107 protein-coding genes and 10 pseudogenes (1 of these 117 only partly in view) are annotated in these 113,962 nt (G+C 57.4%); 40 read left to right on the top strand and 77 right to left on the bottom strand.

Going from position 1 to position 113,962, the window contains the following annotated elements; translation table 11 throughout:
* Positions 1–55: 55 nt before the first annotated feature.
* The 3 genes from ACQY4M_RS17525 (at position 56) to recR (ending at position 2,949) form a co-directional block, all read left to right on the top strand.
* Complete coding sequence (locus ACQY4M_RS17525) at positions 56–1,816, top strand: DNA polymerase III subunit gamma/tau (RefSeq protein WP_428546816.1); 1,761 nt, start codon at positions 56–58, stop codon at positions 1,814–1,816.
* 111 nt (positions 1,817–1,927) lie between these two features.
* On the top strand, positions 1,928–2,272 hold the full coding sequence (locus ACQY4M_RS17530; RefSeq protein WP_428548246.1) for a YbaB/EbfC family nucleoid-associated protein: 345 nt from the start codon (positions 1,928–1,930) through the stop codon (positions 2,270–2,272).
* A gap of 77 nt (positions 2,273–2,349) precedes the next feature.
* Positions 2,350–2,949, top strand: coding sequence for a recombination mediator RecR (gene recR / locus ACQY4M_RS17535; protein WP_118943642.1), 600 nt, complete (start codon positions 2,350–2,352; stop codon positions 2,947–2,949).
* A 3-nt stretch (positions 2,950–2,952) separates the two neighbouring features.
* Here the strand turns inward: recR and ACQY4M_RS17540 are convergent, their stop codons facing one another.
* From ACQY4M_RS17540 to ACQY4M_RS17565, 6 genes are all read right to left on the bottom strand, one after another.
* Positions 2,953–3,207, bottom strand: a complete 255-nt coding sequence (locus ACQY4M_RS17540; RefSeq protein WP_428546820.1) for a DUF4453 domain-containing protein — start codon at positions 3,205–3,207, stop codon at positions 2,953–2,955.
* Positions 3,194–3,526 carry a YARHG domain-containing protein gene (locus ACQY4M_RS17545; protein WP_428546823.1) on the bottom strand — a complete coding sequence of 111 codons (333 nt, stop codon included), beginning with the start codon at positions 3,524–3,526 and terminating at the stop codon, positions 3,194–3,196. Before ACQY4M_RS17545 ends, ACQY4M_RS17540 begins: the two co-directional genes overlap by 14 nt.
* A gap of 67 nt (positions 3,527–3,593) precedes the next feature.
* Positions 3,594–3,908: a muconolactone Delta-isomerase family protein gene (locus ACQY4M_RS17550; protein WP_428546826.1), complete on the bottom strand. Its 315-nt coding sequence runs from the start codon at positions 3,906–3,908 to the stop codon at positions 3,594–3,596.
* 25 nt (positions 3,909–3,933) lie between these two features.
* Entirely contained in the window at positions 3,934–4,329 is a 396-nt protein-coding gene (locus ACQY4M_RS17555; protein WP_428546829.1) for a VOC family protein, read from the bottom strand.
* 83 nt (positions 4,330–4,412) lie between these two features.
* On the bottom strand, positions 4,413–4,694 hold the full coding sequence (locus ACQY4M_RS17560; protein ID WP_428546832.1) for a ribbon-helix-helix domain-containing protein: 282 nt from the start codon (positions 4,692–4,694) through the stop codon (positions 4,413–4,415).
* A 179-nt stretch (positions 4,695–4,873) separates the two neighbouring features.
* Entirely contained in the window at positions 4,874–5,485 is a 612-nt protein-coding gene (locus ACQY4M_RS17565; protein WP_428546835.1) for a phosphatase PAP2 family protein, read from the bottom strand.
* Between the two features lie 87 nt (positions 5,486–5,572).
* Here ACQY4M_RS17565 and ACQY4M_RS17570 point away from each other — a divergent pair, with 87 nt between their 5' ends.
* Positions 5,573–6,616 (top strand): IS5 family transposase, encoded by a 1,044-nt coding sequence (locus ACQY4M_RS17570; protein WP_428539227.1) that lies wholly within the window; start codon positions 5,573–5,575, stop codon positions 6,614–6,616.
* A 63-nt stretch (positions 6,617–6,679) separates the two neighbouring features.
* On the opposite strand, the gene ACQY4M_RS17575 is transcribed toward ACQY4M_RS17570, so the two are convergent.
* From ACQY4M_RS17575 to ACQY4M_RS17610, 8 genes and pseudogenes are all read right to left on the bottom strand, one after another.
* On the bottom strand, positions 6,680–8,140 hold the full coding sequence (locus tag ACQY4M_RS17575) for an AAA family ATPase (RefSeq protein ID WP_428546838.1): 1,461 nt from the start codon (positions 8,138–8,140) through the stop codon (positions 6,680–6,682).
* Entirely contained in the window at positions 8,137–8,895 is a 759-nt protein-coding gene (locus ACQY4M_RS17580) for a hypothetical protein (protein WP_428546841.1), read from the bottom strand. Before ACQY4M_RS17580 ends, ACQY4M_RS17575 begins: the two co-directional genes overlap by 4 nt.
* A gap of 384 nt (positions 8,896–9,279) precedes the next feature.
* A complete protein-coding gene (locus ACQY4M_RS17585) occupies positions 9,280–9,702 on the bottom strand; it encodes a DUF6511 domain-containing protein (RefSeq protein ID WP_428541242.1) in 423 nt (140 codons plus the stop codon).
* A gap of 3 nt (positions 9,703–9,705) precedes the next feature.
* Entirely contained in the window at positions 9,706–11,391 is a 1,686-nt protein-coding gene (locus ACQY4M_RS17590) for a DEAD/DEAH box helicase (protein ID WP_428546844.1), read from the bottom strand.
* 12 nt (positions 11,392–11,403) lie between these two features.
* Positions 11,404–12,030, bottom strand: coding sequence for a hypothetical protein (locus ACQY4M_RS17595; protein ID WP_428546847.1), 627 nt, complete (start codon positions 12,028–12,030; stop codon positions 11,404–11,406).
* Between the two features lie 18 nt (positions 12,031–12,048).
* Positions 12,049–12,945 carry an ATP-binding protein gene (locus tag ACQY4M_RS17600; protein ID WP_428546850.1) on the bottom strand — a complete coding sequence of 299 codons (897 nt, stop codon included), beginning with the start codon at positions 12,943–12,945 and terminating at the stop codon, positions 12,049–12,051.
* A gap of 220 nt (positions 12,946–13,165) precedes the next feature.
* Positions 13,166–13,435: pseudogene (locus ACQY4M_RS17605) on the bottom strand (hypothetical protein); the annotation flags it as partial.
* 189 nt (positions 13,436–13,624) lie between these two features.
* Positions 13,625–14,976, bottom strand: a protein-coding gene (locus ACQY4M_RS17610; protein ID WP_428542716.1) for an IS3 family transposase whose coding sequence is annotated in 2 segments (ribosomal slippage) — positions 13,625–14,638 and positions 14,641–14,976 — 1,350 coding nt in all. Because the reading frame shifts where the segments join, the coding sequence is not laid out codon by codon here.
* A gap of 92 nt (positions 14,977–15,068) precedes the next feature.
* Between ACQY4M_RS17610 and ACQY4M_RS17615 the strand changes: the two are divergent.
* The 4 genes and pseudogenes from ACQY4M_RS17615 to ACQY4M_RS17630 all read left to right on the top strand — a co-directional run.
* Positions 15,069–15,848: pseudogene (locus tag ACQY4M_RS17615) on the top strand (AAA family ATPase); the annotation flags it as partial.
* Between the two features lie 20 nt (positions 15,849–15,868).
* On the top strand, positions 15,869–17,296 hold the full coding sequence (locus tag ACQY4M_RS17620; RefSeq protein ID WP_428546853.1) for a CpaF family protein: 1,428 nt from the start codon (positions 15,869–15,871) through the stop codon (positions 17,294–17,296).
* Between the two features lie 5 nt (positions 17,297–17,301).
* Positions 17,302–18,270, top strand: coding sequence for a type II secretion system F family protein (locus tag ACQY4M_RS17625; protein WP_428546856.1), 969 nt, complete (start codon positions 17,302–17,304; stop codon positions 18,268–18,270).
* Positions 18,271–18,485: 215 nt separating this feature from the next.
* A protein-coding gene (locus ACQY4M_RS17630) for an IS3 family transposase (protein WP_428539245.1) occupies positions 18,486–19,618 on the top strand; the annotation gives its coding sequence in 2 pieces (ribosomal slippage) (positions 18,486–18,738 and positions 18,738–19,618; 1,134 coding nt in all).
* 64 nt (positions 19,619–19,682) lie between these two features.
* On the opposite strand, the pseudogene ACQY4M_RS17635 reads toward ACQY4M_RS17630, so the two are convergent.
* A pseudogene (locus tag ACQY4M_RS17635) lies at positions 19,683–20,176 on the bottom strand (transposase); the annotation flags it as partial.
* A 68-nt stretch (positions 20,177–20,244) separates the two neighbouring features.
* Here ACQY4M_RS17635 and ACQY4M_RS17640 point away from each other — a divergent pair.
* Positions 20,245–21,012, top strand: coding sequence for a tetratricopeptide repeat protein (locus tag ACQY4M_RS17640; RefSeq protein ID WP_428546859.1), 768 nt, complete (start codon positions 20,245–20,247; stop codon positions 21,010–21,012).
* Between the two features lie 29 nt (positions 21,013–21,041).
* Entirely contained in the window at positions 21,042–21,512 is a 471-nt protein-coding gene (locus ACQY4M_RS17645) for an A24 family peptidase (RefSeq protein ID WP_428546862.1), read from the top strand.
* 18 nt (positions 21,513–21,530) lie between these two features.
* Here the strand turns inward: ACQY4M_RS17645 and ACQY4M_RS17650 are convergent, their stop codons facing one another.
* From ACQY4M_RS17650 to ACQY4M_RS17660, 3 genes are all read right to left on the bottom strand, one after another.
* Entirely contained in the window at positions 21,531–23,156 is a 1,626-nt protein-coding gene (locus tag ACQY4M_RS17650; protein ID WP_428546865.1) for a hypothetical protein, read from the bottom strand.
* Positions 23,157–23,206: 50 nt separating this feature from the next.
* The gene (locus tag ACQY4M_RS17655) at positions 23,207–23,395 is read right to left on the bottom strand and encodes a hypothetical protein (protein ID WP_428546868.1); all 189 of its coding nucleotides are present in this window, start codon (positions 23,393–23,395) and stop codon (positions 23,207–23,209) included.
* Between the two features lie 65 nt (positions 23,396–23,460).
* The gene (locus tag ACQY4M_RS17660; protein WP_428539227.1) at positions 23,461–24,504 is read right to left on the bottom strand and encodes an IS5 family transposase; all 1,044 of its coding nucleotides are present in this window, start codon (positions 24,502–24,504) and stop codon (positions 23,461–23,463) included.
* A gap of 114 nt (positions 24,505–24,618) precedes the next feature.
* On the opposite strand from ACQY4M_RS17660, the gene ACQY4M_RS17665 reads away from it, so the two are divergent.
* A complete protein-coding gene (locus ACQY4M_RS17665; protein WP_428546871.1) occupies positions 24,619–25,929 on the top strand; it encodes an ATPase in 1,311 nt (436 codons plus the stop codon).
* Positions 25,930–26,724, top strand: coding sequence for a crotonase/enoyl-CoA hydratase family protein (locus ACQY4M_RS17670; protein ID WP_428546874.1), 795 nt, complete (start codon positions 25,930–25,932; stop codon positions 26,722–26,724).
* A gap of 40 nt (positions 26,725–26,764) precedes the next feature.
* On the opposite strand, the gene folD is transcribed toward ACQY4M_RS17670, so the two are convergent.
* The 18 genes from folD to ruvC form a co-directional block, all read right to left on the bottom strand.
* Positions 26,765–27,667: a bifunctional methylenetetrahydrofolate dehydrogenase/methenyltetrahydrofolate cyclohydrolase FolD gene (folD, locus tag ACQY4M_RS17675; protein ID WP_428548249.1), complete on the bottom strand. Its 903-nt coding sequence runs from the start codon at positions 27,665–27,667 to the stop codon at positions 26,765–26,767.
* A gap of 80 nt (positions 27,668–27,747) precedes the next feature.
* Positions 27,748–29,424 (bottom strand): formate--tetrahydrofolate ligase, encoded by a 1,677-nt coding sequence (locus tag ACQY4M_RS17680; RefSeq protein WP_428546877.1) that lies wholly within the window; start codon positions 29,422–29,424, stop codon positions 27,748–27,750.
* A gap of 268 nt (positions 29,425–29,692) precedes the next feature.
* Entirely contained in the window at positions 29,693–30,736 is a 1,044-nt protein-coding gene (locus tag ACQY4M_RS17685) for an IS5 family transposase (RefSeq protein ID WP_428539227.1), read from the bottom strand.
* Between the two features lie 44 nt (positions 30,737–30,780).
* Positions 30,781–31,428, bottom strand: a complete 648-nt coding sequence (locus tag ACQY4M_RS17690; RefSeq protein ID WP_428546880.1) for an MOSC domain-containing protein — start codon at positions 31,426–31,428, stop codon at positions 30,781–30,783.
* A gap of 24 nt (positions 31,429–31,452) precedes the next feature.
* A complete protein-coding gene (locus tag ACQY4M_RS17695; RefSeq protein WP_428546883.1) occupies positions 31,453–32,175 on the bottom strand; it encodes a methyltransferase domain-containing protein in 723 nt (240 codons plus the stop codon).
* Positions 32,176–32,234: 59 nt separating this feature from the next.
* Positions 32,235–34,160 carry an ATP-dependent zinc metalloprotease FtsH gene (ftsH, locus tag ACQY4M_RS17700; RefSeq protein WP_428546886.1) on the bottom strand — a complete coding sequence of 642 codons (1,926 nt, stop codon included), beginning with the start codon at positions 34,158–34,160 and terminating at the stop codon, positions 32,235–32,237.
* 82 nt (positions 34,161–34,242) lie between these two features.
* Complete coding sequence (gene tilS, locus ACQY4M_RS17705; RefSeq protein WP_428546889.1) at positions 34,243–35,586, bottom strand: tRNA lysidine(34) synthetase TilS; 1,344 nt, start codon at positions 35,584–35,586, stop codon at positions 34,243–34,245.
* On the bottom strand, positions 35,493–36,317 hold the full coding sequence (ybgF, locus tag ACQY4M_RS17710) for a tol-pal system protein YbgF (protein ID WP_428546892.1): 825 nt from the start codon (positions 36,315–36,317) through the stop codon (positions 35,493–35,495). The genes tilS and ybgF overlap by 94 nt, the downstream gene beginning before the upstream one ends.
* A gap of 14 nt (positions 36,318–36,331) precedes the next feature.
* Positions 36,332–36,847: a peptidoglycan-associated lipoprotein Pal gene (gene pal / locus ACQY4M_RS17715; RefSeq protein ID WP_428546895.1), complete on the bottom strand. Its 516-nt coding sequence runs from the start codon at positions 36,845–36,847 to the stop codon at positions 36,332–36,334.
* Positions 36,848–36,934: 87 nt separating this feature from the next.
* On the bottom strand, positions 36,935–38,224 hold the full coding sequence (gene tolB / locus ACQY4M_RS17720) for a Tol-Pal system beta propeller repeat protein TolB (protein WP_428548252.1): 1,290 nt from the start codon (positions 38,222–38,224) through the stop codon (positions 36,935–36,937).
* A gap of 35 nt (positions 38,225–38,259) precedes the next feature.
* Complete coding sequence (locus ACQY4M_RS17725; RefSeq protein WP_428546897.1) at positions 38,260–39,333, bottom strand: energy transducer TonB; 1,074 nt, start codon at positions 39,331–39,333, stop codon at positions 38,260–38,262.
* A 3-nt stretch (positions 39,334–39,336) separates the two neighbouring features.
* Positions 39,337–39,810, bottom strand: a complete 474-nt coding sequence (tolR, locus tag ACQY4M_RS17730; protein ID WP_428546900.1) for a protein TolR — start codon at positions 39,808–39,810, stop codon at positions 39,337–39,339.
* Between the two features lies 1 nt (position 39,811).
* A complete protein-coding gene (tolQ, locus tag ACQY4M_RS17735; protein WP_428546903.1) occupies positions 39,812–40,507 on the bottom strand; it encodes a protein TolQ in 696 nt (231 codons plus the stop codon).
* 125 nt (positions 40,508–40,632) lie between these two features.
* Positions 40,633–41,019, bottom strand: coding sequence for a tol-pal system-associated acyl-CoA thioesterase (gene ybgC, locus ACQY4M_RS17740; RefSeq protein WP_428546906.1), 387 nt, complete (start codon positions 41,017–41,019; stop codon positions 40,633–40,635).
* On the bottom strand, positions 41,009–41,647 hold the full coding sequence (locus ACQY4M_RS17745) for a hypothetical protein (RefSeq protein WP_428548255.1): 639 nt from the start codon (positions 41,645–41,647) through the stop codon (positions 41,009–41,011). Before ACQY4M_RS17745 ends, ybgC begins: the two co-directional genes overlap by 11 nt.
* Before the next feature lie 54 nt (positions 41,648–41,701).
* A complete protein-coding gene (gene ruvB, locus ACQY4M_RS17750) occupies positions 41,702–42,721 on the bottom strand; it encodes a Holliday junction branch migration DNA helicase RuvB (protein WP_428546909.1) in 1,020 nt (339 codons plus the stop codon).
* A 4-nt stretch (positions 42,722–42,725) separates the two neighbouring features.
* Positions 42,726–43,388, bottom strand: coding sequence for a Holliday junction branch migration protein RuvA (ruvA, locus tag ACQY4M_RS17755; protein ID WP_428546912.1), 663 nt, complete (start codon positions 43,386–43,388; stop codon positions 42,726–42,728).
* Complete coding sequence (gene ruvC / locus ACQY4M_RS17760) at positions 43,385–43,891, bottom strand: crossover junction endodeoxyribonuclease RuvC (RefSeq protein WP_428546915.1); 507 nt, start codon at positions 43,889–43,891, stop codon at positions 43,385–43,387. Before ruvC ends, ruvA begins: the two co-directional genes overlap by 4 nt.
* A gap of 64 nt (positions 43,892–43,955) precedes the next feature.
* On the opposite strand from ruvC, the gene ACQY4M_RS17765 reads away from it, so the two are divergent.
* The gene (locus tag ACQY4M_RS17765; protein WP_428546918.1) at positions 43,956–44,468 is read left to right on the top strand and encodes a DUF1127 domain-containing protein; all 513 of its coding nucleotides are present in this window, start codon (positions 43,956–43,958) and stop codon (positions 44,466–44,468) included.
* Positions 44,469–44,542: 74 nt separating this feature from the next.
* Here ACQY4M_RS17765 and ACQY4M_RS17770 read toward each other — a convergent pair whose 3' ends face one another.
* The 4 genes from ACQY4M_RS17770 to ACQY4M_RS17785 all read right to left on the bottom strand — a co-directional run bounded on the left by ACQY4M_RS17770 (position 44,543) and on the right by ACQY4M_RS17785 (position 47,520).
* Complete coding sequence (locus ACQY4M_RS17770) at positions 44,543–45,022, bottom strand: hypothetical protein (RefSeq protein ID WP_428546921.1); 480 nt, start codon at positions 45,020–45,022, stop codon at positions 44,543–44,545.
* Positions 44,986–45,861, bottom strand: coding sequence for a 50S ribosomal protein L11 methyltransferase (locus ACQY4M_RS17775; protein WP_428546924.1), 876 nt, complete (start codon positions 45,859–45,861; stop codon positions 44,986–44,988). Before ACQY4M_RS17775 ends, ACQY4M_RS17770 begins: the two co-directional genes overlap by 37 nt.
* Before the next feature lie 186 nt (positions 45,862–46,047).
* Positions 46,048–46,692 (bottom strand): peptide-methionine (S)-S-oxide reductase MsrA, encoded by a 645-nt coding sequence (msrA, locus tag ACQY4M_RS17780; RefSeq protein WP_428546927.1) that lies wholly within the window; start codon positions 46,690–46,692, stop codon positions 46,048–46,050.
* Positions 46,693–46,743: 51 nt separating this feature from the next.
* A complete protein-coding gene (locus ACQY4M_RS17785; RefSeq protein ID WP_428546930.1) occupies positions 46,744–47,520 on the bottom strand; it encodes a hypothetical protein in 777 nt (258 codons plus the stop codon).
* Between the two features lie 168 nt (positions 47,521–47,688).
* On the opposite strand from ACQY4M_RS17785, the gene ACQY4M_RS17790 reads away from it, so the two are divergent.
* Positions 47,689–48,732, top strand: a complete 1,044-nt coding sequence (locus ACQY4M_RS17790; RefSeq protein ID WP_428539227.1) for an IS5 family transposase — start codon at positions 47,689–47,691, stop codon at positions 48,730–48,732.
* 215 nt (positions 48,733–48,947) lie between these two features.
* Complete coding sequence (locus ACQY4M_RS17795) at positions 48,948–49,601, top strand: peroxiredoxin (RefSeq protein ID WP_428548258.1); 654 nt, start codon at positions 48,948–48,950, stop codon at positions 49,599–49,601.
* Positions 49,602–49,666: 65 nt separating this feature from the next.
* On the opposite strand, the gene ACQY4M_RS17800 is transcribed toward ACQY4M_RS17795, so the two are convergent.
* The 3 genes from ACQY4M_RS17800 to ACQY4M_RS17810 form a co-directional block, all read right to left on the bottom strand.
* Complete coding sequence (locus tag ACQY4M_RS17800) at positions 49,667–50,029, bottom strand: L,D-transpeptidase (RefSeq protein WP_428546933.1); 363 nt, start codon at positions 50,027–50,029, stop codon at positions 49,667–49,669.
* Positions 49,938–50,981: an IS5 family transposase gene (locus tag ACQY4M_RS17805; RefSeq protein WP_428539221.1), complete on the bottom strand. Its 1,044-nt coding sequence runs from the start codon at positions 50,979–50,981 to the stop codon at positions 49,938–49,940. Before ACQY4M_RS17805 ends, ACQY4M_RS17800 begins: the two co-directional genes overlap by 92 nt.
* Positions 50,982–51,044: 63 nt before the next feature.
* Positions 51,045–51,320: a helix-turn-helix transcriptional regulator gene (locus ACQY4M_RS17810; protein WP_428546936.1), complete on the bottom strand. Its 276-nt coding sequence runs from the start codon at positions 51,318–51,320 to the stop codon at positions 51,045–51,047.
* A gap of 111 nt (positions 51,321–51,431) precedes the next feature.
* Here ACQY4M_RS17810 and ACQY4M_RS17815 point away from each other — a divergent pair, with 111 nt between their 5' ends.
* Positions 51,432–52,658, top strand: a complete 1,227-nt coding sequence (locus tag ACQY4M_RS17815; protein ID WP_428539582.1) for an IS256 family transposase — start codon at positions 51,432–51,434, stop codon at positions 52,656–52,658.
* Between the two features lie 328 nt (positions 52,659–52,986).
* Here ACQY4M_RS17815 and ACQY4M_RS17820 read toward each other — a convergent pair whose 3' ends face one another.
* The gene (locus ACQY4M_RS17820; RefSeq protein WP_428539227.1) at positions 52,987–54,030 is read right to left on the bottom strand and encodes an IS5 family transposase; all 1,044 of its coding nucleotides are present in this window, start codon (positions 54,028–54,030) and stop codon (positions 52,987–52,989) included.
* A gap of 255 nt (positions 54,031–54,285) precedes the next feature.
* Between ACQY4M_RS17820 and ACQY4M_RS17825 the strand changes: the two are divergent.
* A pseudogene (locus tag ACQY4M_RS17825) lies at positions 54,286–54,951 on the top strand (recombinase family protein); the annotation flags it as partial.
* Here ACQY4M_RS17825 and ACQY4M_RS17830 read toward each other — a convergent pair.
* The 5 genes and pseudogenes from ACQY4M_RS17830 to ACQY4M_RS17850 form a co-directional block, all read right to left on the bottom strand.
* Positions 54,951–55,352, bottom strand: a complete 402-nt coding sequence (locus ACQY4M_RS17830; protein ID WP_428540769.1) for a hypothetical protein — start codon at positions 55,350–55,352, stop codon at positions 54,951–54,953. The pseudogene ACQY4M_RS17825 and the gene ACQY4M_RS17830 overlap by 1 nt on opposite strands.
* A gap of 26 nt (positions 55,353–55,378) precedes the next feature.
* Positions 55,379–56,050, bottom strand: coding sequence for an IS1595 family transposase (locus ACQY4M_RS17835; RefSeq protein WP_428539759.1), 672 nt, complete (start codon positions 56,048–56,050; stop codon positions 55,379–55,381).
* A gap of 266 nt (positions 56,051–56,316) precedes the next feature.
* Positions 56,317–57,102, bottom strand: coding sequence for a lysostaphin resistance A-like protein (locus ACQY4M_RS17840; protein ID WP_428540766.1), 786 nt, complete (start codon positions 57,100–57,102; stop codon positions 56,317–56,319).
* A gap of 122 nt (positions 57,103–57,224) precedes the next feature.
* Positions 57,225–58,451 (bottom strand): IS256 family transposase, encoded by a 1,227-nt coding sequence (locus ACQY4M_RS17845; protein ID WP_428539582.1) that lies wholly within the window; start codon positions 58,449–58,451, stop codon positions 57,225–57,227.
* A 78-nt stretch (positions 58,452–58,529) separates the two neighbouring features.
* A pseudogene (locus tag ACQY4M_RS17850) lies at positions 58,530–59,501 on the bottom strand (ParB N-terminal domain-containing protein); the annotation flags it as partial.
* A gap of 296 nt (positions 59,502–59,797) precedes the next feature.
* Between ACQY4M_RS17850 and ACQY4M_RS17855 the strand changes: the two are divergent.
* Positions 59,798–60,597 (top strand): annotated as a pseudogene (locus ACQY4M_RS17855) (IS3 family transposase); the annotation flags it as partial.
* 151 nt (positions 60,598–60,748) lie between these two features.
* Here ACQY4M_RS17855 and ACQY4M_RS17860 read toward each other — a convergent pair.
* Complete coding sequence (locus ACQY4M_RS17860; protein WP_428539227.1) at positions 60,749–61,792, bottom strand: IS5 family transposase; 1,044 nt, start codon at positions 61,790–61,792, stop codon at positions 60,749–60,751.
* An 88-nt stretch (positions 61,793–61,880) separates the two neighbouring features.
* Here ACQY4M_RS17860 and ACQY4M_RS17865 point away from each other — a divergent pair.
* Positions 61,881–62,216: pseudogene (locus tag ACQY4M_RS17865) on the top strand (transposase); the annotation flags it as partial.
* A gap of 685 nt (positions 62,217–62,901) precedes the next feature.
* On the opposite strand, the gene ACQY4M_RS17870 reads toward ACQY4M_RS17865, so the two are convergent.
* From ACQY4M_RS17870 to ACQY4M_RS17905, 8 genes are all read right to left on the bottom strand, one after another.
* Complete coding sequence (locus ACQY4M_RS17870; RefSeq protein ID WP_428546939.1) at positions 62,902–63,864, bottom strand: hypothetical protein; 963 nt, start codon at positions 63,862–63,864, stop codon at positions 62,902–62,904.
* Positions 63,865–63,901: 37 nt separating this feature from the next.
* Positions 63,902–65,050: a hypothetical protein gene (locus ACQY4M_RS17875; RefSeq protein ID WP_428546942.1), complete on the bottom strand. Its 1,149-nt coding sequence runs from the start codon at positions 65,048–65,050 to the stop codon at positions 63,902–63,904.
* Between the two features lie 164 nt (positions 65,051–65,214).
* Complete coding sequence (locus ACQY4M_RS17880) at positions 65,215–66,441, bottom strand: IS256 family transposase (RefSeq protein ID WP_428539582.1); 1,227 nt, start codon at positions 66,439–66,441, stop codon at positions 65,215–65,217.
* A gap of 94 nt (positions 66,442–66,535) precedes the next feature.
* The gene (locus tag ACQY4M_RS17885) at positions 66,536–67,312 is read right to left on the bottom strand and encodes a 3'(2'),5'-bisphosphate nucleotidase CysQ (protein WP_428546945.1); all 777 of its coding nucleotides are present in this window, start codon (positions 67,310–67,312) and stop codon (positions 66,536–66,538) included.
* A complete protein-coding gene (locus ACQY4M_RS17890) occupies positions 67,299–68,645 on the bottom strand; it encodes a TldD/PmbA family protein (protein WP_428546948.1) in 1,347 nt (448 codons plus the stop codon). Before ACQY4M_RS17890 ends, ACQY4M_RS17885 begins: the two co-directional genes overlap by 14 nt.
* Positions 68,646–68,714: 69 nt before the next feature.
* Positions 68,715–70,259 carry a hypothetical protein gene (locus tag ACQY4M_RS17895; protein WP_428546951.1) on the bottom strand — a complete coding sequence of 515 codons (1,545 nt, stop codon included), beginning with the start codon at positions 70,257–70,259 and terminating at the stop codon, positions 68,715–68,717.
* 33 nt (positions 70,260–70,292) lie between these two features.
* Entirely contained in the window at positions 70,293–72,119 is a 1,827-nt protein-coding gene (locus ACQY4M_RS17900; RefSeq protein WP_428546954.1) for a hypothetical protein, read from the bottom strand.
* Positions 72,120–72,194: 75 nt separating this feature from the next.
* Entirely contained in the window at positions 72,195–73,169 is a 975-nt protein-coding gene (locus ACQY4M_RS17905; RefSeq protein ID WP_428546957.1) for a hypothetical protein, read from the bottom strand.
* A 131-nt stretch (positions 73,170–73,300) separates the two neighbouring features.
* Here ACQY4M_RS17905 and ACQY4M_RS17910 point away from each other — a divergent pair, with 131 nt between their 5' ends.
* Genes ACQY4M_RS17910 through ACQY4M_RS17925 form a run of 4 tightly spaced genes read left to right on the top strand, consistent with a single transcriptional unit; the run spans position 73,301 to position 77,140 of the window.
* On the top strand, positions 73,301–74,056 hold the full coding sequence (locus tag ACQY4M_RS17910) for an SDR family oxidoreductase (RefSeq protein WP_428546960.1): 756 nt from the start codon (positions 73,301–73,303) through the stop codon (positions 74,054–74,056).
* A complete protein-coding gene (locus tag ACQY4M_RS17915; RefSeq protein WP_428546963.1) occupies positions 74,053–74,664 on the top strand; it encodes an enoyl-CoA hydratase/isomerase family protein in 612 nt (203 codons plus the stop codon). Before ACQY4M_RS17910 ends, ACQY4M_RS17915 begins: the two co-directional genes overlap by 4 nt.
* Positions 74,665–74,673: 9 nt before the next feature.
* Positions 74,674–75,990 carry a mechanosensitive ion channel family protein gene (locus tag ACQY4M_RS17920; RefSeq protein ID WP_428546966.1) on the top strand — a complete coding sequence of 439 codons (1,317 nt, stop codon included), beginning with the start codon at positions 74,674–74,676 and terminating at the stop codon, positions 75,988–75,990.
* Positions 75,983–77,140: a TIGR03862 family flavoprotein gene (locus ACQY4M_RS17925; protein WP_428546969.1), complete on the top strand. Its 1,158-nt coding sequence runs from the start codon at positions 75,983–75,985 to the stop codon at positions 77,138–77,140. Before ACQY4M_RS17920 ends, ACQY4M_RS17925 begins: the two co-directional genes overlap by 8 nt.
* An 86-nt stretch (positions 77,141–77,226) precedes the next feature.
* Here ACQY4M_RS17925 and holA read toward each other — a convergent pair whose 3' ends face one another.
* From holA to ACQY4M_RS17945, 4 genes are all read right to left on the bottom strand, one after another.
* A complete protein-coding gene (gene holA, locus ACQY4M_RS17930; RefSeq protein WP_428546972.1) occupies positions 77,227–78,237 on the bottom strand; it encodes a DNA polymerase III subunit delta in 1,011 nt (336 codons plus the stop codon).
* The gene (gene lptE / locus ACQY4M_RS17935) at positions 78,234–78,722 is read right to left on the bottom strand and encodes an LPS assembly lipoprotein LptE (protein ID WP_428546975.1); all 489 of its coding nucleotides are present in this window, start codon (positions 78,720–78,722) and stop codon (positions 78,234–78,236) included. The genes holA and lptE overlap by 4 nt, the downstream gene beginning before the upstream one ends.
* A complete protein-coding gene (gene leuS, locus ACQY4M_RS17940; RefSeq protein WP_428546978.1) occupies positions 78,709–81,261 on the bottom strand; it encodes a leucine--tRNA ligase in 2,553 nt (850 codons plus the stop codon). The genes lptE and leuS overlap by 14 nt, the downstream gene beginning before the upstream one ends.
* A gap of 78 nt (positions 81,262–81,339) precedes the next feature.
* Positions 81,340–81,840, bottom strand: coding sequence for a DUF3576 domain-containing protein (locus tag ACQY4M_RS17945; RefSeq protein WP_428546981.1), 501 nt, complete (start codon positions 81,838–81,840; stop codon positions 81,340–81,342).
* A gap of 302 nt (positions 81,841–82,142) precedes the next feature.
* On the opposite strand from ACQY4M_RS17945, the gene ACQY4M_RS17950 reads away from it, so the two are divergent.
* Positions 82,143–83,084: a porin gene (locus ACQY4M_RS17950; protein WP_428546984.1), complete on the top strand. Its 942-nt coding sequence runs from the start codon at positions 82,143–82,145 to the stop codon at positions 83,082–83,084.
* A gap of 97 nt (positions 83,085–83,181) precedes the next feature.
* Positions 83,182–83,847, top strand: a complete 666-nt coding sequence (locus ACQY4M_RS17955; protein ID WP_428546987.1) for a YggS family pyridoxal phosphate-dependent enzyme — start codon at positions 83,182–83,184, stop codon at positions 83,845–83,847.
* Between the two features lie 34 nt (positions 83,848–83,881).
* Here ACQY4M_RS17955 and ACQY4M_RS17960 read toward each other — a convergent pair whose 3' ends face one another.
* A complete protein-coding gene (locus ACQY4M_RS17960) occupies positions 83,882–84,382 on the bottom strand; it encodes a L,D-transpeptidase family protein (RefSeq protein ID WP_428546990.1) in 501 nt (166 codons plus the stop codon).
* On the bottom strand, positions 84,379–85,461 hold the full coding sequence (gene ribA, locus ACQY4M_RS17965; protein WP_428548261.1) for a GTP cyclohydrolase II: 1,083 nt from the start codon (positions 85,459–85,461) through the stop codon (positions 84,379–84,381). Before ribA ends, ACQY4M_RS17960 begins: the two co-directional genes overlap by 4 nt.
* 188 nt (positions 85,462–85,649) lie before the next feature.
* On the opposite strand from ribA, the gene ACQY4M_RS17970 reads away from it, so the two are divergent.
* The 5 genes from ACQY4M_RS17970 to ACQY4M_RS17990 all read left to right on the top strand — a co-directional run bounded on the left by ACQY4M_RS17970 (position 85,650) and on the right by ACQY4M_RS17990 (position 89,478).
* Positions 85,650–86,339, top strand: coding sequence for a response regulator transcription factor (locus ACQY4M_RS17970; protein WP_428546993.1), 690 nt, complete (start codon positions 85,650–85,652; stop codon positions 86,337–86,339).
* A 411-nt stretch (positions 86,340–86,750) separates the two neighbouring features.
* Positions 86,751–87,539, top strand: coding sequence for an exodeoxyribonuclease III (locus ACQY4M_RS17975; RefSeq protein ID WP_428546996.1), 789 nt, complete (start codon positions 86,751–86,753; stop codon positions 87,537–87,539).
* A gap of 184 nt (positions 87,540–87,723) precedes the next feature.
* The gene (trxA, locus tag ACQY4M_RS17980) at positions 87,724–88,635 is read left to right on the top strand and encodes a thioredoxin (RefSeq protein WP_428546999.1); all 912 of its coding nucleotides are present in this window, start codon (positions 87,724–87,726) and stop codon (positions 88,633–88,635) included.
* Positions 88,636–88,660: 25 nt separating this feature from the next.
* Positions 88,661–89,299, top strand: coding sequence for an LON peptidase substrate-binding domain-containing protein (locus ACQY4M_RS17985; protein ID WP_428547002.1), 639 nt, complete (start codon positions 88,661–88,663; stop codon positions 89,297–89,299).
* Positions 89,296–89,478 (top strand): Trm112 family protein, encoded by a 183-nt coding sequence (locus ACQY4M_RS17990; protein ID WP_428547005.1) that lies wholly within the window; start codon positions 89,296–89,298, stop codon positions 89,476–89,478. The genes ACQY4M_RS17985 and ACQY4M_RS17990 overlap by 4 nt, the downstream gene beginning before the upstream one ends.
* Positions 89,479–89,515: 37 nt before the next feature.
* On the opposite strand, the gene ACQY4M_RS17995 is transcribed toward ACQY4M_RS17990, so the two are convergent.
* Positions 89,516–90,742, bottom strand: coding sequence for a UbiH/UbiF/VisC/COQ6 family ubiquinone biosynthesis hydroxylase (locus ACQY4M_RS17995; RefSeq protein WP_428547008.1), 1,227 nt, complete (start codon positions 90,740–90,742; stop codon positions 89,516–89,518).
* Between the two features lie 85 nt (positions 90,743–90,827).
* Between ACQY4M_RS17995 and ACQY4M_RS18000 the strand changes: the two genes are divergently transcribed.
* From ACQY4M_RS18000 to ACQY4M_RS18015, 4 genes are all read left to right on the top strand, one after another.
* Positions 90,828–92,159, top strand: coding sequence for an amidase (locus ACQY4M_RS18000; protein WP_428547011.1), 1,332 nt, complete (start codon positions 90,828–90,830; stop codon positions 92,157–92,159).
* Positions 92,160–92,566: 407 nt separating this feature from the next.
* Positions 92,567–93,772, top strand: coding sequence for an aminotransferase class I/II-fold pyridoxal phosphate-dependent enzyme (locus tag ACQY4M_RS18005; RefSeq protein ID WP_428547014.1), 1,206 nt, complete (start codon positions 92,567–92,569; stop codon positions 93,770–93,772).
* A gap of 13 nt (positions 93,773–93,785) precedes the next feature.
* Complete coding sequence (locus ACQY4M_RS18010) at positions 93,786–96,611, top strand: DNA translocase FtsK 4TM domain-containing protein (RefSeq protein WP_428547017.1); 2,826 nt, start codon at positions 93,786–93,788, stop codon at positions 96,609–96,611.
* A gap of 68 nt (positions 96,612–96,679) precedes the next feature.
* Positions 96,680–97,282: a LolA family protein gene (locus ACQY4M_RS18015; protein ID WP_428547020.1), complete on the top strand. Its 603-nt coding sequence runs from the start codon at positions 96,680–96,682 to the stop codon at positions 97,280–97,282.
* Here the strand turns inward: ACQY4M_RS18015 and ACQY4M_RS18020 are convergent, their stop codons facing one another.
* The 3 genes from ACQY4M_RS18020 to ACQY4M_RS18030 form a co-directional block, all read right to left on the bottom strand.
* Positions 97,283–97,870, bottom strand: a complete 588-nt coding sequence (locus ACQY4M_RS18020) for a lytic transglycosylase (RefSeq protein ID WP_428547023.1) — start codon at positions 97,868–97,870, stop codon at positions 97,283–97,285. It lies immediately after the preceding gene.
* Between the two features lie 83 nt (positions 97,871–97,953).
* Positions 97,954–98,835 (bottom strand): AEC family transporter, encoded by an 882-nt coding sequence (locus ACQY4M_RS18025; RefSeq protein ID WP_428547026.1) that lies wholly within the window; start codon positions 98,833–98,835, stop codon positions 97,954–97,956.
* A gap of 100 nt (positions 98,836–98,935) precedes the next feature.
* Positions 98,936–100,162, bottom strand: a complete 1,227-nt coding sequence (locus tag ACQY4M_RS18030) for an IS256 family transposase (RefSeq protein ID WP_428539582.1) — start codon at positions 100,160–100,162, stop codon at positions 98,936–98,938.
* Between the two features lie 220 nt (positions 100,163–100,382).
* On the opposite strand from ACQY4M_RS18030, the gene ACQY4M_RS18035 reads away from it, so the two are divergent.
* Entirely contained in the window at positions 100,383–101,039 is a 657-nt protein-coding gene (locus ACQY4M_RS18035) for an IS1595 family transposase (RefSeq protein ID WP_428548264.1), read from the top strand.
* Here ACQY4M_RS18035 and ACQY4M_RS18040 read toward each other — a convergent pair.
* From ACQY4M_RS18040 to rbfA, 4 genes are all read right to left on the bottom strand, one after another.
* Complete coding sequence (locus ACQY4M_RS18040; RefSeq protein WP_428547029.1) at positions 101,020–101,541, bottom strand: calcium-binding protein; 522 nt, start codon at positions 101,539–101,541, stop codon at positions 101,020–101,022. The genes ACQY4M_RS18035 and ACQY4M_RS18040 overlap by 20 nt on opposite strands.
* A 197-nt stretch (positions 101,542–101,738) precedes the next feature.
* A complete protein-coding gene (gene truB / locus ACQY4M_RS18045; RefSeq protein WP_428547032.1) occupies positions 101,739–102,662 on the bottom strand; it encodes a tRNA pseudouridine(55) synthase TruB in 924 nt (307 codons plus the stop codon).
* A 172-nt stretch (positions 102,663–102,834) separates the two neighbouring features.
* Positions 102,835–103,557, bottom strand: a complete 723-nt coding sequence (locus ACQY4M_RS18050; RefSeq protein ID WP_428547035.1) for a phosphodiester glycosidase family protein — start codon at positions 103,555–103,557, stop codon at positions 102,835–102,837.
* Positions 103,554–103,985: a 30S ribosome-binding factor RbfA gene (gene rbfA / locus ACQY4M_RS18055; protein WP_428547038.1), complete on the bottom strand. Its 432-nt coding sequence runs from the start codon at positions 103,983–103,985 to the stop codon at positions 103,554–103,556. Before rbfA ends, ACQY4M_RS18050 begins: the two co-directional genes overlap by 4 nt.
* A gap of 77 nt (positions 103,986–104,062) precedes the next feature.
* Between rbfA and dapB the strand changes: the two genes are divergently transcribed.
* Positions 104,063–104,872, top strand: coding sequence for a 4-hydroxy-tetrahydrodipicolinate reductase (gene dapB / locus ACQY4M_RS18060; protein WP_428547041.1), 810 nt, complete (start codon positions 104,063–104,065; stop codon positions 104,870–104,872).
* Between the two features lie 127 nt (positions 104,873–104,999).
* On the opposite strand, the pseudogene ACQY4M_RS18065 reads toward dapB, so the two are convergent.
* Positions 105,000–105,074: pseudogene (locus tag ACQY4M_RS18065) on the bottom strand (DUF1674 domain-containing protein); the annotation flags it as partial.
* Between the two features lie 263 nt (positions 105,075–105,337).
* Between ACQY4M_RS18065 and ACQY4M_RS18070 the strand changes: the two are divergent.
* A pseudogene (locus ACQY4M_RS18070) lies at positions 105,338–106,565 on the top strand (IS256 family transposase).
* A 61-nt stretch (positions 106,566–106,626) separates the two neighbouring features.
* On the opposite strand, the pseudogene ACQY4M_RS18075 reads toward ACQY4M_RS18070, so the two are convergent.
* From ACQY4M_RS18075 to ACQY4M_RS18090, 4 genes and pseudogenes are all read right to left on the bottom strand, one after another.
* Positions 106,627–107,022, bottom strand: a pseudogene (locus tag ACQY4M_RS18075) (transposase); the annotation flags it as partial.
* Between the two features lie 289 nt (positions 107,023–107,311).
* The gene (locus ACQY4M_RS18080) at positions 107,312–107,881 is read right to left on the bottom strand and encodes a cytochrome b/b6 domain-containing protein (RefSeq protein WP_428547044.1); all 570 of its coding nucleotides are present in this window, start codon (positions 107,879–107,881) and stop codon (positions 107,312–107,314) included.
* 43 nt (positions 107,882–107,924) lie between these two features.
* Positions 107,925–108,182, bottom strand: coding sequence for a PepSY domain-containing protein (locus tag ACQY4M_RS18085; RefSeq protein ID WP_428547047.1), 258 nt, complete (start codon positions 108,180–108,182; stop codon positions 107,925–107,927).
* A 253-nt stretch (positions 108,183–108,435) separates the two neighbouring features.
* Positions 108,436–110,394 carry a protein meaA gene (locus ACQY4M_RS18090; RefSeq protein WP_428547050.1) on the bottom strand — a complete coding sequence of 653 codons (1,959 nt, stop codon included), beginning with the start codon at positions 110,392–110,394 and terminating at the stop codon, positions 108,436–108,438.
* 126 nt (positions 110,395–110,520) lie between these two features.
* Between ACQY4M_RS18090 and ACQY4M_RS18095 the strand changes: the two genes are divergently transcribed.
* From ACQY4M_RS18095 to ACQY4M_RS18105, 3 genes are all read left to right on the top strand, one after another.
* A complete protein-coding gene (locus tag ACQY4M_RS18095) occupies positions 110,521–111,924 on the top strand; it encodes a 1-acyl-sn-glycerol-3-phosphate acyltransferase (RefSeq protein WP_428547053.1) in 1,404 nt (467 codons plus the stop codon).
* Between the two features lie 112 nt (positions 111,925–112,036).
* Positions 112,037–113,317 (top strand): crotonyl-CoA carboxylase/reductase, encoded by a 1,281-nt coding sequence (gene ccrA, locus ACQY4M_RS18100; RefSeq protein WP_428547056.1) that lies wholly within the window; start codon positions 112,037–112,039, stop codon positions 113,315–113,317.
* A gap of 95 nt (positions 113,318–113,412) precedes the next feature.
* A protein-coding gene (locus ACQY4M_RS18105; RefSeq protein WP_428547059.1) for an AAA family ATPase crosses the window boundary here: on the top strand, positions 113,413–113,962 show its beginning. The gene runs 977 nt beyond the window's last position; the window shows 550 of its 1,527 coding nt (coding positions 1–550); its start codon is at positions 113,413–113,415; the stop codon falls past the right edge of the window.

Below are 113,962 nucleotides of genomic sequence, written 5' to 3' on the forward strand. Positions count from 1 at the left end.
CCCTTTCCGGCAAACACGGCCTAAGCTGGAGTCTGGAAAAACCGACAGGCCCCGCATGACCGACACACCCGATACCGCCTATCAGGTTCTGGCGCGCAAATACCGCCCCGAAAGCTTTGCCGATCTGGTGGGGCAGGACGCGATGGTGCGCACCCTGAAAAACGCGTTTGAAGCTGACCGCATCGCGCAGGCCTTCATCATGACCGGCATCCGCGGCACCGGCAAAACCACCACTGCACGGATCATCGCCAAGGGGATGAACTGTATCGGGCCGGACGGCAATGGCAGGCCAACCACCGAACCCTGCGGGCAATGCGAACATTGCGTGGCGATCATGGAGGGGCGCCATGTGGATGTGATGGAGATGGACGCGGCATCGCGCACCGGTGTCGGCGACATCCGCGAGATCATCGATTCCGTCCACTACCGCGCGGCCTCGGCCCGCTACAAGATATATATCATCGACGAAGTGCACATGCTGTCGACCAGCGCGTTTAACGCGTTACTGAAAACGCTTGAAGAACCGCCGGCGCATGTGAAATTCATCTTTGCCACCACCGAAATCCGCAAGGTTCCGGTAACGGTGCTGTCGCGCTGCCAGCGGTTCGACCTGCGCCGGATCGAACCCGAGGTGATGATCGCCCTGTTGCGCAAAATCGCAACAGCGGAAAATGCGGAAATTTCGGATGATGCCCTGGCACTGATCACGCGGGCGGCAGAAGGATCGGCACGGGATGCGACTTCGCTGCTGGATCAGGCAATCAGCCACGGTGCGGGGGAAACCACCGCCGATCAGGTACGCGCGATGCTGGGGCTGGCCGATCGTGGCCGTGTGCTGGACCTGTTCGATCTGATTGTCAAAGGCGATGCCGCGGGTGCGCTGACCGAAATATCCGGTCAGTATGCCGACGGGGCCGACCCGATGGCCGTGCTGCGTGATCTGGCGGAAATCACCCACTGGATTTCGGTAATCAAGATCACCCCCGAAGCCGCCGAAGACCCCACCGTATCACCGGACGAACGCACCCGCGGTCAGGCAATGGCCGCCGCCCTGCCAATGCGGGTGATGACGCGGATGTGGCAAATGCTGCTAAAGGCGCTGGAAGAGGTGGCAATGGCCCCCAACGCGATGATGGCCGCCGAAATGGCAATCATCCGGCTGACCCATGTAGCCGACCTGCCGACACCGGGCGAATTGGTGAAAAAGCTGCAAGATACCACACCGCCACCTGCTCCAGCGCCCGCACTCGGCGGCGGGCAGGGGGGGCCTGCGGCTGCGCCGGCAGGCGGCGGGGGGGCCTCGCTGCGCTCGGCCCCGTCCCAGCCTTCTGGCGGTGTGCCAACCGCCTTGGCCGTAGCACAACCGGTCCAAAATCCGCTGGAACGCTACGCCCGCTTTGAAGACGTGGTCGAGTTGATCCGCGCCATGCGCGATGTCAAACTTCTGGTCGAAGTCGAAACCGGCATCCGCCTTGTCAGCTATTCCCCGGGGCGGATCGAATTCCAGCCTACAGACAAGTCCCCGCGCGATCTGGCGCAACGGCTGGGCCAGCGCCTGCAAGGGTGGACCGGCGCCCGCTGGGCCGTGACACTAGTGAACGAGGGCGGCGCTGCCACCGTAGCCGAAGTCCGCGATGCCGACCAACTGGCGCTGGAACAGGAAGCGCTGGACCATCCGCTGGTCAAGGCCGTGCTGGAAACCTTTCCCGGCGCAAAGATCACCAAGATCACCACACCAAAGGAAATCGAGGAAACCGCCGCCGCCGAGGCCCTGCCAGAGGTTTCCGACGAATGGGACCCGTTCGAGGACGACTAGCCCTTCTTCTTGCCCGAAATACCTCTGCCGGAGGCATTGAAACTCTTTGGCGCTGCCTTGTGAAACCCAACCATGCCCCGTATCTATACCCTAAGCTACGACACACAGGAGATGGGCAAGATGTTCAAAGGCATGGGCGACATGGCCAAGATGATGAAGGCCGCCAAGGATATGCAGGATAAAATGGCCGAGATGCAGGACGAGATGGACAAGATCACCGTCACCGGCGAATCCGGCGCAGGGCTGGTGCGGGCCACGGCAACCGCCAAGGGCGAGTTGACAGCACTGGAAATTGATCCCTCGATCTTTCATCCCGACGAAAAGGAAGTGGTCGAGGACCTGATTTTGGCCGCGATCAAAGATGCGCAGGCCAAAGCGGCGGAGCGTTCGCAACAGGAAATGGCGAAAATGGCCGAGGGGCTGGGCCTGCCTGCGGATATGAAGCTGCCGTTCTGACTGGATAGCGCAGGAAAAAAGATTCAATGCCTCCGGCAGAGGTATTTCGAGCAAGAAGAAGGGCAAAGGGACGCAAAATGGGCAATGCGACACAGGATATCGAAAACCTGATCGAGCTGATGGCCAAGCTGCCCGGCCTTGGCCCCCGTTCTGCGCGGCGCGCGGTGCTGCATATGATCAAGAAACGGGCGCTGATTATGACGCCCTTGGCAGATGTTTTGTCCGAGGTGGCCGTCACAGCGCGGGAATGTCTGAACTGCGGCAATGTCGGCACATCGGACATTTGCGATATTTGCGAGGCCGACAAACGTGCCACCGGTGAATTATGCGTGGTCGAGGATGTGGCCGATCTGTGGGCGATGGAACGCGCGGGCGGGTTCAAGGGCCGCTATCATGTGCTGGGCGGCACCCTGTCGGCGCTGGATGCGGTGGGGCCGGATGATTTGCAAATTCCCAAGCTACGCGACCGTGTGGCGGCCGAGGGCATCACCGAAGTGATCCTTGCGCTGAATGCCACGGTTGATGGCCAGACCACCGCCCATTACATCGCGGACGAGTTGGAAGGCAGCGGCGTAACCGTCACCACGCTGGCCCAGGGTGTGCCGATTGGTGGCGAACTGGATTATCTGGACGATGGCACCATCAGCGCCGCCCTGAAGGCGCGCAAGTCGTTCTAGGGATCAGCCTGCAAACATCTCGCATTTATCCAGATCATCGCCAAAGAAAACCCAGCCAACCCCGACCACCGTACCCTGCCGCCGCTGGGTGATGAAAAACCAGTCATTTCCGGCCTCGTCCACCAGTTCTTCGTGGAAGAAATCAATCTGGTCACCTTTTTGCAGATGGCCGATCACTTGGGAATCCACATGTCCCGCGTTGTGGATCGGCAGGGCAGGCCCCAGCCAACCAACACAGGCGGCTTCAAATTCGGTCATAGGGCAGGTCCAGCATTTGTTTGCGTTGCTCGATCAGATCGACATCCAGGCGCTGGCGCTGATTGTCCACATGACACTCCAGCGCCTTTTCACGATCCCGGACATCGGCCAGCACATCGCGTTCCTGCCCGTCCAACCCGGGCTCATTGGTGAAACAGCCCGCGTTTCCGAACACCGCCTGCCCCAAGGGTGAAGCAAAACAATATCCGTTGCGGGCAAACAGCAGATTGCGGGTGAACCAAAGGTCATCACATGGGCTAAAGGCCGCTGCCGGTGTGTATATGGAAATCAGTGCCGCGATGGTTAAAACAAGGCGCATGGCACCCTCCTGATTTAGTCATCTCCCCATCGCCACAACTTAAGCATAATATCCTGTGTAAAGAAAGCTAGCGGCCCAGACGTTCCTTAACATCGGCGGCAAAATCCTCGTACCGGCGCAGGGATTTCACGTCGGCCCGCACATGTTGCCCCATCTTCTGCATGATCGGCAGATCAAACATGATCTGGTCCAGCATGTCGGGCGTTTCCACATCGACAATCGCCAGAACCTTGCGTTCGCCAACCACTTTCCACAGGTCCACCACCACGCCGGCCTCTTTGGCGCCCAGCGCGGCCTCTGCTTCTTCGGCCCAGATGGCAAACAGCCCCTGCTGGCCCATATCGGCATCATATTCCACTGTAAAATCAATTCTATAGAGCATTTGGTTTTCTCCTCCCTGTTGTATATTACTTGTAGCGGCCGTGCTGTTGCAGCACTTCGATCTGGTATCCGTCCGGATCGGCAACAAAGAAAAACCGCGCCAACAGCGCACCGTCGCGTTCGAATTCGACGATCTTGCGCGGATCCAGCCCCACGGCCTGAAAACGGGCATATTCGGCGTCCAGATCATCAACCACAAAGGCAATATGCCCGTACCCGTCGCCCAGATCGTAAGGTTCGGAACGGTCCTTGTTCACGGTCAACTCCAGCTCGAAATCCGCGTCCTGATTGCGCAGGTAGATCAGGGTGAAACTGTCGAAATCCAACCGTTCCGCAATTTCCAGACCAAAGGCCTGTTTGTAGAAATCAACCGAGCGCGCCTCGTCCAGCACGCGAATCATGGAATGGATTGCTTTGGCCATATTTTTCCCCTGCCTTTGCTATCTGTTGCAATACACCCTAGCAGAGCGGGAAATGGCGTGGGTAGTAGCGGAATACTACAGGGCTATTCGGCGGCAATACCCGTCAGTTCGCGGTGCTGGTGCTTTAGGCAGGCACAGCGCAAAAGCGAGGTGAAATTAGGTGCTTCGCCCCTGAGTACCAGCACTTCGGAATGAAGGGCAGACAGGAATTGCGGGGTTGTCACCCCTTCGCTGGCCGCGATATCGTCAACCATATTCCAGAAGGTTTTCTCAAGCCGGATGCTGGTGCTTTGCCCATTCAGGCGCAGACGCCGTGTGACCGGTTCATAATCATCCGGGTTTTGCCCAGCAAAAATCTCGCACACCTTCTGCCCCCCACGCAACAACACAGGGCTCTATTGTGCTCAATCTTGACACAGTTGCAAGAGGGGTGAGCAAATCCAATAAAATTGAATCCATCCGCCAATCCGAACGCATTTGCAGTCACAAACGCTGCCTCGGATCGGCAGATGGATGCTTGAGATCGTTTTGGATTGGATGCGCTCTAGAATTCGTAGCGCATCCCGACGTGCACGCGCCGGTCATCGAATGTCACCTTGACTCGATCAAACGCAACCCCGACCAGCGCACCCGCAATCACCTGCCCGACCGTGTGGTTATCACCGTGAACCCGCGATGCCCCGACCAGTGCGGCCAATCCGAATGCCAGAACCTTGCCGCCCTTTGTGTGCAGACATTGCCGCGACAGGTAGCTGGCCCCGTAAAATGCAGCCGCCGTATGCCCGGATGGAAAACCGTGTGTACCGCCATTGGGCCGCTGGTTGATTGTCGCATTGCCCAGCGCGTGTTTGCTGGCCTCAACGGCAACCTCCTGTCCAATGAACTGCCAAGCGGCGGGGCCGAAATCATGCTTGCGAGCAGCACAAACCATTGCAGCAGCCGGCAATGCAATCTCCAACACATCCCCTGCTTTTGTAAAACTATCACCCGCCTGTGCGGGTGTGATCAGGCTGCACACTACCATTGCTGCGGCGAACCGCGGCACAAACCGTTTACATATCATTATTGCCGTTCCCTTAACTGTCCCTTTTGCTGGCAAATATTTTGCCAGACAAAAATCATAGAACCCGCACGTTGCTGAGGTAAATAAACCCAAGGGAACCTCTAAAAATCCCCCAAAATCCGGCCTGACGGGGTAGAATCGTCATCAGGATGAAAATGATTCGACCGACGGGGTTTTGTCATGGGTCAGATGGGATTTTTTGATCTTTCCAGCCGATACGCGGGACTGGACAAATCTGGTGATCCGCTGGTGTTGCTCAACGACATGGTGCCGTTCGAGGATTACCGGGACGAGCTGAAGGCCATATGGCGCACGCCGCCCGAACAGCGCAAATCCAACGCTGGCCGCCCGCCTTGGGATGAGGTGCTGATATTCAAGACGATGGTTTTGCAGCAGCTCTACAACCTCTCTGACGATCAGATCGAGTATCAGATCCGCGACCGCCTGTCGTTCATGCGGTTTCTCGGCCTTGGCATTGAAGACAGCGTACCTGACGCCAAGACCATCTGGGCCTACCGTGAAAGGCTGGCCGGGGCCGGGAAGATGAAGGAGCTGTTTGACAAGTTCGATGCCTTTCTGCGCGAAAAGGGCTATCTGGCGATGGGCGGGCAGATTGTTGATGCGAGCATCGTTCCGGCGCCGCGCCAGCACAACAAAAGGGACGAGAACGAGAAAATCAAGGCGGGCGAAACGCCTGAAGAGTGGGAGGAAAAACCCCACAAGAAGCGCCAGAAGGACGTGGATGCGCGCTGGACGAAGAAGCACGGCAAGAGCTATTACGGCTACAAGAACCACATCAATGTCGACCGGCGGCACAAATTCATCCGCGCTTATGATGTCACCGATGCCGCCGTGCATGACAGCCAGGCGCTTGCCGGTCTGATTGATGCGAGCAACACCTCATCGGACCTGTGGGCCGACAGCGCCTATCGCTCGCAAAAGATCGAAAGCGAGCTGGAAGAGCGGGGGCTTCACAGCCATATCCATCACAAGGGCAGGCGCGGCAAGCCGCTTGGCGAGCGCCAGCAAAAGGCCAACCGGAGGCGCTCGAAAGTGCGGGTCCGGGTCGAGCATGTATTCGCTTTTCAGGAGCGCTCCATGGGCGGCAAGCTGATCCGCTCCATCGGCCTGAAGCGGGCGCGATTTCGCATCGGGATGATGAACCTGGTCTACAACATGAAGCGCTTCGTCCAGTTCGAATGCGGCCTGGCGGCGCCGGGATAAGGGTTCATGGGGTGAGGTGTGCCTGAAATACCCAAAACCGGCTTGAAACCGGTGAAAATGGGTTTATGATCCGAAGCAATCAGGCGGGACAGGCGAAAAACCGTCCACCCCGCCGCGAAGAAGGCGAAAACGGGAATTTACAGAGGTTCCCTGTAGATAAAACACCCGCAGGGGGCGCGGCGGGGTGAAGCCCAAAAACGAAACACCAGCGGCCATGTGAACCAGCCACGAGATCAGGAAATCGCTCTTGCCAACCTTGGGTGCGCCACCGACCACCAACAGCCCGCCGGGGGTCAACACGCGGGGCGCAATGATGTCTTCGGGCATGGGCGTGGTGTCATCCAGCAATTCTCCAAGGGTGAAGGCGGGCATGGTGGCGGGGACCGGCGCGCCGGGATCAAGCCGCAGCAATGGCGGGCCGTTCTTTTCCACATGCAAGGCCCAGATGCGTTCGGCCTCACGCTGCAGCCGCTCGACCGGCCAGCTCGGGCGCAACATGGCGGCGTTGTATCCGCAGATGCCTTCCCAGCCCGCGTCTTTTGACATGCGGCCCTCATGCACCATGCGGATAAAATGGCCGATGGCGGCACTGGCTCCCTCGAAACGGGACCAGTTATCCTGCGCGCCTTCACGCACCGGCGTTGTCAGCACGTCAGCGGCTTTGGCCTTGTTCTCGCGCACGAACTCCGGTTCGAGCGAAATCCCCGGCGCGGGCGGCATGTCCTGCACCGCCTCGGTGAATTCATCGAGATCCCGTTCCATGGCGGGATTGATTTCCAGAATCCGCACGAGTGTCTTCAGGCTGTTCTTATAGTAAACACTGCCCGCGACGCGGATTGGCTGATGCGCCGAGCGAAAATGCATGTCTCCCCCGACCTTGGCGGCAATATCGCCGCGCAGGCGGCAGACCCGCGCCACGTCGCTGCCCTCGGCCGGTTCGGTCAAGCGCCACCAGATATGGCATTTCTGCTGCCCCTCCGGGGTGATGCCGCCGCTTTGCACGACCATGGTCGGCGCACCGAGGTGGGCCTCCAAGTGTGCCCGTTTGGCGGCAATGTCGCCGGTGTCGAGATCGACCACCAGCGCCTGCATTTGCTGAACATCCGCCGCCTTGGCCTGTCCGGCTTCGTCCACTGTGCCAGGGATGACGTAAACCGCTGCCCCTTCGCGCGAGGCCCAGTTGGCAAAGGTGGTCATCTTGTCCGGCGCATGTTCATTGGCTTCCAGCCAGATATTGTGGGGCCGACCGTCGATGCCCTGACCCTTATCAATGAAACTGCGGACCGGGATCAGGCCTTCACAATAACCAAACACAACGTCCATAAAGGTCGTGATCTGCGCTGGATCCGGTTCATCGCCGAACACATCAATCCGGGGAGCCGCATCATTGAAATCCCGCCACGGGTTGAAGTGGAGGATTTCGCCATCGGTAGTCTCTGAAGACTCTATGCCATTCTCCTGACCGCCTGTCGTCGCGTCGGTGTTTTCATCTGCGGGTGTGTCGTCATCAATTCGATCTGTCATTTATTCTGCTCCCAGCAGCGGTCTGCGTATGAGCAGAAGCGGCATTCGTAGAAATCGCGGGATTGGGCGATGCGGGGTAGCAATTCACCGGCATCGGTGGCCTGCAGAATGCGCACGGCACGGTCCGACATGCGCTGCGCCAGCGCCGCATCGAACGGCACCGGTTCGTGATAAAGCTCGGCCGTGTCCTTGTTGATGGCGGTGAACAGCGCAGGAGCGGCCGAAATCCCCGGCACGACCGGCTCCATATAGGCCTGATAGATGGAAATCTGGGCGGCATAGACCGGCTTGGAAATGGCAACCCCGTCCTTGACGCAGGCGCGCCAGTTCTTCGCGTTCATGGTTTTGCATTCCCAGAGTGCAGGTGTGCGCAAGCCGAGCGCGGCGGGTGCCCCCATAATAATGCCGTCCACATGGCCGCGAATGCGTCCGCCCGCGACGGAAAATCCCAGCTGACCTCCGTCGTTTTTTTGGGTTACCAGATCGAGACCAGCGGCGCGCAACCAGCGAATGGCCAGATCCTCTAGCATGTGGCCAATGGCGAAGATCCGCAGAACCTGACCGCTGAAATCGCTGCCGTCGTCTTTCGGGGCCTGCACGAACTCGAATTGCAGCGCCCGTTCGCAGGGCACGCCGAGGCGGGACGCCCCGAGGTAGGTGCGAGGAGTATCTGCATCCCGCTCGCCGATCAGCGCGGCATCGACCAGATCGTTGATGCGTTCGCCTATGGAGGGGCGTTTATTGTAATCAAGCATTTACCCCTCCAGAATAGGAGCGGTGTTCAAGGCCGTGACAGGTTGAACAAAGCCACTCTACGGCCAAAGGATTGCTGTAGTCACAATGATGACCTTCCAAATCGGCTACGCATCCACAGCGCTGGCACCAGAGGGGAACAATTATTCGACCGCTTTTAACCGCACTCCTGACAACCGCATGCGCACGGCTCTTTATAGAATGGCGTGTTCTATAGCGTTCTTGTGCTTCTCTATGCCTTTTCGGATCACGATGGTTTCGCGCATATTCTCGCTGGTATTCACGCCTGCAATCACGACACCAAACTTGGAGACCATCCGGGCTACGGTGCCGTTTACCATATTCATCTAGCGGTTTTCGAATCCCGCATTTACTGCATAGTTTTTTCAAAACGGAATCTCCGATGCTTGCGATTTGGCGATGTCGGCCATGGCCTCGCGGAAACCCTCGACGGCCTCCTCGATCAGGGCGCGAACCTGGCGCTCGGTGAGACCGGCCAATTCCGTCTGCCAACCGATTTCCTCCATCAGCAGGGCGATGCGTTGCATGGTGGCGGTGACGGCGGCGCGTTCTTCTTCGGTGAGATCAACCATGGCCACAGACTCCCGTGCTCGCGCCGCCCAGAAGGCCTGACAGGCTATCGAGCAGAACCAAAAATAAGAGCGGGAATGTTTCCGCTGATGGGGCCGTTGCGAACGGTGCGGATCGCGCCAGCCAAAACCACGGGTGGGTTGCTGGCAGACCGCACAAAGCGCGCCACGCGGATGCCAGAGCCGTTGCCGGTCGGTTGTTGTCGGGAAATGCGTCATTGGTCATGCCGCCCTCCCGATTGCATCGGCAGCATTATCCGCCCCGAACACCAGCGAACGGATGGCCTTGCGGTTGAAGCGGAACGACAAGAGCGCCGAGGCCTGATAGCGGGTCAGCCCGAAATCCTGCCGGTATTCTGCTGGCAGATATTGCAGCTGCTTTTGTGTCGGCGGCTGGTTCAGCCAGCGCCGCGTCTTGTGGGCGCTCTCATCAGATTCGTGCGTGTTCAGCCAGTCATCGGCGGCGGCGAGGCAAACCGTGCGCTCGCCCGCGGCCAGCAATCGGGGCCGTTCCTTTTGCCGCCCGCCGATTCCGTACCAGCGGCCATTCAGAAAAAACACCCCGCCCCAGGCGACAAACCCGTTGGCGATCAGGGCCGCATCATCGCCGAACAGGTCACACCAGCGGAAACTGGAGCGCTTCAACAGGTCGATCTCGGACATGACGAACTCGGAAAGCTCGCACGGGCCGTCAGCGTCGTCACGTTCCCAGAGATGGCCGCAAAGCGGGCATTCCATCACCGCCAGCGGCACGGTCGCCTCGCAATCGGGGCACTCTTTGGTCGGGGCTTCACCGCTACCTTCGCGACCATCGAGATCAACGTCCTGCTCGAGCGAGCCATGCAGCAGCGTGGACGTGCCGAAATCCAGCACGATGCAATCGGTCTTGATGACGCCCGGATGCTCACTGGGATCAACCGTGCGCAAACCCCGCCCGACCATCTGCATCATGGTGGACTTGTAGGAACTTGGCCGCAGCAGCACGACGCAGGAGGTGGGCGGATGGTCCCAGCCCTCGGTGAGGACGGCTACATTGACTACCACCCGTAATTTGCCCGCGCTGTAATCCGCCAGCACCGATTTGCGCTCGGTCTCGCCCATGTCGCCGTAAATCAGGCCCGTCGGCACCTCGGCGGCGTTGAACGCATCAGTTACATTGCGGGCGTGGTCGACGGTGGAGCAGAAGACCACGGTTTGCCGGTCTCCCGCCTTTTCCCGCCAATGCTCGATAACCGCATCGGTCACCGGCGCGCGGTTCATGATGGCGTCGACCTCGCCCATGTCGAAATCCGCCACCGTTTTGCGCACGCGGCCCAGATCGCTCTGCACGCCCACATCGACAACAAAGGTGCGCGGCGGCACCAGATGGCCCGCAGCGATCAACTCGCCGATACGAATCTGGTCCGAGACATTGGTAAAGACTGGCCGCAGCCCCTTTTTGTCGCCCCGGTTCGGCGTGGCCGTGACCCCGAAAACCTTGCAATCCGGATTGCGATCCAAGGCACGATCGATGATGCGCCGGTAGCTGTCGGCCGCCGCATGGTGGGCCTCATCGATCACCAGCAGGTCGAGTGCGGGCAGAGCGTCCAGATTGGCGGCGCGGGTGAGCGTCGGCACCATGGCAAAGGTCACCTGACCCCGCCATGATTTTTCTTTGGCATCGACCACCGAGGTGGACAGCCCGGGATTGACGCGGGCGAACTTGCCACGGTTCTGCTCGGTCAGCTCGTCCCGATGCGCCAGCACGCACGCCTTGGCATCGCTGTCACCAACCATGTCTCCGGCCACCGCCGACAGCATAAAAGTTTTCCCGGCACTGGTCGGCGCCACACCGAGCGCATTGCCATGTTCATCGAGCGCGCGAAGGCTGCGCTCGACAAAGAGTTTCTGGCGGGGGCGGAGCAGCATGGCCAGACCCTCCTATTGCGCCCAGGACGGACGGCCAGTGGCCGACGGTGCCTGAGAGGATTGCGAACCCTGCGGGGGCGGCGCGCCCTGCAGGTTGTGGGATTGCTGACCCTGCGAAAGCGGGGGCTGCGCTGGAGCGACCGCGCCCATGATTGCCGCGTAATCCTTATGATCGGGCGTCACCGCAGACCGGATCTCGTTCTTGTCGTCACCATTGGCATCTGTGCCGACATCAATACGGGCGACGAATTCAATCCCGTCGAGATCGGCAAAGCCGCCGATACGGCGTGCCGCCTGAGCCTCGGGCGACATGTCCTTGTCGGAAATCCCGCGCGCGGAATTGAGGATGCCCCGCACAAAACTGCGCCCCATATTGCCCCAATCCGGCCCCTTGGGGCTGTAGAGCCCGATCAGCGTGAAGATCTTGCGGCGTGCATATTGGCCTTCCAGCACGGTGAATTCACCGTTCAGATAAACGGCACCGGTGGAGCCGCGCGTGGCATAGGCGCCGGTCCAACCCTGGCTCGGATCATCGAACCCGCCGGGGCGGATGGTCAGGCGTACCTTGGCCAGCGTGCCCTTGGGGATCAGGTTGATGTTGCTTTTTGCGTCATTGAAATCATTCCAGAGTCCAGTCATGGATCAGGTCCTTTTCGTTCAGTTGGGGGATGGGTTTTGATCGGCCACAGCGGCCGGTTCAGGGGATTGGGTGTAGGTCAGCCGATCACTTGCGGGCACGCCTGGGGTTCTGATCTTCTCCATCAGACGGCCCAGATGCGGCTCCTCGACTTGCGCGAGGCGACCCGAGCGATCTTTGGCGGGAAAGCCCCAAGGGTTGATAGTCTGGCAGATGAAGGCGCGGTAGGGCACGCCGCTTTCGCCCGGCAATTCGGCCATGGTAATGACCTCGTCGACGATGCCCGGCAGCTCGAGGCCGGTTTTGGAGCCGTCGATTTGGGCCGAAAATACCTTGCGATTGAAGTCGTCCAGCTTCTCGTCGAGGATGCCGACGAACCAGACATTTTTCGCTCGCGTATGCTGGAGATGCGTCAACCAGCCGATCATCTCGCGGCCGTGCAGCCCATAGGCCCCGCGCACATCCGGCTTGCCGGTCTTTTCCGAGAACGCCTCGGGCTGGCCCTTGCACCAGCCGAAACACAGCCTCCCGGCCACGGTGATCGAGTCAATGAAGATGGTCTGGTATTTCACGAGCGCGGCGGGATCGCCGAACTGCTCGCACACGGCCGCATAATGCGCCGGGCCATAGGGCAGCGTGCCCCGCGGGGGCTGATCATCGCGCAGCGCCGGATTGGGTCCGCCGATGAACACCGCGAAATCCCGACACTCGGCCCAGGTGCGCGGCCGGATCGTGTCCCCCTGCCAGCCTTCGATGGCAAGATCGCCCGCCTCGAGGTCCATGAACAGGGTGGTGGCGGGATCGAGCGTCCAGAGCAGGCTGGTTTTGCCGATACCGGATTTCCCGAAGATGCAGCCTTTGATACCGCGGGCTTCGGCCAGGCGCTCGTCGGCGCTGATGATGGGAAGTTTGGACATCTACATGCCTCCATGTTTTTCTGTTGAGAACCGAGCAAATGGCCGGGCGACTAACAACGAGTTCATCAGCAATGCGGTAAGTGGATAGGCCGCTTTCCCGAAGCTGGAAGGCGCGCCGGACCAAGTGTTCGTTTAGCTTGGCCTTCGGATTATCGGTGCCTTGCAATAAAGGCGGCTTTGACCCCCGATCCTTGCGGATCATGTCAGCCAAGTTGTCCTGCTGTGTGCCCGCAAAAAGGTGATCGGGATTAACGCAGGCCGGATTGTCACAACGGTGGCAGATAACCTGCTCCGGTTTCAGGCGAACCGCGTTGAAAATCTCGAAGGACAGCCTATGCGCCTTAATGTTTCCTTCACCGCGCCGACCCCGGCCAATCACACCATAACCATTATCGTTTTTCGCGCCGGTCCATTCCCAGCATCCACGATTACGGAAATGGATGTAGCGAATAAAACGCATTCCGATAGGAGTTTGCTCTTTTCCGCTCATTGCGCGGCCTCCTGACTGACAAGCTCAATCTTGAGGCTGCCAGGGCGCACAGTACGGGCGGGCTCGAACCCCTTGCGGATACCTTCGGGCCATGCGCTGTACTTGCGCTCGGGAACTGTCCGTCGTCATATAAAATGGGACATCAGAGCGGTTTGAGATTTGGAGGCTCTGGTTCGTTTGTGTGATTGATTATGCAGCTTGTTTTTGATGTTGCAAGCGGCGTTGTTGGATTGTCTGTTTCTTGATCTTTTCCCTTTCTCTGATGATGGTTTTGTCACGCCCAAAATAGACGTCGGCGGGCGTGACGTTGTTTAGGCTCTCGTGGTACCGTTCGTTATTGTAGAATTCGACGAAGGCCTCAATCTGGCGTTCCAGATCGCCGGGCAGGTAGTAGTTTTCCAGTAAGACCCGGTTCTTCATGGTCTGGTGCCAGCGCTCGATTTTGCCTTGAGTTTGTGGATGGAACGGGGCTCCGCGAACGTGACCCATTTTATGATCATCCAGCCAGTCGGCCAGATCACCCGAGATGTAACAGGACCCATTGTCACTGAGCAGGCGTGGCATGTGCCGCACAACCGCCTGGTCGCATCCTGACGCTGCCAGAGCCAGCTCAATCGTATCAGTCACATCCTCGGCCCGCATGTTGGTGCAGAGCTTCCACGAGATGATATAGCGGCTGTAATCATCCAGGATCGTGCTGAGATAATACCAGCCCCAACCGATGATCTTGAAGTAGGTGAAGTCGGTCTGCCACATCTCATTGATGGCGGTGGTTTTGTCCGTGAACTCGTCAGCGGCCTTGATTACCACATAGTCTGGTGCAGTGATCAGATCAGCAGCCTTCAGAATGCGGTAAGCCGATGATTCAGAGATAAAATATCGCTTCTCATCGGTGTATTTGACAGCCAATTCCCGTGTCGTAAGCGCCTCATGTTCCAGTGCGAACTCGATCAGGTCATCACGCCTGTCTTGAGGGATGCGGTTCCAGACAGACTTGGGCCGGGGTGAGCGATCCGCCAACGCATCAAGACCACCTTCGACATAAGCATCATACCAACGGTAAAATGTGGTGCGCGCAATACCCAGCATGTCGAGGGTTTGCTTCACAGGCAGATGTGATTTTTCAACGGTGTCGATAATCGACAATTTCTCAGATGCAGGATATCTCATTCCTCGTACCCCCCAGCCCCTGTCATGCTTTTTTTGAGCAGGCGGTTTTCAATGGTCAGATCGGCTACGCATTCTTTCAGGGCCATAGATTCCGAACGCAACTCTTTGACTTCTGGTGATGTCGCCTGACGAGCAGTGTCGCCAGAAAGTCGCCGCTTGCCTGCTTCGAGGAATTCTTTGGACCAGCTATAATACAGGCTTTCCGCAATGCCCTCACGACGGCACAGCGCGGATATGCTTTCCTCTCCTCGAAGGCCCGCTAAGACAATGCGGATCTTCTCCTCGGCAGAATAGGTTTGTCTGGGTTTGCGGCGGATATTCTTTACCAGCTTATCTGCCGCTGCTTTACTCGTTCCGGATTTCTTGTTCATCTTCACTCCTTGACGGTTACGATGAACCAGAAATCCTCCGTTAGCTAAACCTTAAATCTGTCCCACGAGTGCTGACGTCAGACACCACTGGAAATTATGACGGCGTTGTTCTGCCTGTTCATGGTCTGGCAGGCGGCACTGGCGCCTCGACCCTTGCGGTCAATCTGGCGTGGGAACTGGCCAATATTGACAAAAAGAAAGCCCCGCGCGTTTGTCTGTTGGATCTGGACCTGCAATTCGGATCGGTTTCGACCTATCTGGACCTGCCGCGGCGTGAAACAGTATATGAATTGCTGACCAACACCGAATCCATGGACAGCGAAAGCTTTATGGCTGCGCTGTTGACCTATGGCGACAAGATGCATGTATTGACCGCTCCGGCCGACATGCTGCCCCTGGATCTGATCGAACCCGATGATGTGCTTCGCATTGTCGAAGTGGCCCGCACAAATTTCGACTATGTTGTCATCGATATGCCTTCAACACTGGTCGCCTGGACCGAAACGGTTCTGAACAAGGCCCATGTCTACTTTGCAACTCTTGAGCTGGATATGCGCAGCGCCCAGAATGCCCTGCGATTGATCCGTGCCCTTAAATCCGAAGAACTGCCCTACAAGAAAATGCGTTATGTTTTGAACCGGGCACCAAAATTCACCGATCTAAACGGAAAATCCCGTGTTAAAAGGCTGGCCGAAAGCCTGGATATCGACATCGAAATACAGATTCCGGACGGTGGCAAAGTGGTTGTCCAGGCCGGTGATCACGGCGTGCCAATGGCCGAAACCGCCGCAAAGAACCCGGTTCGCAAAGAATTCACCAAGCTTGCCATGTCAATTCACGAGCTTAACGAAGCCGCCGAGGCTGGCCAGTAAAGTAGAAAAGGGAATACAGAATGTTCTCGCGTTACAAAAAAGCAGGGTCCAAAGACTCTTCCCAATCTGTTGCAGCAAAGCCCGCTGCCAACAAGCCTGATGATGCAGCGCATTCGCTGCGCAAGGCGGCAAAGGCCCCTGCATCGGCCGCTGTGCCCGACAAAGAGCTGAAGCGCAAAGAGCGGTTGGCAGAAATACGCCTGCAATTGCATCAGGAATTGCTGGATAACCTGAATCTGTCTGCATTGGAAAATGCGGCTGAATCCGATTTGCGCAACGAAATCACCGCCATCGCAACCGAGGCGCTGGAAGAGATGAACGTGGTGCTGACCCGTGATGAACGCACCCATCTTTATCAACAACTGTTCGACGAAGTAACAGGCCTTGGCCCGATCGAGCCTTTGCTGAAAGACCCGACCGTCAACGATATTCTGATCAATGGCCCGAAGCAGATTTTCGTAGAACATGAAGGCAAGCTGGAATTGAGCGACATCACCTTCAAGGATGAACGCCACCTGCTGCGCATCATCGACAAAATCGTGTCCGCTGTGGGCCGGCGCGTTGACGAATCCAACCCTTATGTGGATGCCCGTCTGGCCGATGGCTCGCGTTTCAACGCGATGGTTCCGCCGATTGCGGTTGATGGCTCGCTGGTTTCCATTCGTAAATTTAAAAAGGACAAGCTGGGCATTGATGATCTGGTGGCCTTTGGCGCCTTTTCAGAAGAAATGGCTGCCTATCTTCAGGCCGCCGTGGCATGTCGTCTGAACATCGTCGTTTCCGGCGGTACCGGTTCCGGTAAAACCACCACCCTGAACGCGCTGTCGTCCTTTATCGACAATGCCGAGCGTATCCTGACAATCGAGGATACGGCGGAACTTCAATTGCAGCAGGTCCATGTAGGCAGGATGGAAAGCCGTCCGCCGAATGTGGAAGGCAAAGGCGAAGTATCGCCGCGCGACTGTCTGAAAAACGCCCTGCGGATGCGCCCTGACCGGATTATCGTGGGGGAAACGCGTGGCGAAGAAGTGATCGACATGCTGCAGGCCATGAACACCGGCCACGACGGATCAATGACCACGATCCACGCCAACTCGGCGCGCGATGGCGTGTCGCGGATGGAAAACATGATCGCGATGTCGGGCATTGAAATGCCGCTGAAAGCGGTGCGCAGCCAGATTTCCTCGGCTGTGAACCTGATTGTGCAGATCAGCCGTTTGCAGGATGGCTCGCGCCGGATGACATCGGTTACGGAAATCACCGGGATGGAGGGCGAAGTGATCTCGATGCAGGAAGTGTTCAAATTCCAGCGCGTCGGCCTGACCCCGGAAAACAAAATCCTTGGCCATTTCACAGCCACCGGCGTGCGGTCGCACTATTCCGAACGCTTCCGCATGTGGGGCTATGATCTGCCTGCTTCCTTGTTCGAACCCTTTGCTGCGGAGTAATACCAATGTCGATTAACGGAGAATTCATCGTCTACGGCCTGATCTTCATTGCCGTTCTATTTCTGGTCGAGGGTATCTACCTGACAGTGTTCGGCAAATCGATCAGCCTGAACAGCAAGGTCAACCGTCGGCTTGACATGCTGGAAAAAGGGGCAGGTCGCGAACAGGTGCTGGAGCAGTTGCGCAAAGAAATGGCGCAGCACCTTAAATCCAATTCCATCCCGCTATATTCCTTGCTGGCCAATCGTGCACAAAAGGCAAATATCGCGTTCTCACCGCTACAGCTTATCCTTCTTATGGCCGGACTTAGCATGCTCGCCTTTGTCGGTTTGACAATCGGGACCGGTACTTCTTTCCCTGTGCGCATTGCCATTTCAATTGTAATGGGTATCAGTTCGGTCTTTATCTGGGTTAACAACAAGGCCAAGAAACGCATGGCCCTGATCGAGGAGCAACTGCCGGATGCTGTTGAACTGATGGTCCGAAGCCTGCGCGTCGGGCACCCGTTCACCTCGGCTTTGGCAATTGTTTCAAACGAAATTCCTGACCCATTGGGAACGGAAATGGGCGTTATCGCAGACGAGGCGACCTATGGACGCGATGTCGGCGAGGCCTTGAAAGACATGGCCGAACGTCTGGATATGCAGGATCTTCGCTTCCTGGCTGTTGCCGTGACCATTCAACAAACATCCGGTGGTAACCTTGCGGAAATCCTGCATGGCCTGTCCAAGGTGATCCGCTCGCGCTTCAAACTTTTCCGCCGCGTCAAAGCCATCACCGCCGAGGCCAAATGGTCTGGCAACTTCTTGTCCGGCTTCCCGTTCTTGGCGCTTATCGGTGTTAATCTGGCCCAACCGGATTATTATGACGAAGTGATGGAAAGCCCCTATTTCATTCCGGCCTGTCTGTTTGTCGGGGTGTTTCTGGTTGTGAACATCTTTGTCATGCGCTGGCTTGTGAACATTAAGGTATAGGGGATAGGCAAATGGGTTTTATTGATAGCATCAACACAACACTCACCGACATGTTCGGCCCCTTCGGCCCGCTGTTGGTTGTTGGCCTCCTTGGTGTCCGTCGTCATATAAAATGGGACATCAGAGCGGTTTGAGATTTGGAGGCTCTGAGAGGTGGTCGCGGAAATTCGGACCAGTTGTTAAGGTGGATCGACTTATGAGAAAGACGATTCAAAATGACGAAACGAAAGAACCATTCTCCCGAATTCAAAGCCCGCGTTGCGCTTGAAGCAATCCGCGAGGAAATGACGATGGCGGAGCTGTCGAAGAAGTATGGTGTGCATCCAACCCAGATTGGCACATGGAAACGAGCAGCGATTGAAAACATGGCCACGGCATTTTCCAGACGGGGCCGTGATCCTGATCGGGTTGATGAAGCCCAGATTGAGAAGCTGCACTCCAAGATTGGTCAGCTGGTCGTGGAACGGGATTTTTTAGCCAACGCCTCGCAACAGTTGCTCGGGAAGCGAGGCAAAAAATGGTGAGCCGTGAGCATGATCTGAGTGTGCGACGACAATGCGGGCTACTTTCTCTGGCGCGCTCGAACCTGTATTACCAGCCAAAAGGCGAAAGTGCTGAAAATTTGCGGTTCATGACAATAATCGACAAGCAATTCTTGCAGACGCCGTGGTATGGATCACGGCAAATGGCCCGGCACATGCAGCGCCAAGGTTACAAGTGTGGTCGCCACAGGGTCCGCCGTTTGATGCGGCTGATGCGGTTGGTTCCGATCTACCAGACGCCCAACACGAGCAAGAAACATCCGCAGCATAAGATCTACCCGTATCTGCTGCGAGACCTGACGATTGATCGTCCAAACCATGTGTGGTGCGTAGATATCACCTACATTCCGATGCAGCGCGGGTTCCTCTATTTGGTCGCGATCATGGACTGGCACAGCCGCAAGGTTTTGAGCTGGAGATTGTCAAACAGCATGGAGGCAGATTTTTGCGTTGAAGCCCTGAAAGAGGCTATGGCCAAATACGGCAAGCCCGATATCATGAACAGCGACCAGGGCAGCCAGTTCACCGGGTTTGAATGGACGCAGGCGCTGAAAGAAGCCGACGTGAAAATCTCGATGGATGGCAAAGGTCGCTGGGTCGATAACCGGATGATCGAGCGGCTTTGGCGATCCTTGAAATACGAATGCATTTACCTCAACGCATTTGAAACGGGTTCGCAGACCCGCGCCGGGATCGGGAAATGGTTGGCTTACTACAACACCGAGCGCCCGCATTCCACCCACGGAATATTGACCCCGGATGAAGCCTATGACAGAAAAACAAAACCAATGAGTTTGGCAGCCTAAATGAAACCCTGATCCATCTTAAACTGGCTGCTGACTGGTCAAAAAAGTGGGACCACCTCTAAGCATCATACCAACGGTAAAATGTGGTGCGCGCAATACCCAGCATGTCGAGGGTTTGCTTCACAGGCAGATGTGATTTTTCAACGGTGTCGATAATCGACAATTTCTCAGATGCAGGATATCTCATTCCTCGTACCCCCCAGCCCCTGTCATGCTTTTTTTGAGCAGGCGGTTTTCAATGGTCAGATCGGCTACGCATTCTTTCAGGGCCATAGATTCCGAACGCAACTCTTTGACTTCTGGTGATGTCGCCTGACGAGCAGTGTCGCCAGAAAGTCGCCGCTTGCCTGCTTCGAGGAATTCTTTGGACCAGCTATAATACAGGCTTTCCGCAATGCCCTCACGACGGCACAGCGCGGATATGCTTTCCTCTCCTCGAAGGCCCGCTAAGACAATGCGGATCTTCTCCTCGGCAGAATAGGTTTGTCTGGTTTTGCGGCGGATATTCTTTACCAGCTTATCTGCCGCTGCTTTACTCGTTCCGGATTTCTTGTTCATCTTCACTCCTTGACGGTTACGATGAACCAGAAATCCTCCGTTAGCTAAACCTTAAATCTGTCCCACGAGTGCTGACGTCAGACAATGTCATCGATGAAAGCAACCTGAGCAGCATCATGCTTACGGTTGGTGATCCGAACGAGGCGGTTGCCTATTTCCGCAAATCCAGCGCCGACAATCCCGACCGGATTGATCTGCAACGCGGGCTTGCGAAATCACTGATCCGCGCCAAAAAACCACGCGAAGCCTCGATTGTCTGGGCCAAAATTGTCCAACACCCCGAGAGCACAAATGAAGACCGCGTAAATCTGGCAGATTCACTGATCCGCACCAACGACTGGAAAAAAGCCAAAACGGTTCTGGACAGCGTTCCCCCCACCTTTGAAACCTACAAACGCTACCGGTTGGAAGCGATGGTTGCAGACAGCAACAAGGACTGGAAAAAATCAGACAGCTTTTACGAGATTGCCGTCGGCCTGACCACCAATCCGGGCAATGTTCTGAACAACTGGGGATACTCGAAATTGACCCGTGGGGACTATAGCGAGGCCGAACGCCTGTTCAATGAATCCCTGACCTACAACCGCAACAGCTTTACCGCCAAAAACAATCTGGCGCTGGCCCGTGGGGCGCAACGCAATTACACCCTGCCGGTTGTTCCCATGACCCAAACAGAGCGGGCACAGTTGCTGTACACTCTTGCCCTGTCGGCAATCAAGCAAGGCGACGTGACAACCGGCAAAGGCCTGTTGAAAGAAGCCATCGACACCCACCCGCAGCACTTCGAGGCCGCAGCGCGTTCTCTGAAAGCGCTGGAAAACAATGTGACGAACTAATGCCAGTTTACCTCTCATCAACCGCAGCAATGTGGTACCTTCCCTTCGTCCTGCCCATAGCACTATGGGTGGCCTGGAGCGATTTGAAATACATGAAAATCTACAACAATGCCGTATTGGCAATGTTGGGGATTTATCTGGTGTTGGGCTTTTTCACATTACCGCTGGATCAATACTTGTGGCACATGACACATTTCGTTGTTGTTCTGGTGATCGGGTTCATCCTGAACTACCTGAATATGGTTGGCGCCGGGGATGCAAAAATCGCCGCCGCGATGGCCCCCTTTATTATGCGTGAAGACGCGGTGATGGTGGCATATCTTTTGGCCGCGCTGATCTTGCTGACATATTTCACCCACCGGCTGGCGCGCATCCTGTCATTTGTGCGCAATCTGGCCCCGGAATGGGAAAGCTGGGATCGCAAAGATTTTCCGATGGGCGTCACAATAAGTGCAACGTTCATCACCTATCTGGTCCTCGGGATCTTTTACGGCCAATAGCAATATCCGACGCACCTGTTAGCGCTTGATATCCATCAGGATATAAAGCGGGGTGCGTCGTATTTCTTCCACAGTCACCCCTTCAAGCGCCATTATATCATCCAGTATCTGCTTGCGGGCTTCGGGCGATGCGGGGCATTGCGGGACCAGCACATAATCGGCACTGTCGAACCCGGGCAATCCACCGTAATACCAGGGCGCGCCATTGATCAGTGGTTTCAGGTCGCCATACAGCCAATGGCTGGAAAAAATATCCGCAATGAAAATCCTGTTGCCACCTGCAAATCCGGCACTCTCCAGATCATCGACAATGGTCTTGGTCCAGCCCGGCAAGCCCAGTTTCAGTTTGCAATACGGAAGCGGCTGACCGGACAAGCTGCCCAGTTCCTTGCGATCGGCCCCCTCTTCCATCGCGTCCAGACCCGCCCCCTCGCTGGCCAGCGACACCCAGCCATCTACCCGACGGGCGCGTATATGTGGCAGTTGCAAATCACTGTTTATGCCTTCAGTCATCAGGATGGGTTCATACCCCTCGGCATCGAATGTCATCTGCCTGATCGGGCTTGAGGCCATGTTGATATAGGATGGCGCCGCCATGGCGAATGTTGCAATCGCGGCGATTTCCATACCCTTACGGATATCCCATCCCCAACGATTGTGCCGCACCTGTTTCGGGCGCAATGCCAGAAACAGAATGGCCAGCAAGGGCAGCCATTGCGGGTCATTGCCGTAGTTCTGATAGGTGACATAGAAAAACCCGGGCAACAGCGCCAACAGGGCATAACCGCCTGCATCCGCTTTCGATTGCCGATACAGCACCGCCCCCAGAATAGCCATTGCCGTCGCCCCCAAATAGGCCGAAGAAAGGATCACCCGGCCGATCGTCAATCCCGGTTGCGGGCGCACTTTTGAACGCGACACCTCGATCAGATCCTGCGCATAGGCAATCCAGAACCCGACACCGGCAAACAGGGTTACAATTACAACAACCCCTGCCCCTGCAACCAGCGCCCATCCCATTGCCGCCCAATCCTTGCGAAAGGCCAGCGCCAGCGCAATTGCCGGAGCAAACGAGATAAAGTAAGTGACCTTGATCAGTGCTAGCGCCGCCAGGCACAAGCCGATGATCACCCCGTCCACCAGCGGGCGTTCCCGACCCATTGGCGGCACCACGGCCAGCGCGATCGCCACAAAGGAAAAGGCCCAGGCCCAGCGGTTATAATGCATGGAGATCGAGATGGTCTGCTCTTCTGTGCCAAATGCAATCGCCACGCAAAGAACCATCACCAGAGCGCCGAACAGATAGGCCAACCCGCCAGAAAACCGGCTGACACTGACCCACCACACCGCCGGTAGCAGCACCACAGCAACCGCAATTTGTGCGTAAAGAATGGCGTGGCCAATCCCTGCCCCGAGCCATGTGAACAGCGCAATCGGCGCATAGGCCAGTGCCCCCAAAGGCGTCATGAAATCCAGATGCGGCCATTGCCCCATATTCATCCGAAACACAATTTGCACCAGATGCAGGGTATCAGCCTCGTGTTTGGCAATAAACAACCCGCCTTTCAGCACGGCCAATCCGCCCAGAACCACAATAATTGATACAAGAAATCCGAATAATGCGACTGGATTTGGCCTGCTCATGCCTACCCCCGATTGGTTTTACTATACATTTCCGCCACAATAACCGGCAATTAGCCCGCAAGTGCAAGACTTGGGCAGTTTTTATTGTCCATTGACCCGATCAGCGGTAGAATCGCCACAAAAATAACACGCTGTTTATCTAAACAGTCCTTAGGGAACCTCTGTAAATTCCCGTTTTCGCCTTCTTCGCGGCGGGGTGGACGGTTTTTCGCCTGTCCCGCCTGATTGCTTCGGATCATAAACCCATTTTCACCGGTTTCAAGCCGGTTTTGGGTATTTCAGGCACACCTCACCCCATGAACCCTTATCCCGGCGCCGCCAGGCCGCATTCGAACTGGACGAAGCGCTTCATGTTGTAGACCAGGTTCATCATCCCGATGCGAAATCGCGCCCGCTTCAGGCCGATGGAGCGGATCAGCTTGCCGCCCATGGAGCGCTCCTGAAAAGCGAATACATGCTCGACCCGGACCCGCACTTTCGAGCGCCTCCGGTTGGCCTTTTGCTGGCGCTCGCCAAGCGGCTTGCCGCGCCTGCCCTTGTGATGGATATGGCTGTGAAGCCCCCGCTCTTCCAGCTCGCTTTCGATCTTTTGCGAGCGATAGGCGCTGTCGGCCCACAGGTCCGATGAGGTGTTGCTCGCATCAATCAGACCGGCAAGCGCCTGGCTGTCATGCACGGCGGCATCGGTGACATCATAAGCGCGGATGAATTTGTGCCGCCGGTCGACATTGATGTGGTTCTTGTAGCCGTAATAGCTCTTGCCGTGCTTCTTCGTCCAGCGCGCATCCACGTCCTTCTGGCGCTTCTTGTGGGGTTTTTCCTCCCACTCTTCAGGCGTTTCGCCCGCCTTGATTTTCTCGTTCTCGTCCCTTTTGTTGTGCTGGCGCGGCGCCGGAACGATGCTCGCATCAACAATCTGCCCGCCCATCGCCAGATAGCCCTTTTCGCGCAGAAAGGCATCGAACTTGTCAAACAGCTCCTTCATCTTCCCGGCCCCGGCCAGCCTTTCACGGTAGGCCCAGATGGTCTTGGCGTCAGGTACGCTGTCTTCAATGCCAAGGCCGAGAAACCGCATGAACGACAGGCGGTCGCGGATCTGATACTCGATCTGATCGTCAGAGAGGTTGTAGAGCTGCTGCAAAACCATCGTCTTGAATATCAGCACCTCATCCCAAGGCGGGCGGCCAGCGTTGGATTTGCGCTGTTCGGGCGGCGTGCGCCATATGGCCTTCAGCTCGTCCCGGTAATCCTCGAACGGCACCATGTCGTTGAGCAACACCAGCGGATCACCAGATTTGTCCAGTCCCGCGTATCGGCTGGAAAGATCAAAAAATCCCATCTGACCCATGACAAAACCCCGTCGGTCGAATCATTTTCATCCTGATGACGATTCTACCCCGTCAGGCCGGATTTTGGGGGATTTTTAGAGGTTCCCCTTAAAACGCAGAGCACAGGTAAGCGAATGAACATGGAAACCTCCGGCGTTATTGCGCCCCCCGCCCCGCGCCGCATGAGCGAAATGAACCTTCCGCAGGTGATGATGCGCGACATCCTGCTGAAAACGATGTTCCGGCAAAACCAGGAACAGGTCAGCGAGCTGTCCAAATCCCTTTGCCTGCCCATTCCTGTCACACAGGAACTGGTCGATCTGGCGCGTGAACAAAAACTGCTTCAGGCCACAGGCACATTGCATGCCGGATCAGGCGGCGAAATGGGATATCAACTGACCGACGCCGGCAAGGCCCGCGCGCTGGATGCCCTGTCACAATCCGAATATTACGGCGCTATGCCGGTGCCGCTGGATGTTTACTCCGAACAGGTCAAGCGCCAGTCGATCCGCAATATCCAGATCACCCGCGATCAATTAACCGGCGCCATGGGCCACTTGATCCTGCCCGATGAACTGCTGGACCATCTTGGGCCTGCGGTTAGCTCGGGGCGCTCGATCCTGATGTATGGCCCTCCGGGCAACGGTAAATCCTCTATCTCGAACGGGATCCGCGATGCGCTGGGGGACAAAATCTTTGTGCCGCGCGCAATCGAATACGCCGGTCAGGTGATCACGGTTTATGATCCGATCGTCCACACCGCCGTCGAGGAAGAAGGCGATGACCCCAACAGCCTGCGCCGCAAAGGTAACCGGTTCGATACCCGTTATGTGCGCTGTGAACGCCCGACGGTGATCACCGGTGGTGAATTGACACTGGACATGCTGGACCTGGTTTACAACCCGACGGCCCGCACCTATCAGGCGCCGTTGCAGTTGAAATCCACCGGCGGCGTGTTCATCGTGGATGACCTTGGTCGACAGGCCGAACCGCCGCAGGCCCTGATCAACCGCTGGATTGTTCCACTTGAGGAAAGCAGGGATATTCTGTCATTGCAATCAGGTGAAAAATTCACCGTGCCTTTTGACACGCTGGTTATCTTCTCGACCAACTTCCACCCGAACGAAATATTTGACCGCGCGGCTTTGCGCCGGATTTTCTTTAAAATCAAGATTGACGGACCCAGCCAAGAGGACTTCCTGAAAATTTTCGCCATGGTTGCCCGCAAAAAGAAACTGCCGCTGGACGAAGCAACTCTGGTGCATATGCTCAAGGAAAAATACCCGACCATCGAAAATGTCTATGCGAACTATCAACCGATCTTCCTGATCGACCAGATGATCGCGATTTGCGAATTCGAAGGTATCCCGAACCAAATGCGCCCCGATCTGCTGGATCGGGCCTGGGCCAATATGTTCGTGAAAGACGAAGAGATCATCCACTAGATGTCGAAACGGGTTCGCATCGGGGAAAGCAGTGGCATTGCCACTATCACCCTGACCCGCGCCGACAAGCGCAACGCGCTGGATCTGGATATGATCAACGCCATCGTTGCCGCGGGCGAATCCCTGATGGAACGCCGCGATATCCGCGCGGTGGTTCTGTGCGGCGGCGGGCCGGCCTTTTCGGCGGGTCTGGATACGGGCACTTTTCAGAAACTGATGGCCGAGGTCGCTAAAGCGGGCGGCATCATGACCCGCACACATGGCACCTCCAACCTGTTCCAGCGCGCTGCAATGGTCTGGGCCGATCTGCCGATGCCGGTTGTTGCCGCGCTGCATGGCTATGCCTTTGGCGGTGCGTTCCAGATCATGCTGGGCGCCGACATCCGCGTGGCCGCGCCTGATACACGGTTTTCCATCATGGAAGGCAAATGGGGGCTGGTGCCCGACATGGGCGGCATGGTTCTGATGCGCCGTCTGGCCCGTGGCGATGTGATCCGGCGGCTGACCTATACCGCCGAAGTGTTCGACGCAGCGCAAGCACTGGGCTGGGGCTTTGTCACCGAACTGGCGGATGATCCGCTGGACCGCGCACAGGCGCTGGCCGCTGATATCGCGGGGCGCAGCCCTGATGCGGTGCGCGAGGCCAAGGCGATGATCCGAGCCTGTGAATATGCGGCCGAGGCCGAGGTGCTATTGCTGGAATCCGCCGCCCAGGGACGTCTGATCGGCAGCCCGAACCAGATCGAAGCCCTGATGGCGGGCTTCGAAAAACGCGCACCCAAATTCAAGGACTAAGAACAACACAGCCCCGCACCTGATGCGGGGCTGCGTATCCCTAAACCGTCAACCCTTCGGGTTCTTCCAACCCGTTCGCCCGCGAACAGGCCGTCACGGTGTTGGCCAGCAGGCAGGCAATCGTCATCGGCCCGACCCCGCCGGGCACCGGCGTGATGGCACCGGCAACTTCAACCGCGCTGGCGAAATCCACATCCCCCACCAGCCGTGTCTTGCCCTCGCCTTTTTCCGGTGCATCAATCCGGTTGATACCCACATCGATCACGGTCGCCCCCTTTTTGATCCAGTCGCCGGGCACCATCTGCGCCCGTCCAACAGCCGCCACCACAATATCCGCGCGGCGCACCACATCGGGCAAATCCTTGGTGCGGGAATGGGCGATTGTTACCGTGCAGCTATCGCCCAACAGCAATTGCGCCATCGGCTTGCCAACGATGTTACTGCGGCCAATCACCACCGCATCCAGACCGGACAATGATCCATGATGATCGCGCATAATCATCAGACAGCCCAGCGGCGTGCAGGGCACCATGCTTTTCTGCCCCGTGGCCAGCTTGCCCACATTGGAAATGCAGAACCCGTCAACGTCCTTGGCTGGATCAATCGAATTGATCACAAGGTCTTCGTTCAGATGATCGGGCAGCGGAAGTTGCACCAGAATACCATGCACCGCAGGGTCATTGTTCAGGCTGTCGATCAGCGCCAGCAAATCGGCCTCGGAGGTGTCGGCATCCAGCTTGTGCTCGTAGGAATTCATTCCGACCTCGACCGTCATCTTCCCCTTGGAGCGCACATAGACCTGCGATGCAGGGTCTTCCCCCACCAGCACCACCGCCAAGCCCGGCGTAATGCCGTGATCCTGTTTCAGCCGCGCTACATGCCCTGCCACCTTTTCACGAACCTTGGCCGCAAAGGCCTTGCCGTCGATAATATCTGCTGTCATTTTTCTGGCCTCATTCATCTGCGGTTTGCCATAGGCAAGCCATACATGTTTCATATGCAATTCATACAGCCAAATTCGGCCTAAAACAGCCCCTCGACTTCACCTTCTTCATTCAGTCCGATCCCTTCGGCAGCCGGGCGGCTGGGCAGCCCTTGCATGGTCATGATGTCGCCGCAGACCACCACGATAAATCCGGCGCCAGCACTTAGGCGCACTTCGCGGATCGGGATGGTGTGGCCTGTGGGTGCTCCGCGCAGATTCGGGTCGGTGGAAAACGAATATTGCGTTTTCGCCATACAGACCGGCAGGTTGCCATATCCCGCCTCTTCCCATGCGCGCAATTGATCACGGACCTTTTTGTCGGCGATCACTTCGGAGGCGCGGTAAATCGAATGGGCGATGCGCTCGATCTTCTCGAACAGGGGCAGGTCATCGACATAAAGCGGGGCAAATTGCGAAATACCGCTGTCGGCAATTTCCACCACCCGTTCGGCCAGCGCCGCGGCCCCTTCGCCGCCCAGTTCCCAGTGGCGCGACAGGATCGCTTCGGAGCCTTGCGAGGCAACGTAATCCTGTATCGCCTGAATTTCGGCATCCGTATCGGTGACAAAATGGTTGATCGCCACCACCACCGGCACACCGAATGATTTCATATTGCCGATGTGACGGCCAAGGTTCGGGCAGCCGTCAATCACCGCCTGAACATTCTCACCCCCCAGATCCTTGCGGGCCACGCCGCCGTTCATCTTCATCGCCCGCACCGTGGCCACGATCACCACGCAATCCGGCGACAGGTTTGCCTTGCGACACTTGATATTCATGAATTTCTCGGCCCCCAGATCGGCGCCAAAGCCGGCCTCGGTCACCACGTAATCGGCCAGCCGCAAGGCGGTGTTGGTGGCGATCACGCTGTTGCAGCCATGCGCGATGTTGGCAAAGGGTCCACCATGCACAAAGGCCGGATTGTTTTCCAACGTCTGCACCAGATTGGGCTGCATCGCGTCCTTCAGCAACACGGTCATTGCGCCATCGGCCTTGATGTCGCGACAATAGATCGGCTCGCGTTTGCGGGTGTAGGCGACGATGATATTGCCCAGACGTTCCTGCAAATCCTCAAGATTGTTCGACAGGCACAGGATGGCCATCACTTCGGAGGCCACGGTGATGTCAAATCCGGTCTGCCGCGGAAAGCCGTTGGCAACCCCGCCAAGCGATGTCACCGTGTCGCGCAGAGCACGGTCGTTCATGTCCAGAACCCGTTTCCAACTGACACGGCGCTCGTCAATGCCCAGTTCGTTGCCCCAGTAGATATGGTTGTCGATCATCGCGCTTAGCAGGTTATGCGCCGATGTGATGGCGTGGAAATCGCCGGTGAAATGCAGGTTCATTTCCTCCATCGGCACCACTTGCGCATAGCCCCCACCAGCGGCCCCGCCCTTCATGCCGAAACACGGCCCCAAAGACGCCTCGCGAATACAGATCGCCGCCTTCTTGCCGATCCGGTTCATCCCGTCAGCCAGCCCCACCGTGGTGGTGGTCTTGCCTTCGCCCGCCGGCGTCGGGTTGATCGCGGTGACAAGGATCAGCTTGCCTTTGCGGTTGTTTTTGACACTCTCGATAAACTCCTGACTGACTTTGGCTTTGTCGTGGCCATAAGGCAGCAGATGTTCCGTCGGGATGCCTAGCTTCTCGCCGATTTCCTGAATCGGTTTCTTCTTGGCTTCGCGGGCAATTTCAATGTCGGTTTTAAAGCTCATCTTGTGGGGTCCCTTTGGAAAATCACGTCAGGTCATTTTCTTGACCTTACAAGAGTCGTGGCCGGCTAACAGGGTAAATCCGACATTATCAGCGTCGGATTCGTCGCTTTAAATCAAGGGAACCTCTGTAAATTCCCGTTTTCGCCTTCTTCGCGGCGGGGTGGACGGTTTTTCGCCTGTCCCGCCTGATTGCTTCGGATCATAAACCCATTTTCACCGGTTTCAAGCCGGTTTTGGGTATTTCAGGCACACCTCACCCCATGAACCCTTATCCCGGCGCCGCCAGGCCGCATTCGAACTGGACGAAGCGCTTCATGTTGTAGACCAGGTTCATCATCCCGATGCGAAATCGCGCCCGCTTCAGGCCGATGGAGCGGATCAGCTTGCCGCCCATGGAGCGCTCCTGAAAAGCGAATACATGCTCGACCCGGACCCGCACTTTCGAGCGCCTCCGGTTGGCCTTTTGCTGGCGCTCGCCAAGCGGCTTGCCGCGCCTGCCCTTGTGATGGATATGGCTGTGAAGCCCCCGCTCTTCCAGCTCGCTTTCGATCTTTTGCGAGCGATAGGCGCTGTCGGCCCACAGGTCCGATGAGGTGTTGCTCGCATCAATCAGACCGGCAAGCGCCTGGCTGTCATGCACGGCGGCATCGGTGACATCATAAGCGCGGATGAATTTGTGCCGCCGGTCGACATTGATGTGGTTCTTGTAGCCGTAATAGCTCTTGCCGTGCTTCTTCGTCCAGCGCGCATCCACGTCCTTCTGGCGCTTCTTGTGGGGTTTTTCCTCCCACTCTTCAGGCGTTTCGCCCGCCTTGATTTTCTCGTTCTCGTCCCTTTTGTTGTGCTGGCGCGGCGCCGGAACGATGCTCGCATCAACAATCTGCCCGCCCATCGCCAGATAGCCCTTTTCGCGCAGAAAGGCATCGAACTTGTCAAACAGCTCCTTCATCTTCCCGGCCCCGGCCAGCCTTTCACGGTAGGCCCAGATGGTCTTGGCGTCAGGTACGCTGTCTTCAATGCCAAGGCCGAGAAACCGCATGAACGACAGGCGGTCGCGGATCTGATACTCGATCTGATCGTCAGAGAGGTTGTAGAGCTGCTGCAAAACCATCGTCTTGAATATCAGCACCTCATCCCAAGGCGGGCGGCCAGCGTTGGATTTGCGCTGTTCGGGCGGCGTGCGCCATATGGCCTTCAGCTCGTCCCGGTAATCCTCGAACGGCACCATGTCGTTGAGCAACACCAGCGGATCACCAGATTTGTCCAGTCCCGCGTATCGGCTGGAAAGATCAAAAAATCCCATCTGACCCATGACAAAACCCCGTCGGTCGAATCATTTTCATCCTGATGACGATTCTACCCCGTCAGGCCGGATTTTGGGGGATTTTTAGAGGTTCCCTTGAGGCATTGTTGGCGGGCCTGCTCCAGATGCGGCCAGACAGGTTGGTCAGGAATATGTAGAATAATCTCGTCTCCGACGCGCAATATTCCTGCGCGCTCGACCCACGCTGTCACACCCCGCAGATTTTTCGCAGCGGGTTTGAACAGCTTGCCTTTGCCTGGGAAATACGCGTCGATCACCGGGGCGGGCAAAACGCAGGGGCGGTTTTCCATATCCACGGTCAGGGTTGCCCCGCTGGTCGATTGCAGGCGCGAGGCAGGCGGGATCATGGTGAAATCGGGGATACCTTCGAGAACAACCGAAGCGCTTATCCACGCCGGATCAATGGCCGGAACGCCCATGTTTTTCGCAATGATCATCAGTTCCTCGGCAGAAACGATGGCCAGTTGACGGGTGTTGCGGATTTGCGTACCCCGTGGGTACTGCGATTGCACCCGCCCACAGGATACCCGCGTCAGCCCCGCGCGGCTTTCGCCTGAACAGCCCGCCAATGTCAGTTCCATTTCCGAAACCGGCACATTGCATAATGTATCTTCACGATTGGCGTTCACCCCCAACCAGATAATCCGGCCTTTGAAATTTGTGGGCAGCAATGCGGGCATGGTCTGGTCCTTTGCAAATCCGGTTCAGACAGACAGCGTAAAGAACAACCGCTTAAAGGGGAATAACACAGAACCGTCCGGTTCCAGCGGATAGTGATCTGCCAGTGCCGCATCATACGCATGCACAAATCGGGCCAGTTCCTTATCATCAAGCTTTGCCGCGATTGGCCGCATCGCAGTGGATTGGGTGAAATGGCGCACGGGGTGGCCGGTATCAACTGCGGCCAAACGCTGGATATAGTCGGTTTCCCACAGGTTGATATCCCCTAAAGGGGCCAGCATTTTTGCATAGGCCCGGGGTGGCACCACTGGCGGCTTATATGTGCTGTAATCAAACCTGTCGGGAAACAGCAGGGACGCCACATCGCGTAATACCTGATGCGACGGGGCGGCAAACTGGCGTGGCATTTGCACGGCCAGCATACCGTTTTCTGTCAGTAATCCGGCAAGCCGCGCAAACAAGGCTGCGTGATCGGGTAACCAGTGGCACAGCGCATTGGTAAAAATCAGTGCGGGCGGTGATTGCGGTTGCCAAGTGGCTGCATCGGCGTTGACCAGATCATCATAAGCACCAGTCCGTTCTGCCGTAAGCAGCATCGCTGGTGAATTGTCCACACCGATCAGGCTGTGCCCCTGAAACCGCAGCGCCAATGCCGGGCCGACCGGGCCATTGCCACACCCCAAATCAATCACATCCCCTGCGGGCAGGTCCGGCACCTGCGCCAACAGATCTATTGCAGGACGCAAACGAAAACCCCGAAACTTGGCATATGTTTCGGGGTTCCAGTCTTGTTTCATATCAGAGGTCAAGCCGACGGCTCCGGCTCCATCCCGTCATCTTTTGGTTTGGGCTTGGCCTTGACTTTCGGCTTGGTCTTGGGGACAGCCACAACACTAGAGGTGCTGTCTTTGTCCGACCCACCGTCATCGTCCGACTGGGGCGGCTCACCCTTCATCACCCGCTGGATTTCTTCGCCGGTCAGGGTTTCGTATTCCAGCAAACCTTGTGCCAGAAGTTCGAATTCCTTCTTGTGCTTTTTCAGGATCTTGCTGGCGGTTTCATAACCTTCGTCAATCACCCGCTTCACTTCGGTTTCGATCAGTTCCTGTGTGGCAGCCGAAATCGACAGGCCACCGGCGCCGTTGCCCTGATAACCTTCATGCGCGGCCTGGTAATCAATGTTGCCCACCTTGTCCGACATACCCCAGCGCATGATCATGGCGCGGGCCAGCGCCGAGGCTTGTTGAATGTCGCCGGACGGACCATTGGACACATGTTCGGGGCCCCACTTCATGATCTCGGCGGCCTTGCCGGCCATCGCCATGGCAATTTTCTGCTCCACCTGATCCTTGAAGTAGTTCAGCTGATCGAACTCGGGCAGGCTCATAACCATACCCAATGCGCCACCACGCGGAATGATCGTGGCCTTATAGACCGGATCACATTTGGGTAATTTGATCCCGACAATCGCGTGGCCTGCCTCGTGATAGGCGGTCATTTCCTTTTGCTCGTCGGTCAGCACCATCGAGCGGCGCTCGGCCCCCATCATCACCTTGTCCTTGGCTTTTTCGAAATCTTCCATCGTTACGAAACGGCGGTCGATACGGGCGGCCATCAATGCGGCCTCGTTCACCAGATTGGCAAGGTCCGCACCGGAAAAACCGGGGGTTCCGCGGGCAATGATACGCAGGTCCACATCCGGCCCCAAAGGCACTTTGGCGGCATGCACATTCAAAATCTTCTCGCGGCCCTTGATGTCGGGGTTGGGCACCTGAACCTGGCGGTCAAAGCGGCTAGGGCGCAGCAATGCGGGATCCAGAACATCGGCGCGGTTGGTCGCGGCCAGAATGATCACGCCCTCGTTTGCATCAAACCCGTCCATTTCCACCAGCAGCTGGTTCAATGTCTGTTCGCGTTCGTCATTACCGCCACCCATACCAACACCGCGCGAGCGGCCGACAGCATCAATTTCGTCGATGAACACAATGCAGGGCGCATTTTTCTTGGCTTGCTCGAACATGTCGCGCACACGGCTGGCACCGACACCTACGAACATTTCCACAAAATCCGAACCGGAAATGGTAAAAAACGGCACGCCCGCTTCGCCAGCCACAGCCCGGGCCAGCAATGTCTTACCTGTGCCCGGAGGCCCGATCAGCAGCGCGCCCTTGGGGATCTTGCCGCCCAGACGGGAAAATTTCTGCGGGTTGCGCAGGAATTCAACGATCTCTTCCAGTTCTTCCTTGGCTTCGTCAATACCGGCCACATCGTCAAAGGTCACGCGACCCTCGCGTTCGGTCAGCATCTTGGCCTTGGATTTGCCAAAGCCCATCGCCCCGCCTTTGCCGCCACCCTGCATCCGGTTCATCATAAAGAACCAGAAACCGATCAGCAGCAGCACAGGCAACAACAGCGAAATCAACGAAACAAAGGCCGATTGTTCCTGCGGCGCAGCGTTTACCTTGACGCCCTTGTCGATCAGCATTTTCGTGACTTCGGCGTCCGATGGCTTGATCGTGGCGTATTCCTGCCCGTCCTTGCCTTTGATCAGAACTTTTTCGCCGTCCAGCGTGACCGAGGCCACAGTGCCGTCATTCACGGCCTGCACAAATTCCGAATAGGTCATTTGGCGGGAATTCAGGGCGCTTTCGCCATTGCTGAACAGATTGAACAAAGCGAGGATCAGCATAAACAGCACGACCCAGAAAGCCAGATTTCTAGCGTTGCCCACAGGCATTCTCCTTAAACCGGTTTTGACTCAAAGGATTCTTTCCCAAGGCCACTTGTCTAAAATAGGGATTAGGCAGGTTTGTTCAATGCGATATAATGGATGAAATGAAATGATCCAGCCCAAATAACGCCTTTGTGCGCCATCCATTGCCCAAACCGGCCAAAGGTGCGGCAATAAGACTGTCCTTTTTCCATACAGCGGGACTGGCCAGCAGCGATCGTCGGGGCATCCCTGTTGCCCGCCATTCGGGGCATTCGGCCAATCCAGCCGCCCCCAAAGCCCGTATTTCCAACCCCGTTTCATGCGGCCCTATGAGCCGCCAGCGGTTGTCCCAGGTCGCATCTGTCGCGCAAACAGTATCCTTGACGGCCTGATATTCGCGGGTAATGCGGATGCTGTTTTTGTTTGCAGTGATCAGACAGCCGTGCAGGGTGCTCGCTTTGCCCTTTAGAATGGCGTAACCGACATCTGACAATGCTGCACGACGGGGGCGGTATTTAGCGGAGGAAACCCAGCATAAAGCATGTGTAGTCAGTCGATCTCGGATTTCTAGAGGTAGCTGGCGGTATTGCCTTCGATCCAGAACAACATCACCATTCTCGATTGCAACAGTCCGTTCAGCCACCTCTTGTGTCTGTAATTCCAATGCACATCGGGCAATCCCCAAGTCCTGCGCCGTTCCGGCCAGCCGTTCCGCATCCATCCCCAAATCAGCCAGCACCTGCATCGCTTTGCGGATTTTCACGCGATCAAACCGTTCATCCTCGTTTGTAGGATCATCAATCCAGCCGATACCATGCCGCTGCAAATAGTCCCGCAAATCCTGTCGTCTTTGCAACAACACCGGGCGCACCCATGTCACACCGTCCGCGTGTCGCCGCGACGCCATGCCCGACAGACCATCCACACCCGACCCGCGCGCCAGACGCATCAAAAAGGTTTCTGCCTGATCCTCGACTGTATGTCCCAGCGCGATCATTTCAATCCCGCGTTCCCGCGCCCAACCGGCCATCAACCCGTAACGCGCACGCCGTGCCTGATCCTGAAGGTTGCCTTTGCCATCCCATCCAGTCCAGTGCAGCGTGCTGTGATTGATCCCCAATCCGGCGCAAATACGGGCGACCGTCTTTGCCTCGCCCGCCGCCGCATCGCGCAAACCGTGATCCACTGTAACGGCATGCAAGGTCACCCCTGCACCACCAGCCCAGTGGTGCATCAGATGCAAAAGGGCCGTTGAATCGCCGCCGCCGGACACGGCAACGCCAATGGCCTTGGGCGGGTTTGCACCAAAGCAATTGCCGACAAAATGAAGTAGTAATTCGTCTTGGGGGTCTAGTTGCATCCCAGATCGCGCATCGCGGTGTTGGCCTGTTGAACGGCGGGTGCTGTGGGAAAGCGCGACTCGACCTCGGCCAATGTCACGCAAGCCTCGTTCTGCTGCCCGATCGCGCCCAATGACGTGCCCAGCTTATATAATGCCTCGGGTGCTTTGGGTCCATCCGGCGCACCGGAAAACGCCTCTAGATAGGCCCGCGCGGCGCTGGTCATTTCGCCCAGATTTTCAAATGCCTGTCCCCGCAGAAAATTCACATCCGCGCTTAGCGGACTGCCTGGGTAGGTCTGGGTAAAGGTCTCAAGCTGCGTAGCGGCGCCGCGAAAGTCACCGGATGCGAGCGCCTCCTGCGCCCGCTTATAGTCGGCCCGCTCACCCACGGCCAGTTCTGTGTCGTCAACCGTATCAGGGGTGGTCACAACAGGCGCAGGGCCTACATCCCCACCACCCAGCGTGGTGCCTTGGGACAGTTTGCTGATGTCGCAATTTGTTTCCAGTTCGCACAGGCGAAACTCAAGGTCACCAATCCGGTTGGTGCCATCGGCCACCACGCGGTTGATGCGGTTTTCCAACTGCTCGGATTTTGCCGTCAGTTTTTGCAAAGCCGCCTCGATCGCGTCAATCCGTTCAAGCGGTGTGTTGCCGCCAACGCTGGTGCCCGGCGCACCGGTGGTGGACAGCTCGCGCTTCAGGCGCTGCACCTCGACATAAAGCACCGACAATTCCTGCCGGATGTCTGCCAAGGTTTGCTGGTCGGCCTGCGCAGCGGCAGGTGCCACCGGCAGAACCGACAATCCGATAATTAGCGCAAGTATCCGTTTCATCAGTCGTTCCTAGTTTACGCGCCAGCGCCCGCCGAAATCACCGTAACAGCGCGGCGGTTCTGGGCAAAGCAGCTTTCTTCGGAACAAATCGCAATCGGGCGTTCCTTGCCGTAAGTTACCGTGCGCAACCGGCTGCCTGCAACCCCTTGCGAGATCAGGAATTCCTTCACCGCATTGGCGCGACGTGCACCCAGTGCAAGGTTATATGCGCGTGTGCCCCGCTCATCGGCATGGCCTTCGATAATGGCGGCAAATTCGGGATTGTCCATCAGCCATTTCGCCTGTCCTGTCAGGGTGGCGCGGCCTTCGGGGGTTAGGGTGCTGGTATCTACCGTAAACAGCACACGGTCGCCAACAGTCTGCTGGAAATAGGCTGCCGAATGTGGGTCTGATGCTGTTCCGGCTGCGCCCGTACCGGTTCCGGCACCACCGTTGTTCATTCCGTTGCCGCCATTTAGTGCACCAGGGTTGGTACAGGCCGAAAGGCCCAGTGCTGCTACGACGAAAATTGCCTTGTAAAGATATGTCATGGGTTGTCCCCGCTTTCGTTTTTGTTGGCTCGATTGCCTTTGTTTATACCACCACGGCGCCCATTTGGAAACGCTGCGTATTTCAGTTTATTTCAACAGCGGCGACCACGCCGGATCCGACGCCCCGCCCGGTGTTTTCACCCGCTGCAAATTTCGCCCGCTGATGTCCACGGAATAGAGCGAGGAAGACCCGTTTGCCCCGGCTGTTTCGCGCATGAACATTATCACGCGGCCATTGGGCGACCATGTCGGCCCCTCGTCCAGAAACGAAGCCGTCAGCAGGCGTTCTTCTGATCCATCCAGCCGCATCACACCGATATGGAACCGGCCCTTGTTCTGTTTGGTAAAGGCCACCAGATCACCGCGTGGCGACCAGACCGGCGTGCCGTAGCGCCCTTTGCCAAAACTGATCCGCCGCGCTTCGCCGCCATTTGCCGACATGACATAGAGCTGCTGGTTACCCGACCGGTCGCTTTCAAACACGATCTGTTTGCCATCGGGCGAAAAGCTGGGCGCGGTTTCGATTGATGGTTCGGACGTCAGACGCACGGCATTGCCGCCACCGACACTCATCTTGTAAATATCAGTGTTGCCGCCACGCGACAGCGAATAGACCACCGTTTGCCCGTCCGGCGAAAACCGCGGTGCGAATGTCATTGTGCCCGGTTGATCCGCCAACACGCGGCGGCCAACGGTGGCCACGTCCAGCACGTATATTTTAGGAAAGCCTGTTTCATAGGACGTATACAGCACCCGATCACCGGTCGGCGAGAAACGCGGGGCCAGCACGATTGAACGGCTATCGGTCAGATATTGCACATTCGCGCCATCGTAATCCATGATCGCCAGCCGTTTCTGGCGGGCGTTTTTGGGGCCGGTTTCGGAGACAAACACCACGCGGCTGTCGAAATACGGGCCTTCGCCGGTGATCCGACTATAGGCCGCATCAGCCACCTTATGCGCCATGCGCCGCCAGCTTTTGGTGGTGCCGCCAAATTGCAGACCTTCGCCAAGGGGCGCACCGGAAAAGACGTCGAACAGGCGGAATTTAACCGTCAGACGTCCGCCGGATCCCATTGTAACCGCACCGACAATCAGGGCCTGCGCGTTGATCGCTTTCCAGTCGGCATATTGCACCGGACTGTTGAAATTCGTGACATTCGAGATGAACGCATTCTTCGGGATTTCCCGAAACAGCCCTGTTCCGGTCAGATCAGCGGCCACCACGCGGGCAATCTGGCTGGCATATTCACCGGCCCCGCCGTTTTCGGCCACAAAATCGGGCACGGCAAAGGGCATCGGCTCGATCACGCCGTCCTTCAGTTCAAGGTTCAATTCCGCCCGACTTGCGGACGGCATGGTTACCGCAGCGATCATTGCTGCCAGTAAAAGGGTCATAACTCGGGATATGATCATTTGAGCCTCATATTCTCAGGGTTAAACGTGATGTTAACAATTTTCCACTGTTCGTATTTGTCAGTCGGCAAATTATAGCCGTTTGCACCGCAACGGATGATCGCGCGGCGGGCTGTTTCATAGGCCTGTTTGGCCACGGCTTCGCTGCCGCCCTCGTATCCGGTCATGCGGATCGAGCCGATATTCGGTTTGCCATCCTTGCCCAGTTCAAAGCGCACAACCACTTTGGCCTGAAGCGCGGCTGTGGACAGCGCGCCGACGTTCCAGCACTTGCGCACTTCAAGTAAAAACGCATCCTTCTGGCCACGTGACAGTGGCGGACCAGTCGGGGCGGACGAGGCCGCAGCAGCGGCTTCTTCGGCCTGCAACTCGCGTAGGGTTTCTTCGATTGACGGGCTGGCATCCGGTGTCTGGGGCGCAGGCGGATCGGTCCTTGCGGTTTCAACCGGCGGCGTTGGCCGTCTGGGCCGCGCCGAGGGGCGGACCGAACGGGCTGGCGCCGAGGTTTCCGGCACAATGCGGTCACTCGATGCCTCGGGGGCGGCGGGTGGTTCGGGGTCCGGCGGGGTCTGCGCATCGGGGGCCGGTGTATTGTCTGGATGGGCCTGATCCGCGATGGCCACATCCGCCGGCGGCGGCGCAACCGGATCGGGCGTCACCCGATCGGACGGACGCGGCACAGCCTGCGGGGCCAGCGGGGCATTCACCACAGGGGGTTCCTCGATGGGTGGCTGTGGCGTTTGCGGCGCGGTTTCATCGGGGGCCGCCACGGGCGGGGGCGGCGTGATTTCAGTCACTTCAGGGGCTGTATCTTCTGGCGGTGTGGGTTCTTCGGGGGGTTCCTCGGGCGGGGTTTCGGCCACAGGTTCTTCGGGCACTGCCGGTGTTGTATCGGGCGCATCCTGCACGGGTTTGGGTGTGCTGAGGGCCTCAAATTCATCCGCGGTGATGATCGACACATTCGCCACCGTCAAATTGTCATCAGGCACAGAGGAAAACAACCCGCCAAGCAAAGCCCAGCCGATCAGGACGCCATGTCCGATACCGGATATGTAATGGCCCGTGTCCATCGGTTAGCCGCCGTTGCCATCAAGCGTTGGGCCACCGGTTTCTGTCACCAGACCGATGTTGGAAAACCCGCCTGCATTCAGCGCGCCCATGACCTGCACGACCTGCTCGTATGCAATCGCGCCGTCGGCCCGCAGGAATACCTTGTTGCTGTCACGTTCCGCCGCGATCGAGCGCAGTTTCGGGATCAGCTGATCCATACCGATTTCGGTTTCCTGCAACATGATCAACCCGTCCGCCGTCAGGGTAATGGTCAGCGGTTCTTCCTGTTCCGCAGGCAGGGCCGTGGCCGCCGTTTTAGGCAGTTCTACCGGCACCCCGACCGTCACCAGCGGGGCCGCCACCATGAATATGATCAGCAACACCAGCATCACATCCACAAAGGGCGTGATGTTGATTTCGCTCATCGCCGCCGCGTGACCACTCCGGCGACGTCTGCGACGTCGCCCGCTTTGATTTTTCTGGATGACCGATGCCATATCAACTGTCCAACTGACGGCTTAGGATGGTGGCAAATTCGTCGGCAAAGGCCTCATAACCCGAAATGATCCGGTCACTGTCGGCCGACAGTTTATTATAGAACACCACAGCCGGAATAGCGGCCAGCAGGCCCATGCCGGTGGCCAACAGGGCCTCGGCGATGCCCGGCGCGACCACGGCCAGATTGGTACTTTGTTGCTGGGCGATCTCGATAAAGGCATTCATGATGCCCCAGACCGTGCCGAACAATCCGACGAACGGGGCGGTGGACCCGACCGTGGCAATAAAGGACATGCCCGAATTCAGCCGCTCGGCCTCTTTTGCGATGGCCACATCCATAGACCGGTCGATCCGCGCCTGCGCCCCGGCGATCAGCCCGCCATCCTCGCGGTGGCTGCGCCGCCATTCCATCATACCTGCCGCGAAAATCTTTTCGGCGGGGCCTTCGGGGTTTGCGCCGATCTGGTCAAACAATTCGTCCAGCGGCTCGCCCGACCAGAATTTGCGGTCGAACGCCTCGGCCTCGGCCCGGGTTTTGCGAAAGGTGATTATTTTGGTGATAATGATCGACCATGACCAGAACGAGGCCACGATCAGTAATAACATCACCAGTTTTACGGTAAGGGTTGCGCGCAAGAAAAGCGCCAGAAACGAGAAATCAATCGCCTGCGCTGCTGCAAGGGTTTCAGTATCCATATGCCTGCTCTTTTTGTTCGACCGCTCTGTCGGCGGCTCTGATTAAAGGCAGATATAGGGGATAAACACGGGGAATGCTATCAATTGCGCGTCATTAAGGGGCAAAACCGGCAGATTTTGAGCGATTAATGCAACAACTGGCGAATAATTGCCGGCATTCGGGTCACTTGCCCCTGATCCGTCACCACAACAGCGGTGACCACAGCGTGAAAAATCGCCTCGTCCCCGCGTTTGACCCATTGGTCCATCACCAGCCGCGCGCCCGTAACCTGCAATACATCGGTTTCCACAACCAATTCGTCATCCAGATAGGCCGAAGACAGGTAATCCGCTTCAACCCAGCGTACCACAAAAACCTGCCCCTGCTCTTTCATCAATTTCTGGTCAATGCCAAGGCCCCGCACCCAGTCGCTGCGCGCCCGTTCGATATACCGCAGATAGTTGGCGTAATAGACGATACCGGCCATATCGGTGTCCTCGTAATATACGCGTATGTCCAGCTTATGTGTCATCCATCGCCCCTATCCGTGCAAACATGCGCAGCGCATGGGATTTGTCATCCGCCGCGATTGGCATGACCGGATCATAGGCCGCCTTCACCAGTGCGGCAATCTCGGGTCGTAAAATAACCGCGCCACTGTCGGGCAGCACCGCCAAAGGCGAGCGGGAGGCAAAAGCCGCCTCGCTCCACAGCAATATCGCCTGCACCGCCTGCCCCAACGCCAAAGTATCGGCGGGCAGATCGGCCAGCGCCCCGCCCATACGGATGAAAACGAAACAGGCCTGAATACCGCCGTCATTGTCAAAGCGGAACGCGCGGTATTGCTGCCCGCCTGTGACCTTCAGCCGTTCAACCACCCGCGCAAGATCGGGGATCATCTGATCCAGTTTGGGCACCTCCAGCAATTCATCCCATTCGCGGAAAAAGAACATCATCAGGTTGGCGCCCAGTTCGGCGTCGGTTTCGGCCATTTTGTGTCCAGCCAAAGTCACCACCGCCTCGATCGCGCCCTTGATCACCGAAAGCGAATCCTCATTCACCCCAAATACCACAGGCACAATCGGGCGCCCCCAGCGGGCAAAGTGATAGGCCCCATCCGGGCCGGTAAAATGCTGTTCAATTTCGTCAGATGTCATCATTTCCAAATGGTCCAATTATCCTCGCCGAAGGCATAGAATCTCTTCTGGTGAACCTCAACCAAACAAATCGGGGTTGCTTTTGGGCGCTGCCATCCCCAGATGCCGCCACGCTTTTTCCGCCAGCATCCGCCCGCGCGGGGTGCGCTGGATCAACCCCTGTTGCAACAGATAAGGCTCGATCACCTCTTCCAGCGCATCACGGCTTTCACTTAACGCCGCCGACATGGTTTCAATCCCCACCGGCCCGCCTGCATAGTTTTCGGCAATCAAACGCAGATACCGCCGGTCGGCCCCGTCCAGCCCCAGATGGTCCACCCCCAGACGCGTGAGCGCATTATCGGCCAAAGCCTGCGAAACCCTGCCACCCGCCTCGACCGTGGCAAAATCCACCACGCGGCGCAGCAACCGGCCAGCAATCCGTGGCGTTCCGCGGGCACGCCGCGCAATCTCGCGCGCGCCGGAGTCCTCGCATTGCACACCCAACAGGCGCGCGCCTCGCACGACGATCTCGTGCAATTCATCCTCGGAATAAAATTGCAACCGCACCGGTATCCCGAAGCGGTCGCGCAGCGGCGTAGTCAGCAACCCCAGCCGCGTTGTCGCCCCGACCAGCGTAAAGGGCTGGAGTTCAATCCGGACCGTGCGCGCCGCAGGACCCTCGCCAATCACCAGATCCAGTTCGAAATCCTCAAGCGCCGGGTACAGCACCTCTTCGACCACCGGATTAAGCCGGTGGATTTCGTCGATGAACAGCACATCACCCCGTTCCAGATTGGTCAGGATCGCCGCCAGATCACCCGCCTTGGCCAATACAGGGCCGGATGTCATGCGGAAATTCACCCCCAGTTCCCGCGCCATGATTTGCGCCAGTGTGGTTTTGCCCAATCCGGGCGGGCCGTGGAACAACACATGGTCCATCGCCTCTTTGCGCATCTTGGCACTTTCAATGAACACCCGCAGGTTGGCCCGCGCCTCGGCCTGACCGATGAATTCGTCCAGCACCTGCGGGCGCAACGCGCGATCCGCATCCTCGGGGCGAGGTTCGGGGCGCAATGTGGGGTCGGGTTCGGTCATCTATTCACCCCTTTGGTGCCAGCAGTTTCAACGCCGCGCGGATCAGGTCGGGCGTGTCGGCATCGGGGGTTTCCCCCGCCGCCTGCGCCACCGCCATTGAGGCATCCGCCGGTGCATAACCAAGGTTGCCCAAGGCCGACAAGGCTTCGCTTTGGGCCGCTGCCGATGTTGGCGGCGCGGCCTCGCCCACGGGCGTTTCGATCACTTCTACCTCGGCCACAACATCGCCCTGCGCAGCCGCCATTGTGCCGCCCATCGCCATTACGGCGGGGGCTTTGTCTTTCAGCTCCAGCACCACACGTTGTGCGGTTTTCGGGCCGACCCCTTTGGCCGCTTTCACCGCGTTTATGTCGCCCAAGGCAATCGCGCGGCTGACGCCATCAGCGCCCAATGTGCCCAGAATGGCCATCGAGGCCTTGGCCCCGATCCCCTGAACGCCCATCAGCAAACGGTGCCATTCCTTTTCCAGCAAGGTGGTGAACCCGAACAGTTGCAGATTGTCCTCGCGCACCAGCAAGTCGGTGAACAGCGCCAGCGCCTCGCCATTGGCAGGCAATGTCGCCATTGTGCGATCCGAGACATAAACGATATAGCCAACCCCGCGCACATCTATCAGCACGTGGTCGCCTGCCCGATATTCCAGCCGCCCCGAAATTTTGCCAATCATGCGCTTGCCCTCTTCAGTGCTGCCTCGTAATGCCCTGCCGATTGCACATGATGCGCATGGCAAATCGCGATCGCCAAAGCGTCCGCCGCATCCGGTCCGGCCAGTTCCACACCGGGCAGTTGCAAGCGCACCATATGCGCCACCTGCCCCTTGTCGGCATGACCCACACCAACCACGGTTTTCTTAACCTTGTTCGGCGCATATTCCCCGACACTCAAACCCGCCTGTGCCGGAACCAGCATGGCAATGCCGCGCGCCTGCCCCAGCTTCAGGGTGTCCGCGCCATCCTTGTTAACGAAAGTCTGCTCGACCGCCGCGGTATCGGGGGAAAACCGCGCCATGATTTCGCTAAGCTGCGTGTGCAGCGACAACAGGCGCGCCGCCAGATCATCACCGGCGGAATGACAAACGCCATTGCCCACATGCCCCAGACGGGAACCGGCAACATCAATCACCCCCCAGCCAAGGTTTCGCAACCCCGGATCAATTCCGATAACGCGCATACTGCTCCTCGCTGCCGCCGGCTTTTGTTGCCTTTGCGCAACGTCTAGCACGAAAGGGGAACATTTGCCAAATGGAAAGCAGTGTGAACAAAGAATAAATATTCTGCCCGATTTATCGAATTCACGGCAAAATTCAACATTCCGCAGGCCAAATACGACTTCTTTGCGTCTTGATTTTGCCTTAATTTACAACCCATTAACCGCCTTTTTAGCCATGCACAATACGCATATTGGGTATGCGGTTTCACCGGCTTGTTTGGTCAAGGGGCAAGGACTAGATGCCGGTTTAGGAATTAACAACAGCACATCGCTGCATCCAACACCCGATAAAAGGAAGACGAACATGACTGTCTATAACAACACCCGTCTGCTGGTCGACGGTGCACGCGGTTCAGACCTCGGCATTTCCCGCGGCGTTTACCGCATGACCACATTCATCGCTGATCTTGGCACATCACTTGCCAGCTGGAACAGCGCCCGCAAAACCCGCGCTGAATTGTCCAAGCTTTCAGACCATGCACTGGAAGACATCGGCCTGACCCGTGGCGACATCCCCTATCTGACTATTCACAGATAGGTTTCATTGATAGCAAAACCAAAACAGCCGCGCTGATCATAGCGCGGCTGTTTTCGTAAAATTGGTCGTTTATCTTAGTGGATCAGTGAATTAATCTGGCCAGCGATCCATTTAGTCAAAGGATCGGCAGACATGGCATAGGCGCCCGCCTGCTCGACAACTGTGCCGGATTGCAGCTTTTCAACACGATCGTTGAATGTTGCTTCACCCAGTTGAACCAGCAAGAACCCTTTGAAGATAAAGAAGGCGACAAAGCATAGCGCGACACCCTTCCATGGAAAGCGCGGACCGCTACGCCGAACCTTGGCGACAATCAAGCCGTCGTGATTCACCGATGCAATATATCCGTTTGCAAGTTTATTGTGACGCTTGTTAATGCGTTTTACTCGCTTGCCGAAATCTCTCATTTGTGGGTCAGCCATAATAGCCTCACTATGTAACCAAGAATTTTTATAAGAACGCCCAATTATGGCGTAATTTGGACGATTATGGCGTTTTACGCTGTAATATACAATGGTTAAGCGGGTTTCCGCCGCAATAATAGCGTTGTCCACTCTCCATTTTCGCGTTTATCGACAAGGTTAAACCCGTTATGCGTGTATATTTCAACAACTTCTTGTGCTTGCTCGTTTAATATACCCGAAAGAATCGCATATCCGCCGTTTTTGACCGAATCGTCCATATCCGGCGCCAAACCGATCAACGGGCCTTTCAGGATATTGGCAAAGACCAGATCAAAGGGGGCGGCCGCCTTCAATTCGGGAGCATCAAATCCGGCCGCTTCCACGCAAACCACCCGCCCGTCCAGATCATTGCCTGCCACATTGGCGCGGGCCACATCCACCGCCTGCGCATCAATATCGCTGGCCAAAACCGGATTGGGCCAGATTTTCGCCGCCGCCATCGCCAGCACCGCTGTGCCGCAACCGATGTCGGCCACATTTTCCCCGACAAATCCGTCATTGGCCAACTGGTCCAGCACCTGCAAACAGCCCAGCGTGGTGCCGTGGTGGCCGGTGCCAAAGGCCATCGCCGCCTCGATCAGCAAGGCAATCGAGCCTTCGGGAACCTTGTCGGCATCATGACTGCCGTAAACAAAGAACCGCCCCGCCTGCACCGGTGATAATTCACGCCGGACATGCGCCACCCAGTCAACCTCGGGCAATTCCGACACAACAAAAGGTTTCGCACCAAAGGCGACGGCCAACAGCGCCAGCCCCGCCTCGTCCGGTTTCTCGACGAAATAGCCGCCGACCTCCCATATGCCCGAGCCGTCCTCGACCTCGAACACTCCGACGCCCGTGGGTTCCGGCTGCAACCGCTCCAGCGCCTCGCCCAGCGCATCGGCCGGTTGTTGCCCGTTCAAGGTGGTCAGGGCTGTGAATGTGGGCATCATGCTCTCCGATAATAAATTTTGGTGTTTTCACCGGGTTGGTTTTGACCGGATATATACGTGTATTCAAGGCCGGAAGGAATTAAAAGGCGCGCCACTCTGTAGGGTGTGGTTTTACCCCACCGCCTGAGACCCAAATATTGCGCATTGCCTGATAGTTCCACCAAAGGCGGGCTGAACCCCGCCCTACGCCCCAATCGGGCAACTCACCCCTGTGCCGCCAATGCCGCAATACCCGGTGGGGTTCTTGGCCAGATATTGCTGGTGATAATCCTCGGCATAATAGAATTCCGGCGCCAGCAGGATTTCGGTTGAAACCGCCCCGAACCCTGCCTGCTCCAATTTAGGTGCAAACATGATCCGGCTGGCTTCGGCCTGCGCCAATTGTTCGCCGGAATAGGCATATATGCCTGAACGATACTGCGTGCCACGATCATTGCCCTGCCGCATGCCCTGGGTCGGGTCATGTCCCTCCCAAAAGGTTTTCAGCAGGGTTTCATATGACACCACCGCCGGATCAAAGATCACCAGCACCACTTCATTATGGCCGGTTTTACCGGTGCAAACCTCGTCATAGGTCGGGTTTGGCGTATAGCCCCCGGCATAGCCCACCATCGTCAGCCAGACGCCTTTTATCTGCCAGAATATCCGCTCGACACCCCAGAAACATCCCATGCCGAACATCGCCTGCTCCATGCCTTCGGGCACACCGGATTTCAACGGACGAGCCGTCAGGAAATGGGTTTCGGCGGTCAGGATCGGGTCAGGCCGGCCCGGCAGGGCATCTGCGGGGGCAATCATCGCGGATTTCTTTTGTAGCATGGAAAACATCAAGGCTCCTTTGTTCGGTGCCACGAATATAGGGTGGAAATTCCACTGGCGCTACCGGGCCGGTGCCACAACTTTGCGTGAAAATACGGTTTCGTGCCCCTTTTCGGGATGACGCGGGATCATCAGGGCAAGTGCCAGAGATGTTGCTGCCATCCCCGCCGCAAATGCAAAAACCCCGCCCGGGGACGTGACCCACAAATACCCCAGCAAGGCAGGCAAAAACACCGCCGAGATGTGGTTAATGGTAAAGGCTACGGCGGCCGTGGGGGCAATATCCTGCGGATCGGCAATTTTTTGGAAATAGGTTTTCAGCGCAAAGGCCAGCGCAAAAAACATGTGGTCGATCACATATAGCGTCGCAGCCGAGCCCGCAGCCCCGATCCACCCCAGAACATGTGGCGCGCGGGCCTTGTCGATCCATTGTAATTGCAGCGACTGGTTGACCGTTTCGTAATAGTGAAAACCGATCGAGCTGAGCATGGTAATTGTCAAAATACCACCGAGCGATGGAAACTGCGCCGTCAATGCCGTCGCAACCCCGAGCAATAACAAGGAGACAGCCGCCAGAACCTGTTCGCGAATAAAAACGATCAACGCAATCACCCCGACCGCCAGAAACCCCGGGATTTCGCGTACTGAATGCAACCAGCCAATTTCGACACCGGTAAATTCTGCCTTATCAATCACGAAATTATTCAGCAACGCGCTCCAAGTGGCAAAGGCCACGGGCATCGCTGCCGACATCAAAAACAGCAAAAATATCGGCCGTCGCCAAAAGGGCAGCGATTGCGCCTGTTCCAATGTGACTAATTTAACGTGCGTTTCCATGCCCCACCCTTAGGCGCATTGGCCGCAAGACTCCAGTGTTGCAATCGTGATCTATATCAAGGATCATAATCACAAATTAAAGGGAACCTCTAAAAATCCCCCAAAATCCGGCCTGACGGGGTAGAATCGTCATCAGGATGAAAATGATTCGACCGACGGGGTTTTGTCATGGGTCAGATGGGATTTTTTGATCTTTCCAGCCGATACGCGGGACTGGACAAATCTGGTGATCCGCTGGTGTTGCTCAACGACATGGTGCCGTTCGAGGATTACCGGGACGAGCTGAAGGCCATATGGCGCACGCCGCCCGAACAGCGCAAATCCAACGCTGGCCGCCCGCCTTGGGATGAGGTGCTGATATTCAAGACGATGGTTTTGCAGCAGCTCTACAACCTCTCTGACGATCAGATCGAGTATCAGATCCGCGACCGCCTGTCGTTCATGCGGTTTCTCGGCCTTGGCATTGAAGACAGCGTACCTGACGCCAAGACCATCTGGGCCTACCGTGAAAGGCTGGCCGGGGCCGGGAAGATGAAGGAGCTGTTTGACAAGTTCGATGCCTTTCTGCGCGAAAAGGGCTATCTGGCGATGGGCGGGCAGATTGTTGATGCGAGCATCGTTCCGGCGCCGCGCCAGCACAACAAAAGGGACGAGAACGAGAAAATCAAGGCGGGCGAAACGCCTGAAGAGTGGGAGGAAAAACCCCACAAGAAGCGCCAGAAGGACGTGGATGCGCGCTGGACGAAGAAGCACGGCAAGAGCTATTACGGCTACAAGAACCACATCAATGTCGACCGGCGGCACAAATTCATCCGCGCTTATGATGTCACCGATGCCGCCGTGCATGACAGCCAGGCGCTTGCCGGTCTGATTGATGCGAGCAACACCTCATCGGACCTGTGGGCCGACAGCGCCTATCGCTCGCAAAAGATCGAAAGCGAGCTGGAAGAGCGGGGGCTTCACAGCCATATCCATCACAAGGGCAGGCGCGGCAAGCCGCTTGGCGAGCGCCAGCAAAAGGCCAACCGGAGGCGCTCGAAAGTGCGGGTCCGGGTCGAGCATGTATTCGCTTTTCAGGAGCGCTCCATGGGCGGCAAGCTGATCCGCTCCATCGGCCTGAAGCGGGCGCGATTTCGCATCGGGATGATGAACCTGGTCTACAACATGAAGCGCTTCGTCCAGTTCGAATGCGGCCTGGCGGCGCCGGGATAAGGGTTCATGGGGTGAGGTGTGCCTGAAATACCCAAAACCGGCTTGAAACCGGTGAAAATGGGTTTATGATCCGAAGCAATCAGGCGGGACAGGCGAAAAACCGTCCACCCCGCCGCGAAGAAGGCGAAAACGGGAATTTACAGAGGTTCCCTTATATTAATTCTAAGTTGCAGCTATGCAGCGAGGAAATCAACATGACCAAGAGGAACAGGACCATGGCATTACGCATTAACGACATCGCCCCCGATTTCACTGCAGAATCATCAGAAGGCACAATTAATTTCCACAACTGGATTGGTGACAATTACGCCATTCTGTTTTCCCACCCCAAGGATTTCACCCCGGTTTGCACCACCGAGTTTGGCGCAGTGGCACAATTGGCTGGCGAGTTTGCCAAACGCGGGGCCAAGCCGATCGGTGTTTCTGTGGACAGTGTCGAAGAACACATGAAATGGAAAAGCGATATCGAAGGATTTTCTGGTACCGCTGTGACATTCCCGATTCTGGATGACACCAGCCTGAGCATTGCCAAGCTGTATGACATGCTGCCCGCAGAGGCCTATTTGCCAGACGGCCGCACCCCTGCAGATTCAGCCACTGTGCGCACAGTATTCATCATCGGACCGGACAAGAAAATCCGTCTGATGATTATCTACCCGATGTCGGTTGGCCGGAATTTTGATGAAATCCTGCGGGCGCTGGATGCGATTATCTTGACCGATAAGGAAGAGGTGGCAACACCTGCGGACTGGCGCAAGGGCGAGGACGTGATTGTTTCCATGGCATTGGATGATGATGCGGCCAAGGCCAAGTTTGGCGAGATTGATGTAAAGCTGCCTTATCTGCGCACCACAAAAATGCCGTCATAATCCCAAACCGATACAAGGAATGAAAAAGGCCCCGATGTAATTGTCGGGGCCTTTGTTATGTGTGCTCAGGAATGCGATGGCCCTGCGTTGGCCTTTTTATAAAGCACCACGCGCGCGCCTTTCGAGACGCGATCATAAAGGTCAATGACATGCGGATTGATCAGACGCGCACAGCCGTTTGAAACCGCCGTGCCAATGGTGCGCGGGGCATTGGTGCCGTGGATGCGCAAATAAAGACCTCTGCATGAGGCCATGGCTTTCGGTTGAAGCAAGATATCGGCCGCCCACCTTGCGCCCCTGCGGGTCCGGCGGACAGACGGGTGGCGGGGTTTGGGGCTATGCGATTGCGGGGGTTTGCGGGTTGAGGGTGATCCTGTTTGCGGCCTTGAGCAGGTTTTGCGCGATGGCGGCCATGACCATCTGGGCATGCACCCTGGCGCGCCCGAAATATCTCGCCCGCTGCAGGCCGAAGAGGCGTTTCATCGTGCCGAAAGTCTGCTCGATGCGGAAGCGGCGTTTCGAAATCAGCCGGTTGAAGCGTTTCTCCGATTGCCGCAGGGGGCGGCCGCGCGCTGCCTTGCGCAGGATGCCGTCGCGGTATTTGCCGCGCAGCATCTGGCGGTTGGCCTTGCTCGCATAGGCCTTGTCGGCCAGCACCCGCTGCGCCTTTGCGCCCGCGATCATGGTGGCGAATTCGGGGCTTTCGGCGGCATTGGCGGGCGTGGTGTGCACCTTGTCGATAAAGCCCTCTTCGTCGCAGCGGGCAAAGCCCTTGTAGCCGAGCGTGCTCTTGCGGCCCTTCTTGACCCAGCGGGCATCAGGGTCGGCGCTGAAATGCAGCTGTGCCCCGTCGGGTGAGACCTCGGGCGGATCATCCGGCGTCCCTTCCCTTGCCCCGTCCTCTGCCCGGTCCTGCGGGGCGTCGATATGGGTGCGCGGGCGCGCCGCCGCCGCGATCAGGGTCGCATCAATGATCGCCGCCTCAGCCTCTTTCAGCTTCAGCCCATGCGCCTCGATCTGGCGGCAGACCTCGGCCAGCAGCTCATCGTAAACGCCACCCCGGACCAGCGCATTGCGGAACCGGCAGTGGGTCGTCTCATCCGGCACCGACGCGTGCAGATCGAGCCCGCAGAACAGCATGAAATCCAGCCGCACCTTCAAGGCCCGCTCCAGCTTCGGGTCGCTCAGCCCGTGCCACTGGCCAACCAGAAGACACTTGAACAGAACAAGCGGATCATAGCCCTGAGGCCCGATCCCCGAGCGCCCCAGACCGCGCCGCAGGATCGGCAAAAACGAGTTCCAATCCATCAGCGCGTCGATCTTCGACAGAACGTCATCCGCGCCGATCCGTGCCGCCGCTTCGTGCAGGAAAAGGTCCATCTATTCACCCCAGAGATTTCCCGGCTAGCTTACCAAAACGGCCAACCCGGGGGAATCCCGATGTTATGCAGAGGTCTTGTCCTGCTGCTCATCCGACATGCTGCGGAATAGTTCCAGAAGCACGCGCTCGCGCTCGGATTTGACCTGTGGCGGGGCATCGAGCAGGTCGAAGGGGTGGCAGCCGAGCGCTTCAGCCAAACGGTCTACCCAGTCCACCGTCAGTCCCCGGCGGCCTTTCTCGAGATGGCTGATCTGCTGATTGCTCGCCCCCACCCTATCGGCGAGGGCCTGAAGGGTCAGACCGCGCGCTTTTCGCAGCTCGGCAATACGGTTTTTCATGCCCGACTTCTTGGTAGTGTCGCGAGTTTGGTGGAAATTCGAGGACGGCGTAATCTCCGGGTGCATCGAAGCCACCCAACCGGCGGCTGGAACCGCCAAGGAGATCACGCCATGACAAAGAATACAGCAACATCGACATCCGCGCTACTGGCCAATGAAGCAGGCTATGACCCGATTGAAGACCGGCTGCGCCAGAACATCCGCGCGACGATCGAGGCGGTTTTCGAAGAGGAGCTGGAGCAGTTTCTGGGCCGTTGCCGGTATGGCCGCAGCGGCGGGGCAAAGGCCGGATACCGCCACGGGCATCGCGAGCGGCAACTGGTCGGAACATTTGGAACCGAAACGGTGCGCGTGCCGCGTGCGCGGATCACAGGCGAGGCCGGCAAGGCCAGAGAATGGCGCTCGAAGGCATTGCCCCGCTACCAGCGGCTGACGAAGAAGGCCGAGGCGCTGATCGCTGCTGTCTACCTTTCGGGCACCAACACACGGCGGGTAAAACGCGCCCTGTTCGGCCTGTTTCAGGGGGCGGTCAGCAAGGATGTGGTGAGCCGCGCCTGGCGCAAGGTGAAGGTGGACTGGCAGGCGTGGTGCGCCCGCAGCCTTGCGGATGAAGACATCGTGCGGCTGATCCTGGACGGCACCGTGATCAAAACGCGGATTGACAGGAAGGCCACCAATATCTCGGTTCTGGCCGCGATTGGCGTGCGCCGGGATGGGCAGAAGGTCTTGTTATCACTGATGAACATGGGCGGCGAAAGCACCTCCGCCTGGCGTCAGTTCATCAACGATCTGGATGCGCGCGGGTTGAAACGGCCCGAATTTGTCATCGTGGACGGGGCACCGGGACTTGAGGTCGCTCTCATTGCCCTCTGGGGTGAAGATCTGCCGATCCAGAGGTGCACGGTGCACAAGCACCGCAACCTTCTGGCCAAGGCACCCAAGCGTATGCATGATGAGTTGACAGAAGATTACCGCGACATGATCTACGCCAAAACACCCGAGGAAATCGCCACCCGCCGCAAGGCATTTCTGCGAAAATGGCGGCTGAAATGCAAGGCCGTCGCTGACAGCTTGGAAGAAGCAGGAGATAAGCTTTTCACCTTCACGCGTCTGCCACAAGGCCAGTGGAAATCGGCCAGAACGACAAATGCGATCGAACGCCTGAACGAGGAATTCCGCCGCCGCATCAAGACCCAGACCGTGCTGCCATGCGCCGAGACCGTGCCGATGCTGCTTTGGGCTCTGATGGCCTCGGGGCAGATCGTCATGCGAAAGGTCGATGGCTGGGAAACGCTCGCTCAGCCCGTCGCCGACGCAACCCTTGACCAAGCCGCCTGACCGGCGCATAACTCAACCCGCTCGGAGGTGCCTGAAATCAATTTCCACCACTTTCGAGACACAACCCCGACTTCCTACATTATTCACTTTTTCGACCAGATTACCCCCACTATTGCCCAGGAGCAACCTGTGGGTAAGTAATTGAAAAATAAAGGTGCAATCCCACTATACTCACATGGGAACCTCTGTAAATTCCCGTTTTCGCCTTCTTCGCGGCGGGGTGGACGGTTTTTCGCCTGTCCCGCCTGATTGCTTCGGATCATAAACCCATTTTCACCGGTTTCAAGCCGGTTTTGGGTATTTCAGGCACACCTCACCCCATGAACCCTTATCCCGGCGCCGCCAGGCCGCATTCGAACTGGACGAAGCGCTTCATGTTGTAGACCAGGTTCATCATCCCGATGCGAAATCGCGCCCGCTTCAGGCCGATGGAGCGGATCAGCTTGCCGCCCATGGAGCGCTCCTGAAAAGCGAATACATGCTCGACCCGGACCCGCACTTTCGAGCGCCTCCGGTTGGCCTTTTGCTGGCGCTCGCCAAGCGGCTTGCCGCGCCTGCCCTTGTGATGGATATGGCTGTGAAGCCCCCGCTCTTCCAGCTCGCTTTCGATCTTTTGCGAGCGATAGGCGCTGTCGGCCCACAGGTCCGATGAGGTGTTGCTCGCATCAATCAGACCGGCAAGCGCCTGGCTGTCATGCACGGCGGCATCGGTGACATCATAAGCGCGGATGAATTTGTGCCGCCGGTCGACATTGATGTGGTTCTTGTAGCCGTAATAGCTCTTGCCGTGCTTCTTCGTCCAGCGCGCATCCACGTCCTTCTGGCGCTTCTTGTGGGGTTTTTCCTCCCACTCTTCAGGCGTTTCGCCCGCCTTGATTTTCTCGTTCTCGTCCCTTTTGTTGTGCTGGCGCGGCGCCGGAACGATGCTCGCATCAACAATCTGCCCGCCCATCGCCAGATAGCCCTTTTCGCGCAGAAAGGCATCGAACTTGTCAAACAGCTCCTTCATCTTCCCGGCCCCGGCCAGCCTTTCACGGTAGGCCCAGATGGTCTTGGCGTCAGGTACGCTGTCTTCAATGCCAAGGCCGAGAAACCGCATGAACGACAGGCGGTCGCGGATCTGATACTCGATCTGATCGTCAGAGAGGTTGTAGAGCTGCTGCAAAACCATCGTCTTGAATATCAGCACCTCATCCCAAGGCGGGCGGCCAGCGTTGGATTTGCGCTGTTCGGGCGGCGTGCGCCATATGGCCTTCAGCTCGTCCCGGTAATCCTCGAACGGCACCATGTCGTTGAGCAACACCAGCGGATCACCAGATTTGTCCAGTCCCGCGTATCGGCTGGAAAGATCAAAAAATCCCATCTGACCCATGACAAAACCCCGTCGGTCGAATCATTTTCATCCTGATGACGATTCTACCCCGTCAGGCCGGATTTTGGGGGATTTTTAGAGGTTCCCACATTATTTAATAATTTTCCTACATAATGGATGGACTCTTGCCCTCCCGTTTCCTACGATCCGGACGAATCAAGCCGCGCCTTCCGGTACTCTGGCCTGACGACACCAGGGTTTTGGAAAGGATCAATTTTGACAGCGGCAAAGGAATTATGTGGATCGGAAGAAGACATGCGTCCCGTGATCCGGGCGGCCGAATATGTGCGCATGTCGACCGAGCATCAAAAATATTCCACCGAGAACCAGGGCGAAGCGATTCGTGCCTATGCCAGCACCCACGGTATGAAGATCGTGCGCACCTATGCTGACGCGGGCAAGAGCGGGCTTAGCATCAAGGGGCGCGACGCGCTCCAGCGCATCATCGAGGATGTCGAAACCGGCGCGGCGGATTTCGAGGTCATTCTGGTTTATGACATCAGCCGCTGGGGCCGGTTTCAGGATGCGGATGAATCCGCCTATTACGAATACATCTGCCGACGCGCCGACATTCAGGTCCAGTATTGCGCCGAGCAGTTCGAGAATGACGGCAGCCCCGTCGCCACCATCGTCAAAGGCGTGAAACGGGCGATGGCGGGCGAATACAGCCGAGAACTGTCGGTCAAGGTCTTTGCTGGGCAGTGCCGCCTGATCGAGCTGGGCTACCGCCAGGGCGGCCCGGCCGGATTTGGGCTGCGCCGCGTCCTGATCGGCGAGAATGGCGAGAGGAAAGCCGAGCTGGCGCGAGGTGAACACAAGAGCCTGCAGACCGACCGCGTCGTCCTCGCCCCCGGCTCGGCCGAGGAAGTCGAGATCGTGCGCGATATCTATCGCCAGTGCATCGAGGACGGAAAGCCAGATTAAGCCTCTGTAAAATCAGGAAGCCCGAAGTTTGCATTGACATCATGTAGATATGAATAAGGGTTTCCCCCGCGCGATTTTCGACCAGCCAGATACCCTCTAACCCCAATATCTGCTGCAGCAAGTGCGGCCCCTGCCCCGAGCAGGGCAGGTTGGCCCAGATCGGTAAAATATGCCAGTGCGCCAGCAGATGGCACAGAAACTGTAATAGCTCTGTACGCCCCTTCCCACGCGGTTGCTATGCTATTGCCGTCAAGCTCTCGTTTTAGGGCTCGCAAACTTGGTTCGATTTTTTGCTCGTAAATCTGTTGGGCCCTATTGAAAGTCTCCCACCCGTTGATCACTTCATCCTGGCTCGCCAATTGACTGGAAAGTTCTGAAATCTGCGCGGCAAATTCCAAGTATTGATCTTTCCTTTGGGTCATGCCTAGCTGAGCGGGTTTTCTCTGAGGTAGCTTAGCAGTATCTTGTACTTGTTCAAGTTGCGATGATTATAGCGCCATTCTGTTTCCTTGAGATGCAAATGGAAGGTGTGTTTGGGAAGGCCCTTGAACTTGGCAAGGCGTAGTTTGGCCAATCCCCAGAAGCCTTCGATGCCGTTGATGTGCACGCGGCCACGCGCGAATTCATCCTTGGAATGGTCGACACGGAAGTGCCCGTATCCCAAATCCACCAAACCGTTATAGCCGCGCCAGCCGTCTGTGTTGATCACGGATGCCGGATCAACCCGACCGCGGATAATCCCTTGCAGGGTTGGCTTTGAGCAGTCCGGTACGATCTCGGTGTAGACCTTTCCGTCACGCTCGAAGACGCCAAACACGGTCGTCTTCCCATAAGCCCCGCGTCCGCGCTTGCCTTTCACACGTCGCGCGCCAAAGAAGCTTTCGTCCACTTCTATGATGCCGAACATCGGACGCTGTGCCTCGCAGGCCAAAAGGATACGCTCGCGCAAAGCGCGGTAAAACCGATTGACGGTATTGCGGTTGAGACCCGAGAGCTGGGTAGCCTGGGTGGCCGTCAGATCAGCGGCAAAATACCGAACAATCTCGCGGATTTTCTTCTCTGAAACGCGGGAACCGTGTGCGTATCTATTCTTCATGCCTTTTCATAGCCTTATGACAATTTATTGTCACTCAGCTAGGCATGACCCTTCTTACCCTTACCGCCTTGCTTAAAGCGTTTCGGCTTTTCGTTGAAACACTTGTCATACCCTGCCAGTGAGGCAGTGATTGCGCAGCAATGGCGTTCACTGGCAGGGCATGATCCAATATTAAGTCGAAACGCTATAATTGTTCCCTTAAAGGCCCAAATATACACGCTCGGGCCAGTTGGGCCAAACTCGCGAACAACTCGCTGATCTGCCCGTCAGGGCTGGTGCTTGTGGCTTTCATCTCGCCTTTCTCGGTGGCGTAGCGACGCTGGTGGAAATATCCAGATAGAAAACCAGAGGATGGCGGCTTCAGCGATTATCAGCGGGCGCAGCAGGTTGGCTATCTCGGCAGGGGGGCCGCTGAGGCTGGTCAAGCCGCCGATGAGCAGGAAATCCCACAGCCAATGCAGCACCATCAGCGGCCAGATCGCCCCAAGGCGGATGGCGATCGGCGCATAGACCAAGCCGACCAGGAAGGTGAATTTCAGCTGCGCAACAACACCCGCACCGTTCACCCCGCCAAAATAATTGACCGAATGCAGCAGGGAAAAGGTCACCGCGCTCACCAGCATTGCCACCCAGACAGAGCCGTTTTTCAGGAACCCGCGTAGCACCACGCCGCGATAGACAAGTTCTTCGGAAATACCGACCAGAAGCGTGGTCAGTCCGACCAGCGCAAACACCCCGAGCCGTTCACCCGGCAACTGGATATGTGACAGAAGAACGATCCAGCCCCAGACAATAATCACCCCGGGCGGCAGCAGCCACAAAAGCTCTCTTGCGTCTGCAATTTTCCCCATTCCGACCTCGGGCCAGTTGTAAAACGCCCTGATCCAGAAAACCGCCAGCGCCAGAAGAACCAGTTCGACCCAGGACAGGACACGCACAAAGTACGGATCGCCATAGGCATACCCCGCCCAGTGGAGCGAGACATACATGCCCACGCCAATAATCGCCGTGTAAAGGGCCGCCAAAAGGAGTGCATTCAGTTTGACAGACATGTTGTTCCTTTCAAGTATTGCGGGCGGTCCTGATAATCACATTGAACCACCCCGAGGGTTGTGTCTCGAAAGTGGTGGAAATTGATTTCAGGCACCTCCGAGCGGGTTGAGTTATGCGCCGGTCAGGCGGCTTGGTCAAGGGTTGCGTCGGCGACGGGCTGAGCGAGCGTTTCCCAGCCATCGACCTTTCGCATGACGATCTGCCCCGAGGCCATCAGAGCCCAAAGCAGCATCGGCACGGTCTCGGCGCATGGCAGCACGGTCTGGGTCTTGATGCGGCGGCGGAATTCCTCGTTCAGGCGTTCGATCGCATTTGTCGTTCTGGCCGATTTCCACTGGCCTTGTGGCAGACGCGTGAAGGTGAAAAGCTTATCTCCTGCTTCTTCCAAGCTGTCAGCGACGGCCTTGCATTTCAGCCGCCATTTTCGCAGAAATGCCTTGCGGCGGGTGGCGATTTCCTCGGGTGTTTTGGCGTAGATCATGTCGCGGTAATCTTCTGTCAACTCATCATGCATACGCTTGGGTGCCTTGGCCAGAAGGTTGCGGTGCTTGTGCACCGTGCACCTCTGGATCGGCAGATCTTCACCCCAGAGGGCAATGAGAGCGACCTCAAGTCCCGGTGCCCCGTCCACGATGACAAATTCGGGCCGTTTCAACCCGCGCGCATCCAGATCGTTGATGAACTGACGCCAGGCGGAGGTGCTTTCGCCGCCCATGTTCATCAGTGATAACAAGACCTTCTGCCCATCCCGGCGCACGCCAATCGCGGCCAGAACCGAGATATTGGTGGCCTTCCTGTCAATCCGCGTTTTGATCACGGTGCCGTCCAGGATCAGCCGCACGATGTCTTCATCCGCAAGGCTGCGGGCGCACCACGCCTGCCAGTCCACCTTCACCTTGCGCCAGGCGCGGCTCACCACATCCTTGCTGACCGCCCCCTGAAACAGGCCGAACAGGGCGCGTTTTACCCGCCGTGTGTTGGTGCCCGAAAGGTAGACAGCAGCGATCAGCGCCTCGGCCTTCTTCGTCAGCCGCTGGTAGCGGGGCAATGCCTTCGAGCGCCATTCTCTGGCCTTGCCGGCCTCGCCTGTGATCCGCGCACGCGGCACGCGCACCGTTTCGGTTCCAAATGTTCCGACCAGTTGCCGCTCGCGATGCCCGTGGCGGTATCCGGCCTTTGCCCCGCCGCTGCGGCCATACCGGCAACGGCCCAGAAACTGCTCCAGCTCCTCTTCGAAAACCGCCTCGATCGTCGCGCGGATGTTCTGGCGCAGCCGGTCTTCAATCGGGTCATAGCCTGCTTCATTGGCCAGTAGCGCGGATGTCGATGTTGCTGTATTCTTTGTCATGGCGTGATCTCCTTGGCGGTTCCAGCCGCCGGTTGGGTGGCTTCGATGCACCCGGAGATTACGCCGTCCTCGAATTTCCACCAAACTCGCGACACTACCCTTGTTGGCGATCTGCCAGAGCGTGGTTTGCTTGCGATCCCCCGCCCAATGACCCTTGCCGGTCTTTTTCACTGCATACCAGCAGGGTTCGTGCTGCCAGTGGTAATCGCCACGGCTCAGCACCAGCCGGTCCTTGGCCCAGATGATTTGCGAGCGGACATTGAACCCCGCCGCCTCTAGGCTCTCGGCCACCGTGGCCGCGTGCAGTGCCCCGTGCCAGACATAGGCCACGTCGCCCGGGAAAAAATCCCATGCCTCGCGCCAATCCGCACGGTCATCATTCAGCACCTTGCCGGTGCGTTTGGTATTGGTCGCACCCGTTTGGTTTCGCCAGCCCGGATCGTATTCGACCCCGTAGGGCGGATCTGTGACCATCAACAGCGGCTTCACGCTACCCAGCACCCGCTCGACGTCGGTGGCCACCGTCGCGTCACCGCAAAGCAGACGGTGATTGCCAAGCAGCCAGAGATCGCCCGGTCGGCTGACCGGATCCTCGGGTGGCTCGGGAATGTCATCCTCGCCCTCGGCTTCGCCCAGCGCCAGTTCCGGATCACCCAGCAAGTTTTCCAGCTCCTCGTCCGTAAACCCCATCAGGTCCAGATCGAAATCCAGATCATCCAGCGCCGCCAATTCCACGCGCAACAATTCCTCGTCCCAGCCGGCGTTTTCCGCCAGCTTGTTGTCGGCAATCACCAGCGCGCGGCGCTGCGCCTCGTCCAGATGCTCCAGCACAATCACCGGCACCTTGTCGATCCCGAGCTTTTGTGCGGCCAGCAGGCGGCCGTGGCCCGCGATGATGATATTGTCGGAACCGGTCAGGATCGGGTTGGTGAAGCCGAACTCGGTGATCGAGGCCGCGATCTGGGCAATCTGCTGCTCCGAATGCGTCCGCGCGTTCGCCGCATAGGGCACCAACTGCGCCACCGGCGTCATTTTGATCTTCATGGGCATTTGCGATTTCCTGTTCCTGGACCGCACCCGAAAAAAAGGCCCGACTTTCGTCAGGCCCGAGGGGGGAGGCAGGGGTTGTTCAAGGGTGCGGACCCGCGGACCCAAAGTGCGGACCCGAAAAAATCCTTTGCCGCTAGAGAACTATCGCGCCAAGCCCCCCCGCATACACACAGGGCCACGGAGGACCCAAGGCAGGGGGGCGGTTGGCAGGTCTCTGCGAGCGTATGGGTAGAGGTGGTCGCGGAAATTCGGACCAGTTGTTAAGGTGGATCGACTTATGAGAAAGACGATTCAAAATGACGAAACGAAAGAACCATTCTCCCGAATTCAAAGCCCGCGTTGCGCTTGAAGCAATCCGCGAGGAAATGACGATGGCGGAGCTGTCGAAGAAGTATGGTGTGCATCCAACCCAGATTGGCACATGGAAACGAGCAGCGATTGAAAACATGGCCACGGCATTTTCCAGACGGGGCCGTGATCCTGATCGGGTTGATGAAGCCCAGATTGAGAAGCTGCACTCCAAGATTGGTCAGCTGGTCGTGGAACGGGATTTTTTAGCCAACGCCTCGCAACAGTTGCTCGGGAAGCGAGGCAAAAAATGGTGAGCCGTGAGCATGATCTGAGTGTGCGACGACAATGCGGGCTACTTTCTCTGGCGCGCTCGAACCTGTATTACCAGCCAAAAGGCGAAAGTGCTGAAAATTTGCGGTTCATGACAATAATCGACAAGCAATTCTTGCAGACGCCGTGGTATGGATCACGGCAAATGGCCCGGCACATGCAGCGCCAAGGTTACAAGTGTGGTCGCCACAGGGTCCGCCGTTTGATGCGGCTGATGCGGTTGGTTCCGATCTACCAGACGCCCAACACGAGCAAGAAACATCCGCAGCATAAGATCTACCCGTATCTGCTGCGAGACCTGACGATTGATCGTCCAAACCATGTGTGGTGCGTAGATATCACCTACATTCCGATGCAGCGCGGGTTCCTCTATTTGGTCGCGATCATGGACTGGCACAGCCGCAAGGTTTTGAGCTGGAGATTGTCAAACAGCATGGAGGCAGATTTTTGCGTTGAAGCCCTGAAAGAGGCTATGGGGAACCTCTGTAAATTCCCGTTTTCGCCTTCTTCGCGGCGGGGTGGACGGTTTTTCGCCTGTCCCGCCTGATTGCTTCGGATCATAAACCCATTTTCACCGGTTTCAAGCCGGTTTTGGGTATTTCAGGCACACCTCACCCCATGAACCCTTATCCCGGCGCCGCCAGGCCGCATTCGAACTGGACGAAGCGCTTCATGTTGTAGACCAGGTTCATCATCCCGATGCGAAATCGCGCCCGCTTCAGGCCGATGGAGCGGATCAGCTTGCCGCCCATGGAGCGCTCCTGAAAAGCGAATACATGCTCGACCCGGACCCGCACTTTCGAGCGCCTCCGGTTGGCCTTTTGCTGGCGCTCGCCAAGCGGCTTGCCGCGCCTGCCCTTGTGATGGATATGGCTGTGAAGCCCCCGCTCTTCCAGCTCGCTTTCGATCTTTTGCGAGCGATAGGCGCTGTCGGCCCACAGGTCCGATGAGGTGTTGCTCGCATCAATCAGACCGGCAAGCGCCTGGCTGTCATGCACGGCGGCATCGGTGACATCATAAGCGCGGATGAATTTGTGCCGCCGGTCGACATTGATGTGGTTCTTGTAGCCGTAATAGCTCTTGCCGTGCTTCTTCGTCCAGCGCGCATCCACGTCCTTCTGGCGCTTCTTGTGGGGTTTTTCCTCCCACTCTTCAGGCGTTTCGCCCGCCTTGATTTTCTCGTTCTCGTCCCTTTTGTTGTGCTGGCGCGGCGCCGGAACGATGCTCGCATCAACAATCTGCCCGCCCATCGCCAGATAGCCCTTTTCGCGCAGAAAGGCATCGAACTTGTCAAACAGCTCCTTCATCTTCCCGGCCCCGGCCAGCCTTTCACGGTAGGCCCAGATGGTCTTGGCGTCAGGTACGCTGTCTTCAATGCCAAGGCCGAGAAACCGCATGAACGACAGGCGGTCGCGGATCTGATACTCGATCTGATCGTCAGAGAGGTTGTAGAGCTGCTGCAAAACCATCGTCTTGAATATCAGCACCTCATCCCAAGGCGGGCGGCCAGCGTTGGATTTGCGCTGTTCGGGCGGCGTGCGCCATATGGCCTTCAGCTCGTCCCGGTAATCCTCGAACGGCACCATGTCGTTGAGCAACACCAGCGGATCACCAGATTTGTCCAGTCCCGCGTATCGGCTGGAAAGATCAAAAAATCCCATCTGACCCATGACAAAACCCCGTCGGTCGAATCATTTTCATCCTGATGACGATTCTACCCCGTCAGGCCGGATTTTGGGGGATTTTTAGAGGTTCCCTATGGCCAAATACGGCAAGCCCGATATCATGAACAGCGACCAGGGCAGCCAGTTCACCGGGTTTGAATGGACGCAGGCGCTGAAAGAAGCCGACGTGAAAATCTCGATGGATGGCAAAGGTCGCTGGGTCGATAACCGGATGATCGAGCGGCTTTGGCGATCCTTGAAATACGAATGCATTTACCTCAACGCATTTGAAACGGGTTCGCAGACCCGCGCCGGGATCGGGAAATGGTTGGCTTACTACAACACCGAGCGCCCGCATTCCACCCACGGAATATTGACCCCGGATGAAGCCTATGACAGAAAAACAAAACCAATGAGTTTGGCAGCCTAAATGAAACCCTGATCCATCTTAAACTGGCTGCTGACTGGTCAAAAAAGTGGGACCACCTCTGGTTTTATGGCATGGAAAGGCCGGAAATGTCGCGCCAGAAGTTCGGCGGGTTTTAACAGTTTGGGCACGGTTAGCGCCAATTGAACGGTGCGTTTCTATAAAATATTATTTTTTTCCAAAGGGTTGAGTCTGGACGGCAGGCCATGATCGCAATTGATCTGACCTCTTTTTCTTAGTGGCCTCATATTAAACTTGGGAGACATCTCCCGAGGTGGATACGCCATCTCAGCCTGAACGGGGGCTGACCGTACAATAAATAGGAGGCATGACCAATGGCCAAGACCCGCACTGAAAGCCGGACTTACAAGTCCTATCCGCTCTTCGGTAGCCCGAAAACGGTGACCGTAACCCGCACGACCCGCAGCTAACCCTGAGGTTCAACCCAGCAGGATGGCGGATCGGTCCGCCGTCCTGCACACAAACTGCACACAGAATGGAGGAATCATCATGATCACGAATGAATGGCCGATCGACCATGGCCAAGAGGTCCCGCATCCGATCCTACCGGGAAGCAGACGATGGCGTCACCGCCTACCGGTGTTGAAAAGTACCCCGTAACCTTCGAGGATTGGTGTCCGTTTTCAAACTAGCCGCTGATAGCAAGGGTCGCTTTCAGCGGCTTTGTTCATTTAGGCAGCTGGGTAGCGATCCATTCTTGAATCACTGGAAAAATCAACGTCTTGATCGCGAGATTCGCGTATCCGCACCAGTGGATCGGCGTGCTTACGTCGAAGGGTGCATCTAGCTCGTTTCCCCAGGCGTCCGTGATCAGGGCACCAGAATTTCGAGCCGCTAGCAGGCCTGCAATGTCATATGGATGGCATTGAAGTCCAATGGCTGGATGTTTTCCGGTTCGGCGCTTAATGATTTCGTAGAATATCGGCCGCAGATCACAGCAAAATCGATCGTGCCCAGTCATCAACTCGACGAACTGGCCTCCGGTCGAAATGTACTGATCATCGAAGATTAGAGATTGTCCTTTGATCGCTTGGTGACCGCAACGCTCCGCAATGACCTCCATGAGGTCAGAGGCGAGGGACTTCGTTCCCGGGAAGAAGTTTGAAACTTGGGCAAAACCGTTCCGTAGCGTCTTGCTCGAGCTGGGTGAGCACTTGATGTCATACCGCTCATCTGAGAGCGTGTTTCTTCTGATGCCTGTGGTCGCCGCTTCCCTTCGGCCAATCCAGATATCGGCGAGGAACTGTTTGCAATTAGGAATCTCGACCATCACAGAGGCGAAGCTGTCGCTAAGGCCTGTGTTTTCTCCATGGTTCGGCGCGGCAGCAGCCAAGAACCAAGCCGATCGCTTGTCGTACATAAGCCCCCTCGTTCCATCTATCGGATCGAGAAGCAGGCGATAACGAGGTCGTTCTTCCGGGTTGCCGATGACAATCACACCGGTATCTCCCATGCCCTCGGCCACGACCACGATTGGCATCAACTCATTCGGCCAACCTTTGATCGTGTTCACGATCAAAGGTTCCACAAGGCGGTCGATGGAAAAAATCGTATCGCCACCTTCACACCCGGCTTCCTGAAAGTCCGTCTGGGGGTTTCTGTGGTGAACAACGTGATCGCTTACGGCCACCCCTAGCTCTACCAAGAGGTGACAAATCAGCTCTGACCTATCCATGGCCAATATTCTCACTCGGGCAAGCCGCAGCGATCAACGGGAAGATATCGGGGTCGGCAGCCCGAAGAAGACAAGCGGCACCTGCCGGTAGGACCGATTCCTTTTCATGCGGTCGGACCGCTTCGGTTAGGAGGCGCTCGCGTGTGAACTCACGAAACTTGATCTCACCTTCGTAGTTGCCGACGATCTTCAGCCCTTTGAAGCTTTGACCTGTCACTTCACGCCAATGAGCTGAGGAGACAGCTCGCCAGTTGACGACAATACAAACCAATATCTCCGGTTTTGTCGTCACTGGATCATAGCCAGTGCCAAGGTAGAATACCTTGGCCACTCCAGGCTTTCTGAATATTTGTTTCACGAAGGGACGGACCTCAGGAAGAGAGAGGAAATCTTGCCCGATTTTTCGGAATCCTGCCGCTTCCTCCTTATCGAAAAGCTCCTCTATGAACTCGCGCACGGCGGTCCACCAGATCGATTGTTCGACATCGGATTCGAAGTCTTCCGAGACCGGTTGATGTCCACCAGCGGGCACGACGTGCCAAGTATTCTGGGCCTCGAGTGTCGACTGTCCGCGTTGATGCATCAAAAAGACATCTCGGGCGCGGAGGGTTTCGTCACTGAGGTAGTCGTTGAAGTAGTCCTTGAGCACAAGCAAGCAGTTCACGCCTGGAAATGCCGAGCGCCACCGAAGATCAAAGATGCGGCGCGGGTTACCGCGCAACGGAAGATCACCTGGACCGATGTTCGAGCCGTTTTTCCAAGCGTCAGCTAACTCGGCGGCTAACGCTTCGCATGTGTTGATGTAGTTGTAGTAGTGACCAGGGCTAAAAGTGAAGATGGGTGCATCATCTAGCGGATTTATGGATGATAGGCGGAAGGTTGGGCCGTTGCTCAAGCGCTTGTTACCGGAGAGCATTTGCTGCTTAATATTAACATAGCCCCCTGTGAGTCCCTCTAGCGGAATGCCTTCGACATCCGGAATGTCGAACTCTAGCTGGGGAACTGGATCGCTTTCGGTTAGCTCTATGGGGTGTGTCGGCAGCCAACCAGCACCGGTGATTAGAGGAAAGTCAGGGGATGCATCGGCCTCAGCGTGATAGTTCTTTGCGGCCTTCGCCAGTTCGTCTCTTTGGTTCGCCACTATTTTGCTTGCTTCGGTCCATCGAGAAACTGCGGCGGAGACTTCGGCGATAGTGTTAGCCTCGACGAAGTCATTGTATTTCCCGCATGTCAACGCATGGTTGTGTCTCGAAAGTGGTGGAAATTGATTTCAGGCACCTCCGAGCGGGTTGAGTTATGCGCCGGTCAGGCGGCTTGGTCAAGGGTTGCGTCGGCGACGGGCTGAGCGAGCGTTTCCCAGCCATCGACCTTTCGCATGACGATCTGCCCCGAGGCCATCAGAGCCCAAAGCAGCATCGGCACGGTCTCGGCGCATGGCAGCACGGTCTGGGTCTTGATGCGGCGGCGGAATTCCTCGTTCAGGCGTTCGATCGCATTTGTCGTTCTGGCCGATTTCCACTGGCCTTGTGGCAGACGCGTGAAGGTGAAAAGCTTATCTCCTGCTTCTTCCAAGCTGTCAGCGACGGCCTTGCATTTCAGCCGCCATTTTCGCAGAAATGCCTTGCGGCGGGTGGCGATTTCCTCGGGTGTTTTGGCGTAGATCATGTCGCGGTAATCTTCTGTCAACTCATCATGCATACGCTTGGGTGCCTTGGCCAGAAGGTTGCGGTGCTTGTGCACCGTGCACCTCTGGATCGGCAGATCTTCACCCCAGAGGGCAATGAGAGCGACCTCAAGTCCCGGTGCCCCGTCCACGATGACAAATTCGGGCCGTTTCAACCCGCGCGCATCCAGATCGTTGATGAACTGACGCCAGGCGGAGGTGCTTTCGCCGCCCATGTTCATCAGTGATAACAAGACCTTCTGCCCATCCCGGCGCACGCCAATCGCGGCCAGAACCGAGATATTGGTGGCCTTCCTGTCAATCCGCGTTTTGATCACGGTGCCGTCCAGGATCAGCCGCACGATGTCTTCATCCGCAAGGCTGCGGGCGCACCACGCCTGCCAGTCCACCTTCACCTTGCGCCAGGCGCGGCTCACCACATCCTTGCTGACCGCCCCCTGAAACAGGCCGAACAGGGCGCGTTTTACCCGCCGTGTGTTGGTGCCCGAAAGGTAGACAGCAGCGATCAGCGCCTCGGCCTTCTTCGTCAGCCGCTGGTAGCGGGGCAATGCCTTCGAGCGCCATTCTCTGGCCTTGCCGGCCTCGCCTGTGATCCGCGCACGCGGCACGCGCACCGTTTCGGTTCCAAATGTTCCGACCAGTTGCCGCTCGCGATGCCCGTGGCGGTATCCGGCCTTTGCCCCGCCGCTGCGGCCATACCGGCAACGGCCCAGAAACTGCTCCAGCTCCTCTTCGAAAACCGCCTCGATCGTCGCGCGGATGTTCTGGCGCAGCCGGTCTTCAATCGGGTCATAGCCTGCTTCATTGGCCAGTAGCGCGGATGTCGATGTTGCTGTATTCTTTGTCATGGCGTGATCTCCTTGGCGGTTCCAGCCGCCGGTTGGGTGGCTTCGATGCACCCGGAGATTACGCCGTCCTCGAATTTCCACCAAACTCGCGACACTACCCAAGTTCGCTGCGGATGGCTTTGTGCAATACAGGGCCAGCAGCAAGGACACCGTTTAGCTGGGGATGCGGGCTGTTGAACCGTGGTTTGGCGCCGGTTTTGTCTGTGACAATGGCGCCCGCCTTTTGCGCGATCAGGGCACCGGCGGCGACATCCCATTCCCATGTCGGGCGCAGGGTCAGCATGGCATCAAAGCGCCCTTCGGCCACAAGGCACAGTCGATAGGCCAATGAGGCGCGCAAGTGGCGTTCATAAGGGGGTGCACCGTTTTTCCAGCGCTCGGGTTTGAAGTTGCAATTGGTCGCCAGCACGGTTGGTGTCTGGTCCGGTTTGGGCTGACTGGGCGCAATCGGGCGGCCATTTAGCGAAGCAGGCATCGCGCTGGTGGCGATGTATAGCTTATCCAGCATGGGCAGGAATACCACGGCGGCGGTGACCTGTCCTTTGTGCGCCACGGCCAATGAATGGGCAAAGGTTTTAGAGCCTTTGATAAAGGCGCGGGTGCCGTCGATCGGGTCAATGATAAAGACGCGGTCGTGTTTCAGGCGGGCGGTGTCGTCTTCGGTTTCCTCGGACAGCCAACCGTAATCGGGCCGCGCGGCAAGCAGATCGGCATGCAGCATTTTATCAATCGCCAGATCGGCCTCGGTCACCGGTCCGGCGCCGGCGTCCTTGTCCCATGTTTCGGGCGATTGTTTCCAGAACTTGCGGGCAATATCGGCGCTGGCGTGGGCCGCACCGATCAACAGCATCAGGTCGTCATTTTCCGGCAATGGTCAGTCCTTCCACCAGTAGCGAGGGCACCACGCGGGACAGATGGGTGCGGGCGTCGTTTGCAGGGGTCAGGGTTAACAGCATGTCGCGCAGGTTTCCGGCGATGGTGCATTCGTTCACCGGATAGCGGATTTCGCCGCCTTCCACCCAAAACCCCGCCGCCCCGCGGGAATAGTCGCCGGTGGTGGAGTTGATGGTGCTGCCGATCATCGAGGTGACCAGCAGGCCGGTGCCCATATCACGGATCAGGTCATCGAGGGATTTGTCGCCCTGTGTCAGGGCAATATTGCCGGTGCTGGGCGAGGGCGGGGCCGAGGTGCCGCGCGATGCGTTGGCGGTGCTTTGCAGGCCCAGTTTGCGGGCGGTTGACAGGTCCAGCGTCCAGCCGGTCAGCGTGCCATCGTCGATGATTGCGCGGCGCGCCGTGGGCAGACCTTCGCCGTCAAACGGGCGCGATGATCCGGTGCGGGGGCGGTGCGGGTCCTCGATCAGGGAGAGGGTGGCGGGCAGGATCTGTTCGCCCATCGCATCGCGCAGCCAGGACGATCCGCGCACGATGGCCGAGCCGTTGATCGCGGCCAGAAGGTGGGTCATCAGCGAAGAGGCGACGCGTTCGTCATACAGCACCGGAAAAGCGCCGCTGGGGGGCTGACGGGAACCGGCGCGCTCCAGCGTGCGTTTGGCGGCCATTGCGCCAATGTGTTCGGGGCTTTCCAGATCAGAGGCATAGATGCGGCCATCACCGTAGTAATCGCGCTCCATATCCGCGCCGGTGCCGGTGATCGCCACGCAGGATGTGTGGATGCTGCTTCGTTTATAGCCACCGGAAAACCCGTTGCTGGTGGCAAGGTGCATCTGGCGCTGGCCGTATCCGGCGCTGGCGGATTCGACTTGGCTAATGCCCTCCACAGCAATAGCGGTGGCTTCGGCGCGTTGGGCGAAATCCTGCAAGGTGGCGGGGTCGGGTTCCGGCGCAGGGTCGAACATATCGAGTGCGGCAGCGTTCCAGTCCTGCGCCAACTGGTCGGGGTGGGCCAGCCCGATGCTGTCGTCCTCGGGGGCGACCTGTGCCATGGCCACGGCGCGTTCGGCCATGGTGGTAATGGTATCGCGGCTGGTGTCTGATGCCGAAACGCAGGCTTGCCGTTGGCCGATCATCACCCGCAAGCCAATGTCAGTCCCTTCGGATCGTTCGGCGTGTTCCAGCGCGCCATTCAGCACATCGATCGAAACAGAAGTGCCGTCAACCGCAATCGCATCCGCCGCATCCGCGCCCGCCGCTTTGGCGGCGTCCAGCAGGGCGGCGGTCAGGGTTTCCAGAGTATTGGTCATGGGCAATCCTTGCGGTTTTCGGTTGCACCCGAGGTAAACACCTGTCCCGTCACACGCAAGGGTGGGCGGTTATTTAATCCGCTTGCCATTGGCCAGGATTTGCCCGTCCGGTTTGACCTCGATATCGGAAATCAGCGTGTCGTCGCCATCGCCCGCCATGGTGAACAGACCCAGCCCCATGCGCATGCCAAAGGCCGCGTCATTTTCCAGCAGGCCCATTTTGATAAGGTTGTCCATCAGGGCGTTTAGGCCGGACATTTGAAAGGAGGCCGTGCCACTGGGGGCGGGCAGACCCTGAAAGGTTGTCATGTCGGAATTGTCAAAGGTGAACGCACCGGTTCCGGTGAGCTGTGCACCGGCGGCTTTGATATCCATGCCGTTCAGGGTCAGGCTGGTCAGTTCGGCAACTTTGTTGCCATTTTCGATGGCATCGCGCATGGCATTGAAATCCAGAAGGTCCTCAAACAGGCGGATACTACCAGACAGATCGAGCAAAAACCGGCCGGGTTCGTGGGGTAATACAGCATCGGGATCGAACTGGTTCCACAGATCATCCGCGATGGTCAGATTGTTCAGGTCGAACATATAGGTAAACTTCTGCTCTTCATCCGATTTCAACAGCGGGCCAGCGAAGTTTCCGATTATTCTGGAAGCGGATATCCTGATCGGAAAGGGAAGTTCAGGCATGGTATAGTCGATGTCATAGTCATCGGCTTGCGTTTCCAGTCGTGCGCCGTCTTTGGACAAGCCAACCGCGCTTGATGCATTTCCGACGGTTGTGGATTGGTCGGACACCAGATTTCCGTTAACCGTGACACGTTGCGAGGTCACCTGTTGCCGCACAGTGGATGCGTATTGGAACGACATGCCGTCGCGCAGTTGTGTGGGCAGGTTCATTAGGTCTATGCCTGTGGCGGGAACCGTAATAACGCTGCTTCTTTGCATGTTGGACACTGTCATGGACATGGTGGTTTCCATATCCCCTTTCCGGGCATTTTTTCCGGTAAAACTGCCGTTGGCAACGAGCGCACCCATCCGGCTGTCTTGTGTGACCACCAGTAAATCACCCGTGGTGAATATGGTTTTGCCACTCATATCGCGTGCGGCGAGGGTGAAATTGCCATCGAAATCCAGATCCTTGGCTTTTGGGCCTGTAATGCTCAGCCCGCCCAATTCCATATCTGCACGCCCCAACTGATATGTAACTGTGAAATTGTCAGGATCACCTGCGGCCTGCGCTTGATAATCCGTTATGCGATAGTCCACGGTTGTTGTGACAAACACATCATCGGGCAGAGTGACGGCGATCGCCAGCGGCAGGCTTTCAGGGGCGATGATATCCACCGTGCCATCTGTGTTTTCAACCAGATCAAGTCCCGTTGTTGTCAGAATGAAAGACCCCAGTTCAAATGGAAGAGTTGCCGATAGTTTCAGATTGCTGATGGTCAGCCGGTTTCCGCTCTGCGTTTTCGTTGCATCCACCTTCAGGCCAAAGGCATTATAAAAGGTGGTGAAACCATTCCATACATCATTGGCTGAAATCTCGGCCGTTGCGGGAACGGCGATTAGGGTTGCCAGAGCAGTGCTGGTGAACAGGCGGGAAATAGGGGTCATTTTGGGTACCTTTATTCGTTAATCTATAGCAGCTTACTTCAGACGCTTGCCGTTCGCCAGAAGTTCGCCTTTGCCGTTGGCTTCGATACTGGAAACAATCGTGTCATCGCCATCGCCTTTGATGGCGAACGCCCCCGACGCCAGACGTAACCCGATGGCATTTTCCTCGCTCAGAAGGCCCATTTTAACAAGTGTATCAAGCAATTGATTGCCGCCCGTCAGTTTCAGGTTCATATCCCCTTTGGGTGCTGGAATGCCGTCATAGCTGTCCAGATCATCATTGTTGAAGGTGAAATCACCAGCGCCGGTCAGTTCTACCCCCGCGCCGCTTAGCAGCAGTTCATGCAGGGTCAGGCGGTGCAATTCGCCTTTGGTATTGCCGGGTATGTTCATTTCGGGACTAAAGGGATCAATCAGCCAGTTTCCAAGGCCGCTGACATTCAGAACATAGGTAATGGCGGTGCGCGGTATTTGGCTGTCAGGATCAAACAATGCCCACAGGTTGTCGCTGATTGACAGGTTCCTGATTTCCTGGCGATAGGTAAAGGGTTGCGGCTCTGGCGTGGTGTTTGACGGAATCCTGATATCCTGAAGGGTTTGGGCCACCGCAAGACGGATGGCACCGATGGGAAGGTCTGCTGATTCCAGATTGAACTCGGTTGCCTTGCTGGCGCTTGAAATGTGCAGCATTTCCCGCGACAGGGACAAGCCCAGATCCAGCATGTCCGAAACGGCGGAAACGCTGCCAGCTTCCCCGCCTCTAACAAATGAAACCGCGCCATCCAGGCCGTCATAGTTCAGGTTCACCCCGACGCGAAAGCCAGCGTTCAAAATGTCCGGCATGGAAGTATCACCATTGCCTGCACTCAGGCTTTCAAAGTTTTCCGGTATCCCCATATCCAGACGCGCGCCAAGCTGATCCAGCGCAAGGTGTGCTGTGAACATGTCATTATCTGCAACATCCCCGTCTACCCGCAGGCGGATCGGGCCAAAGGAAACGCTTTCGAAGGCATCGGCAACCACGTTGTCACCTTCTTGAAGCGACATCCGTATATCGCCTGAACCGGATTCCCCCGAGCCGGTAATCTTGTCTCCGTTTTCCGAATAGGTGAAACGGGCGGCAATGTCATTATAGCTTAGGCCACTTTTCAGGGTCAGACCCTTTTCAAAGGCCTCTGCCATGCTCAGGGTTTCGATGTTTTCAGGGATAGCAACATTCACATCGCTTTGCAGGTTTGTGATGCTTCCTTCCGAGGTAATAGCCGCCTCTTTTTCGGGATCTGTAAGGTCAAGCGCATAGGTCAGTTTGCCAAGGATAAAATCCTGCTCCAACTGGCGCAGACCGGTTGTGCGACCGTGCAGGGTGCCTGCCAGATTGTTTAGCGTCATTCGGGCCTGTTGCCCGTCGCTGGGGGTGTTGTCTATCAGGTATTCGGTCAGAGCCAGTGAAAATTCGGTGGCCGCATAGCGGTATGTCATATCCCCCGCCGTGCCGCTGACAATCAGGGAAAACCCTGTGTTGCGCTGTTCCAGCGTGGCCTTATCGTTACCGGATTCTATGACAATCGGGCCGCTGGCAGGCAACAGAACCTGAACCGATCCATCCCCGGTTTCCTGCAAAACCACGGCCCCCAGCCGGATGTTTGTTTTCGCGACATCATCCACGGTGACCACCAGATCGTTGATGGTCAGGATGCCGTCATCTGCCGAGCTGTCATAAGTCACCTTGGCGCCGCTGCTTTCGATCATGCCCTGCCAGTCGGTCCAGACCTGTTCAGCGGTGACATCGGCCCATGCGGGGCTGGTTGCCATCAGGGTGACGAGGGCGGTTGTGGTGCAAAGACGGGGAAGGGTATGCATTGGCGGTCTTTCCTAAAATGACAGGGCAATAATACCCAAAACCCTAGGCCAAAACGCAAACGGGCCGCAAGGTGGTTATCCCTTGCGGCCCGTCCAGCAGTGGTTGAACGCGGCCTCGGCGATGGTGATGTCAATCGGGAACGGAAAGTCCGAGCTGGTAAAGGACGATTTGGTTCCGGTTGCCGTGCCGCCGTAGTTGAGCATCTCGCGATCCAGCGCGAACTTCAGACTGCCCGAGTCCGAGCTGGAAGAACCGGTAACCGAGTTGCCGCGGTCATTGGAGGTAAACTCGTATCCGCCGGCACCCCAAGTAAGACCACCTTTGGCTGCAAATCCGTTGTCCAGTGCTTCGGACATCTTTGCAAAGTCCACATCTGCAGGAATACTGCTGTCCGAGTCCATTTTCAGGTCAGACATCGAGCCTTTGACAGTCATGGCAAATTTGCCGCCACCCGGTTCGGCAAGGGCAAAGTCATAAGTCAGGCTTGCTGCTGACATAGCCTGAACGATATTCCGCAGGCCCATCATTTTGCTGGTGGATTGTCCTGCGACATCGGACAGGATGATATCAAGTTTAGCCGTGTCGATTTTATCGCCATCAATCATCAGATCGGCAATGCTGATCGCCACTTTAGGCGCTGAATAGGTGTATGTCATATCGTCAGCCGCACCGCTGACAACCATCGACATGCCCGTGGTGTCATAGTTCAGTGTGACAGAAAAATTATTATCCACACTAACAGCAATCGGCTTTTGATCCGGCAAAACAACCGCAACGGTGCCATCGCCCTGATCCATGAAGGAAATCTTGCCGAAATCGACTTTGACCATCCCGCCGTCATCGGGCAAAGGCATGGCAAGCATCAGGTTGTTTACAACAACGCTGTCGGCTGTGACATCAGGCGTGGCAGTAACTTCGTAGCCAAAGCCGGACATATACTGATACCAGTCGTTCCAAACCTCTTGCGAGGTGATCTCGGCAATAGACGCAGTGCTGCCCATCAATGTAATAAATGCGGCAGATCCGCCGATTGTTTTCCAATTTGTCATGTTGAACCCTTCGTGGTTGAAAATAGTTTGACGTATAAATGACCCCGATTTGGACGGGGTGCAAGTATAAGTCGGCTCTATTCATGCTGCATAGAGTGTTTTATCCTAACTTTTCATTAGGGGAGGCGAAAATGAGCGATTTATCAGGAAAAACGGTTCTAATCACAGGGGCGAGCCGTGGAATCGGGGCTGCGGCTGCGCGGGAATTCGCCAAGGTCGGTGCAAATGTGGTGCTATTGGCGCGATCTGGCGGGGCAATTGGAACACTTGCGCGCGAAATTGGCGATGCCGCTTTGGCGATTGCCTGTGATGTCAGCAACTATTCTGCGGTTGATGCGGCCATGCAGCAGGCGGTGGCGAAATTTGGCGGGCTGGACGTTCTGATCAACAACGCCGGTGTGATCGAGCCGATCTCGCCTTTTGCCACGTCCGATCCTGTCGCATGGGGGCAGGTGATCGATATCAACCTGAAAGGCGTTTATTACGGTATGCGCGCCGCAATGCCGGTGATGCAGGCGGCCGGGGGTGGCACGATCATCACCATCAGTTCGGGTGCCGCCCATACTGCGCTTGAGGGGTGGAGCCATTATTGCGCCTCCAAGGCCGGTGCCGCCATGCTGACCATGTGCGCCGACAAAGAAGGCGCGGGCGTTGGCATCCGTGCGATGGGCCTGTCGCCGGGCACAGTTGCCACCGAAATGCAGCGCGAGATCAAAGCCTCGGGCATCAACCCTGTTAGCGCAATGGAATGGGAGGATCACATCCCGCCTGAATGGGTGGCGCAGACGCTGGTCTGGATGTGTTCGGCGGATGCGGATGAATTTATAGGGCAGGAAATTGCCCTGCGGGACGAGAAAATTCGCAAGCGGGCGGGGTTGATTGCATGATTGATCTGCAAAAGGACGGCGGGCTCTGGACAGCAACCATCCGCCGCCCCGACAAGGCCAATTCGCTGACCAAGGCGATGCTGGAACAACTGGCCGATATCGCCGAAGCCGCGGTTGACGCCAAGGTGCTGGTGATCACCGGCGAGGGGCGCGTGTTCAGCGCCGGCGCTGATCTGGGCGAGGCCCACGCGGGGCTGGCCACCGATCCGGTGTGGGAACGGCTGTCGGGCGCTGTGGCCACTGTCCCTTGCCTGACCATCGCCGCGCTGAACGGAACCTTGGCAGGCGGGGCGTTTGGCATGGCGCTGGCCTGTGATCTGCGGATCGCGGTGCCGACTGCGAAATTCTTTTACCCCGTGATGAAACTGGGCTTTCTGCCGCAGCCCTCCGATCCCGCGCGGATGCGGGCGCTGATCGGCCCTGCGCGCACAAAAATGATCCTGATGGGCGGACATAAAATCACCGCGGATCAGGCGCTGGAATTCGGGCTGGTGGATATGCTGGTTTCAGGTGATAAGATGGCCGGAACTATTGGTGATCTGGCGGCGGATGTGCTGGAGGCCAAGCCGGAAATTCTAAGCGGCATCAAAGCGATGTGTAACGGGTAAGGTGTGGGTATGGACGGGCAGCCAGAAATTGTTAGGCAGGTGTTGGGCTATGTAAATCAGGGTTGGGAACTGGCGCAGGGCTGGTTGCTTAGTCCTGCCGCGTGGTCGCAATTCGGCCTGTTGGTGGTGGCGTTTCTGGCCGCGCTGGTGGTCAGCCGCAAGCTGTCCCCGATCCTGACCCGGGCTATCACCCCGCCCGATGGCCAGACATCCTATCTGGCGCAGGCACGCCGGTTCGTGCTGATGTTCCTGCCGCTGTTACTGCCGCTACTGGCCTATGCGTTCACCGGCATCGGCGAACAGATCACCCGCTCGATATTCGGCTCCGGCGCGGTGATTGCCTTTGGCAAAAGGGTGTTCCTGTTCCTTGCAGCACGGGCCTTGGTGCGCGATATCATCACCGATTCTTTCCTGAAAATGCTGGGCAAATACATCCTGATCCCGGCGATGGCGCTATACGCGCTGGGCCTGCTGGATGATCTGACGGCGTATCTGTCGGCCACGGTGATCTCGCTTGGCAACATTTCATTCTCGATCATGGCGCTGGTGCGCGGGGTGATCGCGGGCAGCATCCTGTTCTGGCTGGGCCGCTGGTCGAATGATCAAAGCGCCGCCCTGATCAGCAAGCAAGAGGAAATGCGCCCCGCGACGCGGCAACTGGCGGTCAAGGCAACGGAAATCACGATTTTCGGCGTGGCGTTCCTGTTGCTGATGAACATCATGGGCATCAGCCTGACATCGCTTGCGGTGCTGGGCGGGGCGATTGGTGTCGGCCTTGGGTTTGGTCTGCAAAAGATCGCCTCGAATTTCATATCCGGCGTGATCCTGCTGCTGGAAGGGCAGGCCACGGTTGGCGATTATGTGGAACTGGACGGCGGCGAAGCGGGCACGATCATCAAGATGATGGCGCGAGCGACCATTCTGGAAACCTATGACGGGCGCTGGATCGTGATCCCGAACGAGGATTTCATCACGACCCGCGTGGTGAACTATTCCGACAGTGGCTCGGCCAACCGGTACGAAGCCCCTTTTTCCGTGTCCTATGATACCGACATCAACAAGGTTCCCGCGATTGTCGAAGCGGCCGTGGCCAAGCACAAAGAGGTGCTGGACAAACCCTTTCCGCCTGATTGCGAATTACGCAGGTTCGGTGACAGCGGTGTGGATTTCGCGGTGGAATTCTGGGTCAACGGGATTGATGACGGGGAAAACAAATTCACTTCGGATGTACTGTTTCTGGTCTGGAATGCGCTGAAAGAAAACAACATCGAAATCCCCTATCCGCAGCGCGTGGTCGAGATCAAGGGTGGTTTCCCAAGTGCCTGATGCGCTGGTCATCGGCGGTGGTCCGGCAGGGTTGATGGCCGCCGAAGAACTGGCGCGGGCCGGTCGGCGCGTGGTGGTGGTTGACGCCATGCCGACGGTCGGTCGCAAATTTTTGATGGCTGGGAAATCGGGGTTGAACCTGACCAAGGACGAACCGTTCGAGACTTTCCTGACGCGTTATGGCGAAGCGGCGGAAATGCTGCGCGCACCGTTGGAAGCCTTTGGGCCGGATGCCGTGCAGGATTGGGCGCGGGATTTGGGGCAAGAGGTGTTCACAGGGTCAAGCGGACAGGTGTTTCCCAAGGTAATGAAAGCCTCGCCTTTGTTGCGGGCGTGGCTGGTGCGGTTGCGAGGGCAGGGGGTGGAGTTTCGCACCCGCTGGCGCTGGACAGGCTGGGGTGACGGGTTTGAATTTGCCACGCCGGACGGTGTGCAGATGTTGCGTCCCAAGACCTGTGTTCTGGCGCTGGGCGGGGCCAGTTGGGCGCGGTTGGGGTCGGACGGGGCATGGGCGGATATGCTGGCGGCCAAGGGGGTGGAACTGGCCCCGTTTCAGCCTGCGAATATGGGCTTTGTGGTAGAGTGGTCTCCCTATATGGCGCGGCATTTCGGCCAACCGGTGAAGGGTGTTGCGCTGACTGTGAACGGAAAATCACGGCGCGGGGAATTCGTGATCTCGAAACGCGGGGTCGAGGGGAGCGGGATTTATGCGGTTTCCAGAGCGATGCGCGAGGGGGCGGAACTGACGCTGGATTTGCTACCGGACTGGACGGTAGAACGGATCACGGAACGGCTGTCAAAGCCGCGTGGCAAGGCAACGGTAACGAACCATTTGCGCAAGGCGCTGAAGCTGGACGCGGTGAAGCTGGCGTTGTTACAGGAATTCGCGCGGCCCTTGCCAACGGGTAAGGAACTGGCGCAACTGGTCAAATCCCTGCCGCTGAAACATAGTGACCCGCGCCCGATGGACGAGGCGATTTCAACGGCCGGCGGCGTGTGGTTTTTGGCGCTGACAAAGGGGCTGGAATTGAAGGCCGCACCGGGGGTTTTCTGCGCGGGCGAGATGCTGGATTGGGAGGCCCCGACGGGCGGCTACCTGTTGACAGGCTGTCTGGCGACGGGACGTTGGGCGGGGATAAACGCGGTCTGAATGGCATATGATTTGCGTCTGGTTTACGTCTGGCAAGATGTGTGTGGTTGCCGCCCGTCATTTTGCAAAAATGACTGATCTTGTGTCTACCGCCCCGCCAGCATCGCCAGCCGGACCAGTGTGCGTTCCATCAGCGCCATTGTCGGTGCGCGCGAGGTCGAGCGCAGTTGCAGGTCGGTGTCGGTCAGCATGGTCAGGGCGAGTTCCAGTTTGCGTCCGCTCCAGCGTTGCAATTGCCGTTGCATCCGGTCCCGCCGTGCGCCGAACACAGGCGGGCGCAACCCGCCGATACCTGAGGGGTTATTTGCAGCGGCGTAAAGGGTGCGGAAATGACGGGTCGCACCGATACACAGGCCCACGGGCTGCACGCCTTGGCTTTCCAGTTTGCGCACAACGGGGCCGATTTCGCCGCTGCGGGCCTCGGCGACGATGTTCAGAACGTCATCCAGCGCGGCCTCGGTCGAGGTGGGGGCGTTGGCCATCACATCCTCGGGGGTCAGCGGCGTGGTGTCGTTCAGTTTATAAAGGCTGATTTTTTCGATCACCTGTCGAAAGTCGCCCGGACCGATGTCGCGTGACAGGGCAATCAGGGCGTCCATCGCATCTGCCTGAATATTGGTCAACCCGCCCTTGGCAAGGTCGGATTCGATTTCGGATTTTGAGGGGGGATCGTCGTAGATGCCGACGGCAAAGCTGTTGTTGTGCCCCTCGAACAATTTGCGCAAGGATGAACGCGCATTCAGCTGTTTGGCGGTGACGATGATTTGCGCATCGCCCTCGCGCCATGCCTCAAGCGCGGGTTTGATGAATTTGGTCAGCCCGTCGGCGGCGTCTTCGACAAAGGCAACGCGGGGACCGGGGAAAAACCCCTGTGCCGTCATCGCGTCGATTAGGCAGGCGGGGTCCGAGCGTAAATCGGACGCGGGGATGCGGGTCAGGCGCATTTCCTCTTCGCCGGTTTTGCCGATCAATGCGGCGATCACCTGCTGGCGTTTCAGGGCCACGCGCATTGCGTCCCCGCCATAAATCAGCAGCCCCGCGCGTTTTGGATCGGGTTTGGCGAAATATCCGGCGGCGTCGCGGGGGGACAGTTTCATTTCATCCACGCACCGGATGTGCCGATCAAGCGGGTTGTGATCTGATCGGCCAGAATGACCATCAGACGGGCATAGGCCGCGCGTTTGGCGGTTTGCGTGCTGACGGTGGTGCCGGTGGCGGAATAGCTGGTGAAATTACTGACCGTGCCGGATGTGACGATTTCGCCGGTGCCAACGTTCTGTATTGTAAACTGTGCCGTTCCCAGCACGTTATAGCGGGTGATTTCCTGTGCCGGTGTGATGGCAAGGTCATCTTCATTCAGGTTCAGCGTGTAGGACAGTTTATATTGTGCGGCATCAGCACGGCCCAGACGTTCCTCGAGCCGGCGCACGAAATCAAAGCCGTTGCGGTCTATCGGTGGGTCCACCTCTATCTGTCCGCGCAACCCTTTGGCGGGGCCGTTTGGCCCATAGGCAGGGGTAAAGCCGCAGGCCGAAAGCGCGGCCAGCGACATCAACAGGGTTCTGCGGTTAAATGACGACATTCACGATACGCCCCGGCACAATGATCATTTTCTTTGGCGACCCGCCATCGAGCGCCTTTACGACAGCTTTGTTCGCCAGCGCGATTTTTTCAATCTCTTCTTTTGGCATATCGGCGGATACGGCGATTTCCGACCGACGTTTGCCGTTGATCTGGATCGGCAGGGTAATGGTGTCCTGCACCAGCATTTCGGGATCATGCTGTGGCCACGGGGCCTGCGTGACCAACCCTTCGCCGCCTTGATGCGCCCAGATGTCTTCGGACAGATGCGGGGTGAAGGGGGACATCAGTTGCGCCAGAACCTTGATTGCCTGTTTTTGCGCTGTGCCGCCTGCCCTGGATTTGGACAGGGTGTTGGTGAAAGCATAGATTTTGGCGATCGAGGTGTTGAAGGCGAACCCTTCGATACCGGCGGTCACGTCATGGATGGCGTGGTGCATGGCGCGGATCAGGTCTTGGTCATCCTTGGTTTCGCCATCCGGCAGGCCTGCGATTTTGTCGCACAGGTTCCAGACGCGGTTCAGGAATTTATGCGCAGCTTCGGCGCCCGAGGCCGTCCATTCCACATCGCGTTCGGGCGGGGAGTCGGACAGAACGAACCAGCGGGCGGTGTCGGCGCCGTAGGAATCAATGATCGACACCGGATCGACCACGTTTTTCTTGGACTTCGACATTTTGGCAGACGGGATGATTTCCAGCGCCTCGCCGGTGGCTTTGACGGTTTTGGTTTCCAGATCAACGTCTTCGGGCAGGTGATAGACAGGGCGGCCCTTGTCGTCCGTGGTCTGGTAAATCTCGTGCGTGACCATGCCCTGGGTGAACAGCGCGTCGAACGGTTCAATTGCCTTGGCGGGCAGGTGGCCGGTGATATGCATCGCGCGGGCAAAGAAGCGCGAGTAGAGCAGATGCAAAATCGCGTGTTCGATCCCGCCGATATATTGGTCCACGTTCATCCAGTAGGTCGCATCGTCCAGATCGGTCGGAGTTTTGGCATGCGGGCTGGTGAAGCGGGCGTAATACCATGACGAATCAACGAAGGTATCCATCGTGTCGGTTTCGCGTCTGGCCGGTTTGCCGCAGGACGGGCAAGTGCAATCGCGCCATGTGGGGTGGCGGTCCAGCGGGTTGCCGGGGGTGTCGAAGTCAACATCATAAGGCAGCTCGACCGGCAGGTTTTCTTTCTTTTCCGGCACCACGCCGCAGTCATCACAATGCACCACCGGAATCGGACAGCCCCAATAGCGTTGCCGTGACAGACCCCAGTCGCGCAGGCGGTATTGGGTCACGCCTTTGCCGATGCCGTTGGATTCGCACCAGTCGATTGTGGCATCTACGGCCTCTTGTCCTGTGACCACGTCCAGCCCTGCAAAATGGTCGATCCATTTGACGGGTTCGGTTTTGGGGGGCACGAAGGCGGTATTTTCAACCGGATTCGGATTTTCCAGCGCAAAGAAGGTGTCGATCACCGGCAGATCGTATTTGCGCGAGAAGTCCAGATCGCGCTGATCATGCGCCGGGCAGGCGAAGATCGCGCCGGTGCCGTATCCCATCAGGATAAAGTTGGCGACCCAGACAGGCAGGGTTTTGTCAGGATAAACAGGGTGTTGCACGGTCAGGCCGGTGTCAAACCCTACTTTTTCCGCCTTTTCCATCGCTGCTTCGGTGGTGTCCATGCGGCGGCATTCGGCGTTGAAGTCTGCCAGCGCCGGATTGTCGGCCTCAAGCGCCTTGGCCAGCGGGTGGTCGGGGGAAATGCCGACGAAGGACGCGCCGTTCAAGGTGTCGGGGCGGGTGGTAAAGACCTCGATTTCATCAAAACCGGCCACGGGTTTGGTCAGCGGGAAGGCAAATTGCAGCCCGCGCGATTTGCCGATCCAGTTGGCCTGCATGATCCGCACCTTTTCGGGCCAGTTTTTCAACCCGTCCAGTGCCGTCAGCAATTCTTCGGAATAATCCGAGATTTTAAAGAACCATTGCGTCAACTCGCGCCGCTCAACCGGTGCGTTCGAGCGCCAGCCCTTGCCGTCGATCACCTGTTCGTTGGCCAGAACCGTCATATCCACCGGATCCCAGTTGACCACGGCCTCTTTGCGGTACACCAGCCCCTTGTCCATGAAATCAATGAACATCGCCTGCTGCTGGCCGTAATATTCGGGGTCGCAAGTGGCAAATTCGCGGGACCAGTCGATCGACAGGCCCAGCGGTTTCATCTGGGCGCGCATGTCGGCGATGTTGGCATAGGTCCAGTCCTTGGGGTGGCCGCCGGTTGCCATCGCGGCATTTTCGGCGGGCATGCCAAAGGCGTCCCAGCCCATCGGATGCAGGATGTTGTGGCCGGTGGCCAGTTTATAGCGCGCGATCACGTCGCCCATGGTATAATTGCGCACATGGCCCATATGGATGCGGCCGGACGGGTAGGGGAACATTTCCAGCACATAATACTTGGGCTTTGATTCATCGCGCTTGGCTTTGAATACCCCGGCCTTGTCCCAGGCGGCTTGCCATTTTGTTTCGATTTCATTTGCGGTGTAGCGGGACATATTATTCGCATCCTTGATATGGAAACGCCGGACGATTTGCCCGGCGCGGTCGTGATTTAAAACGATTCGGACCGGAGTTTACAGTTTTCCGTCGCGAATCCGTAGCTGGCGTGCGCGGGTCAGGATCGCATCCTCGATGGCGCGCACGGTATCGGCGCTGACCACACCGCCGCGGGTGCGCAGCGATACATTCAGCGAACGGGCATCAAGAGCGGGATCCTGCACATAAATCGTGGCCTTGTAGGCGGGGCCGCCACCCGGTGGAGTGCCATAACCTGTGACAATAACGCCAGTGAACGGATCAACCGATTCGATGGGCAGGAAATCCAGAACCTCAAGCGAGGCATTCCAGATATATTTATTCACCCCGACGGTGGTATTGGCATCGGGGTTGTTTTTGAAGATATCAAGCAGGCTGGATTTGTGCTCGCCAGCGGATGCGCGGCGGGTTTCGTCGGCCACATCCGAGTTGAAAGTGCCCGTTTTTACAGGCTGTGTGCGTTTTGAGCCGGAAAAACTGCCCGAACCGATGGACCCGCGAGAGCCGCCGCCACAGGCCGCTAGGCCCGTAATAGCCAAAATTGCGATGATTCCGGTTGTTTTATGCCTGAAAGTCATTCGATATACCCTAAATCCTGTGGTTATTGCTTTAGTATATAACGCTATAGGGGCGGGCAAGAGGTTTCGGGCCTGTGAACAGTGCAATAATGAATAGGGGCAACTGGCCAAATGGACTGTGGCAAAGCTGCACCACGAATGGGCGCAATGAATTATACTGGGCCAGAAATCTTGCAATGCGCGCCGCAAAGAGCGAAATACCAGCATACTCAATTCGGATTCCCTGAATTGAGGTGTACCTTTAACAAACAAGGGAAAACGAAATGAAAAAAGTTCTCTTAGCAACAACCGCACTGGTTGCTTTTGCCGGCGCAGCTTCTGCTGACGTCAATCTGAGCGGCTCCGCTCGCTTTGGTCTGCAGTGGCGTGACAATGCCCCCGTTGGCAAACCATCAACACGTCTGGAAAAGCGCGTTACGCTTAATATTGATATGTCCACAGAGACAGACTCTGGTCTGGAACTGGGCGCACGTCTCCGTCTGCGTAACAACGAAGGCAAAGGTGAGGCTTTAACCGGACGTGATAACGTTGGTGTCACGATGGGTAACGACACAGTTGTATACCTGAAATCCGGCGGCCTGAAACTGAGTGTTGGTAACGTTTGTGGCGCCTTGGAATGTATGCCTGGTCTTTATGCCGGCACTGTTGGCCTGAATGGCAACGGGTTCCACAACGTGGTCACCAACTCTGCTGGTGCAGCAGGTTACTGGGGCTGGACTGCATACACGTCGGACGTAGGTGGCATCGACCGTGTCGAAATCGAATATTCGGCCGGCGATTTCTCGGGCATGCTGACTAACAGCAACATGAATGATGCTACTGCTACCTCTAACGTTATTTCTGCATATGCAGCATATACATTTGGTGACTGGACTGTTGCCTTGGGTGTGCAAGATGGCGATGCGCCTGCAGGCTTTGGCGACAAAACTGTCCTGACAGTTGGTGGAAAACTGGGTGATTTCGGCGTTGGTCTGGCATATGCCGACAACAATGGCGATGATAAATTCACCCTGAACGGTTCGTATTCGTTCGGTGCAACAACTGTCTCGGCTTTCGTATCTGACGATGGTGCAGCCGCTGCAACCGACAATCCTTATGGTATCGGTGTTTCCTATGATCTGGGCGGAGCATCGCTGGTTGCAGGTTATGCAAGTAATGCCTTGGGTGACAAGAATGCTTCTGCAGGTATCAAGTTCAAGTTCTAATTTGAGCTGATATCCAAAGTATTTGGGGGTGCGCTGTTGCGTGCCCCCATTTCTTTTGGCTATCTGGTTTTGCAACTGAACAAAGGCAAAACCGGATATGTCCCTTTCAGAAATAATTGACAGAATACACGCCGAAGAAAAACGGGTGGGCCGCGAAGTGGGCTCGACCCGATTGATTGCCGTGTCCAAGGTTCAGCCGAACGAGCGGGTAGAGGCAGTTTTGAACGAAGGCCACCGGCTGTTCGGGGAAAACAAGGTTCAGGAAGCGGCGGGGAAGTGGCCCGCGTTTCGGGAACAATATGACGGGGTTCAGGTGCATTTGCTGGGACCGTTACAGACCAACAAGGCGCGACAGGCGATGGGCCTGTTCGAGGCGATCCATTCGCTGGACCGGCCCAAGCTGGCAAAAACCCTTGCGCGGTTGGCGCAGGAAACGGGGCAATGCCCAGATTTGTTCATTCAGGTGAATACTGGCGAAGAGCCACAAAAAGCAGGTGTTCTGCCAGCGGATGCGGATGCCTTTATTTCCGAGGCCCGCGCGTTGGATTTGCCGGTGGTGGGGCTGATGTGTATCCCGCCAGCGGATGAAGAACCCAGCCTGCATTTTGCATTGCTGCGCAAGATTGCCGAACGAAACGGGGTTGCGGGCCTGTCGATGGGGATGAGCGGTGATTTCGAGCGGGCGGTGGCGATGGGGGCCAGCCACGTTCGGGTAGGTTCGGCCATATTCGGGGCGCGGGATTACGGTGCTCCTCAAGCCTGACGGCTTTCCTCGCTGGCGAAGCAGCCCGCAAGGGCTAATGAGCGGTGACGATCAGGTGGCTGTCCGGTATCAGCCTTTGGATGATCCACATCAGATTTTCCCTTGAAAAGGCCACGCAGCCCTCGGTCGGGTGATGCGGTTTGCGCCAGATGTGCAGAAAGATGGCCGAGCCTTTGCCCGGAATGGCGCGGGGCCAATTCCAGTCGGTGATCAGTACCATATCATAAAGCGGATCGGCGCGGCGCATGGATTCGTGGCTGAATGGATGCGGCGTGCGGACAAGGTGGTTATAGGCGGGATCGTTGATGTCGTCTGACCACAGATCAAACGGGCGGATCGGCATGGCCCAAGGTGCGGGTGCGGGCAGGCGGTCGAGGCGGTAATAAAGCCCCATGATCCGGTGGCGTCCCGCAGGTGTTGCCCCGTCCCCTTCGCGTTTGTCCGTGGTGATGCCACCGCGCCCGATAGAACAGGGGATCAGGCGGTTTTGAAAACGGATGCCCAGCTTGGTCAGAACCAGATCATTTGCCGTCATAACAGGTGCCCCGATTTGTCGGCCTTGGTTTTTAGATACGCCTTGTTATGTGCGGTGTGGCCGACCTTCAGCGGCACCCGTTCGGTCACGGTCAGCCCCGCGCCCTGCATCATTTCCACCTTTTTCGGGTTGTTGGTCAACAGGCGTACCTGTGAAAACCCCATTTGTTTCAGGATGTTGGCGCCGATCAGGAAATCGCGCTCGTCATCCTCGAACCCCAGCCGGTGGTTGGCCTCGACCGTGTCAAAGCCCTGATCCTGCAAGGAATAGGCACGCATTTTGTTGGCCAGACCAATACCGCGTCCCTCCTGATTGAGGTAGAGCAGCACGCCATGCCCCTCGTCCCCCATCATCGCCAGTGCAGCGCGCAGTTGTGGCCCGCAGTCGCATTTCAGTGACCCCAGCAGATCACCGGTGAAACAGGCCGAATGCAGCCGTGTCAGCACGGGTTTTGTGCGGTCTGGCTGGCCGATTTCCACCGCGTAATGTTCTTCGCCGCCGTCTTCGGGGCGGAAAATATGCAAGCGGCCTGCCTCGGACACAGACAGGGGTAGGCGGGCGCTGATCACCTCGGACAGCGGGCTGGTGGCGGTCAGGGCGTCGGCGGTTTTTGTCAGGTCGATACGGGTCAGATTGTTTTCCGCAGCGAATGTGGCGGGGATATCCAGCAACAGGGCGGCGGGTAACAGACGGGCGGATTTGACCAGTTGCAACGCGGCATGGGGCAGGTCGGCGGGGCCGTCGCGCATGGCCAAAAGTGGACCTTTCATCGGCATTTTCAGGTCATCCGCCGGATCGGCCACACCGTGAATCCATGCCAGCGTTGCGTTGCCCGGCAGCACAATTCGCGCCAGATCACCGTCATAGGCGGCGGTTTTCAGGGTTTCGGCACGCCGTGCGGTTATGGCCAGAACCGGGCTGCCCAGCCCCTGAGCCTGCACCATACGTTCCGGCGATAAGGTTTCCGCTGCCAGCACCAGTGCTGCACGGTCGCCATTAAACAGCACCACCGGCACCCCCATGCGCAGATCGGCACGGGCGCGGGCCAGCATTTCGATGGTATCGGGGCGCAGGGGCATCGGCAGTCCTTGTTTCAGTTCGTTACGCATCATGTAGCGATTATTTCAGAAACTTGAAACATATAGCGCGTTTTTGACACGGATGCGTGAGATTACACACGGATGCGTGAGAAAAGACTACCGCCCCTTGTTGAAACAGCTCTTTAGGCACATTTTATATAGAACAGCACGTGCTAAAGGAGCCGGTGATGACAAATAATGTAAAGAAAATCCTGCTGGTAGATGACGATGATGATCTACGCGAGGCCCTGTCCGAACAATTGGTCATGACCGAGGATTTCGACGTGTTTGAGGCCGCCGATGGGGCCGACGCAATGGTGAAGGCCAAAGAGGCGCTGTATGATCTGGTGATCCTTGATGTGGGCCTTCCTGATACCGACGGGCGCGAATTGTGCCGCCTGATGCGCAAACAGGGGGTGAAATGCCCGGTGCTGATGTTGACCGGCCATGATTCCGATGCCGACACCATTCTGGGGCTGGACGCGGGCGCGAATGACTATGTGACCAAACCGTTCAAATTTCCCGTGCTGTTGGCGCGCATCCGTGCCCAGTTGCGCCAGCATGAGCAATCCGAAGACGCCGTGTTTACCCTTGGGCCATACACCTTCAAACCGGCGATGAAGATGCTGATCACCGAGGATGACCGCAAAATCCGGCTGACGGAAAAGGAAACGAATATCCTGAAATTCCTGTATCGCGCGACCGAAGGCGTCGTGGCCCGCGATGTGCTGCTGCACGAGGTTTGGGGCTATAATGCAGGCGTCACCACGCACACATTAGAGACACATATTTACCGTCTTCGTCAAAAAATAGAACCAGATCCGTCAAATGCCCGCCTTCTTGTGACCGAATCCGGCGGGTATAGATTGGTTGCCTAGCGGCGAATCAAACGAGTTCCCCTGCATGTCGGGGTTATGACATGCATCCTCCCTGTTGGACTGACCCGGCCTTTGTGCCGGTTCTTTTTTTATCTGGGGACAGTAGTGGAATCATAAACCGGAAACATCTGTTCCATGCTGATTCGAAGAAATCAAAACAATGAAGTTTGTATAGCAACGGCAGGTATCATGCCCCAAACGAATGCCTGCTATAGAAATACCCCAGAGCATGTCGCACCAAATCGAATTCACCACCCTGACCGAACGCATTCGCTTGCGCGAACGCTGCCTCGGTCGGGGTGGCGAATGCTCGAATCTGATCAAGTGCGACACGCTCTAAGCAGTCAAAGCAGGTTGAGGTCTGCAATCACAGGGCATAAGATCAGCCTGTCTAATGAAAGCGAGTAGATCATGACTTTCACCCTTGCCACATGGAACATCAATTCGGTCCGCCTGCGTGAACCGATCGTGTTGAAATTGCTGCAAGAGGAAGCGCCGGATGTGTTGTGTTTGCAGGAATGCAAAAGCCCCGTTGATAAAATCCCGACCGAGGGCTTTGCTGCGCTGGGCTATACCCACATGATTGCCAACGGGCAAAAGGGGTATAACGGCGTGATGATCCTGTCGCGCCTGCCCATCGTGGACGCGGGGCGGCATGATTTTGCGAACCTTGGCCACGCGCGGCATGTGGCGGCACGGCTGGAAAACGGGGTGACCATTCACAACCACTATGTGCCCGCAGGCGGTGACAAACCGGACCGCGAAGTGAACGAGAAATTCGGCCAGAAGCTGGATTACCTGACCGACATGCGCGATGATTTCCACGCCAATGCGCCAAAACGTTCGATCCTTGTCGGGGATCTGAACATCGCCCCGCGCGAGGATGATGTCTGGGATCACAAGAAGCTGTTGAAGGTGGTGTCCCATACCCCGATCGAGGTCGAGGCCTTGGCCGAAGTGCAGGACTCCGGCAACTGGGTGGACGTCACCCGCGCCGATATTCCCGAGGGCAAGCTCTATAGCTGGTGGTCCTATCGCGCCCGCGACTGGGATGCGGCGGACAAAGGGCGCCGGTTGGATCATGTCTGGGCCACGGCGGATATTGCGGCTTCGGGTCATTCCAGCAGGGTGGCACGCCATGTGCGCGGATGGGAAAAACCCAGTGACCACGCGCCGATCTTTGCGACATTTGATCTCTAGAGCAAATCCAATCCAATTGCATTCATCGCACAACCCGAACGCATTTTCGGTTGCAAACGCTGCCTCGGGTTGCGCGCCAAATACACTATTCGGATTAGATTGGATGTGCACTAATTCCCCCCTTGGGTTTTGTGCTATTAAAGCACATATAAGGGGCAACCAAACAATTTGATGGATGAATGACATGCTTGAACTAGGACAAGGCAATGACGCCCCCGCAGGCGATCTGATCAAGGACGCATCAGAAGCAACCTTTATGGCCGATGTGGTCGAAGCCAGTAAAGAAGTGCCGGTAATCGTCGATTTCTGGGCCCCGTGGTGTGGTCCGTGTAAAACGCTTGGCCCGGCACTTGAGGCCGAAGTGAAAGCCGCCGGTGGCAAGGTCAAAATGGTCAAGGTGAACATCGACGAGAACCAGCAGATTGCGGCGCAGTTGCGGATCCAGTCGATCCCGACGGTTTACGCCTTTGTGGATGGCCAACCGGTAGACGGGTTTCAGGGGGCTGTCCCTGCGTCGGAAATCAAGGCATTCATTGAAAAGGTATCGCTGTTGGGGCCGGAAGGCGATGGCGGTCTGGCCGATGCGATCGAAGCCGCCGAAACCATGCTGTCCGAGGGCGAAGCGTCAGACGCCGCCGAAACCTTTGCCGCCATTCTGGAGGAAGACGCCGAAAGTGCCGCCGCCTTTGGAGGTCTGGTGCGCGCGCAAATCGCCGCCGGTGATCTGGAAACAGCCGAGGCCACGCTGAACGGTGCAACCGCGGAAATGTCGAAAACACCGGAACTGGAAGCGGCCCATGCGCAATTAGAGCTGGCCAAACAGGCCGCCGAAGCCGGACCGCTGGATGATCTGCGGGCCGCGGTCGAGGCCAACCCCGACGACCATCAGGCGCGTTTCGATCTGGCAACAGCACTGCACGCGGCTGGTGATACCGAAGGGGCCGTGAACGAATTGCTGGAATTGTTCCGGCGCGATCGCGAATGGAACGATGGCGCAGCAAAGGCGCAATTGTTCACCATTTTCGATGCGTTAAAGGCGGATGATCCGGTTGTGCTGAACGGCCGGCGCAAATTATCGTCAATGATCTTTGCGTAATGCCGGTTTCGGGGTAGTCTGAATTATGATCCCTGCCGCAAACCTGCCCGACACCATCCCGTTGTTCCCGTTATCGGGGGCCATCGTGGTGCCGCGCGGGCGCTTGCCGCTAAACGTGTTCGAGCCGCGCTATCTGGCGATGCTCGAAGATGTTTTGAAAACCCGCGAGCGGCTGATCGGGATGATTCAGCCGGTGGACAAAGACCCGGAAGGGGAATTGCACGCCATTGGTTGCGCGGGCCGGATAACCGGTTTTAACGAAGCCAAGGACGGGCGCTATATGATCACCCTGACGGGTGTGTCACGGTTCCGGCTACAAGAGCAGGTCGAGGGATTCACCCCTTACCTACGCGGTCGGATCGACTGGCAGGGGTTCGCGCGGGATCTGGGCGGGGTTGAACACATCACATCCTTTGATCGTGAACGGTTTTTGGAATTGCTGGAGCGGTTCTTTACCGCGCAGGAGCTGGAGAGCGACTGGGAAAACCTGACCAAGGCCGAACCCGAGATGTTGATCAATTCACTGTCCATGCTGGCGCCGTTTTCGCCCGAGGATAAACAGGCCCTGCTGGAAGCGCCGACATTGGCGGACCGGCGGGACATTCTGGTAACTTTGATGGAATTTGTGCTGCGGCGCGGTGAAGGTGGAGGGGTGATGCAATGAGTGGTGAAGTTGAATTCGACCGTAAAATGTTAGAGGCGCTGGTCTGTCCGGTGACCCACACAACGCTGCATTACGATGCCGGGAAACAGGAGCTGGTATCAAAACCGGCCAATCTGGCCTTTCCGATCCGCGACGGGATTCCGGTGATGCTGGTGGATGAAGCGCGCAAGCTGGATTGAAGTCTGTAGGGCGGGGTTCACCCCGCCAATCCCCCCGTTAAATCTGCCACCCTTGCAACAATTTCGGCACATCGCCCGACAGCCCAGCGGCCTCGCGGATAAATCTTTTCCGCAAAGATGGCATTGCATTGACCACACCAAGGCCCATATCGCGCCCAAGTCGAAGCAGTGAATTGTCATTTGAAAACAGCTTGTTAAAAGCATCCGTTGCCAGCGCCATCACCGTTGTATCAAACTGGCGCCAACGCTGGTATCGCTCCAGCACATCCGGTGCGCCAATGTCTTCGCCCCGTCTGCGGGCCAGTATCAGAACTTCGGCCAAGGCCCCCACGTCGCGAAAACCAAGGTTCAGCCCTTGCCCTGCAATCGGATGCACCCCGTGTGCCGCATCGCCGATCAGGGCCAGGCGCGGTGCGATGAAATGTTCGGCCAGCGTCAGGTTCAGCGGATAGGTGAACCGCGTGCCAGCCAGCCGGATTTGTCCCAGAAAACTGCCAAACCGCGGGCGCAGGATGTCAAGGTATTCATCCTCGGGCAGGGTGTTGATGCGGGCGGCTTCTGCTGTTGTCTCGCTCCAAACGATGGACGAGCGGTTGCCGGGCAGCGGCAGGATGGCCAGCGGTCCGGGCGGCATGAAAAACTGATGCGCAATACCGTGATGGGGCAGGTCGTGTTCAATCGCACAAACCAGCGCGGTTTGCCCGTAATCATGCCCGACCCTGCGAATACCGGCGCGTTTTGCGGTGCCGCTGGTGCGCCCGTCGCTGCCAATCAGGATACTTCCGGTCAGGGTTTTGCCGCTGGCGGTTGTCACCGTCACACTGGCCGGTCCGACCTGTTGGTCAACCACGGTTTCGTTGTTGATTTGCGTAATCAGCGGGTGGTTTTGCACCGCTCCTTGCAATGCGCGCGACAGATAGCGGTCCTCGACCATATAGCCCATCGGCCCCTCGGCCAACTCGCGGCTTTCGAAATGCAGCATCCAGCCGCTCGGCCCTTCGCCCGCGCGCCCGTCGGTAATTTTGACCTCGTTTATCGGCTGGCTGTTTTCGGCCACCTGCGGCCAGACACCAATCGCCGACAGCAGATGTTGCGAGGCCAGCGCCAGCGCATAGCCGCGCCCGTCGAATCCCTTTTGGTCACGGCTACGGGCGGGCAGGGCGTCGATGATCGTCACCGAAAAGCCGCCATCGGCCAGCGCCAGTGCCAAAGCAGGCCCGTTCAGGCCACCGCCAACGATGATAATATCCGAGTCGCGTTTCATATCCCTACATAGGCCGCCCAATTCGGGATTGTCCATGTGACGCAGGGGCGCTAGCGTTTAGAAAACGGATGTGAAAGGGCGGGATATGTCAAAAGCTTGGTTGAAAATGACAGCAGCGGATCTGGGGCGCGGGATTGGCGCGGGGGAAATCAACCCTGTTACGCTGGCGCAAACCTATCTGGAGGCGATCAAGGCACACCCGTTGCAGCACCGGATTTATGCCCGCCTGACCGAAGAACGGGCGCTGGCCGAGGCAAAGGCAGCAGCGGACCGGGCCAAAAGCGGCAACCGGCGCGGGGTGCTGGACGGGGTGCCGGTATCATGGAAAGACCTGTTTGATACGGCAGGCGTGGTCACCGAAGCCGGATCAGCGCTGCTAGCGGGGCGGGTGCCGGACGAGGACGCCGAGGTGCTGAAAAACGCCACCGAAGCGGGGCTGGTGTGCCTTGGCAAAACCCATATGTCGGAATTGGCATTTTCTGGATTGGGCTATAATCAGGTCACCGAAAGCCCGCCCAGCGTGAATGATCCTGACTCGGTTGCCGGTGGCTCGTCCTCGGGCGCGGCAACATCGGTTGCCTTTGATCTGGCGGCTTGCGGGATTGGCTCGGACACGGGCGGATCGGTGCGGATACCGTCGTGCTGGAATGATCTGGTGGGGTTGAAAACCACCTCGGGCCGCCTGTCGCTAAAGGGCGTTGTGCCCCTGTGCGAAAGCTTTGACACGGTCGGCCCGCTGTGCCGTTCGGTCGAGGATGCAGCCCTGATGCTGGCCGCTTTGGAAGGCGGCAAAGCGGCGGATTTGCGTGGGGCCAGCTTGCAGGGCAAGCGGTTGATGATCCTGAAAACCGAAGCGATGGACGGTGTGCGCGAGGAGCCGATGGCGGGTTTCATGGGCGCGGTGGAAAAGCTGAAGGCAGCGGGAGCGATTGTTACAAAAGGCGAAGCGCCTGAAGTGAGCGAGGCGCTGGAGTTGTCGGCGGTGCTGTTCACCACCGAGGCCTATGCCCAGTGGCACCGTGAAATCGAGGCCGCACCCGACAAGGTATTTGGCGAAATTCTGGAACGGTTCCGGGCAGGGGCGACATTTTCAGGCGTCGAATTTGTCAAGGGCTGGATGAAGCTGCGTCGCCTGCGGGCAGCCTATGATGCGCGGATGGCGGGAATGGATGCGGTGATCATGCCGACCTCGCAAATCCTGCCGCCAAATCTGGAACGGTTGGCGACGGACCATGATTATTACGTCGATGTAAACCTGCATGCGCTGCGTAATACGCGGATTGCAAACCTGATGGGCGGGGCAGCTTTGACCCTGCCAACGGGGGTGCCGTCCTGCGGGATTATGTTCGTTTCCCCGCCGATGAGCGAGGAGCGTTTGCTGCGGTTGGGGGCGGCGGCCGAGGTGGCGTTGCGTTAGGTTGATTTGTTTCCGGACCGGCGGCACGCCGGGACGCGGCCGACCCTGGGTGGGCGTTGCTACATTCCCTGAACAGAAATATGGCCGAAGAAAATCAAAACGCTTGTGAATTTTGCTACGCTGCAATGCGCCCTCCCGTGGGGAGGGTCGGGCGCGTCCCGGCTGGGTTTCGGATCGTAAAAATCAAAGCGGGGCCTAGAGCAAATCCAATCCAATTGAATTCACCACACAACCCGAACGCATTTGCATGTGCAAACGCTGCTTCGGGTTGCGCGGTAAATACACGAATCTGATTAGATTGGATGCGCTCTAAATGCCACAGGAACGCGTCGCAAGCCGATATTATCCAAGGGTTTTTCTGGACGGATTCACCGGATTGGTTTAGATTCACCTCAAACGGGACGCTAATGATCCCGATAATTGAGGCAGATATGGACTTTCCGGAGCGGTTTTCGAACCTCCCAGAGTATGCTTTTCCGCGTCTTCGCGGGCTTCTCGACGCACATGCGGCGGGCGGGGATGTGTTGCATATGACCATCGGAGAGCCGCAGCATGATTTCCCTGACTGGGTACTGGAGATTATCACCAAACACGGCAAGGAATTTCGCAAATACCCGCCCAATGCCGGATCGCCCGAATTGCTGGTCTCGATTGCCGGTTGGGTCAAACGCCGCTTTGGCGTGACTGTAGACGCCGCAACCGAGGTTTCCACCGTCAACGGCACCCGTGAAGGGTTGTATAACGCCGCAATGGCGCTTTGCCCCGAAACCAAAGGTGGCAAACAGCCTGTGGTGCTGACACCAAACCCGTTTTATCAGGTCTACGCCGTGGCAGCCCTTTCGGTCGGGGCCGAGCCGGTTTACGTTGCGGCGGATGCGGAAAACGGGTTTCTGCCCGATTACGCGGGCCTGCCTGACGATGTGCTGAACCGCACCGCGATTGCCTATATCTGTTCACCTTCCAACCCGCAGGGTGCGGTGGCAAGCCGTGAGTATTGGCAGGATCTGATCGCGCTGGCCGAGAAATACGATTTCAAAATATTCGCGGATGAGTGTTACAGCGAAATTTACCGCAATACCTCGCCGGTTGGCGCATTGCAGGTGGCCCGTGAAATGGGCGCTGATCCGGAACGGGTGCTGATTTTCCATTCGCTCTCCAAACGATCGAACCTGCCGGGCCTGAGGTCGGGGTTCGTGGCCGGTGGCCCGCAGTCTATCGCCCGCATCAAAAAACTGCGCGATTTTTCCGGCGCACCATTGCCGTTGCCATTGCAGCGCGTGGCCGAAAAGGTTTGGGCGGACGAGGACCATGTGATCGAAAACCGCGCATTGTATTGCGAGAAATTCGACATTGCCGATGAAATTCTGGGCGATGTCGAGGGCTATCAAAGCCCCGAGGCCGGATTTTTCCTGTGGCTGCCGGTGGAGGATGGCGAAGCGGCGGCCCTGAAGCTGTGGCAGGAAACCGGTGTGCGGGTTTTACCCGGTGCCTATCTGAGCCGCGACGTAAACGGTTATAATCCGAGACATAAATATATCAGGGTCGCGATGGTGGCCCCAAAACAAGAAATGCGACAGGGGCTAATGCGCCTGAAACGCTGCATCTATAGTTGAGGACGAGGTAAACATGGCATCTTATTCGGCAAAACGGCGTGACCCCTTGCTAGATTCCAAATTGCAGGCGGCGATTGAACGGCGCAGCAAGGAACTGATCGGCATCGGAATGGTGGTGACCGGAATTCTGGTGGCAATGTTGCTGGCATCTTATGCGCCGTCCGATCCCAGCTGGTTGTCGGCTTCGGATCAGCCGGTGCAGAACTGGTTGGGACGCTTTGGCGCGTCGATTGCGTCGCCTTTGTTTGTGATCGTTGGTTGGGGATCATGGGCGGTTTCTATTGTATTGGTGGTTTGGGGCGTTCGCTTTGCCACCCATCAAGGCGAAGAGCGGGCACTGGGCCGGTTGATTTTCGCTCCTATCGCGATTGCTTTGTTGTCGGTTTATGCCTCGACCCATGTTCCATCTGCCGCTTGGACCCACAGTTTTGGTCTGGGAGGTTTGTTTGGCGATATGGTGCTGGGTAGTCTGCTGGGTATCATGCCGTTTGGGGCCGCGATCGGCCTGAAAATAATGTCGCTGCTGTTGATGGCGGCTGTTGTGGCTATGTCCCTGTTTGTGTTGGGCTTTACCACGCCGGAATTGAAACGCTTTGGCCGCTTTATGTTGGTCGGGGTGGTGATGGCCTATGCGGGTTTGATGGCACTATTGGGCAAATCTGCTCATGGTGCAGCAATTGCAGCCCGGAATGTTCAGGACAAGAACGCACAACGCAAGGAACGCGCCCGCATCGAGGCCGAACGCGCCGCAGCCGAAGCGGCGGCAATTGCCGCGGTGCCAACCCCCATCAAGCGCAATGCTGCCACTTTGCGCGCCGAACCGGTGGTTGCCCCCGAACATGCTGAACCACAGCCCGAGCAGCCGGCCAAACAAGGTTTGTTGGCGCGGATGCCGTCCCTGATTAAACGCACGCCCGATCCTGAACCCGAGCTGGTAGAACAGGAACTGGACCCCGATTTTTATAGCGAGGAAATCGGCGAGGACCGGATCAAGGCGCGGATTTCCGATGCGATCCGTATGCGGGCGCGTCAGGCAAAGGTTGCAACAGCCGCCCGTGCCGAGCCACAAGTGACCCGCCGTCGCGGGCCGCAACCGCTGATTTTGAACACGGAACCCCCTGTGCAGGCCCCCCATGAGCCGCAGATGGAAGCCGCCCAACCGGAAGATTTGATGATGTTCGAACCGGTCGCGCCCGCATCCCCCGCTGTGCAGCCCGTCGTGCCGCCTAAAGCTGTGGTGCAACATGCCCCCCGCAAGGCACCGGCGCCTTCGACGCAGGCCAAGGCCGAAGCACAGCCAAAGTTACAGTTCGAGGAGAAGCACAGTGATTATGAGCACCCGCCGCTTTCGCTGCTGGAAAACCATGTGAATATCCAGCGGCATCAGCTGTCGGACGAGGCATTGGAGCAAAACGCGCGGATGCTGGAAACCGTGCTGGATGATTACGGCGTCAAAGGCGAAATCGTCAGCGTGCGCCCCGGCCCTGTGGTTACCATGTATGAGCTGGAACCGGCGCCCGGTTTGAAAGCCAGCCGTGTGATCGGTCTGGCCGATGATATCGCGCGGTCGATGTCTGCCCTTTCGGCGCGGGTTTCGACCGTGCCGGGCCGCTCGGTGATTGGTATCGAATTGCCCAACGAGCACCGCGAAAAGGTGATGCTGCGCGAAATCCTGTCGACCCGCGATTTTGGCGACAGCAACCTGCGCCTGCCGCTGGCTTTGGGCAAGGATATTGGCGGTGATCCGATTGTCACCAATCTGGCGAAAATGCCTCACCTGCTGATTGCGGGGACCACCGGTTCGGGTAAATCCGTGGCAATCAACACGATGATCCTAAGCCTGCTTTACAAGCTGACGCCCGAGGAATGCCGCCTGATCATGATTGATCCGAAAATGCTGGAATTGTCAGTTTATGATGGCATCCCGCATCTGCTGTCCCCTGTTGTGACCGACCCGAAAAAGGCCGTTGTCGCGCTGAAATGGGCCGTGGGCGAGATGGAAGAACGCTATCGCAAGATGTCCAAGATGGGTGTGCGTAACATCGAGGGCTATAACGGCCGTGTGCGCGATGCCATGGAAAAAGGCGAGATGTTCAGCCGCACGGTGCAGACCGGATTTGACGATGAAACCGGTGATCCCATTTTCGAGACCGAAGAGTCCGTTCCCGAAACACTGCCCTATATCGTGGTAATCGTGGACGAGATGGCCGATCTGATGATGGTCGCCGGCAAGGAAATCGAGGCCTGCATCCAGCGCCTGGCGCAGATGGCACGGGCCTCGGGTATCCATATGATCATGGCCACGCAGCGTCCGTCGGTGGATGTGATCACCGGCACGATCAAGGCCAACTTCCCCACCCGGATTTCGTTTCAGGTGACCAGCAAAATCGACAGCCGCACCATTCTGGGTGAACAGGGCGCCGAACAACTGCTGGGCATGGGCGATATGCTGTATATGGCGGGTGGTGCGAAAATCACCCGTGTACACGGCCCGTTCGTTAGCGACGAAGAGGTCGAGGAAATCGTCAACCACCTGAAAAGCTTTGGCGCTCCGGAATATGTTAGCGGTGTTGTCGAAGGGCCGGAAGGCGATGCCGAAAACAGCATTGATCTGGTGTTGGGGCTGGGTGGCAACACAGATGGCGAAGATGCGCTGTATGACACGGCCGTGGCGATTGTGGTCAAGGATCGCAAATGTTCGACAAGCTATATCCAGCGCAAACTGGCGATCGGCTATAACAAAGCCGCGCGACTGGTTGAGCAGATGGAAGATGCAGGTCTGGTCAGCGCTGCCAACCATGTCGGCAAGCGTGAAATTCTGATACCGGAACAGCAGTAAACTGCTTGTGAAAAGGGGCGGATACAGTAAGGGGTGGAAAACCCGTCTGTGATGCTTAAATAGGATATATGAAACATTTACGCTTGCTTGTCTTGCCCGTTTTATGGGTTGCCCTGTCGCTACCGGTGGCCGCTGAAAAGCTGTCGCTGAACCAGATTTCCAACTATCTGAACAAATTCACCACCGCCAAAGGGGGATTCACCCAGATAAACGGGGATGGAACCATTTCGACGGGAACGATCTATATCCGGCGCCCCGGACGTATCCGGTTTGAATATGCCCCACCCGATAAAACGCTGGTTCTGGCCAGTGCGGGCACGGTGGCTATTTTTGACGGGAAATCCAACACAGCACCCGAACAATATCCGCTAAAGCGTACGCCATTGGGGATCATTCTGCAAAAGAACGTCAATCTGGCGCGGGCAAAAATGGTTGTCGGGCACACGTCCGATGGCAAAACAACCACCATTGTAGCCCAAGATCCCGAACATCCGGATTACGGCCAGATACGCCTGTTGTTCACATCCAATCCGATTGAGCTGCGTCAATGTGTGATTGTTGATGGCACCGGCGGGGAAACCACGCTGGTTCTGAACAAGCTGGACAAAGGCATGAAATTATCCGCCCGCCTGTTCAATATTGATCTGGAAGCCGAAGATCGCGGGTTCTGATCACGTCTTTCCGCAGGCCATAAGTTGTAGCTGGTAGGTTTCCGAGCGCGCGCCGATTTCATTGGCGATACGCATCAACCACGGTTTGCCATTATAGCTGCCACGCGCATAGCCACTGCGGCCTTCGTGATAGGCCAGATATTGTGCGCGGGCATCGGTTCTTGCGATCCCCAGCCTTTCGCTTGATTGCGACATATACCAGCCCATGAAATCGGTGGCATCGTCAATGTCATCCCGCTTGGCTCCCGAACGGCCCGGCCCGCGTTTGTATTCTTTCCACGTCGCATCCAGTGCTTGGGAGTAGCCGTAGGCAGAGGACTGCCGCCCCATTGGAATAACCCCCAGAACATAACGGAACGGGGTGCGGGCATTGCCGATGAATTTGCTTTCCTGATAGATGGTCGCCATCTGCACATGCACCGGAATACCCCAGCGGCGCTCGGATCTTTGCATGGCTTTCAAAAAGGACGGGCGCTGATCAAGGATACTGCAGGCGTCATCCAGATTGCGCGGCGCGGAATAGTTTCCGCCGCCCCCGCAAGAGGCCACTAGTAACGTCAATATTGTCGCGCGAAGAAGTCTGCTCATTACGCCTCTCGCTTAATTTTGTTTTTTATTTTCACATAGTTTAGACCAATTCACCCATAGGATAAAAGGCCGAATTTGCTACATTACAGTAGAAATACCAGTGTTAGCGGGATTGTGACCACGCTTAGCAGTGTTGAAACCACAACAAGCCCCGCAACGGCATCGGCATCCGCGCCGTATTTTTCCGTCAGCATATAGGATGTTACGGCCACAGGGGTAGACACTTGCATCACCAGCACCGCGAATGGCACCGACGGCAGGTTCAGCCAGCGGCCGACACCCCATGCAGCCCCGATGCAAATCACCACTTTGGCCAATGATAGCCAAACCGCCCGTCCCATGCGCCCGGGTTTCAGACGGGCCACAGCCACGCCAAGGGTTATCAACATGATCGGGATCGCCATCTGGCCGATCAGTTCCAGCGTATTGGTAATCGCTTTGGGGGTTTGCCAGCCTTGCCACATAAACAACGCGCCCAGCAGGGTGGCCGCAACGATGGGCTCCTTGATGGCTTTCAACGGAGAACCCCCGCCAGACACCAGCCAGACCCCTAAGGTAAACGACAGGATGGCCATGATTGCGAACACCACCACGGCATAGCCCAACCCCGTTTCGCCAAAGGCAAACAGCGCCAGCGGTAGGCCCAGATTGCCGGTGTTGCCGAAAATGACAGGGGCAAGGTAGGTGCGATGTTCCAACCCGGCGCCATGCACCAGAAGGTAGGATAACAGCGTGACCGCCCCGTAAGCCGCCATCGCGGCATAGGACAGGGTGGCCAGCGCGGCGGGGTCGATCTCGGTTTTCATCAAGGCGGTGAAGATCAGGCAGGGTACCGACAGGGTCATTGCCAGACGGGTGACAAATTCGACCCGATACTCGAATCCCAGCTTGACCCATGTGAACCCGATAGCGGCGAGCAGGAAAACGGGCGTGACAATTTCAAGCACTGTTAGAAATAGATTCACAAACTGTTTCCTTCTTTTCGCACCTTCCTGCATGGGTTGTGTCTCGAAAGTGGTGGAAATTGATTTCAGGCACCTCCGAGCGGGTTGAGTTATGCGCCGGTCAGGCGGCTTGGTCAAGGGTTGCGTCGGCGACGGGCTGAGCGAGCGTTTCCCAGCCATCGACCTTTCGCATGACGATCTGCCCCGAGGCCATCAGAGCCCAAAGCAGCATCGGCACGGTCTCGGCGCATGGCAGCACGGTCTGGGTCTTGATGCGGCGGCGGAATTCCTCGTTCAGGCGTTCGATCGCATTTGTCGTTCTGGCCGATTTCCACTGGCCTTGTGGCAGACGCGTGAAGGTGAAAAGCTTATCTCCTGCTTCTTCCAAGCTGTCAGCGACGGCCTTGCATTTCAGCCGCCATTTTCGCAGAAATGCCTTGCGGCGGGTGGCGATTTCCTCGGGTGTTTTGGCGTAGATCATGTCGCGGTAATCTTCTGTCAACTCATCATGCATACGCTTGGGTGCCTTGGCCAGAAGGTTGCGGTGCTTGTGCACCGTGCACCTCTGGATCGGCAGATCTTCACCCCAGAGGGCAATGAGAGCGACCTCAAGTCCCGGTGCCCCGTCCACGATGACAAATTCGGGCCGTTTCAACCCGCGCGCATCCAGATCGTTGATGAACTGACGCCAGGCGGAGGTGCTTTCGCCGCCCATGTTCATCAGTGATAACAAGACCTTCTGCCCATCCCGGCGCACGCCAATCGCGGCCAGAACCGAGATATTGGTGGCCTTCCTGTCAATCCGCGTTTTGATCACGGTGCCGTCCAGGATCAGCCGCACGATGTCTTCATCCGCAAGGCTGCGGGCGCACCACGCCTGCCAGTCCACCTTCACCTTGCGCCAGGCGCGGCTCACCACATCCTTGCTGACCGCCCCCTGAAACAGGCCGAACAGGGCGCGTTTTACCCGCCGTGTGTTGGTGCCCGAAAGGTAGACAGCAGCGATCAGCGCCTCGGCCTTCTTCGTCAGCCGCTGGTAGCGGGGCAATGCCTTCGAGCGCCATTCTCTGGCCTTGCCGGCCTCGCCTGTGATCCGCGCACGCGGCACGCGCACCGTTTCGGTTCCAAATGTTCCGACCAGTTGCCGCTCGCGATGCCCGTGGCGGTATCCGGCCTTTGCCCCGCCGCTGCGGCCATACCGGCAACGGCCCAGAAACTGCTCCAGCTCCTCTTCGAAAACCGCCTCGATCGTCGCGCGGATGTTCTGGCGCAGCCGGTCTTCAATCGGGTCATAGCCTGCTTCATTGGCCAGTAGCGCGGATGTCGATGTTGCTGTATTCTTTGTCATGGCGTGATCTCCTTGGCGGTTCCAGCCGCCGGTTGGGTGGCTTCGATGCACCCGGAGATTACGCCGTCCTCGAATTTCCACCAAACTCGCGACACTACCGATCGCGGAAATGACAACCTAGTGGGTGGTGCTGGTGACGACATCATGACTGGTGGTGCAGATGCAGATAATTTCATAGGGGCTGACCCAGATAACCTAAAAAGAGGTTATGATGGGAAGCATGAGAAAGAGTCGCCTGAGCCACTACAAGCAAGACCGTCTTACGGAGCATTTTGTTTCGGGATCGACAGCACGAACAGCAGCCAGTTTGTGTGGTGTAAACCGCAAGACCGCAGCGTTTTATTTTCTACGCCTGCGCGAGATAATCGCCTATGAGCTGGAGGCGGAAAGGCAAGCTATGTTCGGCGGAGAAATAGAAGTGGACGAAAGCTACTTTGGCGGCAAACGCAAAGGTAAACGCGGGCGTGGTGCGGCAGGTAAAATTCCCGTTTTTGGTATATTAAAAAGGGGTGGGAAGGTTTACACCAAGATCATCCCGGACGCCAAATCCGCCACTCTGATCCCGATCATAGAGCGCAAAGTCGTGCCGGATTCCATCGTCTATTCCGATTGTTGGCGCGGTTATAATGTGCTGGATGTGTCAGACTTCCACCACTTTCGCATCAACCATTCCAAGCTCTTTGCAGACCGTCACAACCACATCAATGGCATCGAGAATTTCTGGAACCAAGCCAAGCGCCACATGCGCCGATTTAACGGTGTCCCCAAGGCCCAATTTGGGCTATATTTGAAGGAATGCGAGTGGCGTTTCAACAACAGTGACCCTTCAGCTCAGTTATTGCAGCTAAGACAATGGGTTAAGCGTTACTTGAAGTAGTTATCTGGGTCAGCCCCTTGCCTTTTACATAAAGCGCGTCATTCCCGTCGCCGCCATAAAGCTTATCGTTACCGGCATTTGCATACAGTGTATCATCACCCGTACCTCCATATACGAAATCGTCACCGGCGCCACCATTTAGCAAATCCCTACCGGATCCGCCGAAAATAGCATCGTTGCCTGTGCCACCATCAGCATAATCATCGCCCGCATCCCCTGTCAGGTAATCATTGCCAGAACCACCAAACAATTGGTCACGGCCATTCCCGCCCGAAAGATAGTCGCGACCGGATCCTCCCGATATATAATCATTCCCGTTATTGCCAAAGAGATAGTCATTCCCGCCGTCACCATAGAGACGGTCATGACCATCCCCGCCCAATATCCTGTCATAGCCTTGGCCACCACGTAAAGTGTCATTCCCGCCATACCCACGAATGATGTCATCACCCGATGTGCCATACCAAGTATCGTTTGAATTTGTGCCGTTGAAATATGCCATGTCAGAAATCCTTCATTAAAAAGTTACGAGAAAATTTGTATGGCAACGATAGAGTGACCGGCTAAAGGCCAACAAGTAAGGAAAACCAGACTTGTGGGAAAACACATATTAACTAGTAGTTTTTATTTATTATTCTAAATTTTAGGCATCCCCAGAATCGAAACTGGCTTGCAATATCAATGTAGTTCGGACATTTCCTAAACAGGCAACGCTGTTGTATTGAACACCCTTGAAGGATGCAATTCACCGGATTTGTAAACGCCAACCGCTACGGCCTTGCCATCCAGTGATGCCCAGGCCTCGTCGCCGTATTCCACATCCGACGCCAGCACCATGCCCGGATTGCCGTGCCGCAAGCGCGCGGCGGACTCGGGAGTGCAGCGCAGTTCGGGCAGGTCTTCCAACCCCTGTTCCAGCGGGCGCAGATAGGTATCCAGCTCGCCGGTTTTGGCCAGTTCCTCGACCAACTCCATGGTGATGCCGTCCTCGGCCTCGAACGGGCCGGACCAGACGCGGTGCAGCGATTTGACATGGGCGAAACATCCCAGCACCGCCCCCAGATCACGCGCGATCGAGCGCAAATAGCCACCCTTGCCGCAGATCATTTCCAGCACGATGTGATCCTCGTCGACCCGCTCGACCAGTTCCAGTTCCTCGACCCACAGCGGACGGGCCTTGATCTCGACCTCTTCGCCCGCGCGGGCCAGTTTATAGGCACGCTGACCATCGATTTTCACAGCCGAAAACTGTGGCGGGATTTGCATGATGTCGCCGGTGAATTGCGGTAATGCAGCGCGGATTTCATCATCAGTGGGGCGCGTGTCGGATTCAGCGATCACTTCGCCCTCGGCATCATCGGTGTTGGTCGCCTGCCCCAGCCGCACGGTAAAACGGTACGCCTTTTGCGCATCCGTGATGTAGGGCACGGTTTTCGTCGCCTCGCCCAATGCAATCGCCAGCACACCGGTTGCCTCGGGGTCCAGCGTGCCCGCATGGCCCGCCTTTTTCGCGTCCATTGCCCAACGCACCTTGTTCACCACCGCATTCGAGGTGATGCCCGCCGGTTTGTTGATCACCAGCCAGCCCGATATATCACGGCCATTTTTACGTCTGCGTCCCAAGGGTGTGCTCCAGAATTTACCTTAAGCTGTGGCGTTTAGTGCGTGTTGCGCCCAATCAGATTCGAGCATTCATCCACCTGACCGAAGCAGCGTTCGCGAAAAGCGAATGCGTTCGGGCCGGCGGATGAATTCAATTTGGCGCAACATGCTCTAGTGCGGCATTGGGCGCAGGTCAACGACTGATCACGGTGCCCACGATCACCCCCAGCGGAAAGCCACTGTCGGAGCGGCCCAGATCGGGTGCATACAGGCGCGAAACCTTACCGTCGAAATAGAGCGCATTGGGGGTTTTAAGATGGTCGCGGAATAACGAGCCGAATTCGTGGAAGGTGACGGGATTGTCCGAAATCACGAAATATGCGCGGGTGCCATCGGCCGAAACCCCGACCCCGTTACGAATATAACGCGAGGTCGCATCAATCAGGAATCGCGGATGCAATGCCCCGTCGATCACCAGCATCGGGCCGGACTGTGTGGCATATTCACACGCGGTTTTGGAAAGGCGGAATACATTGGTTTCAATCACCGCCAGCGCTTGTTTGCTAAAACAAAACACGCCATTGGGTTTCAGGCCAAAGTTGCCGTAAGTGCCGCCATCGGCCAGCGGCGCAATTTCTTTGCCACGTTCGATAAACAGGCCCACAGGTCTGCGATCGGCGTGGTACATCCCTGCATTCATGGCAAAACCCAGCGTCTGGCCATGGTCCGCCAGCATCGCGTTAATCCGGCTGAAACTGCCCAGCAGTTTGCCATCCGCATCGGAATGGAACAGCCGCAGATCATCGTCCAGCGTCACTTCGCACAGGGTATAGTCATTGGATTTATACGTCAGCGTTTCGCAGGCATTCGCCACAGCGGGCAGCAGCAACAGAAATACCAAAGCGGCGCGGATCATTCACCGCCTCCGTCTGCGTCCCCGCCATCGCTGTCGTTTTCAATATCGCGGCGCACGGCGTCCTGTTCCAGAATACGGCGGGTCTCGTCCATCTGATCAAAGGTCTCATCAATCAGGAACCGGATTTCCGGTGCATATTTCAGGGCCAGCGTTTTCGCGACCGCGCGGCGGATTTCATAACGGTTCTGGCGCAGCAGCAGCAGCGCCTGTTCCTTGTCCTTGCCGCCCAGCGGCAGCACAAAGGCAGTCGCTACCTTCAGGTCTGGCGATGTGCGCACCTCGCCCACCGTAATCGACATGCGGTTCAGGTCAGGATCGTGGATATCGCCACGGGTCAGGATTTCCGACAGCGAACGCCGGATCAGTTCGCCAACACGCAGTTGACGTTGCGATGGGCCACGGGCCGAATGATGGGTTTGTTTTGCCATAAACCCCGTCTAAGCCGGTTGCGCGATCTGTGCAAGCGGGTCAGTATGCGCACAACAGATATTATGGAGATGCAGGAATGAGCAAACTTCCGGGCGTAGTAGTAAACGGGGTGTCGGGCCGGATGGGTCAGATGCTGGTGAAATTGGTCAGCGAAAACAAGGCGATGCAACTGGTCGGGGCGTTGGAAAGGTCCGGCCATGACTGGATCGGACAGGACGTGGGAACAGCGATGGGCGGTAGCGAAATCGGTGTCAAAGTCAGCGACGATCCGCTTGAGATGATGGCCAAAGCGCAGGCGGTGATTGATTTCACGGTGCCTGCGGCCACGGTGGCGATGGCGGAACTGGCCGCACAGGCGCGTGCGGTGCATGTGATCGGCACCACGGGGTTGTCGGATGATGATCTGGCGAAAATCAAGGCCGCATCCCGCCACGCGGTCGTGGTGCGGGCGGGCAACATGAGCCTTGGGGTGAATCTGCTGGTGCAACTGACCAAACAGGTCGCCGCCGCGTTGGATGCGGATTTTGATGTCGAAATTGTCGAGGCACATCATAGACATAAGGTGGATGCGCCCTCGGGCACCGCCTTGATGCTGGGCGAGGCTGCCGCCGTTGGGCGCGGGGTAAATCTGGCCGATGTCAAGGAAAGCGGGCGCGACGGGATCACCGGCGAACGCAGGCGCGGCGACATCGGCTTTTCGGCCATTCGTGGCGGGGATATTGTGGGCGAACACGACGTGATTTTTGCGGGCGAAGGCGAACGCATCGTGCTGCGCCACATGGCCACCGACCGCGCCATTTTCGCCCGTGGCGCGCTAAAGGCTGCGCTGTGGGGCCAAGGGCGTAAACCGGGGGAATACGATATGCTGGATGTGCTGGGGTTGTGATTTTGGACTACCCTATGTCATCCCCGCGCAAGCGGGGACCTGGTTAGGGACTCGCCAAAGTTCGAGAGCTCCCCGCTTGCGCGGGGATGACATAGGTGCAGGATGCGGAGGGCAGCGTATGCCCGCCTCAAAAATCCACCGCGAACCCCTTCTTCTCCCAATCACCATAGCGCACAGGTTCCGGACCGTCGCGGCCGCCCGTTTTGGTTGAATATGTAGGCTATTGCGGCCATATTGGTGACAAATCGCTGTATCAAAATACAAACTAAAGAAACATCTAATGACAGAAATTGCGCTCGAAGTTCTTAGCCCGCAGATGAAAGTCTTAAAATGCAGTGGCGGTATTGCTATTACTTTCCTTGCTGAGGTAGTGTCGCGAGTTTGGTGGAAATTCGAGGACGGCGTAATCTCCGGGTGCATCGAAGCCACCCAACCGGCGGCTGGAACCGCCAAGGAGATCACGCCATGACAAAGAATACAGCAACATCGACATCCGCGCTACTGGCCAATGAAGCAGGCTATGACCCGATTGAAGACCGGCTGCGCCAGAACATCCGCGCGACGATCGAGGCGGTTTTCGAAGAGGAGCTGGAGCAGTTTCTGGGCCGTTGCCGGTATGGCCGCAGCGGCGGGGCAAAGGCCGGATACCGCCACGGGCATCGCGAGCGGCAACTGGTCGGAACATTTGGAACCGAAACGGTGCGCGTGCCGCGTGCGCGGATCACAGGCGAGGCCGGCAAGGCCAGAGAATGGCGCTCGAAGGCATTGCCCCGCTACCAGCGGCTGACGAAGAAGGCCGAGGCGCTGATCGCTGCTGTCTACCTTTCGGGCACCAACACACGGCGGGTAAAACGCGCCCTGTTCGGCCTGTTTCAGGGGGCGGTCAGCAAGGATGTGGTGAGCCGCGCCTGGCGCAAGGTGAAGGTGGACTGGCAGGCGTGGTGCGCCCGCAGCCTTGCGGATGAAGACATCGTGCGGCTGATCCTGGACGGCACCGTGATCAAAACGCGGATTGACAGGAAGGCCACCAATATCTCGGTTCTGGCCGCGATTGGCGTGCGCCGGGATGGGCAGAAGGTCTTGTTATCACTGATGAACATGGGCGGCGAAAGCACCTCCGCCTGGCGTCAGTTCATCAACGATCTGGATGCGCGCGGGTTGAAACGGCCCGAATTTGTCATCGTGGACGGGGCACCGGGACTTGAGGTCGCTCTCATTGCCCTCTGGGGTGAAGATCTGCCGATCCAGAGGTGCACGGTGCACAAGCACCGCAACCTTCTGGCCAAGGCACCCAAGCGTATGCATGATGAGTTGACAGAAGATTACCGCGACATGATCTACGCCAAAACACCCGAGGAAATCGCCACCCGCCGCAAGGCATTTCTGCGAAAATGGCGGCTGAAATGCAAGGCCGTCGCTGACAGCCTTGGAAGAAGCAGGAGATAAGCTTTTCACCTTCACGCGTCTGCCACAAGGCCAGTGGAAATCGGCCAGAACGACAAATGCGATCGAACGCCTGAACGAGGAATTCCGCCGCCGCATCAAGACCCAGACCGTGCTGCCATGCGCCGAGACCGTGCCGATGCTGCTTTGGGCTCTGATGGCCTCGGGGCAGATCGTCATGCGAAAGGTCGATGGCTGGGAAACGCTCGCTCAGCCCGTCGCCGACGCAACCCTTGACCAAGCCGCCTGACCGGCGCATAACTCAACCCGCTCGGAGGTGCCTGAAATCAATTTCCACCACTTTCGAGACACAACCCGCGTTTTACCCGCCGTGTGTTGGTGCCCGAAAGGTAGACAGCAGCGATCAGCGCCTCGGCCTTCTTCGTCAGCCGCTGGTAGCGGGGCAATGCCTTCGAGCGCCATTCTCTGGCCTTGCCGGCCTCGCCTGTGATCCGCGCACGCGGCACGCGCACCGTTTCGGTTCCAAATGTTCCGACCAGTTGCCGCTCGCGATGCCCGTGGCGGTATCCGGCCTTTGCCCCGCCGCTGCGGCCATACCGGCAACGGCCCAGAAACTGCTCCAGCTCCTCTTCGAAAACCGCCTCGATCGTCGCGCGGATGTTCTGGCGCAGCCGGTCTTCAATCGGGTCATAGCCTGCTTCATTGGCCAGTAGCGCGGATGTCGATGTTGCTGTATTCTTTGTCATGGCGTGATCTCCTTGGCGGTTCCAGCCGCCGGTTGGGTGGCTTCGATGCACCCGGAGATTACGCCGTCCTCGAATTTCCACCAAACTCGCGACACTACCTACTCAGTCTGGGGCGGATACTGTTATTCATTACGGCGCAGATCAGATTATATTGCTAGACACAACAGCAACTGACCTTCATTCCAGTGATTTTGTTTTCTGAGCGTTTCGGGTGCAATAAATGACAAGCCCTAATTATCGATATACCCTATTTATGGATATAGTGGTGTTTTATTGTTGGGCCATCGAGTTATTTGTTGTGAATATTTACTTCGCTTTTCACTTCCTTCATTCCTGTAAGCATTGCTTTTATAAGGTTTACCCTGTGCCGCAGGCTGGCCAATATGACGCCTGCCAGATGGAACGCGACCAGCGCAAATAGGCCGTTCACCAGCATTTTGTGCAAATCTTCGACCCATTCTTCGCCAAAATAGGCATCCATACCCATCATATATCCGGTGGTGCCGATGGCCCCCAGTACCAGCAATAGCGTGACGATCATCGCAGCCCCTGCCGGATTGTGGCCAATGTATCGATCCTCGACGCCACGGGCGATATCACGCAGATAGCCCAGCAATTTGCGCGGGCCGGGAATGAAATTACTAAAGCGGGCGTGCTTGGGGCCAATCAGCCCCCAGATCAGGCGAAACGCGATCAGGGTCACCACGGCATAGCCAAAGAACCTGTGCATATCGCGCGGGGATATGACGAAATAGGACAGGGTAACGCTGGTCACCAAAGACCAGTGAAAGAGGCGCACGCCGATGTCCCAAACGGGAATGGTTTTACGTATCAGGGGCTGATTTTCTACGATAGCCATGCGGCACCTCTTTCTGCTGCTCGTGAGTGGTTAGGAAAGTGAGTTAGGAATTGATACGGTCGATTTCCGCGCCCGTGTTTGGATCAAAGAATACTTCCATTTTGGTGTCGTCCAGCATGCCGTAAACCTCGTAGCAGCCGCCGTCATTAATCTTGAACTTCAGAACTTCGCCGCCTTCGTCCTCGAACGCCTTGATGGCTTCCCAGACAGGTTTCAGGCTGTCCCCGGGGGTGCAGGCCGGTTCGGCCAGCAGAGGTGTGGCAAAGGTAACGGCAAGAGTGGTGAACATCAGTTTTTTCATTTTGGTCTCCAGTTTTTGGTTGGTGTGAATTGCGGCGCGTTGCCGAACACAGACCCGAGACCTAATGAAGGGACATGCGGACAGGCTATGGGAAAATGGTTTATGCATCCCAATCGGCAGAAAATTCACATTAATAAACCAAGTGTTTACGCGAAGACCTGCCGATGAGTGCAAGGGAGTTGTTGCTGTTATAAGGCGCGCAACAATCCGCTTTGGTTAAGTGGGGAAACTGGCGGGTTTCGCCGGATTGTGATCATTTGGCAGGGGAATCAACCAGCGTAACAATATCCGCCATGATCTTGTTTAATTCAAAATCCTTGGGCGTATAGACCCGCGCGACCCCCATTTTGCGCAAATCTTCGGCGTCATCATCAGGGATGATACCGCCAGCGATCACCGGAATATCGGTCAGGCCGGCGTCCTTTAGCTGCTGCATCAGATCGGCTATCAACGGGATGTGGCTGCCCGACAGGATCGACAGGCCGATCACATGCGGGTCATCCTTTTTCGCGCTTTCCACGATTTCCGCAGGGGTCATGCGGATGCCGTCATAGGTGATGTCCATGCCGCAATCCCGCGCGCGGGTGGCGATCTGTTCGGCGCCGTTGGAATGGCCATCCAACCCCGGTTTGCCGACCAGCAGTTTCAGGCGGCGGCCCAGACGGTCGGAAACCGCATCAACCTGCGCGCGGATTTCATCCAGCCCTTCGGTGCGGTTGCTGGGGTTTTGGGAAACACCGGTGGGGCCGCGGTATTGGCCAAAGACATCGCGCACCACCTGCCCCCATTCGCCGGTGGTTGCGCCTGCGCGGGCGGCGGCAATGGACGCGGGCATGATGTTTTCGCCGGATTTGGCGGCGGCGCGTAAATCGGTCAGTGCCATTTGCACTGCCGTTTCATCGCGGGATTCGCGCCATGCGTTCAGGCGGGCGATCTGGTCGGCTTCGGCCGCAGGATCGGCCACCATGATTGTGCCATCACCTGCGGTCAGCGGGCTGGGGGCGGCATCCACCCAGCGGTTTACGCCGACTACTGTTGTTTCGCGGGCTTCGATTTTAGCAATGCGGGCGGCATTTGATTCAACCAGCCGCGATTTCATGTAATCAATCGCTGCCACCGCCCCGCCCATACCGTCGATTTGGGCCAGTTCGGCGCGCGCGCCGGATTTCAGTTCCTCTACCTTGCGTGTAATCGCGGGGTTGCCGTCAAACAGGTCGTCATATTCCAGCAGGTCGGTTTCATAGGCCAGAATCTGTTGCATCCGCAGCGACCATTGCTGATCCCACGGGCGCGGCAGGCCCAATGCTTCGTTCCAGGCAGGCAGTTGCACCGCTCGGGCACGGGCGTTTTTACTTAGGGTCACGGCCAGCATTTCAATCAGAATGCGATAGACGTTGTTTTCCGGCTGCTGCTCGGTCAGGCCCAGTGAATTGACCTGCACCCCATAACGGAAGCGGCGGAATTTCGGATCTTCGACACCGTAACGTTCACGGGTGATTTCATCCCATAATTCGACAAAGGCGCGCATCTTGCACATCTCGGTCACGAACCGGATACCGGCGTTCACAAAGAATGAAATGCGCCCGACCATCGCGGGGAAATGTTCATCCGGCACCTTGCCCTTCAGGTCGTCCAGCACGGCGGTGGCAGTGGCCAGCGCAAAGGCCAGCTCCTCTTCCGGTGTCGCGCCGGCCTCTTGCAGATGGTAGGAACAGACGTTCATCGGGTTCCATTTTGGCAGATGTTCACGGGTATAGGCGGCAATGTCGGTGATCATCCGCAGGGACGGTTTGGGCGGGCAGATATAGGTACCGCGCGATAGATATTCCTTGATGATGTCGTTTTGCACTGTGCCTTGCAGTTTGCTGACATCGGCGCCCTGCTCCTTGGCTGCCGCAATATAAAGGGCCAGCAACCACGGCGCGGTGGCGTTGATCGTCATGCTGGTATTCATCTGTTCCAGCGGAATATCGGCAAACAATGCGCGCATATCGCCCAGATGGCTGACGGGCACGCCGACCTTGCCAACCTCGCCTTTAGCCAACACATGATCGCTGTCATATCCGGTTTGCGTCGGCAGATCGAAGGCCACCGACAGGCCGGTCTGCCCCTTGGCCAGATTATCCCGATACAGCGCGTTTGACGCGGCCGCGGTCGAATGCCCCGCATAGGTGCGGAACAGCCACGGGCGGGGGGAGTTTGATGCGGGCATGGGCGGCGGCCTTGTTCAAGATTGCGCTGCGCATGTTTTCGCAAAGGTAAGAATATTACGCAAGGGGGAAAGTAGGTGAAATTTAGTTACCTTGCGGTGAAGGTCTTTTCCTGAAAAGCTTGCTACATGAACAGGATGATCGAAATCCCATTATGGCTGCTGGTGCTGATCGTCGGATTCGCGGTTTTTGCGGCGCTGGAACGTGTATTGGTGCCATCGGTCCGCTGGTTCTTTCGTCGCCGGATGGAAAAGGTGGTTGCGCAGGTCAATACCAAACTGGACCGTCCGATTGAGCCGTTCAAACTGGCCCGTCGCCACGATATGATCCAGCGGGTGATCTATGACCCAAAGGTGGCCGAGGCGATTGCCGAACATGCCCATACCGAAGGGGTTCCCGAAAATGTCGCGTTCGAGGACGCGCGCCGTTACGCCAAGGAAATTGTGCCCTCGTTCAGCGCGTCAATCTATTTTGGCATTGCCATGCGGTTGTCCCGCTGGCTGAGCCGGACGTTGTACCGGGTGCGGCTGGGTCATTTTGACGAATCCGCAATCGAGGCGATCGACAAATACGCAACGGTGATTTTCGTGATGAACCACCGGTCCAACATGGATTATGTACTGGTCACCTATCTGGCGGGCGAGCGTTCGGCCCTGTCCTATGCCGTGGGTGAATGGGCACAGGTCTGGCCGCTGAAACACCTGATCCGCGCGATGGGGGCCTATTTCATCCGCCGCAAATCCCGCAATCCGTTATACCGCCGCGTGTTGGCGCGCTATGTGCAACTGGCCACAACGGGCGGGGTGACGCAGGCGGTGTTCCCCGAAGGCGGGTTAAGCCTGGATGGCACGGTGGGCACGCCCAAGCTGGGGTTGTTGAACTATGTGGTGTCCGATTTTGATCCCGAAGGCCAGCGTGATGTGGTGTTCGTGCCGGTGGCGCTGAATTACGACCGTGTGCTTGAGGACCGCGTGCTGATGTCGGCGGCGGATGCGGGGAATCGCAAATTCCGCTTTAGCCTGTTCAAGATGCTGGGTTGGATCGGACGGCAGATATGGTTCCGGATTGCGGGGCGCTATCACAGATTCGGCTATGCCTCGGTCAGTTTTGGCGATCCGGTCAGCCTGAAGGAATTCGTGAAAACCTGCCCTGACAACGTGACCGAATGCGTGGCCGAAAAGGTGATGGAACGCGTGCGCGAGGTGGTGCCGGTGTTGCCGGTGCCGATGGTGGCAACAGTGTTGCTGACGGCAGATGCGCCAATGACGGGCAAGCAAGTGGTCGCACAGGTGAACGAGCTGGCCACTTGGCTGGAAGCTAATGGCGCACATATCCATGTGCCGCGCGACAGTCTGGATTATGCTGCTGAATTCGGCCTGACACTGCTGACCAAACGCCGGATGCTGACCGAACAGGAGGGGCGTTATAGTGTGAACAGTGATGAAAAAGCGGCGCTGCAATACTATGCCAATTCTATTGCGCATCTGATCGAGCGGGCGAAAGGGGCAGCTAGCGAAAATTCACAAGGTTAGAAAATTACAAAATAACCCCTGTTTGTGATTGCATTATTGCGTGGCGAATCATATCCCACCTATTGAATGGTAGCGTTGATTCTGCGCTACAGCTTTGGCTTAGGAGGCTTTTATGACTGCTGTAACCCACCCTGATATTGCCCCTTACGATGCCCCTGAAAAAGATCTTTATGAAATCGGGGAAATCCCGCCGCTGGGCTATGTGCCCAAACAGATGTATGCGTGGACAATCCGCCGGGAACGCCACGGCGATCCGGACAAGGCGATGTTGCAGGAAGTGGTGGATGTGCCGGAAATTGACAGCCACGAGGTGCTGGTTCTGGTGATGGCCGCCGGGGTGAACTATAACGGCGTCTGGGCCGCGCTGGGCACGCCGATTTCCACCTTTGACGTGCATGGCGCGGATTACCATATCGCAGGGTCGGATGCGGCGGGCATTGTCTGGAAGGTGGGCGACAAGGTCAAGCGCTGGAAGGTTGGCGACGAGGTGGTGATCCACTGCAATCAGGACGACGGCGATGACGAAGAATGTAACGGGGGCGATCCGATGTTTTCTCCGACCCAGAAAATCTGGGGATACGAAACGCCGGACGGTTCGTTTGCGCAATTCACCCGGGTTCAGTCGCAGCAGCTTATGCCACGCCCCAAACACCTGACGTGGGAGCAAAGCGCCTGTTATGTGCTGACATTGGCCACTGCTTACCGGATGCTGTTCGGGCATCATCCGCATGAGCTGAAGCCCGGTCAGAATGTGCTGGTCTGGGGCGCGTCCGGTGGTCTGGGGTCGTTTGCGATCCAGTTGATCAACACGGCAGGTGGTAATGCAATTGGCGTGATTTCCAACGAGGACAAGCGCGATTTCGTGATGGGTTTGGGAGCCAAGGGGGTTTTGAACCGCAAGGAATTCAATTGCTGGGGCCAGATGCCGATCGTGAACACGCCCGAGTATAAGGAATGGTTCGGCGAGGTGCGAAAGTTCGGCAAGGCGATCTGGGACATCACCGGCAAGGGTGTGAATGTCGATATGGTGTTCGAACACCCCGGCGAGGCGACCTTTCCGGCCTCGGTTTTTGTCTGCAAAAAAGGTGGTATGGTGGTGATCTGTGCCGGCACCACTGGCTATAACCTGACAATGGATGCGCGGTATCTGTGGATGCACCAGAAACGCGTGCAGGGATCGCACTTTGCCCATCTGAAACAGGCCGCTGCGGCGAACCAGTTGATGGTGGAACGGCGGCTGGACCCGTCTATGTCCGAGGTATTCCCGTGGGATGAAATTCCGGCAGCACATATGAAGATGTGGAAGAACGAGCACAAGCCGGGGAATATGGCGGTGTTGGTGCAGGCGCCGACAACGGGGTTGCGAACCCTTGAGGATGCGCTGGAGGCCTAGGCGTTCGGCAGCGGTGGGCAAAGATTGCCCACCCTACGGCTTGGGTCGGCATTTCGGCTCTGGCCACGCATGTCACCCCGATATAGGGTCGCGATATGACCTTGCCCGCCGTTACATTTTCCGATGATCAGGCCGAAGCCTATGACCGTATCAGCGACGTTCTGCTGGGGGCGGGCGTTGACTTGGATAACGCCATCCTGACCCCGCAGGCCGACGGTCGCGACCATGTTCTGGCTGTGGTCGGCAAGGCGGGATCGGGCAAAACCCTGCTGCTGGCGCAACTGTATCAGGCGCTGGAAGAGGCGGGCGTCGAGACCATTTCAGGCGATTACGAGAGCAAAAAGCGCAAAGACAAGCGCACGCTGGCTATTCTGGCACCCACCAACAAGGCTGCAAGTGTGTTGCGCAATCGCGGCGTGCCCGCGACCACGATCCACCGTATTCTATACACGCCGCTCTATGACCCCGAGTACGAAAAGATCGCCGAATGGCTGGCCGGACAGGGCGAAAAGCCCGAAATCGAAGGGCTGACCGAGGCCGCGCTGGACCGTGCCGCGCTGTTCTATGCGAGCAACAAATCCATCCCCGGTGCCTTGGCGGCGGCGGGTTTGCGGGGGTCGGATTTTATCATCGGCTGGAAGCGGC

Source organism: Profundibacter sp. (assembly GCF_965277155.1).
In the GTDB taxonomy this organism is placed as follows: Bacteria; Pseudomonadota; Alphaproteobacteria; order Rhodobacterales; family Rhodobacteraceae; genus Profundibacter.

Bases quoted from the DNA above. Each gene is read 5' to 3' on its own strand.
- ACQY4M_RS17525 (WP_428546816.1), top strand. From the start codon at position 56: ATGACCGACACACCCGATACCGCCTATCAGGTTCTGGCGCGCAAATAC.
- ACQY4M_RS17530 (WP_428548246.1), top strand. From the start codon at position 1,928: ATGGGCAAGATGTTCAAAGGCATGGGCGACATGGCCAAGATGATGAAG.
- recR (WP_118943642.1), top strand. From the start codon at position 2,350: ATGGGCAATGCGACACAGGATATCGAAAACCTGATCGAGCTGATGGCC.
- ACQY4M_RS17540 (WP_428546820.1), bottom strand. From the start codon at position 3,207: ATGACCGAATTTGAAGCCGCCTGTGTTGGTTGGCTGGGGCCTGCCCTG.
- ACQY4M_RS17545 (WP_428546823.1), bottom strand. From the start codon at position 3,526: ATGCGCCTTGTTTTAACCATCGCGGCACTGATTTCCATATACACACCG.
- ACQY4M_RS17550 (WP_428546826.1), bottom strand. From the start codon at position 3,908: ATGCTCTATAGAATTGATTTTACAGTGGAATATGATGCCGATATGGGC.
- ACQY4M_RS17555 (WP_428546829.1), bottom strand. From the start codon at position 4,329: ATGGCCAAAGCAATCCATTCCATGATTCGCGTGCTGGACGAGGCGCGC.
- ACQY4M_RS17570 (WP_428539227.1), top strand. From the start codon at position 5,573: ATGGGTCAGATGGGATTTTTTGATCTTTCCAGCCGATACGCGGGACTG.
- ACQY4M_RS17575 (WP_428546838.1), bottom strand. From the start codon at position 8,140: ATGACAGATCGAATTGATGACGACACACCCGCAGATGAAAACACCGAC.
- ACQY4M_RS17580 (WP_428546841.1), bottom strand. From the start codon at position 8,895: ATGCTTGATTACAATAAACGCCCCTCCATAGGCGAACGCATCAACGAT.
- ACQY4M_RS17585 (WP_428541242.1), bottom strand. From the start codon at position 9,702: ATGACGCATTTCCCGACAACAACCGACCGGCAACGGCTCTGGCATCCG.
- ACQY4M_RS17590 (WP_428546844.1), bottom strand. From the start codon at position 11,391: ATGCTGCTCCGCCCCCGCCAGAAACTCTTTGTCGAGCGCAGCCTTCGC.
- ACQY4M_RS17595 (WP_428546847.1), bottom strand. From the start codon at position 12,030: ATGACTGGACTCTGGAATGATTTCAATGACGCAAAAAGCAACATCAAC.
- ACQY4M_RS17600 (WP_428546850.1), bottom strand. From the start codon at position 12,945: ATGTCCAAACTTCCCATCATCAGCGCCGACGAGCGCCTGGCCGAAGCC.
- ACQY4M_RS17620 (WP_428546853.1), top strand. From the start codon at position 15,869: ATGTTCTCGCGTTACAAAAAAGCAGGGTCCAAAGACTCTTCCCAATCT.
- ACQY4M_RS17625 (WP_428546856.1), top strand. From the start codon at position 17,302: ATGTCGATTAACGGAGAATTCATCGTCTACGGCCTGATCTTCATTGCC.
- ACQY4M_RS17645 (WP_428546862.1), top strand. From the start codon at position 21,042: ATGTGGTACCTTCCCTTCGTCCTGCCCATAGCACTATGGGTGGCCTGG.
- ACQY4M_RS17650 (WP_428546865.1), bottom strand. From the start codon at position 23,156: ATGAGCAGGCCAAATCCAGTCGCATTATTCGGATTTCTTGTATCAATT.
- ACQY4M_RS17655 (WP_428546868.1), bottom strand. From the start codon at position 23,395: ATGATCCGAAGCAATCAGGCGGGACAGGCGAAAAACCGTCCACCCCGC.
- ACQY4M_RS17660 (WP_428539227.1), bottom strand. From the start codon at position 24,504: ATGGGTCAGATGGGATTTTTTGATCTTTCCAGCCGATACGCGGGACTG.
- ACQY4M_RS17665 (WP_428546871.1), top strand. From the start codon at position 24,619: ATGAACATGGAAACCTCCGGCGTTATTGCGCCCCCCGCCCCGCGCCGC.
- ACQY4M_RS17670 (WP_428546874.1), top strand. From the start codon at position 25,930: ATGTCGAAACGGGTTCGCATCGGGGAAAGCAGTGGCATTGCCACTATC.
- folD (WP_428548249.1), bottom strand. From the start codon at position 27,667: ATGACAGCAGATATTATCGACGGCAAGGCCTTTGCGGCCAAGGTTCGT.
- ACQY4M_RS17680 (WP_428546877.1), bottom strand. From the start codon at position 29,424: ATGAGCTTTAAAACCGACATTGAAATTGCCCGCGAAGCCAAGAAGAAA.
- ACQY4M_RS17685 (WP_428539227.1), bottom strand. From the start codon at position 30,736: ATGGGTCAGATGGGATTTTTTGATCTTTCCAGCCGATACGCGGGACTG.
- ACQY4M_RS17690 (WP_428546880.1), bottom strand. From the start codon at position 31,428: ATGCCCGCATTGCTGCCCACAAATTTCAAAGGCCGGATTATCTGGTTG.
- ybgF (WP_428546892.1), bottom strand. From the start codon at position 36,317: ATGAAACGGATACTTGCGCTAATTATCGGATTGTCGGTTCTGCCGGTG.
- pal (WP_428546895.1), bottom strand. From the start codon at position 36,847: ATGACATATCTTTACAAGGCAATTTTCGTCGTAGCAGCACTGGGCCTT.
- tolB (WP_428548252.1), bottom strand. From the start codon at position 38,224: ATGATCGCTGCGGTAACCATGCCGTCCGCAAGTCGGGCGGAATTGAAC.
- ACQY4M_RS17725 (WP_428546897.1), bottom strand. From the start codon at position 39,333: ATGGACACGGGCCATTACATATCCGGTATCGGACATGGCGTCCTGATC.
- tolR (WP_428546900.1), bottom strand. From the start codon at position 39,810: ATGGCATCGGTCATCCAGAAAAATCAAAGCGGGCGACGTCGCAGACGT.
- tolQ (WP_428546903.1), bottom strand. From the start codon at position 40,507: ATGGATACTGAAACCCTTGCAGCAGCGCAGGCGATTGATTTCTCGTTT.
- ybgC (WP_428546906.1), bottom strand. From the start codon at position 41,019: ATGACACATAAGCTGGACATACGCGTATATTACGAGGACACCGATATG.
- ACQY4M_RS17745 (WP_428548255.1), bottom strand. From the start codon at position 41,647: ATGATGACATCTGACGAAATTGAACAGCATTTTACCGGCCCGGATGGG.
- ruvB (WP_428546909.1), bottom strand. From the start codon at position 42,721: ATGACCGAACCCGACCCCACATTGCGCCCCGAACCTCGCCCCGAGGAT.
- ruvA (WP_428546912.1), bottom strand. From the start codon at position 43,388: ATGATTGGCAAAATTTCGGGGCGGCTGGAATATCGGGCAGGCGACCAC.
- ruvC (WP_428546915.1), bottom strand. From the start codon at position 43,891: ATGCGCGTTATCGGAATTGATCCGGGGTTGCGAAACCTTGGCTGGGGG.
- ACQY4M_RS17775 (WP_428546924.1), bottom strand. From the start codon at position 45,861: ATGCCCACATTCACAGCCCTGACCACCTTGAACGGGCAACAACCGGCC.
- msrA (WP_428546927.1), bottom strand. From the start codon at position 46,692: ATGTTTTCCATGCTACAAAAGAAATCCGCGATGATTGCCCCCGCAGAT.
- ACQY4M_RS17785 (WP_428546930.1), bottom strand. From the start codon at position 47,520: ATGGAAACGCACGTTAAATTAGTCACATTGGAACAGGCGCAATCGCTG.
- ACQY4M_RS17790 (WP_428539227.1), top strand. From the start codon at position 47,689: ATGGGTCAGATGGGATTTTTTGATCTTTCCAGCCGATACGCGGGACTG.
- ACQY4M_RS17795 (WP_428548258.1), top strand. From the start codon at position 48,948: ATGGCATTACGCATTAACGACATCGCCCCCGATTTCACTGCAGAATCA.
- ACQY4M_RS17800 (WP_428546933.1), bottom strand. From the start codon at position 50,029: ATGCCCAGATGGTCATGGCCGCCATCGCGCAAAACCTGCTCAAGGCCG.
- ACQY4M_RS17805 (WP_428539221.1), bottom strand. From the start codon at position 50,981: ATGGACCTTTTCCTGCACGAAGCGGCGGCACGGATCGGCGCGGATGAC.
- ACQY4M_RS17810 (WP_428546936.1), bottom strand. From the start codon at position 51,320: ATGAAAAACCGTATTGCCGAGCTGCGAAAAGCGCGCGGTCTGACCCTT.
- ACQY4M_RS17815 (WP_428539582.1), top strand. From the start codon at position 51,432: ATGACAAAGAATACAGCAACATCGACATCCGCGCTACTGGCCAATGAA.
- ACQY4M_RS17820 (WP_428539227.1), bottom strand. From the start codon at position 54,030: ATGGGTCAGATGGGATTTTTTGATCTTTCCAGCCGATACGCGGGACTG.
- ACQY4M_RS17835 (WP_428539759.1), bottom strand. From the start codon at position 56,050: ATGAAGAATAGATACGCACACGGTTCCCGCGTTTCAGAGAAGAAAATC.
- ACQY4M_RS17840 (WP_428540766.1), bottom strand. From the start codon at position 57,102: ATGTCTGTCAAACTGAATGCACTCCTTTTGGCGGCCCTTTACACGGCG.
- ACQY4M_RS17845 (WP_428539582.1), bottom strand. From the start codon at position 58,451: ATGACAAAGAATACAGCAACATCGACATCCGCGCTACTGGCCAATGAA.
- ACQY4M_RS17860 (WP_428539227.1), bottom strand. From the start codon at position 61,792: ATGGGTCAGATGGGATTTTTTGATCTTTCCAGCCGATACGCGGGACTG.
- ACQY4M_RS17880 (WP_428539582.1), bottom strand. From the start codon at position 66,441: ATGACAAAGAATACAGCAACATCGACATCCGCGCTACTGGCCAATGAA.
- ACQY4M_RS17890 (WP_428546948.1), bottom strand. From the start codon at position 68,645: ATGACCAATACTCTGGAAACCCTGACCGCCGCCCTGCTGGACGCCGCC.
- ACQY4M_RS17895 (WP_428546951.1), bottom strand. From the start codon at position 70,259: ATGACCCCTATTTCCCGCCTGTTCACCAGCACTGCTCTGGCAACCCTA.
- ACQY4M_RS17900 (WP_428546954.1), bottom strand. From the start codon at position 72,119: ATGCATACCCTTCCCCGTCTTTGCACCACAACCGCCCTCGTCACCCTG.
- ACQY4M_RS17905 (WP_428546957.1), bottom strand. From the start codon at position 73,169: ATGACAAATTGGAAAACAATCGGCGGATCTGCCGCATTTATTACATTG.
- ACQY4M_RS17910 (WP_428546960.1), top strand. From the start codon at position 73,301: ATGAGCGATTTATCAGGAAAAACGGTTCTAATCACAGGGGCGAGCCGT.
- ACQY4M_RS17915 (WP_428546963.1), top strand. From the start codon at position 74,053: ATGATTGATCTGCAAAAGGACGGCGGGCTCTGGACAGCAACCATCCGC.
- ACQY4M_RS17920 (WP_428546966.1), top strand. From the start codon at position 74,674: ATGGACGGGCAGCCAGAAATTGTTAGGCAGGTGTTGGGCTATGTAAAT.
- holA (WP_428546972.1), bottom strand. From the start codon at position 78,237: ATGAAACTGTCCCCCCGCGACGCCGCCGGATATTTCGCCAAACCCGAT.
- lptE (WP_428546975.1), bottom strand. From the start codon at position 78,722: ATGTCGTCATTTAACCGCAGAACCCTGTTGATGTCGCTGGCCGCGCTT.
- leuS (WP_428546978.1), bottom strand. From the start codon at position 81,261: ATGTCCCGCTACACCGCAAATGAAATCGAAACAAAATGGCAAGCCGCC.
- ACQY4M_RS17950 (WP_428546984.1), top strand. From the start codon at position 82,143: ATGAAAAAAGTTCTCTTAGCAACAACCGCACTGGTTGCTTTTGCCGGC.
- ACQY4M_RS17955 (WP_428546987.1), top strand. From the start codon at position 83,182: ATGTCCCTTTCAGAAATAATTGACAGAATACACGCCGAAGAAAAACGG.
- ACQY4M_RS17960 (WP_428546990.1), bottom strand. From the start codon at position 84,382: ATGACGGCAAATGATCTGGTTCTGACCAAGCTGGGCATCCGTTTTCAA.
- ribA (WP_428548261.1), bottom strand. From the start codon at position 85,461: ATGCCCCTGCGCCCCGATACCATCGAAATGCTGGCCCGCGCCCGTGCC.
- ACQY4M_RS17970 (WP_428546993.1), top strand. From the start codon at position 85,650: ATGACAAATAATGTAAAGAAAATCCTGCTGGTAGATGACGATGATGAT.
- ACQY4M_RS17975 (WP_428546996.1), top strand. From the start codon at position 86,751: ATGACTTTCACCCTTGCCACATGGAACATCAATTCGGTCCGCCTGCGT.
- trxA (WP_428546999.1), top strand. From the start codon at position 87,724: ATGCTTGAACTAGGACAAGGCAATGACGCCCCCGCAGGCGATCTGATC.
- ACQY4M_RS17985 (WP_428547002.1), top strand. From the start codon at position 88,661: ATGATCCCTGCCGCAAACCTGCCCGACACCATCCCGTTGTTCCCGTTA.
- ACQY4M_RS17990 (WP_428547005.1), top strand. From the start codon at position 89,296: ATGAGTGGTGAAGTTGAATTCGACCGTAAAATGTTAGAGGCGCTGGTC.
- ACQY4M_RS17995 (WP_428547008.1), bottom strand. From the start codon at position 90,742: ATGAAACGCGACTCGGATATTATCATCGTTGGCGGTGGCCTGAACGGG.
- ACQY4M_RS18000 (WP_428547011.1), top strand. From the start codon at position 90,828: ATGTCAAAAGCTTGGTTGAAAATGACAGCAGCGGATCTGGGGCGCGGG.
- ACQY4M_RS18005 (WP_428547014.1), top strand. From the start codon at position 92,567: ATGATCCCGATAATTGAGGCAGATATGGACTTTCCGGAGCGGTTTTCG.
- ACQY4M_RS18010 (WP_428547017.1), top strand. From the start codon at position 93,786: ATGGCATCTTATTCGGCAAAACGGCGTGACCCCTTGCTAGATTCCAAA.
- ACQY4M_RS18015 (WP_428547020.1), top strand. From the start codon at position 96,680: ATGAAACATTTACGCTTGCTTGTCTTGCCCGTTTTATGGGTTGCCCTG.
- ACQY4M_RS18020 (WP_428547023.1), bottom strand. From the start codon at position 97,870: ATGAGCAGACTTCTTCGCGCGACAATATTGACGTTACTAGTGGCCTCT.
- ACQY4M_RS18030 (WP_428539582.1), bottom strand. From the start codon at position 100,162: ATGACAAAGAATACAGCAACATCGACATCCGCGCTACTGGCCAATGAA.
- ACQY4M_RS18035 (WP_428548264.1), top strand. From the start codon at position 100,383: ATGAGAAAGAGTCGCCTGAGCCACTACAAGCAAGACCGTCTTACGGAG.
- ACQY4M_RS18040 (WP_428547029.1), bottom strand. From the start codon at position 101,541: ATGGCATATTTCAACGGCACAAATTCAAACGATACTTGGTATGGCACA.
- ACQY4M_RS18050 (WP_428547035.1), bottom strand. From the start codon at position 103,557: ATGATCCGCGCCGCTTTGGTATTTCTGTTGCTGCTGCCCGCTGTGGCG.
- rbfA (WP_428547038.1), bottom strand. From the start codon at position 103,985: ATGGCAAAACAAACCCATCATTCGGCCCGTGGCCCATCGCAACGTCAA.
- dapB (WP_428547041.1), top strand. From the start codon at position 104,063: ATGAGCAAACTTCCGGGCGTAGTAGTAAACGGGGTGTCGGGCCGGATG.
- ACQY4M_RS18080 (WP_428547044.1), bottom strand. From the start codon at position 107,881: ATGGCTATCGTAGAAAATCAGCCCCTGATACGTAAAACCATTCCCGTT.
- ACQY4M_RS18085 (WP_428547047.1), bottom strand. From the start codon at position 108,182: ATGAAAAAACTGATGTTCACCACTCTTGCCGTTACCTTTGCCACACCT.
- ACQY4M_RS18090 (WP_428547050.1), bottom strand. From the start codon at position 110,394: ATGCCCGCATCAAACTCCCCCCGCCCGTGGCTGTTCCGCACCTATGCG.
- ACQY4M_RS18095 (WP_428547053.1), top strand. From the start codon at position 110,521: ATGAACAGGATGATCGAAATCCCATTATGGCTGCTGGTGCTGATCGTC.
- ccrA (WP_428547056.1), top strand. From the start codon at position 112,037: ATGACTGCTGTAACCCACCCTGATATTGCCCCTTACGATGCCCCTGAA.